The organism is Streptomyces ferrugineus, from assembly GCF_015160855.1.
GTDB classification, from domain to species: Bacteria; Actinomycetota; Actinomycetes; order Streptomycetales; family Streptomycetaceae; genus Streptomyces; species Streptomyces ferrugineus.
In genome coordinates, this window is record NZ_CP063373.1 from 6,671,254 (window position 1) to 6,783,767 (window position 112,514).

Below are 112,514 nucleotides of genomic sequence, written 5' to 3' on the forward strand. Positions count from 1 at the left end.
CCGTGGTCTCCCATCTCCACGCCGACCACCTGCATGTTCCCTCGCTGGCGGGGCTCCCCGACGGCACCCTGCTGCTCGTGCCCCGGGGTGCGCCCCGCGCCGTGCCGGGACTGCGCCGGCTCACGCATCTGCGGGTGACCGAGATGGCTCCGGGGGATGTGACGACAGTGGGTGACGTGGTGGTACGGGCCGTTCCCGCGCGGCACGACGGGCGGCGGCTGCCCGTGGGCCGGCACCGCTCCCCCGCCCTCGGCTATGTCGTCGAGGGCGAGGCGCGCACGTACTTCGCCGGGGACACCGGGCTGTTCGACGCGATGGCGAAGGAGGTCGGCCCGGTCGAGGTGGCGTTGCTCCCGGTGGGTGGCTGGGGGCCGTATCTCGGGGAGGGCCATCTGGACGCGGGGCGGGCCGCCGAGGCGCTGGCCCGGCTCGGGCCGCACAGCGCGGTGCCGGTGCACTACGGCACCTACTGGCCGATCGGCATGGACGCCGTGCGCCCCCATGAATTCCATGCGCCCGGCGACGAGTTCGCGCGCCTCGCCGCCGAGCGGGTGCCCGGTGTGTCGGTGCACCGGCTCGCGCACGGGGAGAGCGTGCGCCTGGAGGTGGCCCGGTGACGATGCTGGCCGCCGCCTCGACGACGGTGCCGCCCGAGTCCACGCAGCAGGCGATCGGCTATCCGTCGCTGTTCCTGCTGGTGCTGATCGGGGCGCTGGTGCCGGTGGTCCCGACGGGGGCGCTGGTGAGTTCGGCGGCGGTGGTGGCGTTCCACCAGACGGCGCCGTTCTCTTTGGCGCTGGTGTTCGTCACGGCGTCCACGGCCGCGTTTCTCGGTGATGTGACGCTGTACTGGCTGGGGCGGCGCGGCATGGGCTCGAAGAACGGGTCGCGCTGGCTGGAGGCGATCCGCTCGCGCGCGCCGGAGGAGCGGCTCACGCAGGCGCAGGGGAAGCTGGCCGAGCATGGGGTTGCCGTGCTGGTGCTGTCCCGGCTGGTGCCGGCGGGGCGGTTGCCGGTGATGTTGGCGTGTCTGCTGGCGAAGTGGCCGATGCGGAGGTTTGCGCGGGGCAATCTTCCGGCTTGTCTGGCGTGGGCGGTGACGTATCAGTTGATCGGGATTCTTGGGGGGTCGTTGTTTCCGGAGCCGTGGGAGGGGGTCGTGGCGGCCGTCGCGCTGACGGTGGTCATCAGTGTGGCGCCTAGTGTGTGGAGGCGGGTTCGGGCTGCCAAGTGAGGTTTCGTTGCGGAGTGCGGGTGGTTTGTGGCTGGTCGCGCAGTTCCCCGCGCCCCTTGGTTGGCTGCGCTACAGCACCTTTGAAGCGCCCACCGGCAGATCCCACAGGTCCTCCCGGTCCAGCCCCGCCTTCTCCCACGCCGCCCTCACACGCGTGAGCGGTTCCAGGACCGGTTCCGCCGACAGCACGAACGTGCCCCAGTGCATGGGGGCCATCCGCCTCGCCCCGAGGTCCCGAGCCGCCCGCACCGCCTCCTCCGGGTCGCAGTGGACGTCGCTGAGCCACCAGCGGGGGTCGTAGGCGCCGATGGGGAGCAGGGCGAGGTCGATGCCGGGGTAGCGGCCGCCGATGCGGGTGAACCAGTGGCCGTAGCCGGTGTCGCCCGCGAAGTACACGCGGCGGCCGTCGGGGGCGGTGAGGACCCAGCCGCCCCACAGGCTGCGGCAGGTGTCGACGAGGGTGCGCTTGGACCAGTGGTGGGCCGGCACGAAGTCGAAGCGGACGCCGGACAGTTCCGCCCCTTCCCACCAGTCCAGTTCGGTGACGTGGGTGAATCGGCGTCGGCGGAACCAGGAGGCGAGGCCGGCCGGCGCGAACACGGGGGTGTCGCGCGGGAGTCGGCGCAGGGTGGGGGCGTCCAGGTGGTCGTAGTGGTTGTGGCTGATGACGACGGCGTCGATGGGCGGCAGGCTGCTCCAGGCGATGCCGACGGGGGTGATGCGGGCCGGGGTGCCGAGGATGCGGCGGGACCAGACCGGGTCGGTCAGCACGGTCAGTCCGCCGATCTGGACGACCCAACTGGCGTGCCCCGCCCAGGAGACGGCGACCGTGCGCGCGTCCACGCGGGGCACCGGGCCGGGCGCGAAGGGCAGTCGGGGGATGTCGGCGAGGCCGTCGCGGCCGGGGCGTACGGCGCCCTCGCGGGCGAAGCGGGCGAGAGCCTTGATGCCGGGCAGCGGGGCGGTGAGGCGGTCGTGGAAGGTGCGCGGCCACACCCGGCGTTCGCCCAGCGGGCGGGGTGCGGCCGGCGGCGGGAACGGGGTGGTGGACGTACGTGTGGTGGTCGTACGTGGGGTGGCCGTACGCCCGGTGGGCGACTCGGACTGCTGCGTCATCGAGGAGACTCCCATCGCTGAGCGTCGTCGCGGAGATCGTCGAAGACCGTCTTCAGGTGGATCAACGCGCGGTGCACGTGCGGCAGTTCCAACGGCGCGGGTGAACCGACGCATTCCGCACGTTCCTCGTCGGTGCCCGCCAGCAGCGGTCCGGTGGACAGCCGCACGCGCAGCGCGCCGAGGTCGTCGCCGAAGCGGTGCCCGCCGGGCGCGGGCATGCCCAGCCGGGCGGCGAGGAAGTCCTCCAAGTCCTGTGCGTCGCCGACGCCCCGCGCGGACAGCCCGTCGCGCAGCGGGCCGAGGTCGATGTACAGGTGTCGCCCGGCCTGCGGGGGCCGTGCCAGCGCGCCGGCCCGTACGGCGGCGGCGTGCGCGGCGGCGGCCACGCGCGCGTGCAGGCGTACGGCGGCTTCGACCCGCGCGGTGACCGGCGCGGGTTCCCCCAGTGCGTACCGGGCCGCGAGGGCGACGGGGCCGGCGACGCGGGCGCCGAGCGCGGTGAGCACGTCGAGCACGCGCGCGTGGAGGCCGTTCCCGGCGTCGTGCGCGGGGAAGCGGGCGACCGCGGCCGGCCAGCCGGGCGGGAGGTGGGCGCCGGCCAGGTCGGTGACGACGGTGACCTGTTCGGGGAGCATCTCGGCGGGGCTGACCAGCACGGTGTCGTGCGGCGCGTGCACGGTGTCGCGCCAGGTCTCGTCGCTGACCAGGTGCAGTCCCTCGCCACTGGCGGCCTCCACGGTCTCGTGCAGCACCTCGGGCGGGGCCACGGTGGCGGAGGGGTCGTCGGCGACGGACAGCACCAGCAGCCGCGGGTCACCGCCCTCGTCGCGGACCCGGCGGACGGTCTCCAGAAGGGCGTACGGATCCGGGACGCCGCCGCACTCGGCCGGTGTGGCCACATGGAAGACGGGTCTGCCCAACAGGCGCGCGTACGGCGCCCACCAGGCCGCACAGGGCCGGGGCACCAGGACGTCGCCGCCGAGCGCGAAGGTCAGGGCGAGCAGCAGGGCGGGCGCGCCGGGCCCGGCCACCGCGTGCTCGGGCTCGGTCGGCAGTCCGCGCCGTCCCCAGTACCCGCACGCCGCCTCCAGCAGGGCGGTGCCGCCGCCGACGGGCTCGCTCTCGGCCCGGTCCGCGGCGGCGGAGAGCACGGCGGCCAGTTCGGGCAGCACCGGCAGCCCGTCGTCCGGGAGCGGCGGCCCGTAACGGACGGGGCCGTGGCCTTCGGGGTCCGTCCGGCGCATCCGTGCCTCCGCTGTGCCTGGTGCCGTGGTGCAGCGTCGCGTGTCCGCGCGGCTCTGCGTACCCATGGTGGCCCGACTCCATGGCCGCCCGCAGGGGTTGCGCCGATCACAGGGCGGGCCGGGGCGGCCGTACGGATCAGTCCTGCGCGCCGGGCGTCCTGCGGCGCAGCCGGTACACCGCGCCGCCGGCCGCGCCCGCGATCAGGAGACCGCCGGCGACCAGGGCGGGGACGGAGTCGGTGAAGGTGCCGCCCGCGCCGGCCCGCACTCCGTGCTCGGTGGCGCCGCTGCCGCAGTCCTCCGGGTGGGACTCGCCCGCGTTCCAGTGCGGCTCCGCCTTGTCGGTCCCGCTCGCGCCCCAGCCGGGCTCGGTCCCGTCGGATCCGGTCGCACCGTCCCAGCCGGGCTCGGTCGGCTCGGCATCGCCCGCGCCCCAGCCGGGATCGCTCTTGTCGGCCTCTGACCTGCCGGAGTGGGGCTCCGACTGGCCGGCTTCGGACCTGCCCGAGTGGGACTCCGACTTACCGGCTTCGGACCTGCCCGAGGGGGGTCCGGTGCAGGCGTGGTCGCCGCCACCGCTGCTGCCCAGGCCGCCGTCGCCCCCGCCGATGCCCCCCTGGCCGCCCTCCATGTCGCCCTTGCCGCCCTCATCGCTGCCCGTCCCCCCACCGGAGACGTCCGCACCGGCGCCGCCCTCACCGCCGCCGGTCTCCCCGTCCACCGTGAACGACGCGCTCCACACCTTGCCCTCCCCTCCGGCCGCTCCCGGGCAGGCGCCCTCGAAGGTCTCGGCAAGGGGAACGGTGGCGGTGCCGCCGTAGGCGGGCGCGGATCCGGCGGACGCGTCGCAGGAGACCGCGACGGTGACGGTGCCGCCCGGCGCGGCGGTGGCCGAGGCGGCAGGGCCCAGGGCGGCACCGGCCAGAGCGGCGACGGACAGGGCACGGGCGGTGCGGCACATGGGGTGGGCTCCTTCGGCCGACGGCTGCGGGGGAACGCGATCGTGCCCCCGCAGCCATGACAGCCCGCCCGGCGCCCGGCCGCGCGCGGCCGGACACCATTCGCGGGATGCAGGACGGCCGAGTGGGTGACGGCCTTTCTCAGGCCACGTCGCTCAGAACCTGCTCGCGCACCCGGTGACAACACCGGCTGATGAGCCGGGACACATGCATCTGCGAGATCCCCAGTTGCTCCGCGATCCTGCTCTGCGTCATGTCCCCGAAGAACCGCATGTACAGAATCGCCCGCTCCCGCTCGGGCAGCGCGGCGATCCGCGGCTTGACGGCCTCACGGTCCACGACCGTGTCCAGCGCGGGGTCGGCCGACCCCAGCGCGTCACTCAGCGAGTACCCGTCGTCGCTGCCGGGCAGCTCCGCGTCCAGCGACAGGGCGGTGAAACTCTCCAGCGCCTCGAGCCCGACGCGGACATCGGCCTCGCTCATGTCCGCGTGCTCGGCGATCTCGGCCGCGCTGGGCCTGCGGCCCGAGACGGTCTGCAGGTCCTGTACGGCGAACCGCACACGGTTGCGCAGGTCCTGCACCCGGCGCGGCACGTGCAGCGTCCACATGTGGTCGCGGAAGTGCCGCTTGATCTCGCCGGTGATGGTGGGCACGGCGTAGCTCTCGAAGGCGTTGCCGCGCTCGGGGTCGTACCGGTCGACGGCCTTGACCAGGCCGAGCGCCGCGACCTGTCGCAGGTCCTCGAAGCTCTCGCCACGGCTGCGGAACCGGCCGGCGAGCCGGTCGGCCATGGGCAGCCAGGCCTCGACGATCCGTTCGCGGACGGTGTCGCGCTGCTGCCCCTCGGGCAGCGAGGCGAGCCTGCGAAAGTCGTCGGCGGTGTCGGGGGCGTCGTCGTGCGGGTGGTGCTTCGCGCTCACTGAAGTGGGCATGTTGCGTAGCAACTCCCTTGGTTGTGCTCTGGCTTGGACGGTCACCGTGGGAGGGTGGGCGTATACCGGGACCGGACACACCCGTGGTGGGAAACCACCGATCCCACGGACGTGCCTCCTGTCCGAAGCACTGGTTGTCCGCCTGCCCTCACTCACAGTCCTCAAACACCGGCCAGGGTTTTCCGACCGCGCGCCGGGTCACTCGTAGCGGTGCCGCGCAGTCCCTCGGAACCAGGAGGTCCCGCATGAGCACCAAGGTCGCCGACCACGTCCTGCAGCGCCTGCGCGAGTGGGGTGTGGACCATGTCTTCGGCTATCCCGGCGACGGCATCAACGGCCTGCTCGCGGCCTGGGGCCGGGCCGAGAACGAGCCCCGTTTCATCCAGTCCCGGCACGAGGAGATGTCCGCGTTCCAGGCGGTCGGCTACGCCAAGTTCAGCGGCCGTCTCGGAGTGTGCGCCGCGACGTCCGGGCCCGGCGCGATCCACCTTCTGAACGGCCTGTACGACGCCAAGCTCGACCACGTCCCGGTGCTGGCGATCGTCGGCCAGACGCACCGCACCGCGATGGGCGGCTCGTACCAGCAGGAGGTGGATCTGCACACCCTGTTCAAGGACGTCGCCTCGGACTTCGTGGAGACGGTGACGGTCCCCGAGCAGTTGCCGAACGTCCTGGACCGGGCTGTCCGCACCGCGTACGCACGCCGCGCGCCCACGGCGATCATCATCCCGGGCGATGTCCAGGAGCTGGACTACTCCCCGCCCACGCACGAGTTCAAGATGGTGCCGTCCAGCCTGGACCGCAGTTCCTGGACGGCGGTCCCCTCGGACGACTCGGTCCGCAGGGCGGCGGAGATCCTCAACTCCGGCGACAAGGTGGCGATCCTGGTCGGCCAGGGCGCGTCCGGCGCCCGGGACGAGGTGGAGCGGATCGCCGAACTGCTGGGTGCCGGGGTGGCGAAGGCGCTGCTGGGCAAGGACGTCCTGAGCGATGAACTGCCGTATGTCACCGGCTCGATCGGCCTGCTGGGCACCCGTCCGTCGTATGAACTCATGCGGGACTGCGACACGTTGCTGACCATCGGGTCGTCCTTCCCGTACACCCAGTTCCTGCCGGAGTTCGGCAAGGCGCGGGGGGTGCAGATCGACATCGATCCGCACATGGTCGGGATGCGGTATCCGTACGAGGTGAATCTCGTCGGCGACGCCGGGGCGACGCTGCGGCGGCTGATCCCGCTGATCGAGTCGGAGGAGCGGGGCCGCGAGTGGTACGACACGGTGTGCGACAACGTGGTGCGCTGGGGCGAGGTGATGGAGCGGCGGGCGCATCTGTCGGCCGACCCGATCAACCCGGAGTACGTCGCCCGCGCCCTGGACCCGCTGCTGCCGGCCGACGCGATCGTCTCCTCGGACTCCGGCTCGGCGGCCAACTGGTACGCCCGCCATCTGACCATGCGGCCCGGCATGCGCGCATCGCTGTCCGGGACGCTGGCGACGATGGGCTGCGGTGTGCCGTACGCGATCGGCGCCAAGTTCGCCCACCCGGACCGTCCGGCGATCGCGCTGGTCGGGGACGGGGCGATGCAGATGAACGGGCTGGCGGAGCTGATCACGGCCGCGAAGTACAAGGACCTGTGGGACGACCCGCGCCTGGTCGTGGGCGTGTTCAACAACCACGACCTCAACCAGGTCACCTGGGAGATGCGCGCCATGGAGGGCGCCCCTTCCTTCCTGCCGTCCCAGGAGATCCCCGACGTCCAGTACGCCGCGTTCGCCCGCTCCCTGGGCCTGACCGGCATCCGCGTGGAGAAGCCCGAGGACGTCGAGTCCGGCTGGCGCGCGGGCCTGGAGGCGGACGGCCCCGCGGTCGTCGAGTTCCTCACCGACCCGGCCGTACCGCCGATCCCGCCGCACGCCACCTGGGAGCAGATGGAGGCGACGGCCGCATCGATCCTGAAGGGTGACGCGGACCGGGGGTCGATGGTCCGCCAGGGGTTCAAGGCCAAGATGCAGGAGTTCCTGCCGGGGCGGGAGAAGAGGCGGGACTGACGGCCGCCCTCCCCCGTCAGTGCCCCAGCGCCGCCCCTTCGGGCCGGTCCTCGTCCTTCTCCGGGAGCAGCAGTTCCTCGTAACGCCCCAGCGCGAGCACCACGCCGAGCATCAGGAGCGGGAGGAGCACAGCGAGCAGTGCCATGGCCTGGTCCTTCCCCAGAATGTGCGCGGGGGGTGAGGGCCGGGTCACCCGTCTTCAGAAGTGCAAACCCTGTGTCGGCTCCTTCTCATCGGGTACGCGGTGCGCACCCCCGAAGATCTGGAGGGAGTCATGCAGCGAGGCAGTGACCGGCTGAGCGTTCACCGCGACGACGAGATGAAGCACGAGCTCCAGGGACTGCTGCGGTCCGGGCACCCCACGCGGACCGAGGAGTGGCACGATCCGGAGCCGTCCGCCGAGGACGATCCGCAGGTCGCGGGCGGGCCCGTGGGGTGGCCGGGGCCGTCGGCGGCATCGTTGGAGACGGTCCGGCTGGAGCTGGCGCGGATCCTGGGCCGCAGCGCCTTCCCGGCGGGCCCCCGGGACCTGATCAGTGAGCTGCGCCGCGGGTATGCGCCCGACGCCCTTGTCGAGTCGTTGGAGCGGCTGCCGCGCGGGACGCGCTACGCCAATGTCCAGGAACTGGCCGAGGCCCTGACCGGGGAGGGCCGGCCGCGCTCCCGGCGGAGGAACGCCTAGCGGCGCGGCCCGGACCGTGCAGGAGGGGCCGGCGATGGCTGAGTTCGTGAGGGACGTCATGACGGCCGGCGTCGTCGCCGTACGCCCGGACGCCTCGCTCGTCGAGGCGGCGCAGCTCATGCGCGCGCAGGACATCGGCGATGTGGTCGTGGCCGACGGGCAGGACGTACTCGGTGTGCTCACCGACCGTGACATCACGGTGCGCGCGGTCGCCGACGGCGTCGATCCGCTGACGGTGAGCGCCCGGTCGGTGTGCACCCGGGACCCGGTGGTGATCGGCCCGGGCGAGCGGCTGTCGGTGGCGGTCTCGCTGATGCGCGAGCACGCCGTGCGGCGGCTGCCGGTGGTCGAGGACGGTCTGCCGGTCGGTGTCGTCAGCCTCGGGGACCTGGCCGAGGCCCGGGATCCCGGCTCGGCGCTGGCCGAGATCAGCCGCGCCGTTCCGGACGAATGACGGAAGGACGTAGGGACATCATGCGTATCGCTTTTCTGACCGCGCCCGAGGGCGTCGAGCAGGTCGAGCTCACCGATCCGTGGCGGGCGGTGGTGGACGCGGGGCACGAACCGGTGCTCGTGTCGACCAGGCCGGGCTCGATCCAGGCGTTCCACCATCTCGACAAGGCGGAGAAGTTCCCCGTGCAGGAGGTCGTGGGCGAGACGTCGGCCGGCTCCTTCGGCGGGCTGGTCCTGCCCGGCGGGGTCGCCAACCCGGACTATCTGCGCACGAACCGCAAGGCCGTCGCCTTCGTACGGGACTTCTTCGAGCAGGGCCTGCCCGTCGCGGCGATCTGCCATGCCGCATGGACGCTGGTGGAGGCCGACGTCGTACGCGGCCGGGTGCTGACCTCCTGGCCGAGCCTGCGGACCGATATCCGCAACGCGGGCGGCACCTGGGTCGACGAGCAGGTGCGGATCTGCGACCACGGTCCGAACAGGCTGGTCACCAGCCGTAAGCCGGACGATCTGAAGGCGTTCTGCGAGACGTTCCTCGACGTGTTCGCCAGGACGTCGAAGGAGGCTGTCTGATGGGAGACCGCAAGCAGGAGCAGCGGGAGTTCTTCCGGGCGGACGACCCGACGGGCGGGCCGCTCACCACCGACCAGGGTGTGGAGGTCGACCACACCGACGACTCGCTCGCCGGCGGCGAACGCGGGCCGACGCTGATGGAGGACTTCCACTTCCGGGAGAAGCTCACCCACTTCGACCACGAGCGGATCCCCGAGCGGGTGGTGCACGCGCGGGGCGCGGGGGCGTACGGCTATTTCGAACCGTACGAGTCCTGCGCGGAGTTCACCCGTGCGGCCTTCCTCCAGGATCCGTCGGTGCGGACCCCGGTGTTCGTGCGGTTCTCCACGGTGCAGGGTCCGAAGGGATCGGCGGACACGGTGCGGGACGTGCGCGGGTTCGCGACCAAGTTCTACACCTCGGAGGGGAACTACGACCTGGTCGGGAACAACTTCCCGGTCTTCTTCATCCAGGACGGCATCAAGTTCCCCGACTTCGTGCACGCGGTGAAGCCGGAGCCGCACAACGACATCCCGACCGGCGCCTCCGCCCACGACTCCCTGTGGGACTTCGTGTCGCTGCAGCCGGAGACGCTGCACGCGATCATGTGGCTGATGTCGGACCGGGCGATCCCGCGCAGCTACCGCATGATGCAGGGCTTCGGTGTGCACACCTTCCGGTTCGTGAACGCCGAGGGGCGCGGCACGTTCGTGAAGTTCCACTGGAAGCCGCGCCTCGGCGTGCACTCGCTGGTGTGGGACGAGGCGCAGGAGTGCCAGGGCCGTGACCCGGACTTCAACCGGCGTGACCTGTGGGACGCGATCGAGGCCGGCGAGTACCCGGAGTGGGAGTTGGGTGTCCAGCTCGTGCCGGAGGAGGACGAGTTCGCCTTCGACTTCGATCTGCTCGACGCCACGAAGATCATTCCGGAGGAGCAGGTGCCGGTGCGGCCGATCGGCCGGATGGTGCTGGACCGCAACCCGGAGAACTTCTTCGCCGAGACCGAGCAGGTGGCCTTCCACACGGCCAACGTGGTCCCGGGCATCGACTTCACCAACGATCCACTGCTCCAGGCCCGCAACTTCTCCTATCTGGACACCCAGTTGATCCGCCTCGGCGGCCCCAACTTCGCTCAGCTGCCGGTGAACCGGCCGGTGGCGGAGGTCCGCACGAACCAGCGCGACGGCTACCACCAGGGCGCGATCCACCGGGGCACGAACTACTTCCCGAACTCCCTCGGCGGCGGCTGTCCGGCGCACGCCGGCGTCGACGGCAGTGCCTACACGCACTACGCCGAGCGGGTCGACGGCGCCAAGATCCGGCGGCGCAGCCCGAGTTTCCAGGACCACTACAGCCAGCCCGCGATGTTCTGGAACAGCATGGCGGACTGGGAGAAGGAGCACATCGTCGCGGCGTTCCGGTTCGAGCTCGGCAAGGTCGGCTCGATGACGGTGCGGGCCCGTACCGTCGAGCATCTCGCCAAGGTGAACGGCGACCTGGCGACCCGGGTCGCGCGCGGCGTCGGGGTGCCCGAGCCGTCCGCCGCGGAGGCGGCCGACAAGCTGTCCTCCCCCGCGCTGAGCCTGGAGGCGCTGCCCGGTGACGGCTCGGTCCGCACCCGGCAGATCGCGGTTCTCGTCGCCGACGGCGTCGACACCACGCAGATCACGTCGGTGCGTGAGGCGCTCGCGGCCGAGGGCGCGGTCGTCGAGGCGCTGGCTCCGGCGGACGGCGCGGTGACCGGTGCCGACGGTGAGCGGTTCGCGGTGGACCGGGCGCTGCCGACCGTCGCCTCCGTGCTGTACGACGCGGTGCTGCTGCCGGGCGGACCGGTGGGCACCCCGTCCACGGCCGCGGACCCGGACGCGATGCGCTTCCTGCGGAACGCCTACCGGCACGGCAAGCCGGTGGGCGCGCTCGGCTCCGGCGTGGGTGTCCTGTCGTCCCTGGAGCCGGCGGGCGTACGGCTGTCCGCCGAGTTCCACCACCCGGTGAGCGACCACGGCGTGGTGTCGGACACCTCACCGGGCCCGGCGAGCGAGGAGTTCCTGCGCGCCTTCACCGCGGCCCTCTCGGCCCACCGCCACTGGGACCGCCCACCGGTGCGCCACTGAAGCCCTCCGGGATGCCGGCGCTCGCGAAGACCGCCGGCATCCCGGAGCGCGGCGGCAAGGTCCCCACCGACGAGAAGGTGGCCGTCTCGCAGTCGGCGGCCGGCGACTTCAAGGCCTTCTCGACGATCTGCACGCAGGTGGCCCGGCCCTCGGGCGTCACCCCGGCGGCGCGGTGGACGCCGGCGTGCCGCAGCCGCGGTCGCGGGCGCCGTCGCGGGTCCGGCCCGAGGCGACGGTGCGGCGTGGGTTGCGGCGCAGGTACTCGCCCTCCAGCTGCGCCATCCGTTCGTTGTGGGCGCGCAGCGCGTCGTTCGAGCCGTACAGCAGCGTGTCGTGGCGCGTCCGGTGGATGGTCTCCAGCTCCTTCATGAGCTGTTGGTCGTCCAGCCGGCCAGGGTCGACTCCGGTCATGGTGGTGCCCCGCTCGTCGTGTTCAATCTTGCGGTCCGGGTACCCGCCCGTCGAGCAGACAGCCCCCGAGCGGTGTACGGGAGTGAGCCATGGATCTCGCCTTTCTGCATCCACTGTACGAACACCTGGGGCCCTGGGCCTCCGTGTACGTCGACACCTCCCGCCACACGGCGGACACGCCGCACGAGCGGCACCTGACGGCCCGGGCCCTGTCCCAGGAGCTGGCCGGGCAGGGCTGCGACGACGCGACCTGCCGGGCCGTGCAAGGCGCGCTGGAGGAACTGGAGCACTCGTCCGAGCCGCACGGCCGCGCGATCTTCGCCCGTGCGGGTGAGGTGGTCCTGGACCCGCCGCTGGCCCGCGCCCCGGTGCGCGACAGCGCCCACTGGGCCCCGCTGCCGCACACCGCGCCGCTGCTGGAGCTGGCCGGCGAGGACCCGGTCTGCGTGGTGGCCTACGTCGACCGCAAGGGCGCCGCCTTCGAGCTGCGCACCGCGCTGGGCCGGCAGGACGTCGGCGAGGTCTCCGGCCGGCAGCATCCGGTGCACCGTACGAGCACGGCCGACTGGTCCGAGCGGCACTTCCAGCTCAAGGTGGAGAACACCTGGGAGCACAACGCCGCCGAGATCGCCGACGCGCTCGCCGTCTGCCAGGAGGAGACCCGCGCCGACCTGCTGGTTCTCGTCGGTGACGACCGGGAGCGGCGCACCGTGCGCGAACGGCTGCCGCAGCGCCTGGACGACCTGGTGGTCGAGGCCCCGCACGGCACCGGCAGCAGGCTGCTGGACGAGGACGTGGCACAGGCCCGGGCCGAGCATGTGCGGCAGCGGGCGACGCGGGAGCTGGAGCGGTTCCTGGCGGCCCGCGAGCCGGGTCCCGAGGGGCGCGCCGGAGCGGTGGAGGGCGTGCCCGCGCTGGTCGAGGCCGCCCGTGAGCACCGTATCGACGAGCTGCTGATCCGCCCGGACGGCCCCGACGCCCACCGCGAGGTGTGGATCGGCGAGGACCCGGACCAGCTGGCGGTGCGCCGCACGGACCTCAGGATCCTCGGCGAACAGCACTCCTGGCCGGCCCGCGCCGACGACGCCCTGATCCGCTCGGCGGTCGCAACCGGCGCGTCGGCCGTGTCGGTCACCCCGGCGCACCCGACCCGGGACCCGGCAGGCGGGCTGGGCGCCCTGCTGCGCTGGACATGAACCGCACCCGCCGCTCCACCAGCCCCGGCAGCCACCACCGGCACAGCAACCACGCCGGTCACCCCAGCAGCCCCGACCCGGAACCCAGCAGACGGGCCGGGGCCCCACTGCGCTGGACCTGAACCCCAGCCCACGCGCCCACCGCACCCGCTCCACCCACACCACCCCGGCAGCCACCACCGGCACAGCAACCACGCCGGTCACCCCAGCAGCCCCGACCCGGAACCCGGCAGGCGGGCCGGGGGCACTGCTGCGCTGGGCCTGAGCTGCGGCCGCGTGGCTAGCGCGCCCGCTCCACCCGTCGCTCGTCCCACACCGGCTCGGCCGTCTCCCGTACCCGTCCGTCGCCGCCGAAGACCAGATAGCGGTCGAAGGCGCGGGCGAACCAGCGGTCGTGGGTGACGGCCAGCACCGTCCCCTCGAAGGACTCCAGCCCCTCCTGGAGGGCCTCGGCGGACTCCAGGTCGAGGTTGTCGGTCGGCTCGTCGAGCAGCAGGGCCGTGGCACCCTCCAGCTCGAGGAGCAGGATCTGGAAGCGGGCCTGCTGTCCGCCGGAGAGCCGGTCGAAGGTCTGCTCGGCCTGCTGGGTGAGTTCGTAGCGGCGCAGCCGGGACATCGCGGCGCCCCGGTCCTGGGCGTGCTCCTTCCACAGGATGTCCAGAAGGGTCCGCCCGATCAGCTCGGGGTGCGCGTGCGTCTGCGCGAAGTGGCCGGGCACCACCCGTGCCCCCAGCTTCCACGCCCCCGAGTGCGCCACGTCGTCGCCCGCGAGCAGGCGCAGGAAGTGCGACTTGCCGGAGCCGTTGGAGCCGAGGACGGCGACGCGTTCGCCGTAGAAGACCTCCAGCGAGAACGGCTTCATCAGGCCCGTGAGCTCCAGCCCCTCGCAGGTGACGGCCCGCAGCCCGGTACGGCCGCCCTTGAGCCGCATCCTGATGTCCTGCTCGCGCGGCGGCTCCGGCGGCGGTCCGGCCTCCTCGAACTTGCGCAGCCGGGTCTGCGCGGCGCGGTAGCGGGAGGCCATGTCGGGGCTGTTCTCAGCGGCTTGACGCAGTGTCAGCACCAGCTTCTTGAGCTGGGCGTGCTTCTCGTCCCAGCGTCTGCGCAGCTCCTCGAAGCGGGCGAAACGGGCGCGCCGGGCCTCGTGGTACGTGGCGAAGCCGCCGCCGTGCACCCAGGCGTCGGCGCCCGCCGGCGAGGGCTCCACCGACACGATCTTCTCGGCGGCGCGGGCGAGGAGTTCGCGGTCGTGGGAGACGAAGAGGACCGTCTTGCGGGTCTCCTTGAGCCGTTCCTCCAGCCAGCGCTTGCCGGGCACGTCGAGGTAGTTGTCCGGCTCGTCGAGCAGCAGCACCTCGTCCGTGCCGCGCAGCAGCGCCTCCAGCACCAGCCGCTTCTGCTCACCGCCCGACAGGGTGCGCACCTGCCGCCACTGCGCCTTCTCGTACGGCACGCCGAGCGCGGCCGTGGTGCACACGTCCCACAGCGTCTCGGCCTCGTAGCCCCGCGCCTCGGCCCAGTCGGCGAGCGCCTGCGCGTACTTGAGCTGGGCGGCTTCGTCGTCGACGGCCATGATGGCGTGCTCGGCGACGTCCACGGCCTTCGCGGCCTCGCGGATCCGGGGCGGCGCGACCGACACGAGCAGGTCGCGTACGGTCGTCTCGTCCCGTACGGACCCCACGAACTGCCGCATCACCCCCAGGCCGCCGCTGACGGTGACCGTGCCGCCGTGCGGCTTCAGCTCACCGGAGATCAGCCGCAGCAGCGTCGTCTTACCGGCCCCGTTGGGCCCGACCAGCGCCACGGCGGCGCCTTCGCCCACCCGGAAGGAGACGTCGCCGAGCAACGCCCTCCCGTCGGGGAGGTAGTACTCGAGGTGCGCGGCTTCCAGATGTCCCATGGGCGGATTGTGCGGGGGACGGGAGAGCCCGGGCAAACCCTTATTTCAGAACGCCGGGCCACGAGACGCGGCCCCTACGGCGCATCCCCGTCCACAACCTGCCCCGCCGGCCCGCTCTCCCCCGCTGGAGCCACCACCGCCCCCGCCCACGACAGCACCTTCCACCCCTCCCCAGGCGCCCCTTCAAGGACCACCACCCCGGTGTTGGCCAGGGGATGGGCCGCGGCGAACGCGACATCCACGTTGTCCGCCCGAGCCGCCGTCCACATCCGAATCGCGGCACCATGACTGACGAGAGCGACAGTCCCGGCCCCACCGCCGGCGGCCTCCGCCACCACGGCGTCATAACGCCCCAGCGCCTCGACGCCGCTCTCGCCGCCCGGCATCCGCAGGCCCGTGTCTCCCGCCGCCCAGGCGAACACCGTCTTCATGTAGGCGTGCCCGGCCTCGGTGTCACCGGGCAGCATCTCCAGGTCGCCCGCGGACACCTCACGGATGCCGTCGCGGACGATCACGTCGAGGCCGAGGGTCGCGGCCAGCGGCGCGGCGGTGAGCTGGGTGCGGATCAGCGTGGACGCGTAGATCGCCCCGATGTCCTCGCCAACCAGCGCCGCGGGCAGGGCGGCGGCCTGCTGCGAGCCCAGTTCGGTCAGGCCGGGGCCGGGAACGGCCGTGTCCAGCAGGTAGTCCACATTGGTCGGGGTCTGACCGTGACGGACGAGGAGCAGGCGCATGTACGGGTTCCTCCGTGTGTCGGTCACCGCCGGACGGACAGCAATCGGCCACTTCAGGGTACCCAGCCCTGTATGAGCCCAGACGTCGACCTCACCGTCCCCAAGCCCGGCCGGCATGCCCTGCGCGACCGGCTCCTCTCACTCGACTCCCGGTTGTTCGAGTTCGCCGCCGAGCGGCACTGGCCGTACGCCGAGCCGATCCTGCCGAGGCTGAGCCGGAGCGCGAACCACGGGGTGCTGTGGTTCGCGGCGGCCGCCGCGATCGCCGCCAGCCGCACGCCCCGGGCCCGCCGGGCGGCGGTGCGCGGGGTCGCCTCGTTGAGCCTGGCCTCACTGACCATCAACACCCTCGGCAAGCGGTCGGTGCGCCGTCCCCGTCCGCTGCTGGATCCGGTGCCGATGGTCCGGCAGCTGAAGCGGCAGCCGATCACCACGTCCTTCCCGTCCGGGCACGCCGCGTCGGCGGCCGCGTTCGCCACCGGGGTGGCCCTGGAGTCGCCCGCCTGGGGCGTGGTGGTGGCCCCGGTCGCCTGGTCGGTCGCGCTGTCCCGCGTGTACACGGGCGTGCACTTCCCGAGCGATGTGCTGGCGGGCGCGGCACTGGGCGCGGGAGCCGCGTTCGCCGTACGGGGCATGGTGCCGACGCGCCACCGGGTGGTTCCGCCGGCCCGGCCCCGTACGGACGTTCCGGCGCTGCCGGACGGGGACGGCCTGATCGTGGTGGCCAACAAGGGCTCGGGCAGTGCCGAGCGGGTGCACGCCCTGCTGGATCTGCTGCCGCGCGCGGAGCTCGTCGAGTGCGAACCCGCGGGCGTCCGCGCCGAGTTGCGCGAGGCGGCGGCCCGCGCCCGGGTGCTCGGGGTGTGCGGCGGCGACGGCACGGTGAACGCGGCCGCCGAGGCCGCGCTGCGGCACGGCCTGCCGCTGGCGGTGCTGCCCGGCGGCACGATGAACCACTTCGCCTACGACCTGGGCGTGGAGGACGAACACGATCTGGGCCGGGCCGTCCAGCGCGGCGAGGCGGTGCGCGTGGACGTCGGCCGGTTCAGGTGCGACGGCCGGCAGGGACTGTTCCTCAACACCTGCAGCCTGGGCGTGTATCCGGAGCTGGTGCGTGAGCGCGACCGCTTCGCGCACCGGATCGGCTCCTGGCCGGCCGGGGTGCTGGCGGCCCTGCGCGTCCTGCGCAGGGAACGGCACCCGCTGCACGCCGAGGTCGGCGGCCGCGCCCACCCGTTGTGGCTGCTGTTCGCCGGGAACGGCACCTATCACCGGCTGGGCCTCACCCCCGCCCGCCGGCTCGATCTCGCGGACGGCGTGCTCGACGTACGGGTGGTGCACGGCGGCCGACGTCCGGCGCTGCGCCTGCTCGCGGCCGCCGTCGCGGGCCCGCTGACCCGCTCCCCGGCCCACGCGGCGGTCCAGGTCGGCCGACTGCACCTGTCGGGCGTCACCCCGGGGGCACTGCTCGCCTACGACGGTGAGATCACCGAGGTCGGGGGCGAGGTGACCTTGGAGAAGCTGCCGGAGGCCCTGACGGTCTACCGTCCGCTGCAGACCGGCTTCTGATCACTCGTCAGTCCACATAACAGAACACAGGTCTCAGCATTCGACATGCGGGCGTATGGTGTCGAGCATGTCGAAGACACAGGAGACCGCCGTCTACACCCACGGGCACCACGAGTCCGTGCTGCGTTCGCACACCTGGCGCACCGCCGCCAACTCGGCGGCCTACCTGCTCGGCTCGCTGAAGCCGCGCATGAGGATCCTGGACGTCGGCTGCGGCCCCGGCACGATCACCGCCGACCTGGCGGCCCTGGTCCCCGATGGCCAGGTCACGGGCGTCGACCGGGCGCCCGGCATCCTGGAGCAGGCCCGGGCCACCGCCGCCGGGCGGGGTCTGACCAACGTGGACTTCGCGGTCGCCGACGTGCACGCGCTGGACTTCCCCGACGACACGTTCTGTGTGGTCCACGCCCACCAGGTGCTGCAGCACGTGGGCGACCCGGTGGCCGCGCTGCGCGAGATGAGGCGGGTCACCGGGCCGGGCGGTCTCATCGCGGTCCGCGACTCGGACTACGCCGCCATGACCTGGTATCCGGCGTCCGCGGGCCTGGACGACTGGCTGGACCTGTACCGCCGGGTCGCCCGCGCCAACGGCGGCGAGCCGGACGCCGGGCGCCGGCTGAAGTCCTGGGCGCTGCGCGCGGGGCTCACCGACGTCACGGCCACATCGAGCACCTGGACCTTCTCGACGCCCGAGGAGCGGGCCTGGTGGAGCGGGCTGTGGGCGGACCGGACGCTGGCCTCGGCGTATGCCGAACGGGCCACGGAGGGCGGACACGCCACGGCCGAGCGGCTGCGGGCCGTGTCGGAGGCATGGCGGGAGTGGGGGCGGCGGGACGACGGCTGGTTCAGTGTCCTGCACGGAGAGATTCTGTGCCGTAAGGAAGCCTGAATCGCGAATTTCTGGAAACTCGGCGAGCAGGAGGTCGGACTATGGTTCCTATTCTGCTCGTACTGCTGCTTGCTGTGATTCTCTTCGGTGCCGGATTCGCACTGGAGGTCCTGTGGTGGATCGCGCTCGTAGTGCTGGTCGTGTGGCTCCTGGGATTCCTGATGCGCGGCACGACCGCGGCGGGAGGCAGGGGTCGCTGGTATCGGTGGTGAGGTGAATTCACTTCCTGAATTCACTTCCTGGGAAGTAGCGGTCCCAGCGGCCCGAGGTCCAGATTCAGGTCCTCGGGCCGCAGCCCGTAGCGCTCGCGCAGCTCGGTCATGCGCTCCTCCAGCAGCATCAGCGTCAGCCCGATCCGCTCCTCCTGCTCCTCGCTCAGATCGCCCTCGTCGAAGCGGCGCAGCGCCTGGCGCTCCATGAGCTGGCGGAGCAACTCCACGACCGTCAGGACGAGTTTGACGAGGTCGCGCTCCACGGTGTCGGGATCGAGGTCCAGTCGGTCGCGACGGGTCGGCCGGTGGTGCGGTGAGGTCACGACGACTCCCCCCAGGGCGACGGGACCTGCTCGTTGACGGAGCTGATCAGCGCGTTCAGGTCGATGCGGACGAGGTCGACGTCGGCGATGCGCAGGGTGATGTCCCCCGTGACGACGACGCCCCCGGCGAGCAGCCGGTCGAGCAGGTCCACCAGGGCGATCTCGCGTCGTTCGACGACGGTCACCGCTCCACCTCCGAATCCTCCCCGAACTCCCCGGTAAAGGAATACGCCGCCCACGGTCCGGTGAGCTCGACCCGTATTCCGGGGGCGTCGTCCTTCTCCCGGTCCACCAGTTCCACGAATTCCTCGGAATCCGCGCGCGGCACCAGATAGGCGGCGTTGAGCACATTCTGCCCGGAGGCACCGGAAAGCGCCGCACTCTGCGGGGCGTGCAGCCGGGAATCCTCGGCGAATGCGGAGAGCTTTTCGTGCAGCCGTCCGGCGAACGCGGTGGCATGCTGCCATACGTCCTCACGGGCGCGGGTCTGCATACGGCGCCGGCGCAGATAGTCGCGGCCCGACTCGGCCTTCGCCTCGGGCCGGCCGGGCTCCGCGGCCTCGGCGGATTCGGCGGCGTCCGTCTCGACGTACACCTTGACGCCCCACTCCACCTGCCCCTCCAGCCGGTCGAGGACGCGCCGGAAGTCCTCCTCGCGGGCCTCCATCATGGTCCGTACGCCGCTGTCGTCCCGGAAGACGGTGGCGAGCCGCAGCGGCAGCGGTGTGGTGACGGCCGTGAGCGCGTCGATGACCTGCTGATGGGCGCGGGCCGTCGCGGTGAGCCAGTCGAGGTCCTCCAGATGGGCGCGCAGCGCCGCCTCGGTGAAGTCCGCCTCCGGCACCGTGCCGACGACGGCGACCAGGCCGTGGTGCGTCAGCTGCTTCGGCGGCGCCCCGGCCACCCCGGTCAGCTGCGCCTGGAGGGCGGAGCGGAAGGGGCGGCACACGGCGTAGACGTAGCGCAGTCCGGTCATGGGGCCTCCTCCTGCTCCCGGCCGGGCTCCAGCCGGGCCAGCCGCTCGCGCAACTCGGCGTTCTCCCGGGCGAGTTCGTTGCGGCGGGCGCGCGAGGACAGGGCCGGGTCGTCCTCCCACCAGTCGATACCCATCTCCTTCGCCTTGTCGACCGAGGCGACGATGAGGCGGAGCTTGACGGTGAGGAGTTCGATGTCGAGCAGATTGATCCGGATGTCACCCGCGATGACCACACCCTTGTCGAGCACCCTTTCCAGGATGTCCGCGAGGTTGGCTCCGCTGCCCTGGCCATAGGGCTCGGGGAGCCGACTGGGCATCGTCATCGCCGGCTCCCGCCGCCGGCGTACTCGTCCTCGTCCTCGCGCTCCGGCTCCTCCTCGTACTCGGGCTCCTCCTCGTACGCGTCCTCGGCCTCTTCGTCCTCCTCCTCGTACTCGCCCTCGGGCTCTTCGCCCTCTTCCTCCTCCTCCGCGACCGCGTCCTCATGGCTGCGGACGACCTCGCCGTCATGGATCCGGCCGCGCCAGCCGTCCTCGGCCTCTCCCTTGAGGGTGATGAAGCGGACGAAGTTCTTCAGGTCGAGGCGGGCCCGGCGGCCCTGGGCGCGCCAGAGGTTGCCGGTCTTCTCGAAAAAACCCTTGGGGTAGTACTCGACGACCAGCAGGACGCGGGTGAGGCTGTCGTCGAGGCGGTGGAAGGAGACCACGCCCTTCGTGGTGCCCTTGGCGCCCTCCGAGACCCAGGCGATGCGGTCGTCCGGCACCTGCTCGGTGGTGCGCCCCTTCCAGCTGCGGTTGGACCAGAAGACCTTGAGCTGCCAGTCGGACGTCGTGTCGTCGGCGCGGTTCGCGCTCTTCACACCCTTGGCGAAGGTGCTGAAGTCCTGGTACTGGGTCCACTGGTCGTACGCGGTGCGCACCGGCACGCCGACATCGACGTACTCGATGATGACGGTGGGCTTGTTGCCGGCCGAGCGTTTGCCCTTGGTCTTGCCCTTGGCCTTGTCTCCGAGGCTCTTGAACGCGCCGACGACGTTGTCCTTGGCGTGGGCGGCGCCCACCTCGAGCGCGCTGCGCAGGGGGCTCTTGCCGTCGGCGAGCTTGCGGCCGCCGTCGCGGGCGAGCTCGATCAGGCCCGGGCTGCGGCCCTCGGCGATGTCGTTCAGCTTGACCGTGGCCTCGCCGAGTTTGTGCCCCGCGCCGACCAACAGCCGCTGGGTCTGTGCGGCGAGGTACTCCTGCAGCTCGGCCTTGAACCGGTCGGCGGCCTCGCTGTGGGCCACCCCGGCGAGTGGTTGCTTCGCCGCTCCGCGGGCCGCGGAGCTCGCGGATCCGAGTGTCTTGGTCATCACCCGGCACCGCCCTTCGACTGGCGCGCCCGGCCCCCGCGAGCGGTCCCGCTCCGCTTCTCCGCCGTTTTCCTGGGCGCTGTCCTCCCGGCAGCGGTCTTCCTCGCCGCCGTCTTCTTCGTGGAAGCCTTCTTCGTGGAAGCCTTCTGCGTCGGCTTCCTGGCGGCCTGCTGCGCCGAGGCCCGCTTCGCCGTCCCCTTCCGGGACGGCTCCTCGTCCCGCGCGCGCGGCTCTTCTTCCTCGGCCTCGCCTTCGGTCTCCTCCTCGGTCTGTGCCGCGGCTTCCGCGGCTTCCTCCTCGTCCTGCTCGCCGCTGTCCGGTGTCGGCACAGCGTCCGACAGCTTGTCACGCACGTCGGCCGTGCGTCCGTGCAGCCGGTCGGCGAGCGCGTCGAGCCGGCGCTCGACCAGGGCGCCGGACGCCGCTTGGCCGACGCCGCGCAGATCCTCGCGCAGCTGGTCCCCGATCTCCTTGAACTGGGGGTTGTCCTGGAGCTGTTGGGACACCAGGTCCGCGACGGCCCGCGGGCTCAGACGCATCCGCTTGCCGGCCACGACGCCGCCGACGGCCAACGCCAGTTTCAGTTTCCTCGTCCGTCCGAGGACGTATCCGGCCCCTATCGCGAGGCCCAGTCCCACTCGGTTCATCATGCCGTCCCGTCGCTGTCTCCGTACCCTGCGCGCAGGCCGATCTCGAGTCGGTCGAGAAGTTCGTCCTCGCGGCGGTCGAACTCCTCCTCCTCGATCTCGCCTGCGGTCAACTGCTGCTCCAACCGCGCCAGTTCAGCCCGCACCGCAGTCGGGTCGTAGTAGCGGCGTTCGGCCTCGTGCAGCACCTGTCTGATGACCCATGCGCTGCCGCGCACCGGGGCGAACGGCAGCAGGAGCACCTCTCCGATCAGTCCCACGGCCTCACTCCTTCGCTGCTCCGCCGCCGGACATGCTGTCCGCGGGCTCGGCGGGACCGGGCTCGACGAAGCTGTACGGCGGGAGCGGGCCGTTGACCCGCAGTTCGAGGTGCGGATGGCCCTCGCGGAGCTGTTCCACCGCGGTGAGGAACGTCTCGACCTCGTCGCGGTCCACCAGGAACGACACGTTGGCGAGCCAGCCGGTGGACTCGGGGCCCACGCTGACCGCCGCGGCGGCCGGTTCCAGGGTGTGCCGCACATCGGTCGCGTCCTCGGCCTCCCGGGCCTTGACGGCGGCGACGACCATCTCGCCGAGCCGCAGCCGCTGCTCGTAGCTGCCGCCGCCGGACTGCCGGTTGGCCTCGGTCATGGCCCGGATCTCCGGGTTCTCGGCGAGCACGCGGTGCAGGACGGCCTCTTCGGCGTGGGACGCCTTGACGTTGTACTCCACCTTGCCGTCCAGGGCCGTCAGCCGCTCCTTGTAGTGCTCGGCGCGCTCGGCGAGGACCGCGGTGACGGTGTCGTCGTCGGGGGCGACGCTGCCGAACCGCATGGGCAGCACGCAGCCGGCCGCGCCCGCCTCGGCGAGCACGCTGGAGTGGGCGAGCAGTTCCCTGCGCTTGGGGCGCAGCCCCTCGGGCGCGTCGCTGACGAGGGCGGCGAGTTCGCCCTCCGTCAGCACGCGCACCGGCCGGGAGGGGTCGCCGACGCCTCCCATGTCCTTCGGAAGCGCACGGTGCGAGCTCGCGGTGATCCCGTACACGTACGTACTCACTCCTGCTCCTCCTTCCTGCGCGCCGTGGTGGACTTGCGGGCACGCTGCCTGGGCTCGCGCTCGCCTTCGTCGCGCGCTTGCTTGAAGGCCTCCGAGACGGTCTCGGCGGCGCCGGACAGCGCGCCCTTGGACTTGCCGCGCGCGCCGGACTCGGTGACCTCACCGACGACGTCGGGCAGACCGGGGCTCTTGCTCGGCCCGGCCTCCAGGTCCAGCCGATTGCACGCCTCGGCGAAGCGCAGATACGTGTCGACACTGGCGACGACGACCCGGATGTCGATCTTCAGGATTTCGATGCCGACCAGGGAGACCCGTATGAACGCGTCAATGACGAGCCCCCTGTCGAGGACGAGTTCCAGGACGTCGTAGAGGCCGCTGCTGCCGCCTCCGCCGGTCTGCTGTGCGGGGACAACGGTCATACCGACCGTTCCTCCTTGTCTCGGGGCGGGGTACTGGGTGTGGGCGGGCGGCCTACCGACCGCCGGACCTGTGTGCGTCGGAGCGCCCACGTTCGTAGCGGCGCGTGCGCCGGTATCCGGTGAGCTGTCCCTGGGGGTCAAGATCGACTCGGTAGCTCGCGATGAGACTCATCGTGTCGGGTACGCGGGCCAGCTCCAGGACCTCGACCTCGAGCGTCCAGCCGTCCTCCGTCTGCTCGAAGGACGTCACCGTCTCCGCGTTCATGCCGGTGAGTTCGGCGAGTTGGGTCCGTGCCTCACGCAGGACCTCGACAGGGGCCGGCCGCTCGCCCGCCCCGCCCGTGTGCCGTCTGGATGACTTGGGTGTCTTCTGTGAATCATTCATGGGCGCCTCCCGCGCCGAGTGGCCTGGTCGTCGCCCGTCAAACCCGTTCCGCGGTTTTCTTCAGTCCCGCAGTGCGTCGAGCCTGCGCCGCGCCGGGCCCAGGGCGCGGCCGCGGCGCGGCACCCCGGACCAGGGATCGGTTCGCGCCTGCTGCACGGCGTCGGCGATGCTCCAGCGACGAGCGTCCAGGTCCGGGTCGTCCAGCTCGGACCAGGCGAGGGGCGTGGCCACCGGGGCGCCGGGGCGGGCCCGGACGGTGTAGGGCACGACCGCCGTCTGGGCGTAGGCGTTGCGCTGCACGTCGAGGTAGAGACGATCACCGCGGTCCTTCTTGCGGGCGGCGGTGGTGAGCCGGTCCGGGTGGGCGGCGGCGAGGGCGTCGGCGATGTCACGCGCGGCGTCGCGTACGCCGTCGAACTCCTCCCGCCCGTTCAGCGGGACGACGACATGCAGCCCGCGCGAGCCGGTGGTCATCAGCCCGGAGGGCAGCTCCAGCTCGTCGAGCAGTTCGCCGAGGAGCCCGGCCGCCTCGCGGACCTGCTCGAAGTCGTCCCCGGCCGGATCGAGGTCGAAGACCATCCGGTCGGGACGGTCGATGCCGCCGGTGCCGTCGATACGGGAGAGGAAGCGGTGCAGGGTGAGACAGGCCTGGTCGGCGAGGTAGACGAGGGTGGCGGTGTCGTCGCACACCGTGTGGCAGACGGTGCCGTCCTCCTTGGGCAGTTCCACGCGGGTGATCCAGTCCGGGTAGTACTCCGGGGTGTTCTTCTGCATGAACTTCTGCCCGTCGAGCCCGTCGGGGTGCCGCTCCAGCATCAGCGGCCGGCCCCGCAGGTGCGGCAGCATGAACGCGGCGACGGACCGGTAGTAGTCGACGAGATCGCCCTTGGTGTACTCCTTCGCGCCCCCGTGGCCGGGAAAGAGCACCTTGCCGACGCGCTTGACGTCGACCGTACGGCGGCCCGCCCGCACCTTCTTCGTGGCGCCCTCGCCCGTCACCGTACGACCGCCTCCTCCACCAGCAGCCTCCCGGCGGCGGCGATGGACATGGCGTCGATGCCCGCGGCGTGCAGCTGCTCGTCCGGGGAGGCCGAGCCCGGCATCATGCGCACGGCGAGCCGCACCAGGCGCGGCGTCGGACGGCCGTCGAGGAAGGCGTCGATCACGGCGTCGCCGATGCCGCCCTCCTCGTGGTGGTCCTCCACGGTGAGCAGGCAGCCGGTGTCCTCGGCGGCCCGGCGCAGCGTCTCCCGGTCGACGGGCTTGACGGAGTACAGGTCGATGACCCTGACCTGGATGCCCTCGCGGTCCAGGGCGTCGGCGGCGGCGAGCGCCTCGTGCACGGTGACACCGGCCGCTACGACGGTCAGCCGGTCGCGGTCGCCGGCGCGCAGCACCTTGCAGCCGCCGACCGGGAACTCCTCGTCGGGGCCGTAGATCACCGGGCCGGCGCCGCGCGAGGTGCGCAGATAGCGGATGCCGTCCAGTCCCGCCATGGCGGCGACGAGCCGCGCGGTCTGGTTGGCGTCGCACGGGTACAGCACGGTCGAGCCGTGCACGGCCCGCATCATCGCCAGGTCCTCCAGGCCCATCTGGCTGGGCCCGTCCTGACCGATGGCGACGCCGGCGTGCGAGCCGACGAGGTTGACGCCGACGCCGCTGACGGACGCCATGCGCACGAAGTCGTGGGCGCGGGTGAGGAAGGCGGCGAAGGTGGAGGCGTACGGCACCCAGCCGCGGGTCGCCAGCCCCACGGCCGCGGCCACCATCTGCTGCTCGGCGATGTAGCACTCGAAGAACCGCTCGGGGTGTTCCTTGGCGAAGAACTCCGCGCGTGTGGAGTCGCTGACCTCGCCGTCGAGGGCGACGACGTCGCCGCGCCCGGTGCCGAGGGCGGCGAGCGCCTTGCCGTAGGCGTCGCGGGTGGCGACGTCGTCCCCTCCCTTCTCCCACCGCGGGAGCTCGAACTGTCCGGCGCGCACGGCGTGCAGCATGCGCGTCGCCGGCGGCTCGTGCACCCGCACGCGCACATCGCGCGGTCCGCCGAGTTCGGCGATGGCCTCGTCGGCGTCGGGCAGCGGCTTGCCGTGCAGTCCCTCGCGGTCCTGGACGCTTTCGACGCCCTTGCCCTTGAGGGTGCGGGCGAGGACGACGGTGGGCTGTCCGGTGGTGGACTCGGCCTCCCCGTACGCCCGGTCGACGGCGTCGACGTCATGGCCGTCGACCTCGACGGTGTGCCAGCCGAAGGCCTGGAAGCGGCGGGCGTAGGCGTCTAGGTCGTGGCCGTGCCGGGTCGGGCCGCGCTGGCCCAGCCGGTTGACGTCCACGATGGCGGTGAGATTGTCCAGGTGCTCGTACGCCGCGTGCTCGGCGGCCTCCCACACGGAGCCCTCGGCGAGCTCGCTGTCCCCGCACAGCACCCACACGCGGTACCCGGTCCGCTCCAGCCGCTTCCCGGCCAGCGCGATGCCGACGCCGATCGGCAGCCCCTGCCCGAGCGAGCCGGACGCGGTCTCCACCCATGGCACCCGGCGCGGGGTGGGGTGCCCTTCGAGCCGGCTGCCGACCTTGCGGAAGGTGAGCAGCTCGCCGTCGTCGATGGCGCCGACGGCCTTGTAGGCGGAGTACAGCAGGGGCGTGGCATGCCCCTTGGACAGGACGAACCGATCGTTGCCCGGATGGGCGGGCCGCTCGAAGTCGTAGCGCAGATGCCGGGCGAGGAGTACGGCCATCAGATCCGCGGCGGACATCGACGACGTCGGATGCCCCGACCCCGCGGCGGCGGAGGCCCGCACGCTGTCCACGCGCAGCTGCTGGGCGAGCTCGGTCAGTTCGGCGGTGTTCATGTGTCTCCTTCCGGGGAACCGGGGGACGGGGGCCGCTGCGGCTCGTGACCCGCCGGGAGGTCCGGCTGCTTCACGGGGCCGGGGGGTTCGGCGTGGGTGGCGGCGTCGGGGTCCTGGACGGGGTCGAGGGCTTCGGGGCCCTGGGCGGGTTCCCCGCCGGGCCGGTTCCGCTCGGGCCCGCCCGGCACCCGGGCCAGCTCCGGCGAATCCGTGTCCAGCGGCACCGACCACGACCGTACGAGGCCCAACTGCACGGCCTGGCGGGGCAGTGCGGCGTCCAGGAGCCAGTCGGCGGCGACGCGGACGCGGTTGCCGGGCATCGCGGCGAGGTGGTAGCCCCGGGCGACCGCGCCCGCCGCCACGCCGGACAGATGGACGCCGAGGGGGTTGGCGGCCGCCTTGGCGCCGCCGAGGTCGACGACGAAGCCCATGTCGCGGTGGCGGTGGACGCGGCGCTCGCCCAGGCCCAGGGACGCGGCGACGTTGTGGGCCACGGTCCTGCCCTGCCGCCAGGCGTGCTGGGCGGTCATCGGCGTGTACGCGCCGGGCTTGTCCAGGTCGGGCACGGCGGCCGCGTCGCCGGCGGCGAACAGTTCGGGCCGGCCCGGCACCCGGAGGTAGGGGTCGACGAGCAGCCGGCCCCGCTCCATCGGCAGTCCGAGGGACTCGGCGAGCGGATCGGGCCGTACGCCGACGCACCACACCAGCGTGCGGGTCTCGACGAACTCGCCGTCGGTCAGCAGCACCCCGCGGCGCGTGGCCTCCTTCACGGAGGTCCCCATCCGCACCTCGACGCCGCGCTCGCGCAGCACCCGGTCGGCCGTGCGCGACAGCCTCTCGTCCAGCTCGGGCAGAACGCGCCCGGCGATGTCGAGCAGCAGCCAGCGCGGCCGCATCCCGGCCCGCAAGGGGTGCCTGCGCACCTGGGAGTCGGTGAAGAGCTTGCCCTGCGCGGCGACCTCGGTTCCGGTGTAGCCGGCGCCGACCACGACGAACGTGCAGCGCGCCGCGCAGCTCCCGGGGTCGTCGGCCGCGGCGGCCAGCTCCATCTGCCGGGTGACCTGGTCACGCAGATACAGCGCCTCGGGCAGCCCGCGGAAGCCGTGCGCGTGCTCGGCGACGCCGGGGATGGGCAGCAGTCTGTTGACGCTGCCCGCGGCCAGGATCAGCCGGTCGAAGGACAGGGTCCCGGGGCCGCCCTCGGGGCCGGTGTAGTGCACGGTGTGCCCGTCGACGTCGATGGTTCCGGCCTCGCCCAGCACCAGCCGTACGTCCGGCAGGGTGCCGGAGAGCGAGACGGTCACCCGGCGCGGTTCCAGGATGCCTGCGGCGACCTGGGGCAGCAGGGGCAGATACAGGAAGTAGTCGGTCGGGTTCAGCAGGGTGATCTCGGCCTTGCGCCGGGTGAGCCGGGACAGGGTTCGGGCCGCCCGGTACCCGGCGAATCCGGCTCCGACGATCACGATGCGGGGTCGACTCACGGTGGGCCTCCGGCGCTGTCGCGTACCTCGGGAGCCTTCCGCGTCCCCCAGGTCAGGGCCGCCAAACGTGCGCCCGGGCGGCCTCGTCCTTCCGGCATGCCGGCCCGGCCGGCCCGGTTTCGTGCCGGGTCTGCGGGTACCCGGTCGGCGTGTATGCCTTGGCGAGCGACGAGTTCCCGGCCCTCATCATGAAACTCCACCTGCCCGTGGTGTCCGTCTACACGGTGCCCACCGACGCCCCCGAGGCGGACGGCACCCTCGCCTGGAACTCCACGACCGTGGTGATCGCCGAGGTGACGGCGGGCGACGCGACCGGCACGGGCTGGACGTACGGCCCGGCGGCGGTCGGCGACTTCCTGCGTGACCGTCTCGCTCCGCTGGTCGAGGGCCGTGGCGCCCTGGACATCCCGGCCGCGCACGAAGCGATGTGCCGCGCGATCCGCAACGCCGGCCGGCCGGGGGTCGCCGCGTGCGCGATCTCGGCGCTGGACATCGCCCTGTGGGATCTCAAGGCCCGGATCCTGGAGCTGCCGCTGGCCCGGCTGCTGGGCGCCTGCCGCGAGCGCGTGCCCGTGTACGGCAGCGGTGGCTTCACCACGTACCACGACACCCATCTGGCCGCGCAGTTGAACGGCTGGGTGCACGGTCAGCACATCCCGCGCGTGAAGATCAAGATCGGCGAGGAGTGGGGCCGCGCGGTCGAGCGCGACGTGGCCCGGGTGCGGGCGGCGCGGGAAGTGATCGGCCCCGAGGCCGAGTTGTACGTGGACGCCAACGGCGCCTACACCCGCAAGCAGGCGGTCCGGGTGGGCCACGCGCTCACCGAGTACGGCGTCGGCTGGTTCGAGGAGCCGGTGTCGTCGGACGACCTGACGGGGCTGCGTCTGGTGCGTGACACCCTGCCCTGCGATGTCGCGGCCGGTGAGTACGGCTACGACCTCCCGTACTTCGCCCGCATGATCGCCGCGGGCGCGGTCGACTGCCTCCAGATCGACGCCACCCGCTGCGGCGGCCTCACGGAGTTCCTGCGCGCCGCCGCCCTCGCCCAGGCGCACAACCTGGACGTCTCGGCCCACTGCGCCCCGCACGCCCACGCCGCCGCGTCCGCCGCGCTTCCCAACCTCCGGCACATCGAGTGGTTCCACGACCACGTCCGGATCGAGGACATGTTCTTCGCGGGAGCCCTGGACCCGACAGGCGGCACCATCGCCCCGACCCAGGGCCTCGGACACGGGCTGACGCTACGGGCGGAGGAAGTGGAGCAGTACCGGGTGGCATGACCCGCTACATCGAGTGGTTCCACGACCACGTCCGGATCGAGGACATGTTCTTCGCGGGAGCCCTGGACCCGACAGGCGGCACCATCGCCCCGACCCAGGGCCTCGGACACGGGCTGACGCTGCGGGCGGAGGAAGTGGAGCAGTACCGGGTGGCGTGACCCGCTGGGGCGTGGGCTGCGTCGGCGGAATCAGCTCCGCGGCGCCCGGCCCCGTCGGCGCAGCCCGGCGGTCATGACGGCGCCCAGCCCTCCGGCCAGGACACCGGCCCCGACCCGGGTGCGGTTGCGCGACACCCACTCCTGCGGGCCGCCGGCCACCGCCTCCTCGTCGAACCGCCCATGCGCCCCGAAGTCCCGCCCGTGCGGCCCGTCCGCCGGCGTCCACAGATTGCCCGGCCCGGCCGGCCCGGCCTCGCCCCCGTCCTGCTGGGCCTCGAACCCGGTCCGCGCCAGATAGCGGTCCAGCAGCCCGGGCGCGACCGCGTTGGCGAGCAGCGTCGCCACGGTGGCGCCGCCGACCCAGTACTCCCGCCGCCGCCCGTGCCCGGCCGCGTGCACGATCGCCCGTGCGGCCACCTCCGGCTGGAACACCGGCGGCACCGGCCGGGCGCGCCCCGGCAGCCGGTTCAGCACCCAGTCGAACTGCGGGGTGTTGACGGCCGGAAGCTGCACCATCGTCGTCCGCACCCGGCTCCCCTGGTGGAGCAGCTCGCACCGCAGGGACTCGTTGAACCCCTGAATGGCGTGCTTGGCCCCGCAGTACGCCGACTGCAGCGGAATCCCCCGGTAGGCGAGCGCCGATCCGACCTGCACAACCGTGCCCCGGTCCCGCGGCAGCATGTGGCGCAGCGCGGCCCGGGTGCCGAACACATAGCCCAGGTACGTCACTTCGGTCACCCGCCGGAACTCGTCCGGGCTGATCTCGGTGAACGGCGCGTAGATCCCGGTGAAGGCGTTGTTGACCCAGACGTCGATGCGCCCGAAGGCGTCGGCGACCTGCTGAGCCGCGTCGTCGACGGCCTTGGCGTCGGCCATGTCCACAGTGACGGCGAGTGCCTCACCGCCGGCCCGCTGCACCTCGTCCGCCGCCGCGGCGAGGCCCTCGCGCCCCCGGGCGAGCAGGGCGACCCGGTCGCCCCGGGCGGCGAAGGCGAGGGCCGCGGCCCGGCCCACGCCGCCGCTGGCCCCGGTCACCACGACGGCCCTGCCGTGCCCCGGCAGGGCCCTCTCCCACGACGTGCGCATGACGCGTCACGCCCGGTGGTGCGGCTGCTCGGGGTCGATGCGGTCCGGACGCGGCGCCGTCTGCTCCGCGGCATCCGTCGCCGGTGGCGTGGGCGGCACCGGCGGATACGGCATGCCGAGCCCGCTCGGCGGGGCTGCCGGCGCCGTGCCGCCGACGGGGTGTCCGGGCGCGGCGGCGGTCCCGGCGCGGTGCTCCGGCGCCGGCCGTGCCGCGCCACGCAGCACGTACGCCAGTGCGCCGAGGATCACCGCGGTGATCAGCGCGGCGGCCCAGTCCGGCAGCCCGGCGGCGAGGCCGAGCCCCAGCGCCAGCGCGAGGGCAGCGCCCGCGTAGAGGGCGACGGCGCCTGACGCCGCGTAGAGCGTGGCCCGGCGGCGCTGCCTGCGCGTCTGCTCGCGCAGCTCGTCGCGTACGGTCTCGCGGGCCACCTGTGCCAGCTCGTCGACCAGTTCCCTGTCCAGATGCTCAAGATGATCCAAGCGGTCCATGGCGGCCGGGTACCCGTGCGGGCGTACGCATAACGCGGGCGCACGCATAACAGGGAGTGAGGGGATCACGTGAAACGATCTCCGTTCCCGGCCGTGCCCAACTAGGCTCTCCACATGGACATTCTGGGAGCCACGCTGCGCGTGTGCGTCGATGATCTGGAGGCCGCGGTCCCCTTCTACGAACGCCTTGCGGGCGGCACAGCTCTCCGCTTCGAACGCGGTGGCGTGCAGGTGGCCGCGGTCGGCTGCTTCCTGCTGATGAGCGGCCCCCAGGCCGAGCTGGAGGTGCTGCGCAAGGTGGCGGCGACCATCGCCGTCACGGACGTGGAGGAGGCCCACAAGGTGCTCAGCGAGATGGGGGCGCACATCGTCGCGGGGCCGCTCCCGACACCGGCGGGCCGCAATCTGATCGCGATGCACCCGGACGGGGCGATCTACGAGTACGTGGACCGTCAGGCCTGAGCCGGCGGAGCCGACCGCATCTCGGCGGTGATCGCCCACCGTTCGTGATCGCGCCAGGCCCCGTCGATGAAGAGCATGCCCGGCGAGAACCCCTCCAGGCGGAATCCGCAGGCGCGGGCGAGGGCGATGGAGGCGGTGTTGGCCGGCTGGACGTTGATCTCCAGCCGGTGCAGCCGCATCGGCCCGAAGGCGTGGCCGACCACCAGGTCGAGGCCCTCCCGCATCAGTCCGCGCCCGGCCGCGTGCGCGAAGGCGCCGTATCCGAGGGCGCCGCTCTGGAACGCGCCCTCGACGATGTTGTTGATGTTGATGAACCCGGCGATGCCCCCGCCGTCCTCCTTCGCGCAGACCAGGAACCCCGCCTTGGTCGGGTCCTCGATCAGCCGCCCGGCGTAGGCGGCGTACGCGGCGGCGCTGTCCGGCGGGAAGAGCCACGGGTGGTGCAGTTCCTTGCTCGCGCGGGCACCCGCGGTGAACTCGGCGGCGTCCTCGTAGGTGAAGTGACGTATGCCCACACGGGGGCCTTCGGTGAGGTAGCGGGACGCGAGGTGCGGCATCCCGCCAGCCTACGGCCCGCCGCAGCCGGCTCCACCGGACGGGCCCTAGCGGCGCCTGCCCATGAAGTACGCGCCGAACACCGCGCCGATCAGGCCCATGGCGAGCAGCGCCAGCCACAGGGGCATCGTCACCAGGGGGACCAGCAGCCGGATCTCGGTCTCGCCGGTGTTCTCGAAGATGAAGACCAGGGCGAGGACGGCGAGCACCAGCACGGTGACCCTGGCAGGGGTCATCGCCCCGGCCAGGCCACCGCGCCTCCCGCCGACCCTCGTGCCCTTCCGTGACGCCTTCGTGCTCATACCACCAAGGATGCTCCCGCGGACGCGATCACGCACGGTGAGCGGCCCGCCGGATCGTTCAGTCGAGCACCGGCAGCCGGAGCACCCCGGTGTCCCGCGGCGTGCTGACCACGGTCACCGGCTTGATCCCCCGGTTTCCGAAGTACGCGTCGTCACTGGCCGCGATCACGAAGCGCAGCCGGTGCCCCTTCTCGTACCGGTGCACGATCCCCGGCAGGGTCACGGTGAAGCCCTTGGTGACGTCGGGGACCCGCACCGGTGCCACCAGCCGGTGCACCAGCGTCCGGGTGCCGTCGGGCGCGATGTCGTAGAGCTTGGCGAAGAGCACCAGCTTGTCGGCGGCGTCCCCGGAGTGCTGGGTGCGCTCGGCATTCGGGGAGACGACCCGCAGCGTGGCCCGGGGTGCGCCGACGACGTCGGTGGTGCGCGCGAGCGGCTCGCTGGTCCAGCCGAGGTGGGTGCCCGGGGTGTCGTACGGCGCCGGGTCCTCAAGGCCGATGAGTCCGGCGAGCGAGCTTTCCGAGTGGCTGGTGGAGACGAGCAGGTTGGTGTAGGTGCGGCTGCCGCGCACGACCTTGCGGCGGTTGTCGACGAGCTTGCCGTCGCCGGAGAGGTAGAGCGTGCGGCTGAGGCCGGGGAGGCGGTCGGTGGTGGCGTAGGTGTGGTTCGGGTCGGTGATCCAGTCGCGGTAGTAGGCGAAGGCGGGTCCGGTGTCGACGTGCCGCTGCCTGAGGTAGCGGTCGAACCAGGCGAGGACGCGGCGGCCGACGTAGCTGGTCTCCAGGTTGCCCTGGCCGAGGTTGAGTTCGCCGGAGGCCGGGTCGGTGCGGCCGCCGCTGTGCCCCCAGGACTGCCAGATCATCTTGGTCGGGGTGCCCTGCGCCTTGAGCGTCTTGTACGTGGCGGTCGCCTCGTTGAGGTTGAAGAGGCTGTCGGCCTGGCCCTGGACGAGGAGGGTGAGCGCCTTGACGCGGTGCAGGTAGGACACCGGTGAGACGCTGCGGGCGTAGGCGAGCAGCTCGGCCGTCTGCTTCGCCGGGTAGCGGCCGGAGTTGAGGGTGCGGATCGTGTCGCAGGCCCGGGTGACGAAGTGCAGACAGTCCATGGAGTTGATGCGGGACGGGTCGAGGCTGGGCTCCAGCAGGGGCTGGCCCTCGCCCATGAGGTAGAAGCCGTTGGCCCACTGCCATTTGAAGGCGCCGGGGACGTTGCCGCCGCCGACGGCGTTGTTCGGGTCGAGCGAGTACGCCAGGTCGTTCCAGGTGATCATCGGCACGAGTGCGTCGAGGCGCCGGTCGACGGCGGCCGTGGCGAGCTGGACGGCTCCGCCGTAGGAGCCGCCCACCATGCCGACGCGCGGGTCGCCGGGGGCGTCGAGGGTGACGAAGTCGGCCTTGGTGCCGTCGTCGGCGGCGCGCCGGCCGCCCAGGAAGTCGATCAGCCGGGAGGCGGCGACGCCGTCGATGGCGGGGTCGTCGAGCGAGATCAGACAGCCGGACCTGCCGAAGCCGAGCCCGGAGTAGACGAGGGCGACGTATCCGCGCTGGGCGAAGGCCGCGCCGACGATGTTGGTGGAGCCGTCGGACTTGCTGCCGCCGAAGCCGTTGGTGGCGACGACGGCGGGCGCGGGACGGTCCCGGTCCACGTCCGCGGGCCGGTACAGGTCGGCGTCCACGGTGCAGGTACGGCCGCCCGCCTGGACGGTGAACTTCAGGGCGGTGACGGTGAACTGACCGGTCGCGGCGGTGGCCGGAGCGGTGAGCGCGAGGGGGGCGGTGAGCGTGGCGCCGAGGACGAGAGCGAATGGGGCTCGGAATCTGGGCACGCGACGGGGCACGGGGACCTCCACACGACTGGCCGGCTGCCATGGTGTGACACGTGTCAGACGAGGTCAATCACCTGGATGAGCGGTTTCTTGACAGAAATTCAGCAAACGGCGCTCAGCGCAGCGCGGGTTCGTCGAGAGCCAACTCCCGTGCGTCGGCGTCGAGTTCGGCCCGCACGCCGAAGGGCATCGTCAACGCCCCTTCGCAGTGCCCGAAGCCGAACTCCGCCACGACGGGCACGCCAAGACCACCCAGCCGGTCGACCAGGACCGCGCGCACCACGTCGTACGGACCGCAGCTCGCCCAGGACCCGAGCCCGATCCCGGCGACTCCGTCGAGCCACCCTGTGCGGAGGAGTTGGGTCAGCATCCGGTCGATGCGATAGGGCTGCTCGCCGACGTCCTCGATCAGCAGCAGCCCGCCCCGCGCACCGGCCCGGGCGTGCGGTGTGCCGAGGTCGGAGGTGAGCATGCTCAGGCAGCCGCCGAGGGTGACGCCCCGGACCCGCCCCGGAACCATGGCCGTACCGCCGGCGGGGATCACCCGGACCGTCTCCGGCTCGAACAGCGTGGCCTTCAGATGTTCCTGCGCACGGACGTTCTTGACGAAGTCGACTCCGGCCGCCGCCGGGCCGTGCAGCGTGACCAGGCCGAGCCGGGTGGCGAACGCCTCGTGCAGCACGGTGATGTCGCTGAAGCCGACGAACACCTTCGGCCCGGCCGCCCGCATCGCCTCCCAGTCCAGGAGGTCCACCATGCGCTGCGCCCCGTAGCCGCCCCGGGCGCACAGCACGGCGTCGACGGACGGGTCGCACCAGGCGCTCTGGAGATCGGCGGCCCGGTCGGCGTCGGCGCCCGCCAGATAGCCGAACTCCCGGTGCCGGTCCAGCACATGGGGCGCCGCCACCGGATCGAGGTCCCAGCCGCGCAGCACGTCCAGTCCGGCCTCCAGCCGCTCCTGGGGCACGGGTCCGCTGGGCGCGACGACGGCCACCCGGGCGCCGGGGGCGAGTCGGGGCGGACGGACGAGCGGCCGTATCGGCGCTGTCACTTGGCGAGCTCCAGCTTCGGGATTCCGGGCGGGTTCAGCCCGAAGACCTGGGCGTACAGGGAGAGCTCGGACTCCAGGACGCGGATCATCGTCTCGGCCCGCCGGAAGCCGTGGCCCTCCCCTTCGAAGGCGATGTAGGCGTGCGGCACCCGGCGTCCCTCCATCCGGGCCAGGAACCGTTCGCACTGGGCGGGCGGGCAGATCACGTCGTCCAGGCCCTGGAGCAGCAGGAACGGCACGGTGAGGCGGTCGGCGTGGGCGGCGGGCGAGCGTTCCGTGTAGCGCGCAGGCACCTCGGCGAGCCGGCCGATGAGCGACTCCAGGTACCGGGACTCGAAGTCGTGGGTCTCGCCCGTGCCCCAGCCGGCCAGGTCGAGGATCGGGTAGAGGATGGTGCCGCAGGCGTAGACGTCGGTCGTGGTGAGCGACGCGGCCGCGGTCCAGCCGCCCGCGCTGCCGCCCCGGACGGCGAGCCGGTGGCGGTCGGCGGTGCCCTCGTCGGCGAGGGCGAGCGCGACGGCCGCGCAGTCCTCGACGTCGACCACGCCCCACTGCTCGCGGAGCCGGTCGCGATAGGCGCGGCCGTATCCGCTGGAGCCGCCGTAGTCGACCTCGGCGACGCCGATGCCGCGTGAGGTGAAGTAGGCGATGGCCAGGTCGAGCACGAGGGGCGCCCGGTCGGTGGGTCCGCCGTGCGCCCAGACGACGTACGGCGGCGGGGTGTCTGTGGGGGCCACGCAGCCGGGGTTGTGCGGCGGGTAGATGTGCGCGTGGATCTCGTCGCCGGTGGGGCCGCTGAAGGTGCGGATCTGCGGCTCGGGATAGTAGGCGGGGTCCACGGCGTCGTCGTGCGCGGCCCCGATCACCCGGGACCGGCCGGTCCGCGTGTCCAGTTCGACCACTTCGTAGGCGCTGCGCGGACTGGCGCCCACGGCGATCACCCGCTCGCCGTGCACCGCGAGCGTGGGCGCGAACTCCGTCCAGGGGCCGGCGGCGTCGACGATCTCGCCGGTCTCGGGGTCCAGTATCCCGAGGGCCGTCGAGCCGCGGCCGTGCACGACCGCGACGAGCCCGCTCGCCAGCGGGGCGAACCAGCGCAGGCCCAGCTTCCACAGCGGCCCGCCGAACTCCTCCTCGCGCGGGCAGAGCGGGGCGCCGTCGCGGTAGAGGTTCCACCAGCCGCTGCGGTCACTGGTGTACAGCAGCCTCCCGTCGGCCGACCAGTCGACCTGGGCGATCGCCTCCCGCAGGCCGCCGGCGACGGTCCGCGGGCCGCCGAGCGTGCCGTCGGCGCCGACGTCGGCGACCAGCAGTTCCGTGCCGTCCCACGGCATCCGCGGATGGTCCCAGGCGAGCCAGGCCGCGCGCCGCCCGTCGGGCGAGATCCGCGCTCCGGTGACGAAGTGGTGCCGGTCGTCGGTGAGTTCGCGTACCGCGGCCCGGTCCCCGGCGGCCGATCCGTCCAGCGGGACGGCGGCCAGGACGCGCCGCACATCGGTGGGCCCCTCCCCCGTGAACTCCTCCAGCACGCACCACACCTCACCGAGGTCGAGCCGCACCTGCGGCTCCACCCAGCGCAGTCCACCGCCCGTCTCGGACACCGGACTGATCGGACGCGGTGTGCCGCCCTCCTCGTACCGGTACAGCCGCTGATCGGCGAAGTCGACGAAGACGACGAGCGGCCGCCCGTCGACCAGCGCGCCGGCCCAGGGCTGTCCGCCGTACTCGACGACCCGGCTGCGCACGTTCCACGGCGTGGGCAGCACCGACTCCTCGGCCCCGTCTTCGCGCCGTCGCACCAGCGTGCGCCGTCCGCCCTCCGTGGGCCGTGGCTCGGTCCACCACGCCTCGTCGCCGACGAAGCCCACGTACTCGGGGTGCCCCTCGTGCGCCGCCGCGGTGGCCGCGTCGATGGGCGAGGGCCAGGAACCGTACGCCAGTGTCCGCACTGTCTCCCCCACCTCGCCTAGGCCGTGCGCAGAAAGCGGTCGAGCACCCGGACGCCGAAGTGCAGTGCCTCGACGGGCACCCGCTCGTCGACGCCGTGGAACATGGCCCCGTAGTCGTAGCCCTCCGGCAGCTTCAGCGGCGAGAAGCCGTAGCCGGTGATGCCGAGGCGGGAGAACTGCTTGGCGTCCGTGCCGCCGGGCGTGCAGTACGGCACCACGTGCCCCTCGGGCGCGAACTCCTCGACGGCGGCGCGCATACGGGCGTACGTCGGTGAGTCGACGGGCGACTGGAGGGCCACCTCGTGGTGGTGGAACTCCCAGTCGACGTCGGGTCCGGTGAGCCGGTCCATCGTGGCGCGGAACTCGTCCTCGAAGCCCGGCAGATAGCGGCCGTCGACGTAGGCCACGGCCTGACCCGGGATGACGTTGACCTTGTAACCGGCCTCCAGCATGGTCGGGTTGGCGCTGTTGCGGACGGTCGCCTCCACCAGCTTGGCGACCGGGCCGAGCTTCTGAAGCAGGCCGTCCACGTCGTCCAGGTCGGCGTCGAGGCCGTACAGGGCGGCGAGTTCGGTGAGGGCGGCGCGGACCGTGGGGGTCAGACGGATCGGCCACTCGTGGGCGCCGATCCGGGTGACGGCGGCGGCGAGGCGGGTGACCGCGTTCTCCCGGTTGGGCCGGGAGCCGTGCGCGGCCCGCCCGCGTGCCGTGAGCTTCATCCAGCCGGTGCCGCGCTCGCCGGCCGAGAGCGGATAGAGCTGCCGGCCGCTGCCGTCGTGGACGGTGAAGGCGCCGGACTCGCTGATGCCCTCGGTACAGCCCTCGAACAGCCCCGCGTGCCGGTCGGCGAGGAACCCGGAGCCGTCCTCGGCGCTGGCCTCCTCGTCGGCGGTGAACGCGATCACGACGTCCCGCCGGGGCCGTACGCCCTCGCGGACCCAGGCCCGGACGACGGCCAGGATCATCGCGTCCATGTTCTTCATGTCGACCGCGCCGCGCCCCCACACCACGCCGTCGCGGATCTCCCCCGAGAAGGGGTGCACGCTCCACTCGTCGGCCTGCGCGGGCACCACGTCCAGATGGCCGTGCACGAGCAGCGCGTCCGCCGACGGGTCGGTGCCCTCGAAGCGGGCGACGACGTTCGTACGGCCCTTGGTGCGCTCCAGCAGGGTGGGCTCCAGGCCGGCCTCGGCCAGCCGGGCGGCGGCGTACTCGGCGGCGGGGCGCTCCCGGCAGTCGCCGCCGCCGCGGTTGGTCGTGTCGATGCGGATGAGGTCGGACGTGAACGTGACGACCTCGTCCAGTGCCTGCTCGTCAGCCATACTGCTCCTCCACCGCGGCCGAGACGATCGTGGTGACCGCCTTGAAAGTACGGATTCCCTCGTACATCCGCTCGCTGGTGTACGCCACCTTTCGCTCGCCGACACGTGCGACGCCGGGGACGACGGTGGCGGCCATCGCGAGGTGCTCGGCGTCGAACTCGACGGCCATGGTGAACGGGCCGTCGTCGACCGGCTTCTGACGGACCGCCAGAGCGGCCGCCTCCTTGGCGGCGGCACGAATGTCCGCGGCGGTCCTGGCCGGCGTGCGGCACACGGCGGCGTAGCGCGAGACGTGGTCCTTGACGGCGACCTTCAGCGCCTCCGGCGCGTATCCGAGCGCGTCCTCGCAGGCCACGTCGTCGCCGGTGACGAGCACGACGGGCACGCCGTACTCGGCGACGACGTGCGCGTTCAGCAGGCCCTCGCTGGCGCGTACGTCGTTCAGCCACACCCCGGTGATCTGGTTCGCGAGGTAGGTGTGGGCGAGGATGCCGTCCATTCCGGCGCCGGCGTGGTAGCCGACGAAGGCGATGCCGTCCACGTCCCCGTGCTGCACGCCCTCCACCATGGAGAGCGCCTTGTGCCGTCCGGTGAGCATCTCGACCCGCTCGTCCAGTTGTTCGAGCAGCAGATTGCGCATCGTCCAGTGCGCCTCGTTGACGAGGACCTCGTCGGCACCCCCGTCGAAGAAGCCCAGCACGGCGGCGTCGACGTCCGAGGTGAACATCCCCCGGCACCGCTCCCACTGCGGCGTCCCCGGCAGCACGTCGGCCGGCCAGGTCACGCCGGTGGCGCCCTCCATGTCGGCGCTGATGAGGATCTTCATGGTCCGTCACGTTACGCGCCGACGGGGGAACCCGCCACGAAGCGGGCGAACGCCCCCTTCGCGCCCCCTGGGCGTGCTTGTCAGTCACCCTGCGCGGGCACTACTGTCACCACGCCTTGGTGAACGGGAAATCCGGTGTGATGCCGGTGCGGCCCTCGCCACTGTGAATCGGGAAGTCCGGCTCCGGCCCTCACGGGCAGCCACTGGGTCCTTCGGGACCCGGGAAGGCGGAGCACGGGCGGTGGTACCCGTCAGCCAGGAGACCGGCCAAGGCACGTCAACCATCCACGAGGTGCTGGAGAGGGTCTGCTGAGCCATGCACATAGCCGAGGGTTTCCTGCCTCCGGCGCACGCGGTCGCCTGGGGCGTCGCGTCGGCGCCGTTCGTCGTCCACGGAGTCCGTTCACTCACCCGTGAGGTCAGGGAGCATCCCGAGAGCACGCTGCTCCTCGGCGCCTCCGGGGCCTTCACCTTCGTCCTGTCCGCGCTGAAGCTGCCCTCGGTGACCGGCAGTTGCTCGCATCCGACCGGAACCGGACTCGGCGCCATCCTGTTCCGGCCGCCGATCATGGCGGTCCTGGGCACCATCACCCTGCTCTTCCAGGCGCTGCTGCTCGCGCACGGCGGCCTGACCACGCTCGGCGCGAACGTCTTCTCGATGGCGATCGTGGGGCCCTGGGCCGGATACGCGGTCTACAAGCTGCTGCGGCGGTACGACGTGCCGCTGATGGTCGCCGTCTTCTTCGGAGCGTTCGTCGCCGACCTGTCCACCTACTGCGTCACCAGTGTCCAGCTCGCGCTCGCCTTCCCCGACCCGGGCAGCGGATTCCTGGGTGCGCTCGGCAAGTTCGGCTCCATCTTCGCCGTCACCCAGATCCCGCTCGCGGTGAGCGAGGGCCTGCTGACGGTGCTCGTGATGCGGCTGCTGGTGCAGTCCAGCAAGGGCGAACTGACCCGGCTGGGTGTGCTCCTCGCCAAGAAGCAGTCCCGGAGCGAGACCGAGGCGGTGGCCCGATGAGCAAGAAGACGATGAGTAAGAACACGAAGATCAACATCCTGCTGCTGGCCGTCGTGGCCGCGCTCGCCGTGCTGCCGCTCGCGCTCGGGCTCGGCGACCACAAGGAGGAGCCGTTCACGGGGGCCGACGGCGAGGCGGAGACGGCGATCACCGAGATCGAGCCGGACTACGAGCCCTGGTTCTCGCCGCTGTACGAGCCGCCGTCCGGTGAGATCGAGTCGGCGCTGTTCTCCCTCCAGGCGGCCCTCGGTGCCGGGGTTCTGGCCTACTACTTCGGTCTGCACCGGGGCCGGCGGCAGGGCGAGCAGCGGGCGCTGGAGCGGCAGCGGGACGCCGAGAAGCCGAAGGCCGACGGGGTCTGACGGGTGCTGCCGATCGACGCGGCGGCGCACAGCAGTCGCTGGCGCCGCCGTCACCCCGTGGACAAGGCCGTGCTCGGGCTCGGCCTGACCGTGCTCGCGATCTCGCTGCCGCCCTGGCCGGGCGCCGCGCTGGTCCTGGTCACCGCACTCACCGTGCTGCTGGGTCCGGCGGGCGTGCCGGGACGGCGGCTGTGGCGGGCCTATCGCGTGCCGCTGGGCTTCTGCGTGACCGGCGCGGCCACGCTGCTCGTACAGGTCGGCGGGCCGCAGGGCTTCGTGTCCCTGGCCGATGACGGCCACCTGCGGGCCGGTGAGCTGCTGCTGCGCACCTCGGCGGCCTCGCTCGGAGTGCTGCTGTTCGCGTTCACCACCCCGATGTCCGACCTGCTGCCCCGCCTGGTGAAGGCCGGGGTGCCCGCACCCGTGGTGGACGTCGCCCTGGTGACGTACCGCATGAGCTTCCTGCTGCTCGACTCGATGCGCCGCGTACGGGACGCCCAGGCCGCCCGGCTCGGGCACACCACCCGGGCCGCCACCTGGCGTTCGCTCGCCGGGCTCGGCGCCACCGCCTTCGTGCGGTCCTTCGACCGGGCCTCCCGGCTGCACGCCGGGCTCGCCGGGCGGGGCTACGACGGCACCCTGCGTGTCCTGGTGCCCGAGGCCCGGGTCTCCGTCCGTTTCACGGCCGCGAGTTGCGCCCTGCTCGCAGCGCTGGCCGCCCTCACCCTCGTACTGGAGAAGGCCCTGCCATGAGCGAGCCCACCGCACTGGTCGCCCTGCGGGGCGCGTCCTACGCCTACGAGGACGGCCCCGTCGTGCTCAGCGGCCTCGACTTCGACGTGCCCGAGGGGCGCGCGCTGGCGCTGCTGGGCCGCAACGGCAGCGGCAAGACCACGCTGATGCGGCTGCTCAGCGGCGGGCTCAGGCCGCACGAGGGGCGGTTGACGGTGCAGGGCGCGCCGGTCGCGTACGACCGCAAGGGGCTGACCCGGCTGCGCACGACCGTCCAGCTCGTGGTGCAGGACCCCGACGACCAGCTCTTCGCCGCGTCCGTCGCACAGGACGTCTCCTTCGGCCCGCTCAACCTCGGCCTGCCCGACGCCGAGGTGCGGGCCAGGGTCGACGAGGCGCTCGCCGCGCTGGACATCGCCGCGCTGGCCGACCGGCCCACGCATCTGCTGTCGTACGGGCAGCGCAAGCGCACCGCCATCGCCGGGGCGGTCGCGATGCGGCCCCGGGTGCTGATCCTCGACGAGCCGACGGCCGGACTCGACCCCGACGGCCAGGAACGGCTGCTCGCCACCCTCGACGAGCTGCGCGCGGGCGGCACCACGGTCGTGATGGCCACCCACGACGTCGACCTCGCCCTGCGCTGGGCCGACGACGCGGCGCTCCTGACCCCCTCCGGTGTCCGCACCGGCCCCGCGCCCTCGATGCTGGCCCGCACCGATCTGCTCCGGCAGGCGGGGCTGCGGCTGCCGTGGGGGGTGGCGGCGGCCCGGTTCCTGCGCGCCCAGGGGCTGTTGGACGACGCCGCACCCGGTCCACGCGACGCGGACGAGCTGGCCGCGCTGGCGGGCGCGCACACCACGACCACGCTGCCGGCCGACGGCTGACACCGGCGACCGTCATGGTGAACGTGCCTGTGCGGCCGCGCGGGCGGCGTCACGCCCGATGGATGCGGTCCACCAGGATGTCGATCACCAACGGAGTCCGCGGCCCGTACCCGAGCAGCACCCCGTCCTCCATGTCCACCACCCGGCGGTCCATCCCCGCCGGGGTCTCGCCGACCCCGGGGATCTTCACGAGCCCGTCGATTCCGCCCACGGACTCCAGCCCCTTGGTCATCATCAGGATCACGTCCGGCCGGGCCCGCACCAGGGCCTCACTGGTGATCGGCGTGAACGGCTTGTCCAGGCCGGCGTCCTTGCCCGCGTCCACCGCCCCCGCGGCCTCGATCAGCGAGTCGGCGCCCGAGCCCTTGCCGCCGATGAGATAGACGGCCGCGCTGCCGCGCAGGTAGAGGAAGGCGACCTTGGGCTTGCTGCCCCGGGGCACGGCGGCGCGGGCCGCGGCGAGTTCGTCGCTCATGCGCCGGTTGAGGGCCTTGCCCGCGTCGGGGACGCCGAGGGCCTCGGCGACGCGTGTGGTGCGGGTGGTGACGTCGGCGAGGCTGGTGGCCGTCTCGAGTACGACGACGGGGACGCCGGCCTCGCGGATCTGGTCGATGGCCTCCTTGGGGCCGGTGTCGGTGTCGGCCAGTACGACCGTCGGGCGCAGTGAGAGCACGCTCTCGGCGCTGACGTCGTGCGCCTTGGTGACCTGCGGGAGCTTCTTCGCCTCGGCGAAGGTGGCGGTGATGTCCCGGCCGACGACCCGGTCGCCGAGGCCCAGCGTGAACACGATCTCGGCGACACCGCCGTTGAGCGGCAGGATGCGCGAGGCGTCCTCGACGGTCGTCTTCCGCCCGTCGGAGGAGTCGACGGTGACCGGCAACTCCGGGGTGGGCGGCTCCCCTTCGAGGGGTACGAGGGTGTTCTTCGCGAGCTGTCTCCCGGCCGCGGCGGCGCGCTCGCTCGCGGAGACGGGTGACGCGTCCGCCGTCGAGGGGCCATCCCCTCCGCCGCCGCAGGCACCCGTGAGCAGCGCGAGGGTCAGACCTAGGGCGGCGAGGGATCTCCGGGGTGCGCGCATGGGTTTCCTGTCCTCTCTCCTGACACACAATCGAGCAATAGTTTAGGTTAGGCTTCCCTTAGTTTCCTCTCGTGGGGGTATTTCATGGCGTGGGCAACTGGCCTGCACCGCAAGAGAGTTGGACCACTCCTCGCAGTCGCCGGCACCGCCGCCCTGCTGCTGTCGACCGCCGGACCGGCCTCGGCGGCGGGCGGTACGGCGACGGGCCCCGAGGGTCAGAAGCTCACCGTCTCCAAGTCCTCCGGACTGTCCGCGGGCGGCGAGACGGTGACCGTGACCGGCTCCGGCTACAACACCGAGAAGGGCGTCTACGTCGCCTTCTGCCTGGACAACGGCGCCGGGAAGACCCCGACTCCCTGCGTGGGCGGAGTCGACATGTCCGGTGAGTCCGGGGCGTCCGTCTGGATCTCCTCCAACCCGCCCTCCTACGGCGAGGGACTGGCGAAACCGTACGAAGGCAGCGGCCACGACGGCTCGTTCGGCGTGCGCCTGAAGGTGCGCGCCAAGGACGCCGACACCGACTGCACCAAGCCCGGCGTGACCTGCGCGGTCATCACCCGCAACGACCACACCAGGGGCGGCGACCAGAGCCAGACGGTCCGGGTCCCGGTGACGTTCGGCGCCGGCGGCGCGAATGCGGCCGAGGGCGACGACGCCAGGGCCACGCCGAGCGCGACGGCCGGGGCGAGCACGACCGGCGGTGGCGGTGCGGCCGACGCCGACGAGAAGACGCCCGACGGCCCGCTCGCGAGCACCGGTTCCGTCGCCCTGACGGCGGGCGCGACGGCGGCGGTCCTGGTCGCGGCCGGCACCGGGACCTGGCTGTGGGCGCGCAGGCGCCGCGCCTCGCACGCGGGCTGACCCGCACCGACAGCACGCTCCGGAGGGAGACCCGAAGATGACGAAGAGACCCGGCGCCGCCGCCGTGACAGGCGGCGCCCTGCTCGCACTGCTGTGCCCGGCCGCGGGGTCGGCGGTCGCGCAGGACACGCAGGCGTTCGAGCACGCGGTGTCCGGCGGATCCGCGAGCTGGAGCACGACGGACGCCGAACCGGCCGACCTCGGCATGTCGGTCGACGTCACCGAACCCGCCGTACGGGGAACCGCGGACCGCCCCTCGTTCCCGGCCATGAGCGGCAGCATCGACCTCGAAACCGGGTCCGTGGACGTCGAGTTGGGGGGCGCCGCCCGGATCGTGCCGGCCGACGCGTCGGATCAGCCGTTGACACTCGCCGGCCTGCGCCTACGGCTGAACGGCGACGACGGCGGCACGCTCCACGCCCGTACGGCCGTCGGCAGCCGGGCGCGGGAGCTGACCCTGGCGGACGTGACGGCGAGCGACGACGGCCCCGTCGTACGGGCGGGCGGGGTGACATGGACCGGCCTGCGGGCGGCACTCACGGACGACGGCGCGAGGCTGCTGTCGCAGTGGAGCGGGGAGCCGTTCGAGCAGGGCGACGACCTGGGACTGCTCGATGTGGCGGTCGCGACCCGGAACTCGGCCTCGCCCCGGCCCACCGACTCCGCCGAGCCACCACCCGCCGAGCCCTCCGCCGAGACGCCACCGCCGGACACCGAGGCCCCGGAGCCCGCGAAGAAACCGGCCGCGGCCGTGGCGGTCGACGAGCTGGCCGCGGGCGGCGAACAGACCGTCACCGGCACGGGCTTCGAGCCCGGCGAGGTCGTCCTCGTCGCGATCGACCACGACACCCGGTACCAGACGACGGCCGACGCGGCGGGGCGGGTGGCCCGGACCTTCCCCGTGTACGACAGCGCCGCCGAGGGCGCGCACACGGTCGAGCTGTACTCGGTGAGCGGCGGACGCGATGCCGTCGCGGAGTTCGACGTCCGCGCCGCTTCCGCTTCCCGACAACGCACCTGACCTCACCCGAGACCTGAAACCTCAGGCCCGGAACCAACTCGAACCACTCCCGGAAAGGTCCCCTCATGAGAGCCATCCCCGCCGCCCGCGCGGCCCTGACCGTCGTCGCCGCCTCCGCCCTGACCCTGGGCCTGGCCACCTCGGCCTCGGCGGCCACCTCCACCCGCACGGTCACCGACGGCGGCACGACGTACGGCCTCTCGCTCACCTCCCCCGACACGGCCACCGCCGCGGGCCAGGTCATCACCGTCTCCGGCTCCGGCTACAACACGGGCCAGGGCGTCTACGTCAGCCTGTGCGTGGTCGACGGGGCGCCGGGCGCGAACAAGCCGACCCCGTGTCTGGGCGGCCAGGACGAGAGCGGCTCGACCGGCGCCTCGCACTGGGTCAACAACACCTTCGGCGGCATGTTCGCCAACAGCTCCAGGTTCGGCTCGGGCGGCAACTTCAGCGTGCAGATCTTCGTCAAGGCCACCCTCGACGACGGCAGCGTCTGCGGCCAGGACGTCGAGTGCGCGGTGGTGACGCGCGCGGACCACTTCGACAGCGAGGACCGCAAGTACGACGTCCACGTGCCGATCACCTTCCAGTGACCGGAGGAAACCCCGATGCAGCACAGACGACCGGCGGCGCTCCTGGGCGCCGCCGCGCTCGTGGCCGCCTCCGTCGTCGTCGGATCGACCGCGCGGGCCGCCGACACCCCGAAGACCGCCCTCGGCAAGGACGGCCAGAGACTCACCGTCTCCGCCTCCGCCCGCCTCGACCCCGAGGGCGAGACGCTCCGCGTCACCGGCTCCGGCTACGACGCGACGAAGGCCGTCTATGTCGCCCTGTGCAAGGACAACGGCGACAACCGCGTGCCCACGCCGTGCCTCGGCGGCGCCGACCAGAGCGGTACCGGCAGCTCCTCGCAGTGGATCGTGCCCGAGGGCGACCCGTACGCGGGCGACCTCGCCGTCACCTGGGGTGCGGGCGGCGCCTTCGACGTCGAGATCGCCGTCCGGGCCAAGGACGCGAGCCTCGACTGCACCAAGGTCACCTGCTCGGTCGTCACCCGCGTCGACCACCGCAACCCCGGCGACCGCTCCCAGGACGTCCGCATCCCCGTCGCCTTCGAGGGCCAGGGCCCCGGGGACGGCGGCGACGGCGACGGTGTGGACGTGCCGCCGGGCACCGTCGGCTACGTACCGGCCGCCGAGTTCACCAGCGCGGGCCGCCCGCTCGACCTGCTGCTGCACCCCGACTCCGGGAAGCTGTACGTCGGTTCGGACAACGTCCCGGACACCGCGGACGTCGCCGAACAGGGCCTGTACGCCATCGACCCGAAGGACGGCGAGCTGCTCGGCCACGTCCAGCAGGCCCCCGGCGCGGGCGGCACCCTCGCGGCCCGCGTGGTCCGCCGGATCGCCGCCCCGCTGGCCGGCGACGGCGTCGCCTTCCACTACCCGCTGCGCGGGCTGGGCACCGCGAAGGCCGGGGACACGGCCGCGCGGGGCGTGTGGCTGTCCGGTGGCACGGTCTCCGGCGTCGGTCCCGGCACGGACGCGTCCACCACGCTGGTCGCCCAGGGCGCCGTCCTGTCCGAGGTCGAGACGGCCACCGGCACGGTCCGCAGGACCGCCACCCTGCCCGGCGGCGGCGTCCTCGGCGTGGACACCGCGCACGGCGTCGCCTGGTCGGCGGACGCCGCGGGCGGAACCCTGTACCGCGTCGACACCGGCACCCTCGCCGTCACCGCCACCGCCGAACTCCCGGCGGCCTCGGTCTACTTCGTCGAGACGGACCCGGCGACGGGCAACGTCTGGGTGGGCAGCGCCTACGACGTGCTCGTCTTCGACCGGGACGGCAAGCCGCTGGCCAAGCTGACCGGCGAGGACCGCGCCACCGCCATGGCCTTCGACCGGGCCACCGGCGAGGCCTTCGTGCTGCGCGAGGACTGGGGCACCGCCGAGGACGGCGCGGACAACGTGGGCGCCCTGGAGGTCTACGACAGCGCCACGGCCGAGCGGGCGGCCGAACCCGTCGCCCTGCCCGGCAGCCGCGCCGGCGCCCACGCGGGCGTCGCCGTGGCCCCCGGCGCCACCTCCGTCTACGTCACCAACCAGGCCGAGAGCGAGGTCGTCAAGCTCGACCGCCGCGTCTCCCCGAAGGTCGTCCAGTCCCCCACCGACCAGTCCGTCGCACCCGGTGACGAGGTCACGCTCGTCGCGTCCGCCGAGGGCACCCCGGAGCCGACCGTGCGCTGGCAGGTCAGCCCCGACGACGGCCAGACCTGGTCCACGGTCGAGGGCGCGACGCGGAACGCGTACTCCTTCACCGCGAAGGCGACGCAGCACGGCTACCGCTACCGCGCCGAGTTCACCAACTCCGTCGGCACGACGCGCACTTCACCGGTCACGCTGACCGTCACCGAGCCCGACGACGGCGGCGGCGGCGACGACGACGACGACGGAAACGGCGGCGGGACACCCGGCGCCGAGCCCTCCGGCTCCAAGACCGTCACCGGCCCGAACGGCCAGAAGCTCACCGTCTCCCCGGTCAACGACCTCGCCACCGAGAACCAGACCCTGAAGGTCACCGGCACCGGCTACGACACAAGGAAGGGCATCTACGTCGCTCTCTGCGTCGACAACGGCGACGGCGAACTGCCCACGCCGTGCGTCGGCGGCGTCGACATGTCGGGCGGCTCGCACTCCTCCGCGTGGATCTCCTCCGATCCGCCGGACTACGGGGAGGAGTTGGCGATCCCGTACGGCGCGGGCGGCACCTTCGAGGTCGAGCTGACCGTGGACGCCAAGGACGAGTACACCGACTGCTTCAAGGCCACCTGCGTCCTGGCCACCCGGGGCGACCACACCCTGTCCGGCGACCGCTCCCAGGACGTCAAGGTCCCGGTCGCCTTCGTCGGCCAGGACCCGGTGGACACGGACGACGACAGCGGCGGCGGTACGGGCACGACGGGCGGCGGCACCAGTGGTACGGGCGGCACCGGTACGGCCTCCACCACGGGCGGATCCGGCGGTACCGGCACCTCGGCCGCGGGCGGCGGCAGCCTGGCCTCGACCGGCGTCACGGCGCTCTCGGTCGCCGCGCTCGCGGCCCTGCTGCTGGCGGCGGGCTGGGCGGCGTACCGCAAGGGCCGTAGCGTCAACTGAGCGACGGGTACGGCGAGTCGGCCCTCCGGAAGCTCCGGAGGGCCGTCGTCGTCACGCCCTGCGGCCCGCCACCACCCACCGCGACGGCAGCTCGATCCGCGCCCCGTCCGGCCCGTACTCCGTGGTGACCAGCGGCAGTTCACCGTCGGCGAGGACGGTGAGGCCGGCCGAGCGCAGATACTCGGGCACCGAGGCGTCGGCGACCTCGCCCGGGGCGATGCCGTGCCGGAAGACCGGCGCGAGCTTGGGTGGCGGCCCCGACGGGCTCTGTGCCAGGCCCAGCAGGACGGGCTTGGCGGCCTCGGAGAGCTCGACGAGGAAGGCCCGGCCGCGCTCGCCGACCAGCGTGGCGATCCCGTTCACCATCGACTGCCGGTCGTCCGGCTCGGCTTGGTGCAGCACGCCCCGCATATAGATGTTGACGTCCCCGAGTTCGGCGTGCAGCGTCTCCGCCTCGGACTTCTCCACGGCGTCGAACAGCCGGTAGGCCGCCTGCCCGGCCGGGTCGGCGCGGCGGGCGTGATCGAGTGCCGCACCCGACAGGTCGGCGCCCACGACCCGCCTGAAGCGGTCGGCGAGGAAACGGGTCTGGGTGCCGTTGCCGCAGCCCAGGTCCAGCATCGGCAGGCCCGGATCGGCCAAGTGCGCCTCGAACAGGGCCAGATGGCGGGCGGCGGTCAGCGCGGGCTCCGCGTCCCAGAACACCGCCCCCTGTTCGTCGGGGGCTTCGCGCCAGAAGCCCTCCCAGGCCTCCCGGTACCGATTCGTCACGCTCATGACCGACTCCCCAGGTTGCGACGGCGACCCGCCGTGAAGTGACGGGCGAGTACGGTCTATCGCGACACGGTTTCGGCCACAAGCGCGCGGCGCACTCCTTCACTCCGCATTCGAGACTCTTACGCCGTCGTACGCCCGTTTGTGGCGTGACAGGTCAGCGGCGCGGGAGCGTGAGTTCGAACCAGACGGTCTTTCCGGCGCCCGTACGGCTCGTGCCCCACTCGCGCGCGAGCGTGCTCACCACCCACAGCCCGCGCCCGGCCTCGTCACCGGGACCGGCGTTGAGCAGGGTCGGCAGGTCGTGATCGTCGTCGTCCACCTCGCACAGCAGCGTGTCGCCGCGGACGAGGCGCAGCTCGACCGGGCGGCTGTGGGAGTGCCGTACGGCATTGGTGACGAGTTCGCCGACCATCAGCTCGGCGGTGTCGGCCAGCTTCGCCAGGCCCCAGTCGTGCAGTTGCTCGCGGACGACGGCGCGGGCCCGGCCGACCTCCTTCGGGTCGCGGGCGATCCGCCACTCGGCGACGTCCTCCGGTTCGATGCCGTTGAGGCGGGCCATCAGCAGGGCCACGTCGTCCTTGCGGCCGCCGCGTGTGTTGAGGGCGCGGATGATCGTGTCGCAGGCGTCGTCCATGGACGCGGCCGGGTGGGCGGCGGACTCGCAGAGGGTCGCGAGTCCGACACCGATGTCTTCTCCGCGCACCTCGACCAGGCCGTCGGTGCACATCACGAGCCGGTCGCCGGCGTCCACGCGCACGCGTACCGCCTCGAAGGGCACCCCGCCGACGCCGATCGGCGCACCCGTGGGCAGTTCGAGCAGTTCGCTGCGCCCGCCGTCGGCGCGGACCAGGACGGGCGGGATGTGACCGGCGTTGGCGATGCGCAGTTCGCTCGCGATGGGGTCGTAGACGGCGTAGAGGCAGGTCGCGAGGTAGGTGTCGCCGAGGCGCTGGGCGAGGTCGTCGAGGTTGCGCAGCAGCTGGGCGGGCGGCAGGTCGAGGGCGGCCATGGTCTGTACAGCCGTACGCAACTGGCCCATCATGGCGGCCGAGTTGAGGCCGTGGCCCATGACGTCGCCGACGACGAGGGCGGTGCGGGCGCCGGGCAGCTTGACGGAGTCGAACCAGTCGCCGCCGACCCGGCCGAGGAGGGTGCCGGGCAGATAGCGGGTGGCGATGTCGCAGCCCGCCATGCGCGGCGGGATGTGCGGCAGCATGCTGTCCTGGAGGGTCTCGGCGACGCTCTCCTGGTAGGTGTACATGCGCGCGTTGTCGAGCACGAGGCCCGCGCGGGCGGCGAGTTCGGCGCCGGTGACCCGGTCCATGTCGTTGAACTCGACGCGCTCCGAGTGGCGCAGCAGGATCATGAAGCCGAGGACGACATTGCGGGCCTTCAGCGGCACGACCAGCATCGAGCGGTTGGTGATCAGCGGCCGGATGTCGCGCTTTTCGAACTGCGAGGCGATGGCGTGCCCCATCTGCTCGCTGATGCGCGGCACGAGCACCGGCTCACCGCTGGTCATGCACTGGAAGAACGGCGTGTGCGCCGGAAAGGGCATGGCCTCGCCGACGGGCACGACGTCGTCCCAGCGGCCGGGTTCGTCGGTGTGCTCGACGGCGACCCGGTGCCACATGGTGGTGGTGTCCGGCACGCCGTCGGGGAACCCCTCGCCGGCGACGACCTGTTCGCGCAGATAGGTGCCGGCGACGTCGGTGAAGCGGGGCACGACGGCCTTGCTGACCTCGACGATGGTCCGCGCCAGGTCGAGGGAGGTGCCGATGCGTCCGCTGACCTCGTTCAGGAACTCCAGGCGTTCGCGTACGGCGACGTATTCGAGGTCCTCGGCCTCGTCGGTGTACTCCTGCGGTAACGGCAGGCCTTCGGCCGCGGCGCGGGCGGCGCGCTCGCGTCGGGCCCGGCGCTCGACGCGCCGGGGCACGCCCCAGTCGGGGGCGACGGGCACACGGTCGTTCTGGCTGAACTCCAGGACGGGATAGCCCAGTTCGAGGATCTGCCCGACGATACGGGCGCTCTCCTCGACACTCATGCTGGGCAGGATCTCGGGGAGCCTGCCGGCGAGTTCCGTGGCGCCGGGGAAGTCGGTGTGCAGGGCGAACGCGGGCGCGACGCGCTCGAAGCCGGGGTCCCCGTCACGGTCGTCCTGCCGGAGCCGGCCCACATCGGCGCCGAGCACGAGCAGCCGCTCCGGACCGGGTCCCACCAGCGGGTAGGCCCACCACAGGACGTCGACCCGGTGGTCCCGTTCGGGCACGGTCAGGCGGGCGCGTCCCGCGGCCGGGTAGTACAGCCGTCCGTCCAGGGACGTCTCGAGGTCGTGGCCGAGTCCGTCGTACGCCGAGTAGGCCCCGTACGGTGAGATGTCGTCGTCCTCGGGCAGCGCTCCGGACACGGGCAGCAGATCCACGGCGGGACGGCCGAGCGCCTCCTCCTTGGACGCGCCGAACAGTCGGCGTGCTCCGGAACTCCAGTGGGAGACGAGGCCTTGGCGGTCCACCACGACCACGGCCAGTGGGATACGTCCGGACGCGGCGGACTCCGTCGCCGCGCCGTCCCTCTCGGTGCCACGGTCCATGGCCCAGGCCCTCTCTCCCCAAGGCTCCGCAAGATCTGCGCGCCCTCACCACCGTACGGCTCGCGGCCGTGGTGATGTGCGGCAATACGGGAATTGGTGTGCTCGGATCACGACGGCGCGGAAGGGGGGCGCAAGGCCGGCCGCTGGCGCGTTCGTCCAGGACAGCGCGGGTGCGCACGGTCCGGCTCAGTCCTCGTGTCCGAGCTGAAGATCGCGTTCCGTCCGGCCTCCCGCGGGGACCTGGAGCACGGTGGCGACCGGCGGGTAACCCGCGGCGATGACGGTGTACTCGCCGGAGGCCACGTCGACGAACCGGAACGTGCCGTCGGGCCCCGTGGTGAGCGTGTCCATCACGTTGCCGGCCGCGTCGAGCAGGGTCACGCGCGCGTCCTCGACGGCCCGTCCGCCGCCGGCCCGCACGGTGCCGCGCAGCAGGGCGCCGCCGGCGAGTTCGATGTCCTGCCGGGTCTCGCGGGCCGCCTTGACGGTGACGGGGACGGCGGCCGGGCGGAAGGCGGGGGCGCTCGCGGCGAGGGTGTACTCGCCGGCGACGAGTTCGGTGATGACGTAGCCGCCCTCGCGTCCGCTGCGGGTGGTGGCGACGACCTCGCCCTGGACGTCGGTGAGGGTGACGGTGGCGTCGACGGGCGTGCCGTCCGGGGTGAGCACCCTTCCGCCGAGGCGTCCGGCGCCGCCGAGGACGATGTCCAGTTCGACGGGGCGCTCGCCGACGGTCACGGTGACGGCCTGCGGCTGGTGGCCGCCCGCCGCGGCGATCATGACGTACGCCCCCGGGCCGGGCGTCGCCAGCGCGTACCGTCCGTCGTCGCCGCTCGCGCCGCGTCCGACCTGCTGCCCGGCGATGTCGATGAGCGTGAGGGCAGCGTGCGAGACGAAGGTGCCGTCGGGGTGCTGCACGGTGCCGCCGACCGGGACCGCGGCCGCCGTGCGCGGCGAACGGGCTTGGGGGATCGGGCTGTTCACCGGCGCCGGTTCCGTCTGCGGGGCCGGGGCGTTGTGGGACACCAGCGGTTTCTCCTTGAGGAAGAAGGCGATGAGCAGGCCGAGCACGAGCACCGGCACGAGGTAGAGGAAGATCCTCGGCATGGCGTCGGCGTAGGCCCGGATGTAGGTGTCGCGCAGTTCCGGGGGCAGGGTGTGGACGAGCTGCGGGGTGATGGACTCGGGGTCGGGCAGATCGGCGCCGGCGTGCGCGGGCAGGCGTTGGGCGAGATCGTCGCCGAGCCGGTCGGCGAAGAGGGTGCCGAAGATCGCCGCGCCGACGCTGCCGCCGATCTGCCGGAAGTAGTTGTTGGCGCTGGTGGCGGTGCCGAGGTCGGCTGGGCGCACGGAGTTCTGCACGGCGAGGATCAGGACCGGCATCACCATGCCGATGCCGGCGCCGAGGACGGCCATCCAGAGGCTGTAGTGCAGCCGGGGCGTGTCGATCTCCAGGCGGGACAGCAGCCACATGCCGACGGCCGAGAGGGCGCTGCCGAGCACGGGGTAGATCCGGTAGTGGCCGGTGTGGCTGATGAGTTGGCCGCAGACGATGGAGGCGCCGACGATGCCGCCCATCATCGGCAGCATCAGCAGGCCCGACTCGGTGGCGGTGGCCCCGTCGACCATCTGCAGGAAGGTCGGCAGATAGCTCGCGGCGCCGAACAGGGCGACGCCGATCACGAGGCCCACGAGTCCGGTGACGTTGAAGACGGAGTCCCGGAACAGCCGGAGCGGGATGAGGGGTTCGGCGGCGAAGCGCTCGGCGACGAGGAAGAGCACGGTGGCGACGGCCGCTGCGGCGCCGAGGCCGAGGATGACACGGGAGCCCCAGGCGTACTCGGTGCCGCCCCAACTGGTCAGCAGGACCAGGCAGGTGGAGGCGGCGGCCAGCAGCAGGGAGCCGAGGACATCGAGCCGGGCCTTGGCCTCGGGCTTGGGCAGCTTCAGCACGACGGCGACGACGGCGAGGGTGACGAGGCCGAAGGGGACGTTGATGTAGAAGCACCAGCGCCAGGAGAGGTGGTCCGTGAAGTAGCCGCCCAGCAGGGGCCCGGCGACCGAGGCGAGGCCGAACGCGGCGCCGATCAGGCCCATGAAGCGGCCGCGCTCGCGGGGCGGCACGATGTCCGCGATGATCGCCTGGACGCCGATCATGAGCCCGCCCGCGCCGACGCCCTGGACCGCGCGGTAGGCGATCAGCTCGTCCATGGTCTCGGCGCGTCCGGCGAGTGCGGAGCCGACGACGAAGACGACGATCGCGAACTGGAAGACGCCCTTGCGGCCGAAGAGGTCGCCGAGCTTGCCGTAGATCGGCAGGCCGATGGTGGCGGTGAGCAGATAGGCGGTGATCGCCCAGGACATCCGGTCCAGGCCGTGCAGCTCGCCGACGATCTTCGGCAGCGCGGTGGCGACGATCATCTGCTCCAGCGCGGCGAGCAGCAGCGCGAGCATCAGCCCGAAGAAGACCAACCGGACTCGGCGCGGGCCGAGTTCGACGGCCTGGACGGGGGCCTCCGGGGGCGCTTCGACCCGTTCCTCGTGCACCGGAGTCGTCACGCTCACGAACCGCTCCCCTCGTCGCACCTGCCACGCATTCCCCGCACGAGGCGACAACTACGAGCAAGCACGACGAGTTACGGCAGACCGGGACGAACCGCAGAGATCCACTCGATCCGGTGAGGGGGGTCAACGACCCCCGAACACCGGGGACTTACTTCTCGACCTCGGCGGCCAGCCTGGCGAGCAGCGCGTCGTAGATCCGGCCGAGGCCCTTGGGCGCGAAGGTCTTCTCGAAGAAGCCGCCGATGCCGCCGGCACCCTGCCAGGTGGTGGTGACGACGACGCGGGACGTGCCCTCGCCGGCCGGGGTGACCCGCCAGGTGGTGACCATGGAGGAGTTGCGGTCCTTCTCGACCAGCTCGCCGTCGGTGGGCTCGCTGACCTCCAGCAGGCAGTCGCGGACGCGCTTGCTGGTGGCCTGGAGCTTCCAGTGGACGAGGGTGCCCTCGCCGTCGCCGCCCTCGCGCACCTCGTATTCGCTGAAGTGCTCCGTCAACAGATTCCGCCGGGTGCCGCTGTAGTCGGCGAGGGCGTCGAACACCTTCTCCGCGTCCGCCGCGACGACCCGCTCCGTAGTGGCCTCGACCTGCGCCATTGACTTCCTCCAGGACCAGAATTCTCGGGGGCTGGGGCAAGCCAACCACCCCGCTCCCACCCCGCCCAAATCGGGGTCCCCAACCGCTCACCGAAGCGATCGCACAGTGATCGAAAACGAAAGCTCGGCTTAGGTCGCACGATCAAGGGAACATGTGTTCTATTCTTGGGGCCAGTGCTACCGAGGAGGCCTCATGCGCTGGGAGAACCTCACCCTGGAGTCCGACCACAGCCGTGCCGACGCCGCGCTGTTCGGCGCGGACGCCGTGGTCACCCGCACCTTCGACACGCCCGAGTTCGCCGGGATCACGTTCCACGAGATCCGGGCCCGCTCGATCATCAACCGGGTGCCGGGCGCCTCGCGCATGCCCTTCGAATGGACGGTCAACCCCTACCGAGGCTGTTCGCACGCGTGCGTCTACTGCTTCGCCCGTAAGACCCACAGCTATCTGGACCTCGACACCGGCCTCGGCTTCGACTCCCAGATCGTGGTGAAGGTGAACGCGCCGGAGCTGCTGCGCCGCCAGCTGTCCGCACGGCGCTGGCAGGGCGAGCACATAGCGATGGGCACCAACGTCGACTGCTACCAGCGCGCGGAGGGCCGCTACCGCCTGATGCCGGGCATCCTCGCCGCCCTGCGGGACCACGCCAACCCCTACTCGATCCTGACCAAGGGCACGCTGATCCTGCGCGACCTCGACCTGCTGAAGCAGTCCGCCGAGGTGACGGACGTCGGCGTGTCCGTCTCGGTCGGCTTCACCGACCCGGAGCTGTGGCGCACCGTGGAGCCGGGCACGCCCACCCCCGAGCGGCGCCTGGACGTCGTACGGACCCTGACCGAGCACGGGCTCGGGTGCGGTGTGCTGATGGCGCCGGTGATTCCGTTCCTGAGCGACCACCCGGCCCAACTGCGGGCCACGGTGCGGGCGATCGCCGCCTCGGGGGCCACCTCCGTCACCCCGCTGGTGCTGCATCTGCGGCCCGGGGCCCGCGAGTGGTTCATGGCGTGGCTCGGCCGCGAACACCCGCATCTGGTGCGCCGTTACCAGCGGCTGTACGCGGACGGCGCCTACGCGCCGAAGTGGTACCAGCGCCGGATCACCCGTCAGGTCCATGATCTGGCGCAGGAGTACGGCATCGGCCCCACGCGCGCGGGGATGCGCCGTCGGATCCCCGAACCCGAGCCGGCCGAGCCCGCGACGACCGAACCGACTCAACTCTCGCTCCTTTGAGAGCATTGGGGCGCACTCCGCGACCCGATCGGGTCAAGTATTGACAGAACGGGTTCTTTCGTACGGCCTTCCCGGGACGAGAACCCCATGAGACGACGCGCCGCCGTGCTGTGCACTGCCGCCCTCGTGGCCGGGACCGTGGCGGCCGTCCCCGCCCGGGCGAGCGCCACGCCCCTCGCCTGGAGGCAGTGCGGCACCGAGAAGTATCCGACGTTGCAGTGCGCGTCCCTGAAGGTGCCGCTCGACCACAGCGCTCCGCACGGTCGGCAGATCACCCTCGCGCTGTCCCGCGTCCCGCACACCGCGAGGAGGTACCAGGGCCCCTTGCTGGTCAACCCCGGCGGACCCGGCGCGAGCGGTCTCACACTCGCCGGATTCGTGGCCTCCGCGCTGCCCAGGGCCGTGGCGGCCCAGTACGACGTCATCGGCTTCGACCCGCGCGGCGTCGGCAGGAGCACGCCCGCCCTCGAGTGCAAGCCGGCCCACTTCGCCCCGGTGCGCCCCGACTCCGCACCGCGCACACCCCGACTCGAGCGCGCCAACCTCCTGCGCGCCCAGTCCTTCGCGCGGGCCTGCGCCGAGAAGCATGCGGACGTGCTGCCGTACATGGACACGATCAGCGCCGCGCGCGACATGGACCGGATCCGCGCGGCACTCGGCGCGCGGCGGATCAACTACTTCGGCTACTCGTACGGCACCTACCTCGGGGCGGTCTACGGCAAGCTCTTCCCGGAGCGGGTGCGGCGCGCGGCCCTGGACTCGGTCGTCGATCCGACCGGCGTCTGGTACCAGGACAACCTCGCGCAGGACTTCGCCTTCAACGACCGGCACCGCGCCTTCATGGCCTGGGTCGCCAAGTACGACGTGACCTACCGGCTCGGCACCGACCCGGCGGAGGTCGAGGCCAAGTGGTACGCGATGCGGGCGTCCCTGGCCAGGAGGCCGGCCGGCGGGAAGGTGGGCGCCTCCGAACTGGAGGACACCTTCATTCCCGGCGGCTACTACAACGGCTACTGGCCCCACCTCGCCGAGGCGTTCGCGGCGTACGTGAACAGCAAGGACGCCGACCCGCTGATCGAGGCCTACGAGGACTTCGGCGGCTCGGACGCGTCCGGCGCCAACGGCTACAGCGTCTACGCCGCGGTGCAGTGCCGGGACGCCGCCTGGTCACGCGACTGGGAGCGGTGGCGGGAGGACAACTGGGCCGTGCATGCGAAGGCGCCGTTCATGACCTGGAACAACGCCTGGTACAACGCGCCGTGTGCGTTCTGGCCGACGGACTCGCTGCGCTCGGTGGACATCGCCAACGACAAGCTGCCGCCGGTCCTGCTGTTCCAGGCCACCGACGACGCCGCCACCCCGTACCCGGGCGCCGTCACGGTGCACCGGCGACTGGCCCGCTCCAGCCTCGTGGTCGAGCGTGGCGGCGGCAACCACGCGGTCACGCTGGGCGGGAACACCTGCCTGGACAGGCACCTCGCGGCGTATCTCGCCGACGGCACGGTGCCGCGCGGCGCGGGCGCGGTCGACGCGGTGTGCGAGGCGCGGCCCGATCCGAAGCCACTGAGCGCCAAGGCCGCGGCGACGGTGTCGCGGGGTGCGGAACTGCACGGGCTGCTCGGGTTCCGCCCCTGAGCGGCTGACCGCCCCGACGGTGTCGCCCCCGCCACACGGAGACATGGCCCATACCCCAGGAGCGGCGCCTAGGGTCCCTCCATGGACGACGACCGCATACGGATCCGCCCCATGGCCCTGCCCGACTGCCACCGTGTCGCCGAGATCCGGATCGGTGGCTGGCGGACCGCCTATCGGGGCCTGATACCGCAGTCGCACTTGGACACCCTGGACGTGGCTCAGGACGCCGAGCGCCGCCGGTCCTACTTCGCGCAGGCCGACGGCAGCGTGCTCGACCTCGTCGCCGAGCAGGACGGCGAGGTCATGGGCTGGGCCTGCCACGGGCCGTACCGTGACGGCGAAGTGCGCACCGCGGACGCCGAGTTGTACGCGATCTACGTCGATCCCGGGCGGTACGGCGCCGGCATCGGCCGCGCGCTGCTCCAGGAGTCGGTGCGCCGCTGTACGGCCGCCGGGCACCGCCGGATGCTGCTGTGGGTGCTCAGGGACAACGCCCGCGCCCGGCGTTTCTACGAGCGGGCGGGCTTCCGGGCGGACGGTGCCGAGGAGCCGTTCGAGGTGGACGGGGTGGCGGTGCCCGAGGTGCGGTACGCGCGGGAACTGACCGCTCACCGTTGACGGGGGATGCGTGCCAGTGCCCGTACCGCCGCCTCTGCCAGGGCCGGGTGGGCCAGGGCCTCGTTGAGGACCTGTCTGGCGCGGGCGTCGCCCAGGGTGCCGAGGCCGTCCACGCAGGCGAGGGCCACCCGGCGGTAGGGGTCGTGCGGGCGCAGCCGGCGCTGCAGGGTGGTGATCAGGGCGGGGACGGCCTCGGGGGCGCGGAGTTCGACCAGGAGCCGGACCGGGTGCAGGGCGTAGGCGACGCGGAGTTCGTTGGTGGCGAGGGCGGCCGCCGCGCGGGCCGTGCGGGGGTCGCCGAGGCGGGCGAGGGCGTGGGCGGCGGAGACGCAGCGCTCAGGGTCGCGGTGGTTCAGGAGCAGGACGAGGGACTCGAAGGCGCGCCGGTCGCCGGCGAGGCCCAGCCGGAACGCGGCCAGCTCCCTGGCCCACAGCGGCTGCCCGGGCGCGGTGAGCACGCTCGCCAGTTCGTCGAGGTCCTCGGTCGCCACGAGGCGGTCGTATCCGGCCGACGCGCCTGACTCCTGCCGTAAGCGCTCCGTGAGTGATCGCAACTCTTCGTCCATGAAGGCGAGCGTATGCAAGCGGCCCGCCTCACGGGACCTACATCACAAAGACGAGGGCTGGCGTGCTCGTTACCCACCGGTTAAGCTCATACGAGCGAGTCACCCACTCGCATATCTGCTTGCAGCGGCCTGGTGACGCAGCCACTGCGAGTGCTGGTCGGTTCGGTACTTCAGGTACCTCAGTACGACCCGGCTCCGGGACAGGGCCGGTCGGATCCGCCGTTCCCCGGCGCGTGTGCACGCGCTCGGCGACGGCACCGGGCGTGTGCGCCAGCAGCCCGGCAACACCCGCACTCAGTCTCTCCGCACCCGGTGCGCCTTCTCGGCGCACCCGGGCGCGCTTCCAGTCGTCACCCTCATTCCTGGAGTCCCGCGATGGCCACTCCCCTGTCCGACACCCCTCTGTCCCCGCTCAAGACCGTCGCCGTCGTCGGCCTCGGCACCATGGGCACCGGCATCGCCGAAGTTCTCGCCAAGGCCGGTCGCGAGGTCGTCGGCATCGACATCAGCGAGGCCGCGACCGCCAAGGCCGTCGCCGCCCTGGAGTCCTCGACCGCCCGCGCCGTGGAGCGCGGCCGGCTGGCCGAGGACGAGCGCGCGGACGTCCTCGCCCGCGTCCGCACCTCCACCGATCTGCGGGCCGCCGCCGACGCCGACCTGGTCATCGAGGTGGCTCCGGAGTCGTACGAGATCAAGCAGCAGATCTTCCGCGCGCTGGACGGGATCGTGCGCCCTGAGACGATCCTCGCGACCGGCACCAACGCCCTGTCGGTCACGCGGCTGGCCGCCGACTCGGCGCGACCCGAGCGGGTGCTCGGACTGCACTTCTTCAACCCGGCGCCGGCGATGCGGCTGGTCGAGGTCGTCTCCTCGGTGCTGACCGCGCCGCAGGCCGTCTCCGCGGTCACCAACCTCGCCCTGGACCTCGGCAAGGAGCCCGTGGCGGTCGGCGACCGGCCCGGTTTCGTCGCCGACGGGCTGCTGTTCGGCTACCTCAACCAGGCGGCCGCGATGTACGAGGCGAAGTACGCCTCCCGCGAGGACATCGACGCCGCGATGCGGCTGGGCTGCGGACTGCCGATGGGCCCCCTCGCCCTGCTCGACCTGATCGGCATCGACACCGCGCGCCGGGTCCTGGAGGCCATGTACGCCGCCTCGCACGACCGGCTGCACGCCCCGGCACCGATCCTCAAGCAGCTCAGCGAGGCGGGTCTGACGGGCCGTAAGTCGGGGCGCGGCTTCTACACCTACGAGGCGCCCGGCAGCGCCACCGTCGTGCGGGACGCGCTGACGCCGCTGGAGGGCGCCGCCCCGACCCCCGGCCGGACGGTCCGCTCCGTCGGTGTCGCGGGCTCCGGGACCATGGCGTCCGGGATCGTGGAGGTCTTCGCCAAGGCCGGGTACGAGGTCGTGCTGGCCGCCCGCAGCGCGGAGAAGGCGCAGGCCGCGAAGGCCCGTATCGGCAAGTCCCTTTCTCGCTCCGTCGACAAGGGGCGGATGACCGCCGAGGCCGCCGCGCAGACCCTGGACCGGATCACCGCGGCGGGCTCCTACGACGCGTTCGCCGACGTCGATCTGGCCGTCGAGGCCGTCGCCGAGGACCTGGAGATCAAGCAGCAGCTCTTCGCGACGCTGGACAAGGTCTGCAAGCCGGGCGCTGTGCTGGCGACGACCACCTCGTCGCTGCCCGTCGTCGCCTGTGCCCGCGCCACCTCGCGTCCGCAGGACGTGATCGGCATGCACTTCTTCAACCCGGCGCCGGCGATGAAGCTGGTCGAGGTCGTCCGTACGGTGCTGACGGCCGACGACGTCCACTCGACGGTCCGCGAGGTCTGCGTCAAGATCAAGAAGCACGCGGTCGACTGCGGCGACCGGGCCGGCTTCATCGTCAACGCGTTGCTCTTCCCGTACCTGAACAACGCGATCAAGATGGTGCAGGAGCACTATGCGACGCTCGACGACATCGACGCGGCGATGAAGCTGGGCGGGGGCTACCCGATGGGCCCGTTCGAACTCCTCGACGTCGTCGGGCTCGATGTGTCCCTCGCGATCGAGAAGGTGCTGCACCGCGAGTTCCGCGACCCGGGCCTGGCTCCGGCGCCGCTGTTGGAGCACCTGGTGGCCGCGGGCTGCCTCGGCCGCAAGACCGGCCGCGGCTTCCGCGAATATGCCCGGCGCTAGGGCCTGCCCGGCGGATCAGGCCGACTGTGAGGAACGGTGCCTCCTGGCCGAGCCGCGCGGGGCCGATGGGGGCGCCCCCGCGCGAGGTTGTTCGAGCGTGGGGGAGCGTGCAGCTGCAGGCGGAGGAGGGAGTCACGGCGGAGCCATGGCGACCGACGACAACGCGGCAGATGGGCGTGCCGGACCCCGCGACGCCGGCATGATCCGCCGGGCAGGCCCCAGGGGGCGTCCCGGCGACTGGTTCGGAGGCGGTCAGGAGTGGGGCGGGCTGCTGGACCCCGGCAGCTCTCCCCCGGCCACCCGGCGCGGCCCGGCCGCACCCGCCGAACCCGGCACTCCCCCGCCCGCCCGGGGCGGGGGAAGCCCCGTGCATGCGCATCAAGCTGCGCACATGCAGTACGTTCGGGTCATGTCCCAGCCCGCCAAGTCCTCACGTACACCAGCCACGCCCGACGCGCCGGAGAGTGCCGCGGGCAGTCGCGCCGCCGCGCAGCGGCTCAAGATGCGCCGCGAACTGGCGGCCGCGGCGATGGAGCTGTTCGCGACCAAGGGGTACGAGGCGACCACCGTCGACGAGATCGCGGCCGCGGCCGGGGTCGCCCGCCGCACGTTCTTCCGCCACTTCCGCTCCAAGGAAGAGGCGATCTTCCCCGACCACGACGACACGCTGATCCGCGCGGAGGCGGTGCTCAACGCCGCTCCCGCGCACGAGCACCCGCTCGACACGGTGTGCCGTGGCATCAAGGAAGTCATGAAGATGTACGCGGCCCGGCCGGAGATCTCGGTCGCCCGCTACAAGCTCACACGCGAGGTGCCCACCCTGCGCGAGGCCGAGATCGCGTCGGTGGCCCGCTACGAGCGCCTGTTCACCCGCTATCTCCTCGGCCACTTCGACGAGCACGCCCATGACGACGACGCCAACGACGACCCGCTGCTGGCGGAGGTCGCCGCGTCCGCCGTCGTCACCGCGCACAACCACGTCCTGCGGCGCTGGCTGCGCGCGGGCGGCCAGGGCGATGTGGAGGCACAGCTCGACCACGCCTTCGCGATCGTGCGCAGGACGTTCGGGACCGGGATCGGGGCGGGCCGGGAGAGCGCGCCGCGCACGGCACCGGCCTCCGTGGCCGCCCAGGGCGAGGTACTGGTGACGGTGGCCAGGACGGACGCGCCGCTGGACGAGGTGATGCGGACGATCGAGCAGGCGCTGAAGGAGCGCGCGTAGCAGGAACCATCGGGTCGGCTCATCCGTCTTCCCTGTCGAAGCACGATCTTCATGGTGTGCGACGGAAGTGAGTTGCCATGCAGGCGAACGACCCGACCAAGCTCGAAGCCACCCTGGCCGACGGACGGCGCATGACCCTCTCGCTCCCCCCGAGCGAAGCCAAGTGGGCCGCGGACGGCATCAAGGGTCTGCACCCCGTCCCGCCCACGCACACGGGCCGCGGCGAGGAGCCGCCCGCCCTCCCCGCGGAGCCGACGCTCCCCCTCCAGGTGGCACTGCTCGGCCTGGGTGCCTAGCGCGCCGACACCCACCGTCAACAGCCCGGCCACGAGCAGTCCCGTGGCCGGGCTGAGCCATGTCGCGGCCATACCGACGGCTGACCGATAGCACCCGATTGGTACCTACTCACGGGTAGCTTTGATCGATCATCGCTCATTTGTTACGTAAAGATTTCATCTGAGAGCAAGTTCTGGCACTCCGTGCCTTGCTAGATGACACGCCGTGCCATACGTTGAAGGAGTCCGGGCGGCCGGCGTGCAGAGACCTTTCGTACGCCGGCTGTCCCCGCAAGCCCTTCCCGGGGCCTGCGCGCCCGGACGCCTGCGTCACAGGCAACCTCCCGCGCCACAAAGCGCTGCCGAACAGCATCACCCGCCGAACCGACGGCAATCACCACAAACCCTCAGCAGCACCGACGTAACCCTCAGCACCCCTCCCTCAGGGTGCATATCGCCGGAGGCAACACCGTGACCGTGAAGGACATTCTGGACGCGATCCAGTCGCCGGACTCGACGCCGGCCGACTTCGCCGCTCTGCCGCTCCCCGAGTCGTACCGCGCGATCACCGTGCACAAGGACGAGACGGAGATGTTCGCGGGCATGACGACCCGCGAGAAGGACCCGCGCAAGTCGATCCACCTGGACGAGGTCCCGCTGCCCGAGCTCGGCCCGGGCGAGGCCCTGGTGGCCGTCATGGCCTCCTCGGTCAACTACAACTCCGTGTGGACCTCGATCTTCGAGCCGCTGTCCACCTTCGGATTCCTGGAGCGCTACGGCCGCACCAGCGAGCTGGCCAAGCGCCACGACCTGCCGTACCACATCATCGGCTCCGACCTCGCGGGCGTCGTCCTGCGCACCGGCCCGGGCGTCAACGCCTGGCAGCCCGGTGACGAGGTCGTCGCGCACTGTCTGTCCGTCGAGCTGGAGTCCAGCGACGGCCACAACGACACGATGCTCGACCCCGAGCAGCGCATCTGGGGCTTCGAGACCAACTTCGGCGGCCTCGCCGAGGTCGCGCTGGTGAAGTCCAACCAGCTGATGCCGAAGCCCGGCCACCTGAGCTGGGAGGAGGCCGCCGCTCCGGGTCTCGTCAACTCCACCGCGTACCGGCAGCTGGTCTCGCGCAACGGCGCCGGCATGAAGCAGGGCGACAACGTCCTGATCTGGGGCGCGAGCGGCGGACTGGGCTCGTATGCCACGCAGTTCGCGCTGGCCGGTGGCGCCAACCCCATCTGTGTCGTGTCCTCGCCGCAGAAGGCGGAGATCTGCCGGGCGATGGGCGCCGAGGCGATCATCGACCGCAACGCCGAGGGCTACAAGTTCTGGAAGGACGAGAACACCCAGGACCCGAAGGAGTGGAAGCGCTTCGGCAAGCGCATCCGCGAGCTGACCGGCGGCGAGGACATCGACATCGTCTTCGAGCACCCCGGCCGCGAGACCTTCGGCGCGAGCGTCTTCGTCACCCGCAAGGGCGGCACCATCACCACCTGCGCCTCGACCTCGGGCTACATGCACGAGTACGACAACCGCTACCTGTGGATGTCGCTGAAGCGGATCATCGGTTCGCACTTCGCCAACTACCGCGAGGCCTGGGAGGCCAACCGGCTCATCGCGAAGGGCAAGATCCACCCGACCCTGTCGAAGGTCTACTCCCTGGAGGAGACCGGCCAGGCCGCGTTCGACGTGCACCGCAACCTCCACCAGGGCAAGGTCGGCGTGCTGTGCCTGGCCCCCGAGGAGGGCCTGGGCGTGCGCGACGAGGAGAAGCGCGCCCAGCACATCGACGCCATCAACCGCTTCCGCAACATCTGAGAGCAGTCGAGGTCATCAATGACTGAGCGTCAGCCTGCCGAAGGCAAGCGGGAGAAGGACCGGCCGTGGCTCATGCGGACCTATGCCGGTCACTCCACGGCCGAGGCGTCCAACGAGCTGTACCGGCGCAACCTCGCCAAGGGCCAGACCGGCCTGTCGGTCGCGTTCGACCTGCCGACGCAGACCGGCTACGACTCCGACCACATCCTCGCCCGCGGCGAGGTCGGCCGGGTCGGCGTGCCGGTCGCGCACCTCGGTGACATGCGCCGGCTGTTCCAGGACATCCCCCTGGAGCAGATGAACACCTCGATGACGATCAACGCCACCGCCATGTGGCTGCTGGCGCTCTACCAGGTCGTCGCGGAGGAGCAGGGCGCGGACATCACCAAGCTCCAGGGCACGACCCAGAACGACATCGTCAAGGAGTACCTGTCGCGGGGGACCCATGTCTTCCCGCCGGGGCCCTCACTCCGGCTGACGACGGACATGATCGCGTACACGGTCTCCCACATCCCGAAGTGGAACCCGATCAACATCTGCAGCTATCACCTGCAGGAGGCGGGCGCCACGCCGGTCCAGGAGATCGCGTACGCGATGTCCACCGCGATCGCGGTTCTCGATGCCGTACGCGACTCAGGGCAGGTTCCCGAGGAGAAGTTCGGGGACGTCGTGGCCCGTATCTCCTTCTTCGTGAACGCGGGCGTCCGCTTCATCGAGGAGATGTGCAAGATGCGGGCGTTCGGGCGGATCTGGAACCAGGTCACGCGCGAGCGCTACGGCATCGAGAACCCCAAGCAGCGCCGCTTCCGGTACGGCGTCCAGGTCAACTCCCTCGGTCTGACCGAGGCGCAGCCGGAGAACAACGTCCAGCGCATCGTGCTGGAGATGCTGGCCGTGACCCTGTCCAAGGACGCACGCGCGCGTGCCGTGCAGCTGCCCGCCTGGAACGAGGCGCTGGGCCTGCCCCGGCCCTGGGACCAGCAGTGGTCGCTGCGCATCCAGCAGGTGCTGGCGTACGAGAGCGATCTGCTGGAGTACGAGGACATCTTCGAGGGCTCGAAGGTGATCGAGGCGAAGGTGGACGAGCTGGTCGAGGCCTCGCTCGCGGAGATCGACCGCATCCAGGAGATGGGCGGCGCGATGGCCGCCGTCGAGTCCGGCTACCTCAAGTCGCAGCTGGTCGCCTCGCACGCCGAGCGCCGGGGCCGGATCGAGTCCGGCCAGGAGAAGATCATCGGTGTCAACGCCTTCGAGGGCACCGAGCCCAACCCGCTCACCGCCGACCTGGACACCGCGATCCAGACGGTCGACCCGGCCGTCGAGGCCCGGGTGATCGCGGGGCTCCAGCACTGGCGCGACACCCGCTACCAGCCGCCGTTCAACCACCCCCGCCCGTGCAAGGCGCTGGAGCGGCTGAAGGAGGCCGCCAAGGGCACCGACAACCTGATGGAGGCCACCCTGGAGTGCGCCCGCGCCGGGGTGACGACCGGCGAGTGGGCCGGGGCGCTGCGCGAGGTGTTCGGCGAGTTCCGGGCGCCGACGGGGGTCTCCTCCGCTCCGGTGGCCGTCCCGGCCGAGGAGGGCGGCGCGCTGTCCCAGGTGCGCCGCAAGGTGGAACTGACGGCGACCGACCTGGGCGTGGGCAAGCTGCGCTTCCTGGTCGGCAAGCCCGGTCTGGACGGGCACTCCAACGGCGCCGAGCAGATCGCCGTGCGGGCCCGTGACGCCGGGTTCGAGGTGGTCTACCAGGGCATCCGGCTCACCCCGGAGCAGATCGTGGACGCGGCCCTCGCGGAGGACGTGCACGCGGTGGGCCTGTCGATCCTCTCCGGCTCGCACGCGCAGCTGGTGCCGGACGTGCTGGAACGGCTCCGTGTGGCCGGTGCCACAGATATACCCGTGATCGCCGGTGGCATCATCCCGAATGGTGACGCCGAGCAGCTCAGGGCCGCCGGAGTGGCCGCCGTCTTCACCCCGAAGGACTTCGACATCACCGGAATCATCGGCCGCATCGTCGACGAGATCCGGAAAGCGAACAAGCTCGACCCCCTGGAGGTCCCCGCATGACCACGCCCGTCAACCGTCTGCGTCCGCGACGCTCCTGCCTCGCGGTCCCAGGAAGCAACCCCCGCTTCCTGGAGAAGGCGCAGGGCCTCCCGGCCGACCAGGTCTTCCTCGATCTGGAGGACGCGTGCGCGCCGCTCGCCAAGCCCGAGGCGCGGCACACCATCGTCAAGTTCCTCAACGAGGGCGACTGGACGGGCAAGACGAGGGTCGTGCGCGTCAACGACTGGACGACCGAGTGGACGTACCGCGACGTCGTCACGGTCGTGGAGGGCGCCGGCCAGAACCTCGACTGCATCATGCTGCCGAAGGTGCAGACGGCCGAGCAGATCGTCGCCCTCGACCTCCTCCTCACCCAGATCGAGAAGACGATGGGCTTCGAGGTCGGCAAGATCGGCATCGAGGCGCAGATCGAGAACGCCCAGGGCCTGAACAATGTCAACGAGATCGCGACCGCGTCCCAGCGCGTCGAGACGATCATCTTCGGCCCGGCCGACTTCATGGCGTCGATCAACATGAAGTCGCTGGTCGTGGGCGAGCAGCCGCCCGGTTACCCGGCGGACGCCTACCACTACATCCTGATGAAGATCCTGATGGCCGCCCGCGCCAACAACCTCCAGGCGATCGACGGCCCCTACCTGCAGATCCGCAACATCGACGGCTACCGCGAGGTCGCCCAGCGCGCCGCCGCGCTCGGCTTCGACGGCAAGTGGGTGCTGCACCCGGGCCAGGTCGAGGCGTCCAACGAGATCTTCTCGCCCTCGCAGGAGGACTACGACCACGCCGAGCTGATCCTGGACGCGTACGACTACTACACGTCCGAGGCGGGCGGCAAGAAGGGCTCGGCGATGCTCGGCGACGAGATGATCGACGAGGCCAGCCGCAAGATGGCACTGGTCATCTCCGGCAAGGGCCGCGCCGCCGGCATGCAGCGCACGTCCAAGTTCGAGATCCCGGAGGCCTGAGCGCGATGCAGTTCGGACGCACCTACGAGGAGTTCGAGGTCGGGGCGACGTACAAGCACTGGCCGGGCAAGACGGTCACCGAGTACGACGACCACCTGTTCTGTCTCCTCACCATGAACCACCACCCGCTCCACATGGACACGAACTACGCCGAGAAGACGACGGACTTCGGCAAGAACGTGGTGGTCGGGAACTACATCTACTCCCTGCTGCTGGGCATGTCCGTCCCGGACATCTCCGGCAAGGCCATCGCCAACCTGGAGATCGAGTCGCTCAAGCACGTGGCGCCGACCTTCCACGGAGACACGATCTACGGCGAGACGACCGTGCTCGACAAGTGGCCGTCGAAGTCGAAGAACGACCGCGGCATCGTCCACGTCGAGACCAAGGGCTACAAGCAGGACGGCACGCTGGTGTGCGTGTTCCGCCGCAAGGTCATGGTCCCCACCGAGACGTACATCAAGGAGCGCGGCGGCGAACAGCCCGGCCGCCCGGAGCTGAAGCAGCAGGAGAAGTAGCCATGGCGCGCCTCGCCCAGACCGCCGGTCTGACCGACATTCAGCAGGAGATCCTCTCCACCGTCCGGGACTTTGTCGACAAGGAGATCATCCCGGTCGCGACCGGCCTGGAGCACCGCGACGAGTACCCGCAGCAGATCGTCGACGGCCTGAAGGAACTGGGCCTGTTCGGTCTGATGATCCCCGAGGAGTACGGCGGCCTGGGCGAGTCCCTCCTGACGTACGCCCTCTGCGTGGAGGAGATCGCCCGCGGCTGGATGTCGGTGTCCGGCATCATCAACACCCACTTCATCGTGGCGTACATGCTCAAGCAGCACGGCACGCAGGAGCAGAAGGACCACTTCCTGCCGAGGATGGCGGCCGGCGACATCCGCGGCGCCTTCTCGATGTCGGAGCCGGGCCTGGGTTCCGATGTGTCGGCCATCACGTCGAAGGCGGTCAAGGACGGCGAGGAGTACGTCCTGAACGGCCAGAAGATGTGGCTCACGAACGGCGGAACGTCAAGTCTGGTCGCCGTGCTCGTCCGAAGTGACGAAGGACACGCCGAGGGCACCGCGCCGCACAAGTCGATGACGACCTTCCTCGTCGAGAAGGAGCCCGGCTTCGGAGAGGTCCGCCCCGGCCTGACCATCCCGGGCAAGATCGACAAGATGGGCTACAAGGGCGTCGACACGACCGAGCTCATCATGGACGGCCTGCGGATTCCGGCCAATCGTGTGCTCGGCGGCGTCACCGGCCGAGGCTTCTACCAGATGATGGACGGCGTCGAGGTCGGGCGCGTCAACGTGGCGGCGCGTGGCTGCGGCGTCGCTCAGCGTGCCTTCGAGCTCGGTGTCGAGTACGCCCAGCAGCGGCACACCTTCGGCAAGCCGATCGCCCAGCACCAGGCCATCCAGTTCAAGTTGGCCGAGATGGCTACCAAGGTCGAGGCCGCGCATGCGATGATGGTGAACGCGGCACGCAAAAAGGACTCCGGGGAACGAAACGACCTTGAGGCCGGTATGGCGAAGTACCTCGCCTCCGAGTACTGCAAGGAGGTCGTGGAGGACGCCTTCCGGATCCATGGCGGCTACGGCTTCTCCAAGGAGTACGAGATCGAGCGCCTCTACCGTGAGGCTCCGATGCTGCTGATCGGTGAAGGTACTGCCGAGATCCAAAAAATGATCATCGGTCGCCGGCTGCTCGAAGAGTATCGGCTCCAGGGCTGATTGTCCGGATACGGGGTGTTTTCTTGGAGAAGAAGATCACACCCCGTCAGCACTCTTCGGACGCCGACTCGGCTTCCTGGCTTGCCCAGTTGCGGCCCGCGACCGGTACGATCCCGGGAAAGCCGCCGTCCCCTGATACCGCGCGGCATCATCCGCTACGAAGGTCATCCATGCCCCACAGCCAAACCTCTGCACCACGCGACAGCCAGGTCGGCGGCGTACGCCTCGCGCGCGGAGCATCGCCGTGGCTTCTCCCGACCGTCGCCACCGCAGCCGTCAGCCTGCTGCGCGCACGCCGCTCCGGCGTCGCCAAGGCCGTCGCCGTGCCCGCCACCGCTCTCGCGGCGGGCATGCTGTGGTTCTTCCGCGACCCCGAGCGCGAGATCGCCACGGGCCGGGTCATCTCCCCCGCCGACGGTGTGGTGCAGAGCATCATGCCGTGGAAGGACGGCCGCACCCGCGTCGCGATCTTCATGAGCCCGCTGAACGTCCACGTCAACCGTGCGCCGCTCTCCGGCACGGTCGCCTCCGTGGAGCACATCCCGGGCGGGTTCGTTCCGGCGTTCAACAAGGAGAGCGAGAACAACGAGCGCGTAGTCTGGCATTTCGACACCGAACTCGGCGACATCGAGATGATCCAGATCGCCGGCGCGGTGGCCCGTCGCATCGTCCCGTACATCCCGCAGGGCACGAAGGTCGAGCAGGGCGACCGCATCGGTCTGATCCGCTTCGGCTCGCGTGTCGACATCTATCTGCCCGAGGGCGTGGAGGTCGCGGTCGAGGTCGGGCAGAAGACCGTGGCTGGGGTGACTCGCATTGACCGTGATTGATCCTGAGACCCAGCCGGGCTGGGTGCCGGAGGCCGACGAGGTCGACGAAGAGGAGGAGATGCCTCTTTCTCTGCGCCTGTCGATAGCGGACACCCTCACTCTCGGCAACGCCACGTGCGGCTTCATGGCGGTGTACTTCACCACCACCGGCATCCTGATCCCGCACCTCACCGGCAGCGAAGAGACCGGCATGGCCCGCCACAGCGCGGCCACCGCGGTCATCCTGATGCTGTGCGCGGCGGTCTTCGACCTGTTCGACGGCCTGGTGGCGAGGAAGCTGCGCTCCTCCCCGATGGGCGCGGAACTGGACAACCTCTCCGACCTGATCAGCTTCGGACTGGCGCCGGCGTACTTCGTGCTGGTCTACGGCATGGTCGCCAACGACGCGCACCAGCGGGTGGCGGCGGTCGGCGCGATCGTGGTGCTGCTGGCGGTCGTACTACGGCTGGCGAGATTCTCGTGCGTGACGGTCCCGAACGGCATGTTCCAGGGCATGCCCTCGCCGTTCGGGGCGTTGACGGTGGTCTCGATCGTGCTGCTCGAGCTGCCGTTCGTGGCGACGCTGCTGGCGATCCTGGGCACGGCCTGGCTGATGGTGAGCCGTGTCGAGTACCCGAAGCCGCGGGGTCGGCTGGCGGTGGCGATGCTGGCCTGGATCGTCGTGTCGATGGGCCTGCTGGCGGCCTGGGCCTTCGACGCGCCCAGCGGCCAGCTGCTGCTCCAGACGGGCTGCGCGCTGCAACTGGTGATGGGCGCGGTGATCCCGCTGTTCGCCACGGCTCGCCGGGTGAACAACTTCCGCGACAACCGGCGTGAGGCGCGGGCGGCGCAACTGCCGTAGCGACGCCGTAGCGGCGATCGAGCCGTTCAGGGGCCCGGACCTTCTGGTCCGGGCCCCTGTCGTATGGCCTTCGCGCACGGCCCGGCTCGGCCACAATGGCGGTTGGGTGACTGCCGGAGGGGGGCTGAGGGCAGGTGTCGGGGGAACGCTCAGGCGAGCACGACGGATCGGACCCGGTCGTCGAGGTCGGACTGCTGGGGCCGGTCGAGCTGCGGGTCGCGGGCAGGGCGGTGCCGGTACCGAGCCTGCCGCAACGGGTGCTCCTCGCCCGCCTCGCGCTGCGGCCGCAGCGGGTCGTGCCGGTGGCCGAGCTGGTCGACTCCCTGTGGGACGAGGAGCCGCCGCGGGGCGCGGTGGGCAATCTGCACAGCTACGTCTCCCGGCTGCGGCGTCTGCTGGGCGGCGACCGGATCGGGCGGGAGCCCGCCGGATACCGGCTGCGGGTGGCGGCCGAGCAGGTCGACATCGGCCGGGTGGACCTGCGCGTGGCCGCCGCGCGGGCTGCGGCGGCCACGGACCCGGCGCACGGAGCGCGGCTGCTCGGCGACGCCCTCGGCTGCTGGCGCGGGGATCCACTCGCCGACCTCGCCGACCGGGCGGCGTTCGCGCCCGAGCGCGCCCGGCTGACCGAGTGGCGACGGCAGCTGCGGGAGGAGTGGTTCGCCCTGCGCCTCACGGCCGGGGAGGCCGAGGACGTCCTGCCCGACCTGGAGGAGGCCGCGGCCGCGGACCCCTTCCGGGAGCGCGTCCAGTTGCTGTTCATCCGTGCCCGCCACCTGGCGGGCCGGACGGCGGAGGCGCTGGAGGCGATGGAGGCGTATCGGCGTCGCCTGGCGGAGGAGCTCGGCCTCGATCCCGGCCCGGAACTGGCAGAGCTGCAGCATCGGCTGCTGATGCACGACCCGGGGCTACTGGGGGCGCGGCGCGGGTCGGCGGACGATTCGAGGGAGCCCGCTCCGCGGCCGGGCCCCGGGCAGCGCGCCGGGACGAACGCCCTGCGGCCGGGCACCGCAGACGAATCCGGCACGCACGCCCCACCGCCCGCCGCCGCGGAAGGGCTCATGCCGAATGCCCCGCCCGACCTTCATCCTCCGACCCCGTCGTCCAGCCCCGCCCTCCGCCGGCCCGGCGACCGCTTCGTGGGACGCGCCTTGGAGCTGGCGCAGGTCACCGCCGCCCTGGAGGCACACCGGGCCGTGACGGTCGTTGGCCCCGGTGGGGTCGGCAAGACGCGGCTGGTGACGGAGCTGCTGGGCCGGGGCGGTCAGGACGAGCCCGTGCACTTCGTCGAGCTCGCCGGGACGGGAAAGCCCGGCGAGACCGCCGGCGCGGTGGCCACCGTGCTGGGGCTGCGGGCCGCTCCCGAGGGGGACGTGACCGCCGTGGCCGACCGGCTGGGCGGTGCACCGGCGCTGCTGGTGCTGGACAACTGCGAGCACCTGCTGCCGACGGTGCGGGAACTCGTCGCCGAGCTGCTCGGGCGGTGCCCGGCCCTGCGGGTGCTGGCGACCTCGCGGCAGCGGCTCGGGGTGCCCGGTGAGCGGGTCGTCCGGCTCGGGCCGCCGTCCGAGGAGGAGCAGGTCGAGCTCTTCTGCGACCGGGCGGCCCTGTTGCGCGACGGGTTCGCAGAGGGACCGGGTGCCGCGGAGACCGGCGCGCTCGTCGCGGAGATCTGCCGGCTGCTCGACGGGCTGCCGCTGGCCGTGGAGCTGGCGGCGCACCGGGAGGCGGTGTTCGGGCTGCGGCAACTGCGCGAGCGGCTGTCCGCCGGCCTCGACGTTCTGGAACCGGCGCGCGGCGGCGACCGCTCCACCGCGGTCACCGCGACCGTCGAGTGGTCCCGCAGGTTGCTCGACCCCGCCGCCCGGGACCTGCTGGACCGCCTCTCCGTGTGCCGGGGCGGCTTCGTCGCCGAGGCGGTCGACCACCTGGCGCCGCCCGGAGCGGGCAATCCGGCGGCGCTGCTCGCCGAGCTGGTCGACGCCTCGTTGGTCGGCTGCGATCTGAGCGCCGAGCCGCCGCGCTACCGGCTGCTGGAGACCGTACGGCATGTCTGTGCCACGCATCTGCCGGACCCGGACGACGCCCGCGCGGCGCACGCCCGCTGGATGGCGGCACACGCCGAGGCGGTGCACCGGCTGCGCCGCGACCGTTCTCCCGTGGCCGCCGCGGCGTTCCGCCGGGAGGCGGCCAACACGTATCAGGCGCTGTCGTGGCTGTTCGGTTCCGGGCGCCGGAAGGAGGCCACCCGGCTGGGGCTGCTGACCGTCGTGGTGCTCGCCGGTGACCCGGATCTGCCCCTGGTCAACCTGTTGCGCGGCATCGAGCCCGCCGTGCCGCAGCCGCCCCACGGCCCGGCCGGCGACGACACCGAGGCCGTCCTGGCCATGGTCGTGGGCGTGGCCGCCTGGATGTCGGGTGACTGGCGGACCGCCGAACGGCTGCTCGGGGCGGCCCTGGACATGCTGCCCGACCGTCATCCGTACCGCTGGTTCGGGCAGTTCCACCACCTGACCAACCGGCTGTTCCGGGGCGATGTCGCCGGGGTCGAGGCGGACGCGGAGGCTCTGCTGCGCCATGGGGCGCCGGGCTGGGTGGCGGGGTCGGGAGTGTGCTGCGCGGCGCTGGCCAGGGAGTTCGCCGGGGACCACGAGGCCGCCGAGCGGTGGCTGACGCGGAAGGAGGTGCTCCGCACCGAGCTGAGCCTGGTCAACGAGTTCGTGACGTACACGCGCGGGGAACTGGCCGCCGAGCACGACCCGTCCCGCGCGCTGGCCTGCTTCGAGGAGGCGATCCGGGGCAGCGACACGCGGGGCAACACCTACGTCCGGGAAATCGCCGCCATCGGCCGGGCGGCCGTACTCATCCGCCTGGGGCGGCACACCGAGGCCGTCGTCGCCTGCCGTGAACTCGTCGAGAGCCTGCGGCGGCTCGGCCTGTGGCCCCAGGTGTGGATGGTGCTGCGGCTCACCGCCGAGCTGCTGGTCGCGCTCGGCGACCACGCGACCGCCGCCGCCCTGTTCACCGCCTCCGACAGCGACTCGCTGGCGCCCGCGGTACTGGGCACCGACCGGGACCGGCACGCCGCGCTGTGGCGGGACATCACCGACCGGCTCGGCCCCGAGCGGCTGGCGGCCCACCGCGCCGAGGGCCGCCGGGACGGCCGGGCCGGGGCCGCCGAACGGGCGCTGCGGGCACTGCGCGCCCAGGAGGACCACACCGCCCGGCGCGAACAGGCGTAGAGCAAGCCGCCGGCAGGCCTCCGGCAAGCGGCCCCCGACACCGTGGAGGCATGACGACAACCACCGAACGCGACGCGACCGCACCAGCCGCCACCGACACCGCCCAGACCCGGGTCGAGGAGTTCCTCGGCCGGCTCGTCACCGACTTCGCCGGCGCGTCCTCCGCCCTGACGATCGCCCTCGGCGACCGGCTCGGCCTGTACCGGGCCATGACCGGCACCGGGCCGCTGACCGCCGACGACCTCGCGGCGGCGACCGCTCTCAACCCGCGGCTGGTCACCGAGTGGCTCAAGGCCCAGACCGTGTCCGAGTACGTGATCCACGACCCGGCGGCCGGCACGTACGAGCTGCCCGAGGCGCACGCCGCCGTCCTGTCCCGGCCGGACTCGCCGGCCTACCTGGTCGGCGCCGCCGGCATCATCGCCGGCCAGTACGCGGCACTGGACGGCGTCGAAGAGGCCTTCCGTGCCGACGGCGGCCTCGCCTACGGCACCCACCACCCGTGCCTGTTCAGCGGCATAGAGAGGTACTTCCGCACCGCGTACGTCCACCAGATCGCGCAGACCTGGTTCCCGGCCGTGCCGGGCCTCGTCGAGCGGCTGGAGCGCGGGGCGCGGGTGGCCGACGTCGGCTGCGGACACGGCGTGGCCGACCTGCTCATCGGGCAGACCTGGCCCGCGTCCGCCGTCACCGGCTTCGACGCGCACGAGCCGTCGATCGCCCAGGCCCGCGCGAAGGCCATCGAGGCGGGCAGCCCCGGCAATGTGTCGTTCCGCGTGGCCGACGCGGCCGGGATCGGGCCCGGCCCGTTCGACGTGGTGGTGTTCTTCGACGCCCTGCACGACCTGGGAGACCCGCCCGCGGCGCTGCGCCGCGCCCACGAGGTGCTCGCGGACGGCGGCATCGTGATCGCCGTCGAGCCGTGGTCCACGGACCGGCTGGAGGACGGCATCGGCCATCCGACCGTGCGGATCGGATACGCCTCCTCCACCACCCTGTGCACCCCGGGCTCCCTGGCCCAGCCCGGCCGGTACGGCCTCGGCACCCAGGGCGGCCCCGCCAAGCGCCTCGACCTGCTCGCCGAGGCGGGCTTCCGTGACGTGCGGCTGGCCGCGGACACGGGGTTCAACCTCGTGCTCGCCGCGGTCAAGTGACGTCGTACGACCGCGAGTCAGCGGCTGCGGGGTGGGCTGTCCCGCCTCCCGCAGCCGTGCTCACAGCTCACGCACCCGGCGTGTACGCCTCCGCGACCTGCGACGCCTCGGCCTCCCGTACGACCTTCATGCCGCCCGTCACGGACTTGTCCGGCTGCAGGATGACGCTCTGCTTCGAGGACGGGGCCTTCGGGTCGGTGAAGTTCTGCGGGATGCCGAAGCCGTTGTCGAAGGAGTCGAGGGTGAGCAGCGCCTTGTCGACGCCCTCGCGGGTGAGGTCCTTGCTCTCGCAGGCCTTCTTCAGGGCCTCGCCGAAGACGGAGGCGGCGGTCCAGCCGGCGACGATGCCGTTGTCGAGGGCGTCGTCGGGATACGCCTTCTGGTAGTCGGCGACCAGCTTCTTCGCCTCCGGGGTGTCGGCGCCGATCGGCAGCGACGGTGAGGACACGTAGTAGTTGTTCATCAGGGCCGGGCCCGCCTGGGTGGCGAGCAGCTGCGGGGCGAAGGCCGAGTTGTTGCCGATGATCGGCACGTTGAACTTCCCGGCGGCCGCGACTCCGACGAGCGAGGCGGCCTGGCGCGGGCCGGCGCTGATCACGACCGCCTTGACGCCGGCCTGCTTCAGGGCGGCGACCTGGGCGGTCATGTCGTTGTCGGTCGGCTTGATCTTCTGTTCGACGACGGTGAGCCCGGACTCCGCGGCCATGTGCTTCGCGCCGGCCAGGGCGTTCTCGCCGTAGTCGCCCTCGAAGTAGACGTGACCGATCTTGTCGCCCTTCTTGATGCCTTTCTCCTTGACCAAGAAGTCGATCGCGTTGATCGTCTCAATGTCGTACGTGGATCCGATGACCCGGATGTACGGACTGCCCAGCAGGCTGGCCGCCCAGGCCTGCGGCAGCACCAGCCCCTTGTCCTGGCCGTCCACACGTTGCTTGACGGCGGCCACGAACGGCGAGCCGATGAACTGGGCGAAGCCCAGCACCTTCGGCTCCAGCTCGGTGTACCCGGAGACGGCCTTCTGCGGGTCGTAGCCGTGGTCGCGGACGGTGAGGGCCAGCTGGTAGCCGCAGATGCCGCCGGCGGCGTTGGTCTGCTTCACATAGAGCTGCTGGGCCTGGGTGACGCTCTTGCCGAGGGTGGCGTACACACCGGTCATGTCCGTGAGGACGCCGAGGTTGATGGTCTTGCCGGAGATGCCGTCGCCGGTCTTCACCCCGCCGGCGCCCGCCTTGTCGGCATCGTCGTCCTTGGCCTTGGAGCTGCACCCCGCCAGCACGAGCAGGGCCGCCAGTGCCCCGGCGGCCACCCTCGCCGCATAGGTCGTACTCATCGTTCCTCCCCTGGATCGGTGCCGACGCGACGCCGGGCGGCCACCCTGACCAGGCCGCCCGGCAGGAAGAGCACCACCGCCACGACGGCGGCGCCGTACAGGTACCGGGCCGCCTCGCCCGGTGCGACCCCGCCCGTGCCGGGGGCGGAGACCAGCGGCAGCGTGTCGCTGTAGCGGGTCAGCAGCTGCGGCAGCAGGGACACGAAGACCGCCCCGACCACCGCTCCCGCGACCGAGCCGAGCCCGCCGATGACGATCATGGCGAGGTACTCCAGCGACAGCACCACGCCGAAGTAGTCGGGCACGGTCCGCTGGAAGACGAGCGCGAGCAGCACCCCTGCCAGGCCCGCGTACATCGACGACAGGACGAACACGGCGGCCCGGTAGCGGGCGACCGGCACGCCCATCACGCCGGCCGCGATCCGGTGGTCGCGGATGGCGTTCATGGCACGGCCCGGACGGCCGCGCAGCACTCCGCGCGCGAACAGCGCGCAGGCCGTCAGCAGTACCAGGCCCGCGTACCAGAGCTTCTCGGCGGAGCCGAACGGCACGGCGGCGACGACGAGTTCACTGTCGTCGAAGGTGAGGCCGAAGAGGCTCAGCGGCGGTACGTCACGGCCGTTGGAACCTCCGGTGAGGTCGTGCGCGTTGAACATCACGTGCTGGCCGATGAAGACGAGCGCGAGCGTGGCGATGCCCAGGTAGGCACCGCTCAGCCGCCCCGCGATCGGGCTGAAGAGCCCGCCCGCGACACCGGCGACGAGCACGGCGAGGACGGCCGCGAGCCACGTCGGCAGCCCGAGCCCGGACAGCCCGTCGCCCCCGTCACCGGCGAACACGCAGTAGCCGTAGGCCCCGACCGCGAGGAAGAAGGCGTGCCCCATGGAGAGCTGTCCGGTGGCGCCGGTGAGGAGGTTGATGCCGATCGCGCCGATGGCGGCGGCCATCGCGAACAGGCCCGCCTGGAGCCAGAAGCGGTCCAGGTAGAAGGGCAGGGCGAGAAGCAGGACGGCCCCGGCGGCCCACACATACGTCCGTGTGCGCAGCAGCCGTACCGGCTTCACCAGGGCCTCAGACACGGGCGAGCTCCTTCGTGCCGAACAGCCCCGCGGGCCGGATGAGCAGGATCACGACCATCACCAGGTAGGGCGCGAGGTCGCCGAGGCCGCGGCCCAGGAAGGTGAGGTCGCTCTGGTAGCCGGTGGCGAGCGACTCGGTGATTCCGACGAGCAGCCCGCCGACGAGCGCCCCGGTCGTCGAGTCGAGGCCGCCGAGGATCGCCGCCGGAAAGGCCTTCAGCGCGGCCAGGGACGTGGCCCGTTCCAGGCCCGGCGTCGGGAAGACGGTGAGGAACAGCGCGGCGACGGCGGCGAGGCCCCCGGCAACCGCCCAGGCGCCGAGCGAGACCCGTCCGAGCCGTACGCCCATCAGCGCCGCCGTCTCCGCGTTCTCCGCGGCGGCACGCATGGCGACGCCCCAGGACGTGTGGCGGAAGGCCAGCAGGAAGGCGGTGATCAGCAGGGCCGCGGCGACGAACGCGGCGATCCGTGTGTGGGCGAGCGAGACGGGCCCGACGGTGAGCACGGCGTCGCCCCACGGGTCGCCGAGTGCCAGCACGTCCGTGCCGATACGGCGGGTCAGTTCGGTGGTGAGCAGGATGTCGACGCCGATGGTGACGATGGCGAGGACGCTGTGGTCGGAGCCTCGGTAGCGGCGCATGACGAAGAACTCCACCGCCGCCCCGACGACCGCCGCGCCGGCGATCCCGGCGGCCAGCGCCGGCCAGAAGCCGATGTCGTCATGGAGGGTCGCGGTGACGTAGCCGCCCGCCAGCAGCAGGGACGCGTGGGCGAAGTTGACGACCTCGGTGGCCCGGAAGATGACGACGAACCCGAGCGCGATCAGGGCGTAGACGGAGCCCAGCGAGACCCCGTTGAGGAGGAGTTCGGCGAAGGTGCTCATGCGTCCCCGGTCTCCTCTCCGTCGGTTCCGTCGGTGCGTTCGCCCAGATACGCCCGTACGACCGCCGGATCGTTCTGTACGTCGCCGGGAGCGCCGTCCGCGATCAGGCGCCCGAAGTCGAGTACGGTCACCGCGTCCGCGAGCCGCATCACCACCCCCATGTCGTGTTCGACCAGCACGATCGAGATGCCGAGGCTGTCGCGGACCCCCGCGACCACCGCGGCCGTGCGGCGCCGTTCGCCGGCGGTCATGCCCGCGACCGGCTCGTCGAGCAGCAGCAGCCGGGGTTCCATGCACAGGGCGCGGGCGAGTTCGGCGAGCTTCTGCAGTCCGTAGGGCAGTGAGCCGGCCGGGTGGCCGAGGTACTTCTCCAGGCCCACGAACGCGGCGATCTCCCGGACGCGTTCGCGGTGCCGGCGCTCCTCGCGGGCCGCCGACGGCAGCCGCAGTCCTGCGGACAGGAATCCGGCGCTCGTGAGCCGGTGCCTGCCAAGCAGCAGGCTGTCCTCGACGGTGGTGTGCGGCGGCAGGGCGAGGTTCTGGAAGATGCGGGCGACGCCGAGGCCGGCAATGCGGTGCGGGGGCAGGCCGGTCAGCTCGTGGTCGCCGAAGCGGACGCTGCCACAGGCGGCGCGCACGACGCCGGACAGGACGTTGAAGCAGGTGGACTTGCCGGCGCCGTTGGGGCCGATGAGGGCGTGCACGGTGCCGGGGCGCACGGTGAAGCCGACGGAGTCCAGCGCGGTCAGGCCCGCGAAACGGACGGTGAGGCCGGTGACCTCCAGGGGCGGGACGTCGGTCATCGTCACGCCTCCCATCTGGTCAGCGTGGGATGGGTGGTGCGGGCCTGCGAGGCGTCGGCGGCCGCGTCCTCGTCGACCACGCCGAGGTAGCGGCGGCGTACCTCGTCGGAGGCGGCGAGTTCGTCCGCCGGGCCGGACAGCGTCACCTCGCCGACTTCGAGGACGTAGGCGTGGGAGGCGAGGCGCAGGGCGAGGGCGGCGTTCTGCTCGACGAGGAGGACGGAGGTGCCCTGTTCGTTGATCTCCCGGACGGTGGCGGCGATCCGGTCGGCCACCAGGGGTGCGAGGCCGAGTGAGGGTTCGTCGAGGAGGAGCACCTTGGGGGCGGCCATGAGGGCACGCCCGACGGCGAGCATCTGCTGTTCGCCGCCCGAGAGGAGTCCGGCGCGCTGCTGGGCGCGTTCGGCGAGGACGGGGAACAGGTCGTGCACGCGGCGCAGGGCGCGGGCCCTCGCCTCCCGGCCGCCGGGGGCGCCGAGCGCGCCGGCGCGCAGATTGTCGGCGACCGTCATCCGGGCGAACACCCTTCGCCCTTCCGGGACTTGGCAGACGCCGGCGGCCACCACCCGGTCCGGGGGGAGCCGGTCGAGCGGGCGGCCGCCGAGGCCGATCGTGCCGCCGGTGACCGCGCCCCCGTGGAAGGAGAGGGTGCGGGAGATCGCCCGCAGCAGCGTCGACTTGCCCGCGCCGTTGGCGCCGAGGACCGTGACCACGGCCTGCTCGGGTACCTCCAGCGACACGTGGCGCAGTGCGCGCACGGGGCCGTATCCGACCGACAGGTCCCGGACGAGCAGCGCGGAACCGCCCATCGCACCCCCTTCGTCCACGTTCGGTGTGGCGTCACCTCAGCACCGCACCGGGCGCCCGTCCACGGTGGACGGCCGAAACGTGGCGGGTGACCAGAACGCGCGGCCGGCGATTGTGCACGGGCACAACACCGCGTGTCAGGGGCCTGTCCGCAGCGGGTCCGCGGTGGCATCCTCCGGGCCATGGGTGGGCGCAGACCGCGAACCGGTCATGACTGGAAACTGCTCGCGGAGGCCTGTACGGCCCTGCTGGAGCGGGTGCCCGAGCTGGTGGACGAGCACCTGCGCAGGCTCGCCGAGCACTCGCCGGTGTACGGGCAGGTCCTGCCCTACGACCTGCACTGGCGGGAGTCGGAGGAAGCGATGCGCATCGGCATCGAGACGATCTCCGCGCCCCGCGACTCACCGCGCCGGGACCTCGCGTACGCCGAGGAGGCCGGGCGGCGCCGGGCCCAGCAGGGCCTGCCGCTGGAGCTCCTGGCGCACGCCTACCGCAGCGCCGGCTATCTGGTGTGGGACAGCCTGCTGGAGGGGGCGGCCGAGCGGGAGCGCGAGCGGCTCGGGGCGCTGGTGCGGTCCGCGACGATCGTGTGGTCGGCGGTGGACGCGCAGGTGCAGGCCGCGTCGGACGCGTACCGGGCGACGGAGATGGAGCTGCGGCGGCGCACGGACGAGCAGTTGCAGGCGTTGCTGGACGCGCTCCTTGAGGGGCGGCAGACGCCCGGGCTCGCGGCGCGGGCGGCGGCGGGGCTCGATCTTCCCGAGCACGGGTCGTACGCGGTGGTGGTGTTGCGGGCGGAGCGGCGTGACGGACGTGAGGAGACGTTTCACCGGCCGGTGCGCGGCGCCGGGTTCCGTTTCGTGTGGCGGATGCGGACCGACTGCGAGGTGGGGGTGGTGGGGCTGGACGCCGGCGTCGGGCTCGACCGGCTGGCGGAGCTGCTGGACGCGCGGTGCGCGGGGCCCGGCGGCATCAGTCCCGTCGTGACCGGGCTGTCCGAGCTGGGGCGGGCGCGGCGGCTGGCCGAGCTGGCGCTGCGGACGTGTCCGCCGGACGCGACGCGTGTCGTGCGCTTCGACCAGCGGATGCCGACCGCGCTGGTGGTCAGCCAGCCGGAGCTGGCGGCGCGGCTGGTGGCGGACGTGTTCGGCGCCCTTCTGGAACTCGAACCGGCCGATCGGGCGGTGCTGCTGGAGACGCTGGATGTGTGGCTGACCTGCGAGGGGTCGGCGGGGCGGGCCGCGGGGCGCCTGTACTGCCACCGCAACACGGTGTTCAACCGCCTGCGCCGCCTGGAGCAGCTGACCTCACGGTCGCTGGCCCGCCCGCGGGACCTGATCGAGATGACGCTGGCCCTGGACGCCTACCGGTTGTCGCCCCCGCCGCCCCTACCCGTCCCGTCCTCCAGGGGCTCCGCCCCTTCGACCCCACTGGGGGCCTGAGCCCCCAGGGCGGCGGGGGCGGAACCCTCTCAGCGCAGGAAATCGCGCGCGATGCCCTCCGCCACCCGCTCCAGGATCGGCCCGGCGTCCGCGATGCACTTCGCCACGTCCGGCTCGACCTCCGTCAGGGGGTACGCGCGTCGGATCCCGGCCCGGCCCAGCGCCTCCGGCGGCAGCGCGAGGCGGCCGCACACGGCGACGACCTCCTTGCCGGCCGCGCGGGCCGCGGCCGCCACGCCGGCCGGGGCCTTGCCGTGGAGGGTCTGCTCGTCCAGGGAGCCCTCGCCGGTGATGACGAGATCCGCGCGCTCCAGGGCGGGTGCGAAGCCCAGGACGTCGAGCATGACCTCGATGCCGGGGCGGAAGCGGGCGCCGAGGAGGAGGGCGCCGTAGCCGATGCCGCCCGCGGCACCCGCGCCCGGTGCGGCGGCGTGCTCGGCGGCCTTCGGCCCGAACGACGCCTCCAGCACCTTCGCGAAGTGCCCGAGCGCCGCGTCCAGCGTCTCCACGTCGTCCGGCGAGGCGCCCTTCTGCGGGCCGTACACCGCGGGCGCGCCCTTCGGACCGGTCAGCGGGTTGTCGACGTCGCTGGCGAGCACCAGGTCGACCGAGGCCAGCCTCGGGTCCAGGCCCGTCAGATCGGCCGTGGCCAGGTCGCCCAGGCCACCGCCGCCCGGCGCCACCGGCTCCCCGTCGGCGTCCAGGAAGCGGGCGCCCAGCGCGGTCAGCATCCCGGCGCCGCCGTCGGTCGTGGCGCTGCCGCCCACGCCGAACACGAGCGTGCGGGCACCGGCGTCCAGCGCGGCCCGCAGCAGTTCCCCGGAGCCGTAGGTGGACGCCGTGAGCGGGGCGAAGACGCCCGCGGGCAGCCGCTGCAGGCCGCTCGCCTCCGCCATCTCCACGACCGCCGTGTCGCCGCGCAGCGCGAACGCCGCCGTCACCTCGTCCCCGAGGGGCCCGGCGACCCGCATCTCGCGGCGCTCGAACCCGGCCGCGACCGCCGCGTCCACGGTCCCGTCGCCGCCGTCGGCCACGGGCATGGCCTCCACCTCGACGCCCGGCACGGCCCGGCGCAGACCGGCCGTCACCCGCTCGGCGACCTGTACGGCCGTGAGCGAGCCCTTGAACTTGTCCGCGGCGATGAGCACGCGCTGTGTCACCTGTTTTCCCCTTGCTCTCCGGGCCTCGCGCACGTCAAGGCCAGTCGCGCCGCTGCGACCTTAACCGGAGGAGGCCCGCGGCGTCATGCCCTGCCCGGAGCCTGAGAACGCCGTGCGCGCCCGCTGTGCGTACCGGGCGAACCCCGAGCGGACGCCCCCGGAATTGGGTAAACCGGTCCTATGACCCCTGTGGGCACTGAGCCAGAGCTCGCCGACCGCGTCCTCGGGGGCTGGCTGGGCCGGATCGCGGGCAACATGCTCGGCAAGCCGGTCGAGCAGGGCGACCTGTGGACGCGGGACCGGATCGATCAGTATCTGCGGCAGGCCGCCGCCCTGCCCCTCACCGACTATCTCCCCGAGCCGCCGAGCGAGGCCGACGGCTTCGAGCTGCGCCCGGAGTGGCGCCAGTGCGTGCGCGGCCGGATCCACGGCAGCTGCCGCGACGACGACGTCGACTACGCCATCCTCGGCCTGAACCTGCTGGAGAGCCACGGCTTCGGGTTCAGCACCGAGCAGGTCGGGGATCTGTGGCTGCTGCGGCTGCCGTATCTGCAGACCTTCACGGCGGAGCGGGCCGCGTACCGCAACCTCGCGAACGGTCTGAAGCCGCCGCTGACCGCGACGTACGACAATCCGTACCAGGAGTGGATCGGCGCCCTGATCCGCGCCGACATCTACGGCTGGACCTGCCCGGGCGCCCCGCACCGTGCCGCCGCCCTCGCCCGCCGGGACGCGGTGCTGTCGCACACCGGCAACGGCGTGTACGGCGCGATGTGGGCGGCGGCGCTGATCTCGGCGGCGTTCACGGCGGCCACGATCCGCGAGGCGGTCGACCGGGCGCTCGCGGTCATCCCGGCGAGCAGCCGCCTCGCCCGTACCGTGCGCCGGGTCGTCTCGCTCCACGACACCCGGATGACCTGGGAGGAGACCCTCACCACGGCCGCCGAGGAGACCGCCGGGCTCGGCTGGATCCACACCGTCCCGAACGCGGCCGTGCTCACCGCCGGGCTGCTGTACGGCGACGGTGACTTCACCCGGACCATCGCCCTCACCGTGCGCGGCGGGCTGGACACCGACTCCAACGGGGCGACGGCCGGTTCGGTGGCGGGGGTGCTGACCGGGGCGGAGGCGATCCCGGACCAGTGGACCGCGCCGCTGGAGGACACGGTCCGCAGTGCCGTGTTCGGGTTCGACGGGGTGCGGATCAGCGAGCTGGCGGAGCGGACGGTGCGGCTCGCGGAGGAGGCGGCGGAGGAGGTCTAGGCGGAGGTCTAGGCGGAGGTCTAGGCGGAGGTCTGGGCGGAGGTCTAGGCGGCGGTGCGCGCGGGGCGCCCGGGGGCGCTTCCTCGCGCGGGGCGCGGGCTTCTGGAGCCGGGCCGGTGCTTCCGCGGGCGGGGCGGGCGGCCGGGGTGCGGTGGCGCGGGCTGGTTACCCTTCCCCAATGACCACGACGCAAGACTTCGCCACGTACATCGCGGGTCTCCCCCGCGTCCTCGCCGGTGCCGCCGCCCTCTTCCGGGACGCCGAGGGCCGGGTGCTGCTCGTGGAGCCCAACTACCGTGAGGGCTGGGCGCTTCCGGGCGGCACGATCGAGTCCGACGACGGCGAGACGCCCCGCCAGGGCGCGCGCCGGGAGACGTCCGAGGAGATCGGCCTGGACCGGGAGCCGGGCCGGCTGCTGGCGGTGGACTGGGTGGGCGGGACCGGGCGGCCGCCGCTGGTGGCGTATCTGTACGACGGCGGGGTCCTCGGCGAGGACGACCTCAAGGCGATCCGGTTGCAGGAGGAGGAGCTGCTGTCCTGGCGGCTGGTGGCGCGTGCGGAGCTCACCGCGCATCTGCCGGGCGCGCTGGGCCGCCGTTGCCTGGCCGCGCTGGACGTGCTCGCCGACGGCGGGGCGACGGCTGAGTTGGAGAACGGTTACCGGGTGGGCTGACCAGCGGTCGGGCGGGGCGCGTTCAGCCCTCGACGTCCCTGGGCTTCACGTCCACCGCGCGCAGCGCCTCGTCGCGTTCGGCGACCCGGGCCTCGGTGCGGTGGCCGCGCGCGATGTAGTCGCGGACGACGAGTTCGACGGCGTCCTGAGGGCTGCCCACGCCCGCGAGGACCATGGCTTCCACGACGAGTTCGGCATCCAGTGACACGGTGACCTTGGCCATGGCGGGACGTTAGCACCAAACCCGCGCGGTCGAATATCCATTCGCCGCTCTCACCTCGCCCGTCCTACCCTCGGCAGCATGACCAAGCCGCCCCTCGTCGCGATCCTCAGCGGCGCCGGTATCAGCACGGACTCCGGGATCCCCGACTACCGCGGGCCGAACGGGCTGTGGCGGCGGGATCCCGAGGCCGAGAAGCTCGTGACGTACGAGTACTACATGGGCGACCCGGAGATCCGGCGCCGCTCGTGGCAGCTGCGGCGCAGGAACCGGACGCTCGGTGCCGAGCCCAACGCGGCGCACCGGGCGGTGGCCGAGCTGGCGATGTCGGGCGTGCCGGTGCGGGTGATCACGCAGAACGTGGACGGGCTGCACCAGCTCGCCGGGATGCCCGCCCGCAAGGTCCTCGAACTGCACGGCAGCGTACGGAGTGTGCTGTGCACCAAGTGCCACGCGCGCGGGCCGATGGAGGACGCCCTGGCCCGGGTCGAGGCCGGTGAGGCCGATCCGCCGTGTCTGGACTGCGGCGGGATCCTGAAGTCGGCGACGGTGATGTTCGGTGAGCGGCTCGATCCGGCGGTGCTCGGTGAGGCGGTGGCGATCACCAAGGCCTGCCAGGTGTTCATCGCCGTCGGCACCAGCCTTCAGGTGCAGCCCGCGGCGGGGCTCGCGGGTGTGGCGGCCGACCACGGCGCCCGGCTCGTCATCGTCAACGCCGAGCCGACGCCGTACGACGAACTCGCCGACGAGGTGATCCGGGAGCCGATCGGCACGGCGCTGCCGAAGCTGCTGCGCGGGCTCGGCGGGTAGCCCAGAATACGATCATGACCTCTCGTATTCGCCATGTGACGATCGACTCCGCCGACGCCTACGGCCTCGCCGGCTTCTGGTCCCGGGTACTCGGTCTGCCCGTGCACGAGGACGACCGGCCGGGGGGCGAGGACGCGCTGATCGAGGGGGCCGGGCTGCTGTTCGTCACCGTTCCGGAGCCCAAGACCGTCAAGAACCGGGTGCATCTGGACCTGGAGCCGCAGGATCGGACCCGGGACGAGGAGGTCGAGCGGGTCCTCGGGCTCGGCGCCGTCCTGGTCGACGACCGCCGCAACCCGGACGGCACCGGCTGGGCGGTCCTCGCCGATCCGGAGGGCAACGAGTTCTGTGTGGAGCGCGGTGCCGCGGAGCGGGCGGGCGGCTGAGCCGGCCGGGTTCAGAACAGCGCCGATCCGCTCTCGAAGTCCAGCAGCCGCTTCTTGCGGTCCAGGCCGCCGCCGTAGCCGGTGAGACCGCCGTTCGTGCCGACGACGCGGTGGCAGGGGACGATGATGCCGATCGGGTTCCTGCCGTTGGCGAGGCCGACCGCGCGGGAGGCGCCGGAGTTGCCGAGCGCGTCGGCGAGCTGGCCGTAGGAGCGGGTCTCGCCGTAGGGGATCCGGCAGAGCTGGTTCCAGACCCGGCGCTGGAATTCGGTGCCGTTCAGGCGCAGTTCCAGGGTGAACTCCTTCAACTCTCCCCTGAAGTAGGCCTCCAGCTGGTCGATGGTCTCGCCGAAGGGCGTCTCGTCGCGGGCCCCGAAGGTCTCCTCGGGTGGGCGGTGGCGCTGGTCGGTCATGTAGAGGCCGCACAGGACGCCGTCCTCGGCGACGAGGGTGAGCGGGCCGTACGGGCTGTCGATGACGGTGTGCTGCTTCACTGGGTTCCTTATACGGGGAGGAAGTTGATCGGGTGGCTGTCCGTCGCCCACAGGTACTGGACGGCGTACGCCCGCCAGGGGCGCCAGGCCGCCGCGCGGGCCGTGAGGGCGGCCGGGGTGGACGGCAGGCCCAGTTCCTGGGCGGCGCGGCGGATTCCCAGGTCGGTGGGGAGGAAGGCGTCGGGGTCGCCGAGGGCGCGCATGGCGATGACGTCGACCGTCCAGGGGCCGAAGCCGGGCAGGGACAGCAGCCGGGCCCGGGTCTTTGGCCAGTCGCTGTCGGGGCCCAGGCGCACCTCGCCGTCGGCGAGTCGGCCGACCAGGGTGGTGAAGGTCGTCCGGCGGGAGCGGGGCATCGCCAGGGACTCCGGGTCCACGGTCGCCAGCGCCTCGGGGGCCGGGAAGAGGTGGGTGAGGCCGCCCTCGGGGTCGTCGACCCGCTCGCCGTGCGCGGTGACCAGGCGGGCCGCGTGGGTGCGGGCGGCCGCCGTGGAGACCTGTTGGCCGAGCACGGCCCGTACGGCGAACTCGGCCTCGTCGACCGTGCGCGGCACCCGGCGGCCGGGCGCCTTGTCGACCAGGGGCGCCAGCAGCGGATCCGTGCGCAACTGGTCGTCGATCGCGACCGGATCGGCGTCCAGGTCGAGCATCCGGCGGCACCGGCTGATCGCGACGGTCAGATCGCGCAGGTCGCCGAGGGTGAGGCGGCAGGCGATGTGGTCGGGGTGGGGGGTCAGGGACACGATGCCATGGGCGTACGGCAGCCTGAGCGTGCGCCGGTAGGCGCCGTCCCGCCACTCCTCGACGCCGGGTACGGCGGTCGCCGCGAGGTGGCCGAAGAGGTTGTCGGGGTTGAGCGGGGCGCGGAACGGCAGGCGGAGCGTGAGGGCTCCCCCTGTGTTCGTCGAGGTCCCCGGGTTGCCGCGCGGGGCACGGCCGCGCAGGTCCGTCGGCGAGAGGGCGAAGACCTCGCGGACGGTGTCGTTGAAGGTGCGGACGGACGCGAATCCGGCCGCGAAGGCGATGTCCGCCATGGGCAGGGGCGTCGTCTCGATGAGGAGGCGGGCCGCCTGGGCGCGCTGGGCGCGGGCCAGGGCGAGCGGGCCGGCGCCGAGTTCGGCCAGGAGCTGGCGTTCGATCTGCCGGGTGCTGTAGCCGAGCCGGGCGGCGAGGCCGGGCACGCCCTCGCGGTCGACGACGCCGTCGGCGATCAGACGCATCGCGCGGGCCACCAGGTCGGCGCGCTGGTTCCACTGCGGGGAGCCGGGGCTGGTGTCCGGGCGGCAGCGCTTGCAGGCCCTGAAACCGGCCTGCTGGCAGGCCGCCGCGCTCGGGTGGAACCGCATGTTCTCCGGCTTGGGCGGGACCACCGGGCAGCTCGGCCGGCAGTAGATCCCGGTCGTGACGACCGCCGTGAAGAACCAGCCGTCGAAGCGGGCGTCCTTGGACTGGACGGCGCGCACGCAGCGCTCCGTGTCGGTGTGCATCCCCTTCTGCATGTGTCCAGCATCGGCCACGGGACAGGCCGGGGCTGGCGAGAATCCGACATCAACCTCGCGTGTCCTGGAAGCCGCCGGATCACCTGGCGAGGACCTGAAATGAAATGCATGAATAATCCTTCATGCATCCATGGATGATGGGTAAGATACCCCTCATGGGTCATGGAGCCGTCACCGCCGCACAGGACGCCCCCGAGCGCGTACGTCTCGACGCGGCCAACGTGACCAAGGTGGCCACCACCCTCCAGGCCCTGTCCACCCCCTCCCGCCTGCTGATCCTGGCGCGGCTGCGCGAGGGGCCGCTGCCGGCCACGGAGTTGGCGGCCGAGGTGGGCATGGAGCAGTCCGCCTGCTCGCACCAGCTCCGGCTGCTGCGCAATCTCGGCCTGGTCGTGGGCGAGCGGCGCGGGCGGTCGGTGGTGTACGCGCTGCACGACCACCATGTCGCCGAGCTGCTCGACCAGGCCGTGTACCACGTGGAGCATCTGCGGCTGGGCATCAGCGACGCGGCCGAGTGAGCCGCGCCGCTCCCCGGCCCGGCGTTACGATGCGCTCGGGCCCGGAGTCGGCCCCACGCCCCTCAACTGCTGGATGGTCCCGCCCAGTCGGGGCCGGAGCTTTTCCAGCAGCGCCGGTTTGCCGCTGACCACCCAACGGGTGCCGACGAGGTACTTGCCGCCGTAGACGGCGGCCGCGTCCAGCCAGGTCAGCTTGTACTTCTCCGCAGGGAACGTCGTGATGAGGTAGTCGCCCTTCGCCGTGTGGCACAGGCCCTCGCGCAGTTGGTCCGCCTCGGTCCGGATCTTGACCTTGCAGTCGGTCAGACCGGCGATCACCTCGACCTTCGCCGGCGCCACGACACCGGCCACGGTGGCCGAGACGTTCGCCGGGCTGTCCTTCGCGGAGGCTCCCTTGTCGTCACCGCCGCCGCACGCGGTGACGGTGAGCAGGAGAACCAGACTGCCGGCCGACGCGAGACGGCGGCCGGTCCTTCCTCTGCTGCTTCCTCTGTGTAGCTGCACGAAGGGTGGTACGGATCAAGGGCGGCGGGTGTTCACCGCGTGCGTCGGGCCGGCTCGACCGGCAGCCAGTGGGCGGCGTAGGCCCGCAGGCCCTCCAGGTCCGCGCCGCGTGCGACGTAGCCGAGGTGGCCGTCGGGCCGTACGAGTCCCTGGGCGACGCCCGGCCAGGTGCCCCTCTCGCCGAGTCGGTGCACGGTGATCAGGTCGGTGCGGCCGCTCAGGACCGGGGCGAGCCGCTCGTCCGGCCACAGGTGCGGCGGTCCGGTCAGGAGCAGATGCCAGCCGGGTCCGGCGGTGCGGGCCTGGAGTCCGCTGGGCAGGTCGGGCAGCCGGTCACCGGCCCGTGGGCCGCGGCGGGGCGGTCGGGTGCCGGGGGTCGAGGCGGGGCTGCGGCGGTAGTGGATGCCCAGTTCGGAGACGGTGCGAAAGACCCGGCGGCGGGGCGCGGTCGCGTGTCGCGCCAGGGGGGCGAGGTGCGGGACGAGCCGGGAGCGGGCGAACCGCAGGACGGGGTGGGGGCTGGTGCCGATGACGAACGCGCGGTCGGTGAAGCGCCGCACGTCGCGGCCGACCGGGACGCGTTCGGCTCCGTACGTCTCCAGCAACTCCTCCGGCGCGGCGCCCCGGCACACCAGGGCCAGCTTCCAGCCCAGGTTGAGGGCGTCCTGGATGCCGGTGTTCATGCCCTGGGCCCCGGCCGGGCTGTGGATGTGGGCCGCGTCGCCGGCGAGGAAGAAGGGCCCGGAGCGGTAGCGGGCGGCGCCGCGGTTGTGGAGGCGGAAGTCGGTCATCCAGACGGGATCCCGCAGGGCCACCCCTCGCGCGCCGTACCGCTCGGCGATCCGCTGCAGCAGCGGCAACGTCACCTTGCCGTCGGGGGCGTCGGACGGCCGCATGGCGAGCATGCGCCAGGGGGCGGGCGCGCCGAGCGGGAAGAAGAACAGCATTCCGCGCCCCGACATGTACGAGTGCACGGCACCCGGTTCCAGTCCGTCGACCTCCAGGTCGGCGAGCAGGTACGTCTGCGGATAGGCGTAGCCCTCGAAGCCGATGCCCGCCTGTGCGCGCACGGTGCTGTGGGCACCGTCGCACCCGACGACGTATCGGGCCGTCACGGTCTCCTCCCCGCCGCCGCGGCCGCGCAGCCGGCCCACCGCATGTGATCCCCGCCGCTCCAGCCGGACGACCTCGACGCCGCGCTCGACCGTTGCGCCCCGCCGGGCCAGATGCTCTCCGAGCACGCTCTCCGTCTCGGCCTGGGAGAGGAACAGCAGGAAGGGGTACGGCGTGTCCGTCGCCCCGATGTCGAACAGCGGCACCGAGACGGTACGCCCGCTCAGGTGCAGGCGCAGCCGCATGGCGGGGTTGCCTCGGGCCACCAGTTCCTCCGTCACGCCGAAGCCCGCGAGCGCCTCCAGGGTGCGGGGCTGGATGCCGAGCGCCCGGGACTCGCGTACCCGGTCGAGGGAGCGGTCGACGATACGGAACGGGGTTCCGTGGGCGCTCAGTTGGGCGGCGAGCGCGAGCCCCGTGGGCCCGGCGCCCACGATCAGCACATCAGGCGGTGATGTCATGGGTCCACGGTAGACAGGGGAGCCGTCACTGGATCCACGGAGGACCTTCGAGAACCACTCCACGCTCCCCCGCGACCAGCCGCGCCGACCGGCGTCGGCGCCCTGTACGCGAAGCCGGAGCTCCTCGCGGACATGGCGCCGTGGCAGGCGGCGGCCGCTGCCGGGAGCCGTCAGCGCAGTACCACCGTGCGTCTGCCCTGGACGAACACCCGGCCCTCGCAGTGCCACCGCACCGCGCGGGCCAGGGCCGCCGACTCCGCGTCGCGGCCGATGGCGGCCAGGTCGTCGGGGGCGTGGCTGTGGTCGACGTCGATGACCGCCTGGGCGATGATCGGGCCTTCGTCGAGGTCGGCGGTGACGTAGTGGGCGGTCGCGCCGACGAGCTTGACGCCTCGTTCGTGTGCCTGGTGGTAGGGCTTGGCGCCCTTGAAGCTCGGCAGGAACGAGTGGTGGATGTTGATCGTCCGGCCGGCCAGCCGGGCGCACAGGTCGTCGGAGAGCACCTGCATGTAGCGCGCCAGCACCACCAGGTCCACGTCGAAGGAGTCGACGAGTTCCAGGAGCCGGGCCTCGGCGTCGGGCTTGGTCGCGGCGGTGACCGGCACATGGAAGAACGGGATGCCGTGCCAGGTGACGAGTGCCTCGTGGTCGCGGGGTTGGAGACCACCGCGACCACGTCGATGGGCAGATCGCCGCTGCGGGTGCGGTACAGCAGGTCGTTCAGGCAGTGGCCGTAGCGGGACACCATGACCAGCACCCGGCGCCGGGTGCCGGCCGGTTCCAGATGCCAACGCATGGCGAACGGCGCGGCCACGGCGGCGAAGTCGCGGCGCAGGGCCTCGGTGGTGTTCTCGCTGCCGGAGGTGGCGAAGTGCACCCGCATGAAGAAGTGACCGTCGCGGCGGTCGCCGAACTGCTGGTTGTCGATGATGTCGCTGCCGTGGTCGAGAAGGAACCGCGAGACGGCGTGGACGATGCCGGGCGCCTCGGGGCAGTCGACGGTGAGCACATGCTCGACGGGTGTCTCCATCAGGGCACCTCCGGACGGCGGTACTCGCTCATCGCGTCGATGAGCCAGCGCGCCAGATAGTCAGCGAACGAGGAACGTGGGAACAGGCGGTACGTGGGTGCGTCGTCGACCTGCCAGAGGAGCACGGCGACGGGGCCCACCGTGGTCGACACCGCCCGGCCGGGCCCGAAGGCCCGGGGGTGCAGGTCCAGCGGGCAGCCCTTCTCCAGGACCTGCCGGGCGGCCGGGCCGCTCAGCTCCAGTGTGGTGCGGTTCGCCGAGACGTCCACGACCGAGCCCGGGTCGCCGCCGAGTGCCTCGCGCAACTCGGCGGTCACAGCGCCGCTGTCGGCCTGGGACAGCACGAGCCACTCGTCCGGGCCGAGCCAGACGGCGGTGTGCGGGCCGGACGCGGTGGTGTGGCCGCACTGGCGCGGGAGCGGTGCGCCCAGGGTCTTGTCGATGCGGTCGGCCGCTACGGAGGCGGGGTCGACGCGCAGGTTCACCATGGTGATGAACGGCCACTCGGTGAGCGCGACACCGCGCGCGCCGGTGACGGCGGCGGCCCGCATCCGCTCCTCCAGATGGGCCAGGGGGCTGGTGCGCAGGGCCACCGGGCCCGCGCCTGACTCGATCGTCGGCTCAGCCATCGCGCTTGGTCCCTTCGGGGTCGTAGAGGACGAAGTCGGCCACCTCGACGGACACCAGGTCGTCGCCCACCGGGGCGAGCAGGGTCTCGCCGATCCTGGCCCGCCCGTCGGCGACGAGGGCGAGGGCGAAGGGGCGGCCGAGGGCCGGGCTGTGGTAGCTGGAGGTGACGTGGCCGAGCATCGGCACCGGCACCGTGGCCAAGGAGGCTTCCGGCGCGACGAGTTGGGTGCCCTCGGGCAGCCGGGTGGTGCGGTCGCTCGGGAGCAGGCCGACCAGTTGCCTGCGGTCGGTGCGGGAGGTGTCGGCGCGGGCGAAGGACCGCTTGCCGATGAAGTCCTTCTGCTTGGAGACCACCCACGACATGCCCGCGTCCTGCGGGGTGACGGTGCCGTCGGTGTCCTGGCCGACGATGATGTAGCCCTTCTCGGCCCGCAGCACGTGCATGGTCTCGGTGCCGTACGGGGTGATGTCGTACGGCCGGCCGACCGCGTACACCTCCTCCCAGACCGCGAGGCCGTACCAGGCCGGGACGTTGATCTCGTAGGCCAGTTCGCCGGAGAAGGAGATCCGGCAGATGCGGGCCGGGATGCCGGAGGCCAGGGTGGTCTCGCGGAAGGCCATGAACGGGAAGGCCTCGGCGGACAGGTCGACGTCGGGGGCGAGATGGCCGACGACCTCGCGGGACTGCGGGCCGACGACGGCGATCGTCGTCCACTGCTCGGTCACCGAGGTGCAGTGCACGTCGAGTTCGGGCCACTCGGTCTGCAGCCACTCCTCCAGCCAGTCCAGGACCCCGGCGGCGCCGCCGGTCGTGGTGGTCATGAAGTAGCGGTCGTCGTCGAGACGCAGGGTCACGCCGTCGTCGAAGATCATGCCGTCCGGCTTGCACATGACGCCGTAGCGGGCCATGCCGGGCTTGAGCTTCTTGAAGGCGTTGGTGTAGACGCGGTTGAGGAACTCGCCCGCGTCCGCGCCCCAGATCTCGATCTTGCCGAGGGTGGAGGCGTCCATGAACGCCACGCCCTCACGGGCGGCGCGGCACTCGCGGGCGACGGCGGTGTCCATGTCCTCGCCGGGCCGCGGGTAGTACCAGGGGCGCTTCCACTGCCCGACGTCCTCGAACTCGGCGCCGTTCGCCACATGCCAGCCGTGGATGGAGGTGGTCCGCTCCGGGTCGAACAGCTCACCGCGCTCACGTCCGGCGAGGGCGGCGAAGGCCACCGGCGTGTACGGCGCCCGGTAGGCGGTGGTGCCGATCTCTCCCAGGGAACCGCCCAGCACCTCGGCGATCACGCCGATCGCGTTGACCCCGGACGTCTTGCCCTGGTCGTTGGCCGTGCCGAGGGAGGTGTAGCGCTTGACGTGCTCGACGCCGCGCATGCCGGCGCCGGTGGAGCGCCACACGTCGGCGACGGTGACATCGCGCTGGTGGTCGACGAAGTGGGTGTCCCAGCCGTCGTCGACGCCCGGCACCAGCCACAGGGCGCGCACCTCGGGACGGACTTCGTCGTACGACGCCGTCGGCACCGGCACCGGGAACCCGGCCTCCGTCGCCGCCAGCGCCCCGGCCCGCGCCCCCTCGGCCACACACCCGTCCAGGGTGGACGTGCCGCGCGCCGCACCCACGACCTGCTGGTCGCGCACGGTCCCGTCCGGCACGAAGGCGACCCGCTCGGAGTCCCAGCGGAGCCTGCCCTGGCGCTGGCTGTGCAGGTGCACCACCGGGCTCCAGCCGCCGGAGACGGCGAGCAGATCGCAGTCGAACGACCGCGGGGCACCGGTGAGTCGACCGCTCTCGTCGATCCCCTGGACGGTGACACCGCTGACCCGGCGGTCCCCGGCGGTGTCGACCACCGCGCTGCCCGTCAGCACCCGCACCCCGGTCGCCACGGCGACCTCGGCGGCCCGCTGGGACAGCTCCGGGCGGGCGTCCACGACGGCGGCGATGTCGATGCCGGCGGCGTGGAGATCGGCGACGGTGTCGTACGCGCTGTCGTTGGTCGTGCTCACCACGGCCCGCGAACCCGGCGCCACGGCATACCGGTTGAGGTAGGTGCGCACCGCCCCGGCGAGCATCACCCCGGGCCGGTCGTTGCCGGCGAAGACCAGCGGACGCTCGTGCGCGCCGGTCGCGAGGATCACCTGGCGGGCCCGGATGTGCCACAGCCGCTGGCGCGAGACGCCCTCGGGAGCGGCGGACCCGAGGTGGTCGGTGCGCCGCTGCAGGGCCAGCACGTAGTTGTCGTCGTACGACCCGAAGGCCGTGGTGCGCTGCAGTACGACGACCTCGGGGGCGGCGTCGAGTGCCGCGCGCACGTCGGCGACCCAGTCGAGGTCGCGCCGCGCGCCGGAGAGCAGCGAACCGCCGGGCTCGGGCTGGTCGTCGACGAGGATCACCCGGGCACCGGCGCCGGCGGCAGCGGCGGTGGCCGCGAGTCCGGCCGGTCCGGCGCCGACGACCAGGACGTCGGTGTGGACGTACTTCTTGTCGTAGACGGCCGGGTCGGGGGTCGGGTCGAGCCGGCCCATCCCGGACAGCGTGGTGGCGGACAGGCCGTCGTAGAGCTCGATGGTCGTCGCCGGGAGCATGCCCTCCGTGCACGGGCCGTCGAGCTGCACCAGGGCGTTGGGCTCCTCGACGCCCGCGGCGACGATGCCGCGCGGGCGGCCGCGGTAGAGCGACGGGGCGACCTCGATGAGACCGTGCGCCAGCATCGCCGAGGCGACGGTGTCGCCGGGGTGGCCGGTCAGCTCCCGCCCGTCGACGGTGAACCGCAGCACGGTGCCGCGGTCGACACGGCCGCCCTGCCGGAGCCGGAAGTGCTGGTCGGTCATCGGTTCCCTCCGGCCTGGGGCAGTTCGGGGCGGGGCTCGTCGAGCCGGTAGGAGGCGAGCACCTCGTAGGTGACGGTGTCGCGCAGGACGTTGAACCAGCGGCGGCAGCCGGTGCTGTGCACCCACCGCTCGGCGAAGGGGCCCTTGGGGTTGTCGCGGTAGAAGACGTACTCGGCCCACTGCCGGTCGTCGAGGTCCGCGGGGGTCTCGGGGTAGCGGACGTGGGCCTGTCCCCCGTAGTGGTACTCGGTCTCGTCACGCGGACCGCACCATGGGCAGCTGATCAGCAGCACGGTGTCCTTCTCTCGGCAGGCTCTCGGCGGGCTCTCGGCGGCTTTCAGTGGGCCACGGCTGCTGCGCCGTGCTCGTCGATCAAGGCGCCCGTCGTGAAGCGTTCGAGGGCGAAGGGGGCGTTCAGCGGATGCGGTTCGCCCGTGGCGATGGTGTGCGCGAAGGTCCAGCCGGCGGCCGGGGTGCCCTTGAATCCGCCGGTGCCCCAGCCGCAGTTGACGTAGAGGTTCTCGACCGGGGTGGTGCTGATGATCGGCGAGGCGTCCGGCGTGACGTCGACGACGCCGCCCCAGGTCCGCAGCACGTGCGCGCGGGCGAAGATGGGGAACAGCTCGACGGCGGCGGCCATCTGGTGCTCGATCACGTGGAAGGAGCCGCGCTGCCCGTAGCCGTTGTAGGAGTCGACGCCCGCGCCCATCACCAGCTCGCCCTTGTGGGCCTGGGAGACGTAGACGTGCACGTGGTTCGACATGACGACCGTCGGGTGCACCGGCTCGTGCAGTTCGGAGACCAGCGCCTGCAGCGGGTACGACTGCACCGGCAGCCGTACGCCCGCCCGCTCGGCCAGCACGCTGCTGTGCCCGGCGGCCGCGAGACCGACCCGGCCCGCGTTGATGCGGCCGAGGTTGGTCTCGACGCCCACGACCCGGTCGCCGTCCTTGAGGAAGCCGGTGACCTCGCAGCCCTGGATCAGGTCCACGCCCAGCTCGTCGGCGCGGCGGGCCAGCGCCCAGGCGACGTGGTCGTGCTTGGCGATGCCGGCCCGCGGCTGGAAGGTGGCGCCGAGGACCGGATACCGGGTGCGCGGCGAGACGTTGAGGATGGGGCAGACCTTGGCGACCTCGTCCGGTTCGAGCCACTCGGCGTCGACTCCGTTGAGCCGGTTGGCGTTCGCCCGGCGCGTGCCCTCGCGGACGTCCTGGAGGGTGTGCGCGAGGTTGAGGACGCCGCGCTGGCTGAACAGGAAGTCATAGTCCAGCTCCTCCGGGAGCCGCTCCCACAGCTTCAGGGCGTGCTCGTAGATCGCCGCGCTCTCGTCCCACAGGTAGTTGGAGCGGATGATCGTGGTGTTGCGGGCCATGTTGCCGCCGGCCAGCCAGCCCTTCTCCAGGACGGCGACGTTGGTGATGCCGTGGTTCTTGGCGAGGTAGTAGGCGGTGGCCAGGCCGTGGCCGCCCGCGCCGACGATGACGACGTCGTACGAGGAGCGCGGCTCGGGGTTGCGCCAGAGGAAGTCCGGGTGCTCCGGCAGCGGCTCGGTGCTCACGCCGCGTCTCCGTTCAGGTGGGACAGGTGGGGATACAGGGGGAAGGCGGAGGCCAGCTTCGCGACCCGGCCGCGCAGTTCGTCGTCGGGCCGTTCGCCCTTGAGGGCCTCGGCGATGATGTCGGCGACCTCCCGGAACTCCGGGTCGCCGAAGCCTCGGGTGGCCAGGGCCGGGGTGCCGATCCGCAGCCCGGACGACACCATCGGCGGACGCGGGTCGAAGGGCACCGCGTTGCGGTTGACGGTGATGCCGATGCGGTGCAGCCGGTCCTCGGCCTGCTGCCCGTCGAGCGCGGAGCCCCGCAGGTCGACGAGGACCAGGTGGACCTCGGTGCCGCCGGTCAGGACCGTGATGCCGGCCTCGGCCACGTCGTCGGCCAGCAGCCGTCCGGCGAGGATGCGGGCGCCGTACAGCGTGCGCTGCTGGCGCTCCTTGAACTCCTCCCCCGCCGCCACCTTGAAGGCCACCGCCTTCGCCGCGATGACATGCTCCAGCGGGCCACCCTGCTGACCTGGGAAGACGGCCGAGTTGATCTTCTTGGCGAGGTCGGCGCGGCTGAGGATCACACCGCCGCGCGGGCCGCCGAGGGTCTTGTGGGTGGTGGTCGTCACGACGTCGGCGTACGGCACTGGGCTCGGGTGCAGCCCCGCGGCCACCAGACCGGCGAAGTGCGCCATGTCCACCATCAGGTACGCGCCCACCGCGTCGGCGATCCGCCGGAACGCGGCGAAGTCCAGCCGCCGGGGGTAGGCCGACCAGCCGGCGACGATCATCTTCGGCCGGTGCGCGAGCGCGAGCTGCTCGACCTCGTCCATGTCGATGCGCATGTCCGACTCGCGCACGTGGTAGGGCAAGACGTTGTACAGCTTGCCGGAGAAGTTGACGCGCATGCCGTGGGTCAGGTGGCCGCCGTGCGCCAGGTCGAGGCCGAGGATCGTGTCGCCGGGCCTCAGCAGCGCGAACATCGCGGCGGCGTTGGCCTGGGCGCCCGAGTGGGGCTGTACGTTCGCGGCCTCGGCGCCGAACAGTTCCTTCACCCGGGCGATGGCCAACTGCTCCACGACGTCGACGTGTTCGCAGCCGCCGTAGTAGCGGCGTCCCGGGTAGCCCTCGGCGTACTTATTGGTGAGGACCGAGCCCTGGGCCTCCATCACGGCGGCCGGGGCGAAGTTCTCCGAGGCGATCATCTCGAGCGTGGACTGTTGGCGATGCAGTTCGGCCGCCACCGCGGCGGCGACGTCCGGGTCGAGCTCGCCCAGCGGGAGGGAGAGGGCGGACGAGGCGAGTGTGCTGGTCGACGGGCTGGTTGCCATCTGTGCACCATCCTGGGGGCCAACTAATGCGCAACTGATATATTAAACTCTGCGGTACGATATGGGAGCTCGTGGGACAGGTCAAGGGGGCGTCCATGGAGCGGCCGGCGATCGAGCCCGGGGGCGAGGAACCACGCCTCGGCGTCGGGCCGCGGACCGGGCGCCCCTGAGCGCGCTACGCCGCCGCGCACAACTCGCATCGGGAGGACATCGGGAGGACACCCTCGTCCGCCACGACAGCCTGGCCACGCGCATCTGGTGCCTGTTCATCGACCGCCTGTCCGACATGGCGGGCCATTCGCGAAGCCATCCGAGACGCGGCGGTGGTCCACAGCTGCGGGTCGGCGTCGTCCTCGGGGAGCTGGGCGATCATGTACCGGACACAGCGTTCGTTCTTGACCCGCCACAGGCGGGCCGCCTCGTTGCCGTCGGCGTTGAGCAGCGCGTCGAAGACGGCGGTGTCCTCGTTGGTGATGGTGTCGAAGGCCTGGCTGTAGTCCATGTCCAGGACCGTGGCGAACATGCGCAGACGGGCAGTGGCCCCCACCGTCCTCGTCGACGTCCCCGAGGGCGCCGAGGTGGCCCGCGAGTCAACTCCCACCTCGTACTCGCCGGTGAAGTCCCCTGGGGCGGCTTCAAGGGCTCCGGCTACGGCCGCGACCTGTCCGGTGGGGCATGCATGCCGTACACGCCGCCGGGCCCCGGGCCCTTCGGATGTGCGGCGTCAGTGGGAGTGGCCGAGTTGGGTGAGGGCCAGGTCGAGCATGTCGGCGAAGAAGTCGGCCGCGGTGGTGTCGATGCACAGCGGTGGCTTGATCTTGAGGATGTTGAGGTGGTCCCCGGTGGGTTGGACGATCACGCCGAGGTCGAGCATGCGGTCGCAGAGTTCGGCGGTCTCTTCTGTGGCGGGTTCCAGGTGAACGCGGTCCCGGACGAGTTCGAGGCCGAGGTAGAGGCCCGAGCCGTGGACGGCGCCGATGATGCCGTAGCGGTCGGCCAGTGCCTCCAGCCGGCTTTTCAGATGGCCGCCGACGCGCACCGCGTTGCCCTGGAGGTCTTCGTCGCGCAGGGCGTCCAGGACGGTGAGGCCCACGATGCTGGAGACGGGGCTGCCGCCGGTGGAGGAGAAGAAGTAGCCCTGGTCGCGGTACCGGTCCGCGACCGCCTTGGACGTGATGACGGCGCCGAGGGGGTGTCCGTTGCCCATGGCCTTGGCGACACAGACGATGTCGGGGACGACCTGCTGCTGCTCGAAGCCCCAGAACCAGTGTCCCAGGCGGCCGTATCCGACCTGGACCTCGTCGGCGACGGCCAGGCCGCCGTGACGCCGTACCGCCGCGTACACCTGGGCGAGATAGCCGTCGGGAAGGGCGACCCCTCCGGCGTTGCCGTAGAAGGTCTCGCCGATGAATGCTCCCGCCGGGCGGCCTGCCGTGGCCAGTTCGTCGATCACCGCGACGGCCTCGGGTGCGTAGTGCACGGCATCCGGCCCGCGGTGGCGGCCGCGGTAGGAGTTGGGCGAGTCCACGGTGTGCACCCAGCTCGGGCGGGTGGCCAGGGCGTTCGGGTTGTCCTGGAGCGAGGTGGAGACCGCGTCGGAGGCGTACGTCCAGCCGTGGTACGCCTCGCGCAGCGCGACGACGTCGGGCCGGCCGGAGGCCCCGATGGCCAGGCGAAGGCCCAGATCCACCGCTTCCGAACCGGAGTTGACCAGGAACACCGTGTCAAGAGGGTCGGGGAGGAGAGAGGCGAGGCGCTCGGTGAACTCCACCACGGAGGCGTAGTGGAAGCGCGAGTTGGTGTTGAGCCGCCGCAACTGCCGGGAGACCGCCTGCTCGACGCGGGGGTGGGCGTGGCCGAGTGGGGTGACGTTGTTGACGATGTCGAGGTACGACCGTCCGTCGGTGGACAGCAGATGGTGGCGCCAACCACGTTCGATACGCGGAGGGTTGGCGTAGTAGTGCTCCTGCACGGTGGCGAACGCGGCGTCACGCCGGTCGAGCAGGTCCCTCTCGTGCGTACGGTCGGAGTCGGCCGGGAGGCCGAGGAGTGGGGCGGGGTCGGCGGTGAGCGCGAGCCAGCCGGCGGCGTACTCGGGACGGACCAGGCGCGGGGCAGCGGGGACGTCGGCGTCGCGCAGCGTGACGCGGACCGAGGCACCGGAGCCGAGGTGGATGATGTCCTCGCCCGCCTGCACCGTCGCACCGGCGGTGACCACGGGCCGGCCCGCGCGGGGGAAGGACAGCGACAGCACCTGCGCGCCGTAGGTGAGTTCCACATGGCGCGGTCCCGCGGCGAGGACCTTCCCCGCGGCGGGCGCCTGCACCACGGCATCCCGGCCGAGCCAAAGGTCGATCCCGGTGGGCACCGTGGCGGTGGACACCGCCGACAGCGCCGCTGTCCGAGTGAGTCGCGCATGGGCGTACCGGGTGGCGACGGCGGCCGCTCCGTCCGCGAGCGCGGAGGTCACCAGCCGGGCCTCGGTGCCGGCGTCCGTCCAGGCTCCGTGGTCCATGGAATCGGCGTCGGTGGACAGGTCGAGGAGGGCGATGTCGTCGGCGACGAGGTCCCGCAGGAGAGGACGCAGCGGTGCGTCGGCGCGCGCGGTCCGGGCGGGCATGTCGGCCATGCCGGTAGCGTCCCTGATGAGGCGGGTCATCACCGGCAGGGGCAGCCTGGTGGCCTGTTCGAATATGCGCCATTCGCGGTCGAGCGCGGCCTTGGCGTAGACGTTGTCCTCGTCGATGGCGGCCTGGTGCCGCCCGCTGGCCACCAGGACGGCGGCACGCAGGACCACGAGCGGCCACACCGCCTCGGCCTCCTCGGCGGAGAGCGGCCGAACGGCGTGGAAGGCGCGGACGGCCGGCAGCACGTGGTGAGGCTCGATGCCGTCGTGGTGGAGCATCGAGGACAGTGACACGGCGAGTTCGCCGACCGCCCAGCTCGTGGTCACGTCACCGAAGTCGATGACCCCGTCCGGCATGGGCGGACGGCTGTCGGGAGAGCGGACCAGATTGTCGTCCGTGAGGTCCAGGTGCACGGCCTGCGACGGCAGGGCGGCGGCGAGCTTGTGGACATGTGCCCAGGCCTCGGCGGTCGCGGTCTGGACGGCGCTGCGCCGGTCGGGTTCGGCGATGTGCCGGGCGAGCTTGGCGACGACGCGATCGGCGTGCTGCGGGTCCCACTGGAGCACGCGGTCGAGGCCCGGATGCCGGAAGTCGCGCAGGGCGGTGCTGACCTTTCCGGCGATCGTGCCCATGCCCGCCACGGTGCCGGGAGACAGGTGTCGTGGGCCCGAGAGCGTGCCGCCGGGCAGGTGGCGCAGCAGGCGCGCGACGGCCGGACCGTTCTCGGTGTCCACCGTCGTGCGCCGCGGGGAGCCGTCGGGGCGTCGTCGGCGTGCAGCAGGAAGTTGGCGTCCTGCTGGCTGCCCAGCGCCCGCGCGCGAGCAGAGATGCCGAGGTGTTCGGCAGCGATGAGCTCAGCCTCGGCCGGCGCCATGCGGGGTGCGGGAAGGGCGTCCTCGGTGAAGAAGTCGATCGTGCGGTGCTCGTCGGGCAGCATGCGGGGTTCCTCGGCTGGTGCGGGCAAACAGGGCTCGGACACTCGGGACGCCTCAGTCGACGTGCCACAGGAAGCGGTGCGTGTGAATCGCGAAGTAGGGGAAGTTCTCCACGGATGCGACGCCCTCGACGGGCCGCACGATGTCGTTGATGAAGTCCAGAAGATCCCGGGGCTGAGGGCACACCACCTCCGCGAAAAGGTCGAAGCCGCCGGCCGTCAGGACCGTGTAGACGACTTCGTCGTGCCGGGACAGTTCATCGGCGACCGCCCGGGGATCGCCGTCGATGCGCAAGCCCAGGAGTGCCATCGTCTGCCGGCCCATGGTCATCGGGTCGGTCACTCCGACGACCTGGACCGCCTTGGAGTCGATCAGCCGCTGCAGCCGGAGCCTCGCGGCCGAGGGTGACAACCCCACCTTCGGACCCAGATCGGCGTAAGGGATCCGGCCGTCGGCCTGCAGCTCCCGCAGGATGGCCCGGTCGATGTCGTCCATGCGGCACCTCTCTCCTGCGTGAACGGCAGGTCATTGCGCTTGTTTCAAGCACGATGCCCCATTGATGTGCTCGATTCAAGCGTGAGGACGATGGAATCAATCGAATCGGGTGACGGTTTCCGTGAGCGTTCCAGAGCCCTGACGTTGCCTTGGAGGTGGGCTCAGGAGTCCGCGAGGAGGCTGTCGTCCAGGAACTCCCGTACGTGGCGCATGACTTGCGCCCGGTCCGGGTCGACCGGCCGGAACTCGCCCCTCGATCCCCCCTAGGAGATGGCCGCTGCTCATCCCGACCTCACGGCCGAGCGCCGCCATGGTGAGCTGCTCCAGTCCGCGCTCGGCGATCATCTCCATGGCGGCGGCGAGCACGCGAGGCCCAGGCCCTCAGCGCCACACCGCACCGCGTCCGGTCGGTTCACACCGTGGCCGGCTCGTCGTCGAGGTGGAACCTCGGGTCACCCGGTACGGACGCGAGGAGTTGAGCGGTGTACGGGTGGTTCGGCGCGGCAAAGGTGGCTCCGGTCGGGCCGAGCTCGACGAGGTCCCCGTGCAGCAGGACCGCGACCGTGTCGCTGACGTGCCGGACGACGGCCAGGTCGTGCGAGATGAACAGCATCGTCAGTGAGAGCCGACGGCGCAGATCGGCGAGCAGGTTGAGGATCTCGGCCTGGGTCGTCAGGTCCAGGGCCGAGGTGATCTCGTCGGCGATGACGAACCGGGGACGCGGCGCTAGGGCCCGTGCGATCGCCAGCCGCTGCCGTTGGCCGCCGGAGAACTCGTGCGGGTAGCGGTCCATGGTGTCCGGGTCGAGGCTCACCTGGCCGAGCAGCTCGGCGATCCGGGTCCGGACCGGTTTGACCCTGGCCCGGATCGGATCGAGTGCTTCGGCGAGTGACTGCGCGACGGTGCGCCGCGGGTCGAACGAGGAGTACGGGTCCTGCGGGATCATCTGGACCGTCGCGGCTCCCGCCCGTCCGCGCGAGGTGCGCAGCGGGGCGTCGTCCACGAGGATCCGGCCGCTCGACGGCCTGTGGACGCCGACGAGTGTCCGGGCCAGCGTCGTCTTGCCCGAACCGGACTCGCCGACGAGTGCGAGAGTGGTGCCCCGGGGGATGTCGAACGAGACTCCCTTGAGCACCCTGCGGGCCGCGGCGCCGTTGCCGAGCTCGACGGTGAGGTCCTCGACGCGCAGCAGCGGGGCGGCCGCCTGCGGGTCCGGTGCGGTTGCGGTGGCGGACATCAGCGGCTCCCTTCCGCGGCCCGGGTTGGGCGGTCCGCGGTTTTGTCGGCAAGGTCGTCCGGCGGCGCCCCGTTCGGCTGCGCCGCATGCGCGTCGGCCGTCCACCGGACCGCGCTGAGGGTTCCACCGGCCTCGGCCGCGGCGGGCGTCGCCGCGAGCAGCGCGCGGGTGTACGGGTGGGTGACCGTCCCCCGGCGCAGGTCGTCGCCCGTCGTCCGGTCGACGACCCGGCCGCCGTGGAGCACCAGGACCGTGTCACAGAGCACGCCGACCACGCCGATGTCGTGCGAGATGAACAGCATCGCCGTACCGTGCTCGCGGTTGATGCGCCGGAACTGCCGCAGCACCTCCGCCTGGACGGTGACGTCGAGGGCGGTCGTCGGTTCGTCGGCGATGAGCAGGCGCGGGTTCGTCGTCATCGCGGAGGCGATCGAGGCGCGCTGGAGCATGCCGCCGCTCAGCTCGTGCGGGTGCTGGCGCAGCCGCCGCTCCGGCTCGGTGACGTGGATGTCGGCCAGGGCGCGGCCCATGTCCTGCGCGGCCTGGCGCCGGGGCGTCCCCAGATGCACCCTGGCCACCTCGGTGAGCTGGGTGCCGAGCCGCAGCGCGGGGTTGAACGTGCCGATCGGGTCCTGGTAGACGATGCCGATCTCGGTCGCGAGGCGCCGCTCCGGCGGTGTGCCGAGCAGGTCGAGGTCGCCGAGGGCGAGGCGCGACGCGTTCGCCCGCACGCCCTCGGGGAGCAGGCCCGCGACCGCCATGGCGATGGTGGACTTGCCCGAGCCCGACTCCCCGACGAGGCCGACGATCTGGCCGGCCCCGATGGTGAACGACACGTCGTCGACGAGTGTCCGGTCACCGGCCCGCACGGTCAGCCCGGCGACGGTCAGCAGGCCGTCCGGCTCCGTGCCGGCCGCTGCCCCCGCACCGCCCGACGCCGAAGACGCCTGCACCGCGTCGTCCTGTGCCGGGGCGGCCGGTCCCGCCGCGTCCGCCGTGTCCGCCGTCTTGGCCGGTGCGGGCGCTGTGCCACGGGTTCGCGGGTCGACGAGTGAGGCCACGCCGTCTCCGAGGAGCATGGCGCCCACACCTGTGACGATGAGCATGATCGACGGGGCGAGGACGATCGACGGCTGGGCGAAGATCGACGGCAGCGCCTCGTTGAGCAGCCGGCCCCAGTCGTACTGCGGGTTCTGCACACCGAGGCCGACGAAAGACAGACTGCTGATGTCGAGCAGGGACAGGGTGAAGCTCGAACTGAGGAGCACCAGCAGCGGCCCGCTGATGTTCGGCAGGACATGTCGGCCCAGGATGCGCAGGCCGGGGACGCCGAGCAGGCGCGCGGTGAGGACGTAGTCCTTGTCCGCGACGGTGGCGGCGAGATTCGCCGTCAGCCGTGCGAACCCGGGGACGCCGGCGACGGCGATCGCGACGATCGCGGACACCGTGCCCGGTCCGAGCACCGCCGCGATGACGAGGGCGAGCACGAGCGAGGGAAAAGCCACCGCCGAGTCGATGAGCCGCAGACAGGTCTCGCGCAGCCACCCGGGTGCCAGGTGGACCAGCGCGCCGATCGCGACGCCGGCGACGAACGAGGTGGCGGTGGCGGCGGCGGCCATGAGCAGGGTGAGCCGGGTCGCGACGAGCGCCCGGGCGAGGACGTCACGGCCGAAGGCGTCGGTGCCGAGGAGATGCTCGGCGCCGGGCCCCAGCCGGGCGTCGCCGGTGAGGGTCTCGGCGGAGTCGCTCAGCAGCGGCGGGGCCACGACGGCCACGACGAGGAGCAGTCCGAGGATCACGGCGCCGGACAGCAGCGACGGGTTGCGGCGCCGTCGGCGCACGGTCGCTTCAGTGGCCACGACGACCTCCCTCGAGAGTGCGGGGGTCGACGATCCCGAGGACGACGTCGACGAGGAGGTTGACGAGCAGGGCGAGCATGCCGACGACGAGGATGATGCCCTGGATCACCGGATAGTCCTTGTAGATGATCGCCTGGACGACCTCGGTGCCGAGCCCCGGGTAGGTGAAGACGTTCTCCAGGATGATCGTCCCTCCGAGCAGGGACGTCAGGACGAGACCGCTCAGGGTGAGGACACTCGTCACGAGGTTGGGCAGCGCGTGGCGGAGGTGGAGACGCACGGATCCCAGGCGGTGGCCGCGAGCGGTCCTCATGTAGTCCTGGGCGAGCACCGAGGCCGTCTCCTGCCGGACGACGCGGGCGATGGCGAAGGCCGGGCCGATGCAGAGCGCGGCGATCGGCAGGACGAGCGCACTCGGCGTCGCGGCGCCGCCGGACGGCAGCAGCCCGAGACTGATCGAGAACAGGACGATGAGGAGGGTCGCGACGACGTAGACCGGCGCCGACGCGAGGAGCCCGGCGACCGTGCCGAATCCGACGCCGAGCCGGCGGCGGCGTCCGTCACGGGTGAGGACGCCGACGGTCATGCCCAGCGGGACGGCGATGACCAGGGAGAGCAGGACGGCCGGGATGACGAGCTGGACGGTGTACGGCAACCGGGTCGCGACGATGTCCGCGACCGGGGTGTCGAACCGGAACGAGGTGCCGAGCCGTCCGGACGCGATGTCGCCGAGGTAGTGGACGAACCGTGTCGTCAGCGGCTCGTCGAGGCCCAGTCGTTCGCGTATCGCCGCGAGCGTGGCCGGGGACGAGTTGGTGCCGGCGATCGCCCGGGCCGGGTCCCCGGGCAGCAGGGGCACGATGAGGAACGTCACGAGGACGAGCAGCAGCATGGACATCAGCAGCCCGCCCGCCCTGCGGACGGCGAACCCGGCCCAGCCACCGCCCAGCCGCAGCCGGGGCACGCGCCGGGCGGGTGCGGCCGACAGCGGCCCGGTCGGGACCGCGGACCCGGCGCTCACAGCGCCGCCGCCGTGAGCGCCGCGTCGTCCGGGTGCCGCTCGTACCAGCGGAACCGTGGTTCGAGCTGGGCCGAGAGCCGCAGCAGCGTCGCCTCGTCGAAGGGCGCGCCCACGAGTTGCGCGCCGACCGGCAGTCCGTCCGCGGTCGTGTGGACGGGCAGCGAGATCGCGGGCAGCCCGGCGATGTTGGCGAACGCGGTGAACGAGACCATCCGGGTCTCGGTGTGTCGCGGGCCGTCCGGGGCGGAGTTCGCCTCGTCGTACACGGGGCCGACCGGTGGCGCCACGACCGCGGTGGTCGGGGTGAGGAGGACGTCGAAGTCCCGGCCCCACTGGGCGACCACCTCGCGCGACTCGGCCTGCAGGCGGGCCGCCGTCCGGGCGTAGTCGCCCGCGGTGACCTCGAGGGCGGTTTCCCGGCGGCGCCGGATGTAGGGGTCCACCGCTTCGGGGTCATCGACCTCGATGGCGTAAGTGGAGGCACTGATGATCGTCCAGGTGAAGCCCATGATCGCCTCGTACGAGAACATCCTCGGACGGGCCTCGACGACCTCGTGCCCCAGGTCGCGCAGTGCCTGCGCGGCCGTCAGCGCCGCTGTGCGGCACTCCTCGTCGACCGGCAGCCCGGTCGGCGCGTCGAGGAGCAGGCCGATCCGCAGCCGTCCGGGATCGGCACCGGCCTCCTCGATGTACGGGCGACCCGGTTCGGGCGCGCTGTACCAGGCGAGCCGGTCGGGACGGCCCATGACGTCGAGCATGAGGGCCGCGTCGCGCACCGTGCGGGTGATGGCGCCTTCGGTCGTCGAGTGTTCCCAGCCCCGGACGAACGCGGGCACGCGTCCCCGGCTCGGTTTGAGGCCCACGAGGCCGGTGACGGACGCCGGGACCCGGATCGATCCGCCGCCGTCGGAGGCGTGCGCCACCGGGGCGAGCCCGGCCGCTACGGCCGCCGACGCGCCGCCGCTCGACCCGCCTGAGGTGTGCGCCGGGTTCCACGGGTTGCGCGTCTTGCCGTGCCGGGCGTTCTCGGAGACGGTCAGGGCGCCGAACTCCGGTGAGTTCGTCCGGCCGAGGGGGATCGCCCCGGCATCGAGGAGGAGCTGGACGTCGGGGTCCGTGACGGTCCTCGGAGTGTCCCGGATGGCCAGTGAGGACATCGTGTTGGGTTGTCCCGCGACGGAGCTGAGGTCCTTGATGGGAACGGGGACGCCGTGCAGCGGGCCGAGCGGATCGCCGCGCAGCACCGCCTCCTCGGCCCGGGCGGCCGCCGCGCGCACGGCGTCGGCGTCGAGCCAGACGACGGCGTTGACGGCGGGATTGATCCGCTCGATGCGGTCGAGGTAGGTCTCGGCCACCTCCACCGGGCTGACCTCTTTGGTGCGCACGAGGTCGGCGATCTGCTGGGCGGTGCTGAATGGGTCGATCACCAGGGGACTCCTGTCAAAACGGTGCGAGGATCTCGGTGCGGGGCGCCGGAACAGCGCGGGGATTCTCCGTGCCGGACGGTCGGGTCCGGCCGCGTGGGTCTCCGCCGCGTGCGGGCGGTGCGCCCGTCAGCCGGTGATGCGCAGGATGGGGTCGTCGAGCGAGCCGCCGAGCATCTGTGCGCTGAATCCCTTGCGCAGCGCGTAGATGAACGGGTCGTTGACCAGCGGCACCGCGTCCACCTGCGAGATCAGGGCCTTGGCGGCCTTCTGGTAGGCGGCGCAGCGGGCCTTTTCGGTCGTCGCCTCGGCGCCCTCGGCGAAGGCCTTGTTCAGCACGGGGTTCTTCACCGCGCCGAGGTTGCCGCCGCCTTCGGGGACGGTCGGGCCCACGAAGTGGGCGAGCGGGTTGGCGAGGCTGCCGAGGAAGTTGAGGTCGGCGAAGACCGTGAGGTCCCAGGCGTCGGGCTTGCCGAACACGGTCCCGACCCAGGCCCCGACGTCGACGTTGGCGAGGGTGACGTCCGCGCCCGCGGCCCGCAGCGCCTCCTGGATGTACTGGTTTCCGGCGCCGGCGGGCCCGACGACCTGGGGGCCGACGAGGCGGATCTTCTTGCCCTTGAGCACGTTCGCCGCCGCGGCTTTGTCCGTCGGTACGAGGAAGGAGGTGCCGGGGTCGTTGCAGGGGATGCCCTTCTGCACGAACATCGTCGACGGCTCACCGGTGTCCTTCGAGACGACCTTGGTGAAGGCGGCGCGGTCGACGGCCTGGGCGACCGCCCGGCGGGTGGCGACGTCCGCGAAGACCGTGCCGGGTCGTTCGTTGAAGAGCAGGTAGAAGTCGGAGAACCGGCTGATGCTCACGCTGCGGCCGGCCACGCCGTCGAAGCGCGGGATGCCGGAGGCGTCGATCTTGCCGATGTCGAGCTGGCCGCTTGCCACGAGGTTGCCGGTCGCCGTCGGGTCGGGCGAGACCAGGTACTCCATCGTCGTGGCGACCTTGCCGGGGATCTTCGTGCGCCAGGCAGGCCACGCCTTGTATTCCGGGCGAAGTCTGTAGGAGTACGAGACGCCGGACTGGGACTTCTCAAGAAGGTACGGGCCGGACTGGGAGCCCTCGGCCTTACCGGCGGCGAGGGCCTTGAGGTCCTTGAGCCCCGCCGGGCAGACAATGCCCGTGCTCGCGACCGACAGGCCGGTGACCATGTCGCCCCACGGCCTGGCCAGCGTGATCTTCACCGTGTGCGCCGCGTCGTCGGCGGCCACTTTCACCTTGTTGCCGGGCCCGAACACCGTGGGGAGATCCGGCGCCGCCGTCTTCGGGTCGACGTAGCGGTCGAGGGAGGCCTTGACGACCTGCGGCGTGATCGGCGTCCCGTCGGCGCAGGTCGCGTCGGTGCGCAAGGTGAACGTGGCCGAGGTCGGCGTGTTCTTCCACTTGGTGGCGAGCCCGCCGACGAGCCCGCCGTCGTCCTTGCGCACGAGGGTGTCGTAACTGTTCCGGGCGAGCTGGTAGTCCGGCAGGGACAGAGCCTTGGCCGGGTCGAAACTTGCCGGCACGTCGATCGTCGTCCGGATCTTCTTCGCCGTGGCGGCCTCACCGCCGCTCGGGTCTCCGGACGTCGATCCCGTGGTGGTGCATCCGGCGAGTACGGCCGTCATGGCGACGGCCGCGGTCACGGGGACCGTGCGAGTACGGGTCTGGCGCATGGGTGCTCCTGGAGAGGGATGTCGCGCTCTGCGCAGGTCGCACGGGATCGGGCGGGACGAGCGCGAGCAGTTCGAGGTGGAGGCGGTGCGCGCGGCGCTCGGGACGCCGCTCGGGAGCGAGCCGTGGAGCGTTTGGTGTGGAGAGGATGCAGCCAAGTGAACGGCGTAGTCAATAGCATTCACTAACTTTGCGTGCGCTGCGCTCGTCGCGGTTTTCGGCCGCGAGAAAACGCTGCTGGTGGCGGGCGCGAAGACTGACGCTTGTCAGTCGCGCGGGAGCGTCGCCGCCTCCGCCTCGAGGGCCGCGAGGAGGATGTCCGTCTGCCGGCGGAAGACGTCGGTCATGTCGATGCTGCGCAGGTGCTCCTTCGCCGCCTCGGCGTAGGGGTACGCGTCAGGATCCGCCGACTGGTACTCCTGCACCCAGTTCACCTTGGCGCCGAACCGCTGGTTGACGAGCCGCCAGGCGTTGTTGCTCGCCATGGCGAGGATGAAGTTCGAGAACGCCTGGTAGTGCAGGACGGCCTCCCGGCCGCGCCAGCCGCCGCGGTGGAACGCTTCCAGGACGGCGTCCACGGCGCGCAACTCGTGAACGCCCCGGGTGACTCTCCCCATGCAGAGCGCGGCGGCCGCCGGGTGGTCCAGCGCGGTGTTCCAGGCACGGATCGCCAGGTCCCGCAGCGACTCGGTCCACGACTCGTGCGGCTCGTACCCCTCGAGGGAGATCCTGTCGAGCTCCTCCGCGACGGCGACCATGATGTGGTCGCGACTCGCGAAGTGCCGGTAGACCGCGGTCGCGGAGGAGGACAGTTCCTTGCCGAGTCGCTGGAAGGTCAGCGCGTCCGGCCCGTCCTCGTCGAGGATCCGCAGCGCAGCCCCCACGATGAGCCCCTGGGAAAGAGTGCCCCGCTGGAGCCGCTTCGTCGACCGGCCTCCGGCAACTGCCACGCGAACGCCTCCCTCGGACGGACGGCGAGCGCACGCCGCCGCAGCCTGCGCCTCCTCACCGGCGACAAGGAAACCAGCCTAAGCGACTGATGCTGAGCGGATCGTCCTGGGCCCGTCACCGGGATGGCCTTGCGCCCATGGGCAGGAGATCGGCGATCGGCCCGGCGACATGACCGCCTGAGACAACCGACGCTCGCCGTTCAGCCTCTACCGCACGAACGGCATCACCCTGCACAAGGACGGCTTCGCCACGCGCATTGCCTGCTCGACGGTCTCGGTCCAGGTGGGCCCCGCGGTGACGTAACCACCCTCCGAGGGGGGAAGGCACGGTTGCCGACCGCAACCTCGCAGCAGGTTGCGGCCGGCGCTCGTTGTGGCTTTGCCGTGCGGGGAACGCGATCAGGCCCAGGGGCCGACCGCCGAGAAGGAACTGTCGGCGCGGAAGGTGGCGTTGTCCTGGAAGGGGTCGACGCGCAGCTCGTAGTTGTAGTGGCGGAGGTAGCGGCCAGGGTAGTTGTACGACTCCAGGCTGACCGAGCCGGTGGCCGAACCTGGCCGGGCGCAGTAGGTGGCGTCCTTGTTGAAGAGCGCCGTGCCGTTGCTCGCGTCGTAGCGGGTGCGGAGGTCCTTGTGCGGGTAGCGGCCGGGGAAGTTGACCGACCGGAGCGAGCGGCTGGTGTTCGTCGGCAGGGTGGTGCCGCCGGAGACCGGGTCGATGCTGCCCAGGGTGGGGACGACCTTCTTGATCAGGCCGTCGGCGTCGAACTCCATCCTGTCGACGGTGGTTTCGCGGTCGGTGCCGTCACCGCCGGGGATGGCGAAACGGTGCCGGTGGCGTAGGCCACGCGGTAGTCCTCGTCCCGGGTGTCGTTCTCCGACCACATGAAGTTGGTGACCTTCGCGGCCATCGAAGGAGACCATGTCGTCGCTCAGCGGCACGACGTACGCCCGGCCCTGGCCCCAGTAGAGGTACGACTGGCCGTCGTCGTCGGTGAAGACCGCCGGGTCGATCATCTGGCCGGCGTAGGCGCCGCGGGCGATCAGCGGCCTGCCCAGGGGGCCCTTGAACGGGCCGGTGGGCGAGTCGGAGACCGCGACGCCGATGTTCGTGTCGGCGGAGTAGTTGCTCAGTTCGAGGACCTCGCCGGGCCAGCGCGCGGTTGTAGACCCGGGAGTCACGCATCCTGCCCTTGAAGAGCTTGTCACCGCTGTAGAGCGACTTGCCGATGTGGTTGGCCGTGGTGACGCCGGACCCGATGGAACCGGGGGGTGACGGTGAAACCGACGGGTTGCGGGCCACCTCCACGCAGCGCGGCGGAGGTCCGGGTGTTCTGCTCGGTGGAGAAGCTCCCGGACGCGATGGCGGTCCGGAACGAGTCGCCGGTGGTGAACAGGTACCCGTTGCTTCCGATGCGTCGAACAACATTCTTCAGGGCAAGGCCGTTCAGCGTCAGGTCCAGGGCGCCTCGACGACGAAGGAGCGGCTGGCCCGGTGCGAGGCCGTGTTCTGCGAAGGGTCGAGCCACAGCTGGAGGTTGTCCCGGTGGCGGAGATAGCGGCCGGGGTAGTTGTACGACTCCAGGGAGACCGAACCGGCCGTGGAGCCGGAACGGGGGCAGAAGGTGGCGTCCTTCCGGAAGATGGCGGATCGGTCGTCGGGGTCCAGCCGGATACGGAAGGCGTAGTGCCGCAGGTACCTGCCCGTGGCGTCCCTGAGTGAGTAGCAGCGGGGGTCGGCCAGGCCGGGGACGAAGGTGAAGGTGGCTGCCTGCCGGGTGGCCGCGGAGCTGGTGGCTCTGACCGGGGCCAGGATGCCGAGTCGGCCGGACTGACTCACGTAGTCGCCGGGGTTGTCGACCGACCGTAGGGCATGCTGCCCCGAAACCCGCGCCGCAGCCGTCGTCGCCGGGGCTGATGTCGGCGTCGACGTCGGTGTCGGTGAGGCGGACGCTCTTGGGGACGACGGCACGGACGAGGCGGCTGGCGACAGCGGGGCCGCGACGGCGGGCCGCGGGGCCGTCTCGTGTGATCCCGTGGCGGTGTACCAGGCCACTGCGGCAGCCGCGAGCGTGACGGCACCCGCGGCTGCCGTAGCCGCGGGCTTGGCGGCCAGCCTCCCGATCGCCCGCGCCGTACGGCTCGCACCGCTCGCCGTACGCGCGCCCGCGCCCGAGCCCCCGCTTGCGCCGACGGTCGCCCCGGCCGATTCCGCCCCCAGCGCCCTGGCCAGTACCAGGCCGGCCAGGCCGACCGGCACCGGCACCAGCGCGAGGCCGGCCAGCAACCCCTCCGCCGGTATCAGGTCGGACGAGCTCAGCAGGCACTGCGGACAGTCGCGGACATGGCGTGCCAGCCGCTTGCGCCACAGCGCGGACGGCCGCCCGTCCCACGAGGCGAGCACGGCGGCCAAGTCTGGGCAGCGCGGCGAGGCCG

106 protein-coding genes, 4 pseudogenes and 1 riboswitch (2 of these 111 only partly in view) are annotated in these 112,514 nt (G+C 72.1%); of the genes and pseudogenes, 44 read left to right on the forward strand and 66 right to left on the reverse strand.

The features are described from left to right. Positions 1-617, forward strand: partial view of an MBL fold metallo-hydrolase gene (locus tag IM697_RS29965; RefSeq protein WP_194039215.1) — the 3' portion only. It extends 157 nt beyond the left edge of the window; only the last 617 of its 774 coding nucleotides appear in the window; its start codon lies beyond the left edge, outside the window; its stop codon occupies positions 615-617. Then, a complete protein-coding gene (locus IM697_RS29970; protein WP_194039216.1) occupies positions 614-1,234 on the forward strand; it encodes a DedA family protein in 621 nt (206 codons plus the stop codon). Before IM697_RS29965 ends, IM697_RS29970 begins: the two co-directional genes overlap by 4 nt. A 69-nt stretch (positions 1,235-1,303) precedes the next feature. On the opposite strand, the gene IM697_RS29975 is transcribed toward IM697_RS29970, so the two are convergent. The 4 genes from IM697_RS29975 to IM697_RS29990 all read right to left on the reverse strand — a co-directional run bounded on the left by IM697_RS29975 (position 1,304) and on the right by IM697_RS29990 (position 5,486). After that, positions 1,304-2,350, reverse strand: coding sequence for an MBL fold metallo-hydrolase (locus IM697_RS29975; protein ID WP_194039217.1), 1,047 nt, complete (start codon positions 2,348-2,350; stop codon positions 1,304-1,306). Beyond that, the gene (locus tag IM697_RS29980; RefSeq protein ID WP_194039218.1) at positions 2,347-3,594 is read right to left on the reverse strand and encodes an aminotransferase class I/II-fold pyridoxal phosphate-dependent enzyme; all 1,248 of its coding nucleotides are present in this window, start codon (positions 3,592-3,594) and stop codon (positions 2,347-2,349) included. Before IM697_RS29980 ends, IM697_RS29975 begins: the two co-directional genes overlap by 4 nt. Positions 3,595-3,730: 136 nt before the next feature. Beyond that, entirely contained in the window at positions 3,731-4,555 is an 825-nt protein-coding gene (locus IM697_RS29985; protein ID WP_194039219.1) for a hypothetical protein, read from the reverse strand. A 139-nt stretch (positions 4,556-4,694) separates the two neighbouring features. Further along, positions 4,695-5,486: an RNA polymerase sigma factor SigF gene (locus IM697_RS29990; protein ID WP_194039220.1), complete on the reverse strand. Its 792-nt coding sequence runs from the start codon at positions 5,484-5,486 to the stop codon at positions 4,695-4,697. A 245-nt stretch (positions 5,487-5,731) separates the two neighbouring features. On the opposite strand from IM697_RS29990, the gene IM697_RS29995 reads away from it, so the two are divergent. Next, complete coding sequence (locus tag IM697_RS29995; RefSeq protein ID WP_194039221.1) at positions 5,732-7,534, forward strand: thiamine pyrophosphate-requiring protein; 1,803 nt, start codon at positions 5,732-5,734, stop codon at positions 7,532-7,534. 16 nt (positions 7,535-7,550) lie between these two features. Here the strand turns inward: IM697_RS29995 and IM697_RS45595 are convergent, their stop codons facing one another. Continuing rightward, the gene (locus tag IM697_RS45595; protein WP_265582681.1) at positions 7,551-7,679 is read right to left on the reverse strand and encodes a hypothetical protein; all 129 of its coding nucleotides are present in this window, start codon (positions 7,677-7,679) and stop codon (positions 7,551-7,553) included. Positions 7,680-7,808: 129 nt separating this feature from the next. On the opposite strand from IM697_RS45595, the gene IM697_RS30000 reads away from it, so the two are divergent. Genes IM697_RS30000 through IM697_RS30015 form a run of 4 tightly spaced genes read left to right on the forward strand, consistent with a single transcriptional unit; the run spans position 7,809 to position 11,335 of the window. Beyond that, positions 7,809-8,216 carry a DUF2795 domain-containing protein gene (locus tag IM697_RS30000; protein ID WP_194039222.1) on the forward strand — a complete coding sequence of 136 codons (408 nt, stop codon included), beginning with the start codon at positions 7,809-7,811 and terminating at the stop codon, positions 8,214-8,216. A gap of 34 nt (positions 8,217-8,250) precedes the next feature. Further along, positions 8,251-8,670 carry a CBS domain-containing protein gene (locus IM697_RS30005; RefSeq protein WP_194039223.1) on the forward strand — a complete coding sequence of 140 codons (420 nt, stop codon included), beginning with the start codon at positions 8,251-8,253 and terminating at the stop codon, positions 8,668-8,670. A gap of 20 nt (positions 8,671-8,690) precedes the next feature. After that, positions 8,691-9,242, forward strand: coding sequence for a type 1 glutamine amidotransferase domain-containing protein (locus tag IM697_RS30010; RefSeq protein ID WP_194039224.1), 552 nt, complete (start codon positions 8,691-8,693; stop codon positions 9,240-9,242). Further along, a complete protein-coding gene (locus IM697_RS30015; protein WP_194039225.1) occupies positions 9,242-11,335 on the forward strand; it encodes a catalase in 2,094 nt (697 codons plus the stop codon). The genes IM697_RS30010 and IM697_RS30015 overlap by 1 nt, the downstream gene beginning before the upstream one ends. A gap of 156 nt (positions 11,336-11,491) precedes the next feature. Here IM697_RS30015 and IM697_RS30020 read toward each other — a convergent pair whose 3' ends face one another. Further along, on the reverse strand, positions 11,492-11,746 hold the full coding sequence (locus tag IM697_RS30020) for a DUF6158 family protein (protein ID WP_194039226.1): 255 nt from the start codon (positions 11,744-11,746) through the stop codon (positions 11,492-11,494). 89 nt (positions 11,747-11,835) lie between these two features. Between IM697_RS30020 and IM697_RS30025 the strand changes: the two genes are divergently transcribed. After that, positions 11,836-12,942 carry a baeRF2 domain-containing protein gene (locus IM697_RS30025; protein ID WP_194039227.1) on the forward strand — a complete coding sequence of 369 codons (1,107 nt, stop codon included), beginning with the start codon at positions 11,836-11,838 and terminating at the stop codon, positions 12,940-12,942. Further along, on the forward strand, positions 12,939-13,064 hold the full coding sequence (locus IM697_RS45600) for a hypothetical protein (RefSeq protein WP_265582682.1): 126 nt from the start codon (positions 12,939-12,941) through the stop codon (positions 13,062-13,064). The genes IM697_RS30025 and IM697_RS45600 overlap by 4 nt, the downstream gene beginning before the upstream one ends. Positions 13,065-13,222: 158 nt before the next feature. Here IM697_RS45600 and IM697_RS30030 read toward each other — a convergent pair whose 3' ends face one another. Further along, positions 13,223-14,842, reverse strand: coding sequence for an ABC-F family ATP-binding cassette domain-containing protein (locus IM697_RS30030; RefSeq protein ID WP_194039228.1), 1,620 nt, complete (start codon positions 14,840-14,842; stop codon positions 13,223-13,225). A 74-nt stretch (positions 14,843-14,916) separates the two neighbouring features. Continuing rightward, positions 14,917-15,576: a histidine phosphatase family protein gene (locus tag IM697_RS30035; RefSeq protein ID WP_194039229.1), complete on the reverse strand. Its 660-nt coding sequence runs from the start codon at positions 15,574-15,576 to the stop codon at positions 14,917-14,919. A 72-nt stretch (positions 15,577-15,648) separates the two neighbouring features. On the opposite strand from IM697_RS30035, the gene IM697_RS30040 reads away from it, so the two are divergent. The 3 genes from IM697_RS30040 (at position 15,649) to IM697_RS30050 (ending at position 18,246) form a co-directional block, all read left to right on the forward strand. Continuing rightward, positions 15,649-17,145 (forward strand): bifunctional phosphatase PAP2/diacylglycerol kinase family protein, encoded by a 1,497-nt coding sequence (locus tag IM697_RS30040; protein WP_194039230.1) that lies wholly within the window; start codon positions 15,649-15,651, stop codon positions 17,143-17,145. A gap of 67 nt (positions 17,146-17,212) precedes the next feature. Then, positions 17,213-18,034, forward strand: a complete 822-nt coding sequence (locus IM697_RS30045; protein ID WP_194039231.1) for a class I SAM-dependent methyltransferase — start codon at positions 17,213-17,215, stop codon at positions 18,032-18,034. Between the two features lie 41 nt (positions 18,035-18,075). Then, on the forward strand, positions 18,076-18,246 hold the full coding sequence (locus IM697_RS30050) for a hydrophobic protein (RefSeq protein ID WP_194039232.1): 171 nt from the start codon (positions 18,076-18,078) through the stop codon (positions 18,244-18,246). 20 nt (positions 18,247-18,266) lie between these two features. On the opposite strand, the gene IM697_RS30055 is transcribed toward IM697_RS30050, so the two are convergent. Genes IM697_RS30055 through IM697_RS30115 form a run of 13 tightly spaced genes read right to left on the reverse strand, consistent with a single transcriptional unit; the run spans position 18,267 to position 27,706 of the window. Next, complete coding sequence (locus IM697_RS30055) at positions 18,267-18,569, reverse strand: gas vesicle protein K (RefSeq protein ID WP_194039233.1); 303 nt, start codon at positions 18,567-18,569, stop codon at positions 18,267-18,269. After that, entirely contained in the window at positions 18,566-18,754 is a 189-nt protein-coding gene (locus IM697_RS30060) for a gas vesicle protein (protein ID WP_194039234.1), read from the reverse strand. The genes IM697_RS30055 and IM697_RS30060 overlap by 4 nt, the downstream gene beginning before the upstream one ends. Further along, positions 18,751-19,545, reverse strand: a complete 795-nt coding sequence (locus tag IM697_RS30065; RefSeq protein ID WP_194039235.1) for a GvpL/GvpF family gas vesicle protein — start codon at positions 19,543-19,545, stop codon at positions 18,751-18,753. Before IM697_RS30065 ends, IM697_RS30060 begins: the two co-directional genes overlap by 4 nt. Next, a complete protein-coding gene (locus IM697_RS30070) occupies positions 19,542-19,868 on the reverse strand; it encodes a gas vesicle protein (protein ID WP_194039236.1) in 327 nt (108 codons plus the stop codon). Before IM697_RS30070 ends, IM697_RS30065 begins: the two co-directional genes overlap by 4 nt. Next, a complete protein-coding gene (locus tag IM697_RS30075; RefSeq protein WP_194039237.1) occupies positions 19,865-20,893 on the reverse strand; it encodes an SRPBCC family protein in 1,029 nt (342 codons plus the stop codon). The genes IM697_RS30070 and IM697_RS30075 overlap by 4 nt, the downstream gene beginning before the upstream one ends. Continuing rightward, complete coding sequence (locus IM697_RS30080) at positions 20,893-21,540, reverse strand: DNA primase (protein WP_194049940.1); 648 nt, start codon at positions 21,538-21,540, stop codon at positions 20,893-20,895. Before IM697_RS30080 ends, IM697_RS30075 begins: the two co-directional genes overlap by 1 nt. Continuing rightward, positions 21,540-21,800: a gas vesicle protein GvpG gene (locus tag IM697_RS30085; protein ID WP_194039238.1), complete on the reverse strand. Its 261-nt coding sequence runs from the start codon at positions 21,798-21,800 to the stop codon at positions 21,540-21,542. The genes IM697_RS30080 and IM697_RS30085 overlap by 1 nt, the downstream gene beginning before the upstream one ends. A 4-nt stretch (positions 21,801-21,804) precedes the next feature. After that, complete coding sequence (locus IM697_RS30090) at positions 21,805-22,575, reverse strand: GvpL/GvpF family gas vesicle protein (RefSeq protein WP_194039239.1); 771 nt, start codon at positions 22,573-22,575, stop codon at positions 21,805-21,807. Continuing rightward, positions 22,572-22,994, reverse strand: a complete 423-nt coding sequence (locus tag IM697_RS30095; RefSeq protein WP_194039240.1) for a gas vesicle structural protein GvpA — start codon at positions 22,992-22,994, stop codon at positions 22,572-22,574. Before IM697_RS30095 ends, IM697_RS30090 begins: the two co-directional genes overlap by 4 nt. A gap of 52 nt (positions 22,995-23,046) precedes the next feature. Then, positions 23,047-23,379 carry a gas vesicle protein GvpO gene (locus IM697_RS30100; protein ID WP_194039241.1) on the reverse strand — a complete coding sequence of 111 codons (333 nt, stop codon included), beginning with the start codon at positions 23,377-23,379 and terminating at the stop codon, positions 23,047-23,049. 60 nt (positions 23,380-23,439) lie between these two features. Beyond that, positions 23,440-24,378 carry a non-homologous end-joining DNA ligase gene (ligD, locus tag IM697_RS30105; protein ID WP_194039242.1) on the reverse strand — a complete coding sequence of 313 codons (939 nt, stop codon included), beginning with the start codon at positions 24,376-24,378 and terminating at the stop codon, positions 23,440-23,442. After that, a complete protein-coding gene (locus tag IM697_RS30110; RefSeq protein ID WP_194039243.1) occupies positions 24,375-26,225 on the reverse strand; it encodes a transketolase in 1,851 nt (616 codons plus the stop codon). Before IM697_RS30110 ends, ligD begins: the two co-directional genes overlap by 4 nt. Next, positions 26,222-27,706, reverse strand: coding sequence for an FAD-dependent oxidoreductase (locus IM697_RS30115; RefSeq protein WP_194039244.1), 1,485 nt, complete (start codon positions 27,704-27,706; stop codon positions 26,222-26,224). Before IM697_RS30115 ends, IM697_RS30110 begins: the two co-directional genes overlap by 4 nt. 188 nt (positions 27,707-27,894) lie before the next feature. On the opposite strand from IM697_RS30115, the gene IM697_RS30120 reads away from it, so the two are divergent. Then, the gene (locus IM697_RS30120; RefSeq protein ID WP_194049941.1) at positions 27,895-28,986 is read left to right on the forward strand and encodes an enolase C-terminal domain-like protein; all 1,092 of its coding nucleotides are present in this window, start codon (positions 27,895-27,897) and stop codon (positions 28,984-28,986) included. Positions 28,987-28,988: 2 nt separating this feature from the next. Beyond that, a pseudogene (locus tag IM697_RS30125) lies at positions 28,989-29,144 on the forward strand (enolase C-terminal domain-like protein); the annotation flags it as partial. A gap of 30 nt (positions 29,145-29,174) precedes the next feature. Here the strand turns inward: IM697_RS30125 and IM697_RS30130 are convergent. Both IM697_RS30130 and IM697_RS30135 read right to left on the reverse strand, forming a co-directional pair. Continuing rightward, positions 29,175-30,230, reverse strand: coding sequence for an SDR family oxidoreductase (locus tag IM697_RS30130; RefSeq protein WP_194039245.1), 1,056 nt, complete (start codon positions 30,228-30,230; stop codon positions 29,175-29,177). Positions 30,231-30,236: 6 nt separating this feature from the next. Continuing rightward, positions 30,237-30,719, reverse strand: a complete 483-nt coding sequence (locus tag IM697_RS30135) for a phage holin family protein (RefSeq protein WP_194039246.1) — start codon at positions 30,717-30,719, stop codon at positions 30,237-30,239. Positions 30,720-30,833: 114 nt separating this feature from the next. On the opposite strand from IM697_RS30135, the gene IM697_RS30140 reads away from it, so the two are divergent. Continuing rightward, entirely contained in the window at positions 30,834-31,181 is a 348-nt protein-coding gene (locus tag IM697_RS30140; RefSeq protein WP_194039247.1) for a VOC family protein, read from the forward strand. On the opposite strand, the gene IM697_RS30145 is transcribed toward IM697_RS30140, so the two are convergent. The 7 genes from IM697_RS30145 to IM697_RS30175 form a co-directional block, all read right to left on the reverse strand. Then, positions 31,172-31,738 carry a GNAT family N-acetyltransferase gene (locus tag IM697_RS30145; protein ID WP_194039248.1) on the reverse strand — a complete coding sequence of 189 codons (567 nt, stop codon included), beginning with the start codon at positions 31,736-31,738 and terminating at the stop codon, positions 31,172-31,174. The genes IM697_RS30140 and IM697_RS30145 overlap by 10 nt on opposite strands. A 45-nt stretch (positions 31,739-31,783) precedes the next feature. Then, positions 31,784-32,038: a LapA family protein gene (locus tag IM697_RS30150; RefSeq protein ID WP_194039249.1), complete on the reverse strand. Its 255-nt coding sequence runs from the start codon at positions 32,036-32,038 to the stop codon at positions 31,784-31,786. 58 nt (positions 32,039-32,096) lie between these two features. Beyond that, positions 32,097-33,875, reverse strand: coding sequence for a CocE/NonD family hydrolase (locus IM697_RS30155; protein ID WP_194039250.1), 1,779 nt, complete (start codon positions 33,873-33,875; stop codon positions 32,097-32,099). 103 nt (positions 33,876-33,978) lie between these two features. Beyond that, positions 33,979-34,902 carry a S66 peptidase family protein gene (locus tag IM697_RS30160; protein ID WP_194049942.1) on the reverse strand — a complete coding sequence of 308 codons (924 nt, stop codon included), beginning with the start codon at positions 34,900-34,902 and terminating at the stop codon, positions 33,979-33,981. Positions 34,903-34,910: 8 nt separating this feature from the next. Beyond that, positions 34,911-36,875 carry a S9 family peptidase gene (locus IM697_RS30165; protein WP_194039251.1) on the reverse strand — a complete coding sequence of 655 codons (1,965 nt, stop codon included), beginning with the start codon at positions 36,873-36,875 and terminating at the stop codon, positions 34,911-34,913. Positions 36,876-36,880: 5 nt separating this feature from the next. Then, complete coding sequence (locus IM697_RS30170) at positions 36,881-38,185, reverse strand: M20/M25/M40 family metallo-hydrolase (protein WP_194039252.1); 1,305 nt, start codon at positions 38,183-38,185, stop codon at positions 36,881-36,883. Then, positions 38,178-39,011 carry a M55 family metallopeptidase gene (locus tag IM697_RS30175; RefSeq protein ID WP_194039253.1) on the reverse strand — a complete coding sequence of 278 codons (834 nt, stop codon included), beginning with the start codon at positions 39,009-39,011 and terminating at the stop codon, positions 38,178-38,180. The genes IM697_RS30170 and IM697_RS30175 overlap by 8 nt, the downstream gene beginning before the upstream one ends. A 100-nt stretch (positions 39,012-39,111) precedes the next feature. Continuing rightward, positions 39,112-39,297: riboswitch (cobalamin riboswitch) on the forward strand. Positions 39,298-39,327: 30 nt separating this feature from the next. On the opposite strand from IM697_RS30175, the gene IM697_RS30180 reads away from it, so the two are divergent. From IM697_RS30180 to IM697_RS30195, 4 genes are read left to right on the forward strand one after another with little or no spacing between them, the layout of a single operon-like run. Further along, on the forward strand, positions 39,328-40,029 hold the full coding sequence (locus IM697_RS30180) for an energy-coupling factor ABC transporter permease (RefSeq protein ID WP_194039254.1): 702 nt from the start codon (positions 39,328-39,330) through the stop codon (positions 40,027-40,029). Between the two features lie 11 nt (positions 40,030-40,040). After that, positions 40,041-40,391, forward strand: coding sequence for an energy-coupling factor ABC transporter substrate-binding protein (locus IM697_RS30185; RefSeq protein WP_194039255.1), 351 nt, complete (start codon positions 40,041-40,043; stop codon positions 40,389-40,391). Positions 40,392-40,394: 3 nt separating this feature from the next. After that, positions 40,395-41,144 (forward strand): cobalt ECF transporter T component CbiQ, encoded by a 750-nt coding sequence (cbiQ, locus tag IM697_RS30190; RefSeq protein WP_194039256.1) that lies wholly within the window; start codon positions 40,395-40,397, stop codon positions 41,142-41,144. After that, a complete protein-coding gene (locus IM697_RS30195) occupies positions 41,141-42,007 on the forward strand; it encodes an ATP-binding cassette domain-containing protein (protein WP_194039257.1) in 867 nt (288 codons plus the stop codon). The genes cbiQ and IM697_RS30195 overlap by 4 nt, the downstream gene beginning before the upstream one ends. A gap of 49 nt (positions 42,008-42,056) precedes the next feature. On the opposite strand, the gene IM697_RS30200 is transcribed toward IM697_RS30195, so the two are convergent. Then, a complete protein-coding gene (locus tag IM697_RS30200; protein ID WP_194039258.1) occupies positions 42,057-43,085 on the reverse strand; it encodes a heme/hemin ABC transporter substrate-binding protein in 1,029 nt (342 codons plus the stop codon). A gap of 84 nt (positions 43,086-43,169) precedes the next feature. Here IM697_RS30200 and IM697_RS30205 point away from each other — a divergent pair, with 84 nt between their 5' ends. The 4 genes from IM697_RS30205 to IM697_RS30220 all read left to right on the forward strand — a co-directional run bounded on the left by IM697_RS30205 (position 43,170) and on the right by IM697_RS30220 (position 48,122). Continuing rightward, the gene (locus IM697_RS30205) at positions 43,170-43,946 is read left to right on the forward strand and encodes a hypothetical protein (protein WP_194039259.1); all 777 of its coding nucleotides are present in this window, start codon (positions 43,170-43,172) and stop codon (positions 43,944-43,946) included. A 37-nt stretch (positions 43,947-43,983) separates the two neighbouring features. After that, the gene (locus IM697_RS30210; RefSeq protein ID WP_194039260.1) at positions 43,984-44,967 is read left to right on the forward strand and encodes an HtaA domain-containing protein; all 984 of its coding nucleotides are present in this window, start codon (positions 43,984-43,986) and stop codon (positions 44,965-44,967) included. A 65-nt stretch (positions 44,968-45,032) separates the two neighbouring features. Further along, positions 45,033-45,560, forward strand: coding sequence for a hypothetical protein (locus IM697_RS30215; protein WP_194039261.1), 528 nt, complete (start codon positions 45,033-45,035; stop codon positions 45,558-45,560). A gap of 15 nt (positions 45,561-45,575) precedes the next feature. Next, positions 45,576-48,122: an immunoglobulin I-set domain protein gene (locus IM697_RS30220; RefSeq protein ID WP_194039262.1), complete on the forward strand. Its 2,547-nt coding sequence runs from the start codon at positions 45,576-45,578 to the stop codon at positions 48,120-48,122. Between the two features lie 51 nt (positions 48,123-48,173). Here the strand turns inward: IM697_RS30220 and IM697_RS30225 are convergent, their stop codons facing one another. The 4 genes from IM697_RS30225 to IM697_RS30240 form a co-directional block, all read right to left on the reverse strand. Next, entirely contained in the window at positions 48,174-48,899 is a 726-nt protein-coding gene (locus IM697_RS30225; RefSeq protein WP_194039263.1) for a class I SAM-dependent methyltransferase, read from the reverse strand. A 154-nt stretch (positions 48,900-49,053) separates the two neighbouring features. Continuing rightward, positions 49,054-51,492, reverse strand: a complete 2,439-nt coding sequence (locus tag IM697_RS30230; RefSeq protein ID WP_194039264.1) for an ATP-binding SpoIIE family protein phosphatase — start codon at positions 51,490-51,492, stop codon at positions 49,054-49,056. Positions 51,493-51,678: 186 nt separating this feature from the next. Continuing rightward, positions 51,679-54,057 carry an MFS transporter gene (locus tag IM697_RS30235; RefSeq protein ID WP_194039265.1) on the reverse strand — a complete coding sequence of 793 codons (2,379 nt, stop codon included), beginning with the start codon at positions 54,055-54,057 and terminating at the stop codon, positions 51,679-51,681. Between the two features lie 148 nt (positions 54,058-54,205). Continuing rightward, entirely contained in the window at positions 54,206-54,649 is a 444-nt protein-coding gene (locus IM697_RS30240; protein ID WP_194039266.1) for an SRPBCC family protein, read from the reverse strand. A gap of 193 nt (positions 54,650-54,842) precedes the next feature. Between IM697_RS30240 and IM697_RS30245 the strand changes: the two genes are divergently transcribed. From IM697_RS30245 to IM697_RS30255, 3 genes are all read left to right on the forward strand, one after another. Beyond that, positions 54,843-55,880, forward strand: coding sequence for an Rv2578c family radical SAM protein (locus IM697_RS30245; protein ID WP_194039267.1), 1,038 nt, complete (start codon positions 54,843-54,845; stop codon positions 55,878-55,880). Positions 55,881-55,967: 87 nt separating this feature from the next. Then, positions 55,968-57,515, forward strand: coding sequence for an alpha/beta hydrolase (locus IM697_RS30250; protein WP_194039268.1), 1,548 nt, complete (start codon positions 55,968-55,970; stop codon positions 57,513-57,515). An 81-nt stretch (positions 57,516-57,596) separates the two neighbouring features. Next, the gene (locus IM697_RS30255) at positions 57,597-58,133 is read left to right on the forward strand and encodes a GNAT family N-acetyltransferase (RefSeq protein WP_194039269.1); all 537 of its coding nucleotides are present in this window, start codon (positions 57,597-57,599) and stop codon (positions 58,131-58,133) included. Here IM697_RS30255 and IM697_RS30260 read toward each other — a convergent pair. Beyond that, on the reverse strand, positions 58,124-58,699 hold the full coding sequence (locus tag IM697_RS30260) for an adenylosuccinate lyase (RefSeq protein ID WP_194039270.1): 576 nt from the start codon (positions 58,697-58,699) through the stop codon (positions 58,124-58,126). The two genes, IM697_RS30255 and IM697_RS30260, sit on opposite strands and share 10 nt — an antisense overlap. A gap of 375 nt (positions 58,700-59,074) precedes the next feature. Here IM697_RS30260 and IM697_RS30265 point away from each other — a divergent pair, with 375 nt between their 5' ends. From IM697_RS30265 to IM697_RS30320, 12 genes are all read left to right on the forward strand, one after another. Further along, positions 59,075-60,880 carry a 3-hydroxyacyl-CoA dehydrogenase family protein gene (locus tag IM697_RS30265; protein ID WP_194039271.1) on the forward strand — a complete coding sequence of 602 codons (1,806 nt, stop codon included), beginning with the start codon at positions 59,075-59,077 and terminating at the stop codon, positions 60,878-60,880. Positions 60,881-61,289: 409 nt separating this feature from the next. Continuing rightward, positions 61,290-62,102 (forward strand): TetR family transcriptional regulator, encoded by an 813-nt coding sequence (locus IM697_RS30270; RefSeq protein WP_228044231.1) that lies wholly within the window; start codon positions 61,290-61,292, stop codon positions 62,100-62,102. 77 nt (positions 62,103-62,179) lie between these two features. Next, complete coding sequence (locus tag IM697_RS30275; RefSeq protein ID WP_194039273.1) at positions 62,180-62,398, forward strand: hypothetical protein; 219 nt, start codon at positions 62,180-62,182, stop codon at positions 62,396-62,398. A 450-nt stretch (positions 62,399-62,848) separates the two neighbouring features. Further along, complete coding sequence (ccrA, locus tag IM697_RS30280; protein WP_228044232.1) at positions 62,849-64,192, forward strand: crotonyl-CoA carboxylase/reductase; 1,344 nt, start codon at positions 62,849-62,851, stop codon at positions 64,190-64,192. A gap of 18 nt (positions 64,193-64,210) precedes the next feature. Continuing rightward, complete coding sequence (locus IM697_RS30285) at positions 64,211-66,259, forward strand: protein meaA (protein ID WP_194039274.1); 2,049 nt, start codon at positions 64,211-64,213, stop codon at positions 66,257-66,259. Further along, complete coding sequence (locus IM697_RS30290; RefSeq protein WP_007385825.1) at positions 66,256-67,221, forward strand: HpcH/HpaI aldolase/citrate lyase family protein; 966 nt, start codon at positions 66,256-66,258, stop codon at positions 67,219-67,221. The genes IM697_RS30285 and IM697_RS30290 overlap by 4 nt, the downstream gene beginning before the upstream one ends. Positions 67,222-67,226: 5 nt before the next feature. Then, the gene (locus tag IM697_RS30295; protein ID WP_194039275.1) at positions 67,227-67,739 is read left to right on the forward strand and encodes a MaoC family dehydratase; all 513 of its coding nucleotides are present in this window, start codon (positions 67,227-67,229) and stop codon (positions 67,737-67,739) included. A gap of 2 nt (positions 67,740-67,741) precedes the next feature. Then, complete coding sequence (locus IM697_RS30300; RefSeq protein WP_194039276.1) at positions 67,742-68,947, forward strand: acyl-CoA dehydrogenase family protein; 1,206 nt, start codon at positions 67,742-67,744, stop codon at positions 68,945-68,947. A 170-nt stretch (positions 68,948-69,117) separates the two neighbouring features. Then, complete coding sequence (locus tag IM697_RS30305; protein ID WP_194039277.1) at positions 69,118-69,777, forward strand: phosphatidylserine decarboxylase; 660 nt, start codon at positions 69,118-69,120, stop codon at positions 69,775-69,777. 22 nt (positions 69,778-69,799) lie between these two features. Beyond that, complete coding sequence (pssA, locus tag IM697_RS30310) at positions 69,800-70,618, forward strand: CDP-diacylglycerol--serine O-phosphatidyltransferase (RefSeq protein ID WP_194049944.1); 819 nt, start codon at positions 69,800-69,802, stop codon at positions 70,616-70,618. Positions 70,619-70,752: 134 nt separating this feature from the next. Then, entirely contained in the window at positions 70,753-73,860 is a 3,108-nt protein-coding gene (locus tag IM697_RS30315) for an AfsR/SARP family transcriptional regulator (RefSeq protein ID WP_194039278.1), read from the forward strand. 50 nt (positions 73,861-73,910) lie between these two features. Next, positions 73,911-75,014, forward strand: coding sequence for a class I SAM-dependent methyltransferase (locus tag IM697_RS30320; RefSeq protein ID WP_194039279.1), 1,104 nt, complete (start codon positions 73,911-73,913; stop codon positions 75,012-75,014). A 67-nt stretch (positions 75,015-75,081) separates the two neighbouring features. On the opposite strand, the gene IM697_RS30325 is transcribed toward IM697_RS30320, so the two are convergent. The 5 genes from IM697_RS30325 to IM697_RS30345 are packed head-to-tail and all read right to left on the reverse strand — an operon-like array spanning position 75,082 to position 79,918. Further along, on the reverse strand, positions 75,082-76,344 hold the full coding sequence (locus tag IM697_RS30325) for an ABC transporter substrate-binding protein (protein ID WP_194039280.1): 1,263 nt from the start codon (positions 76,342-76,344) through the stop codon (positions 75,082-75,084). Further along, positions 76,341-77,423: a branched-chain amino acid ABC transporter permease gene (locus tag IM697_RS30330; RefSeq protein ID WP_194039281.1), complete on the reverse strand. Its 1,083-nt coding sequence runs from the start codon at positions 77,421-77,423 to the stop codon at positions 76,341-76,343. Before IM697_RS30330 ends, IM697_RS30325 begins: the two co-directional genes overlap by 4 nt. Continuing rightward, positions 77,416-78,306, reverse strand: a complete 891-nt coding sequence (locus tag IM697_RS30335) for a branched-chain amino acid ABC transporter permease (RefSeq protein ID WP_194039282.1) — start codon at positions 78,304-78,306, stop codon at positions 77,416-77,418. Before IM697_RS30335 ends, IM697_RS30330 begins: the two co-directional genes overlap by 8 nt. Then, on the reverse strand, positions 78,303-79,109 hold the full coding sequence (locus IM697_RS30340; protein ID WP_228044233.1) for an ABC transporter ATP-binding protein: 807 nt from the start codon (positions 79,107-79,109) through the stop codon (positions 78,303-78,305). The genes IM697_RS30335 and IM697_RS30340 overlap by 4 nt, the downstream gene beginning before the upstream one ends. 2 nt (positions 79,110-79,111) lie before the next feature. Further along, entirely contained in the window at positions 79,112-79,918 is an 807-nt protein-coding gene (locus tag IM697_RS30345; RefSeq protein ID WP_194039284.1) for an ABC transporter ATP-binding protein, read from the reverse strand. 180 nt (positions 79,919-80,098) lie between these two features. Between IM697_RS30345 and IM697_RS30350 the strand changes: the two genes are divergently transcribed. Further along, complete coding sequence (locus IM697_RS30350) at positions 80,099-81,358, forward strand: PucR family transcriptional regulator (protein WP_194039285.1); 1,260 nt, start codon at positions 80,099-80,101, stop codon at positions 81,356-81,358. 29 nt (positions 81,359-81,387) lie between these two features. Here the strand turns inward: IM697_RS30350 and IM697_RS30355 are convergent, their stop codons facing one another. Continuing rightward, entirely contained in the window at positions 81,388-82,506 is a 1,119-nt protein-coding gene (locus IM697_RS30355; protein WP_194049945.1) for a glycerate kinase, read from the reverse strand. 192 nt (positions 82,507-82,698) lie between these two features. Between IM697_RS30355 and IM697_RS30360 the strand changes: the two genes are divergently transcribed. Both IM697_RS30360 and IM697_RS30365 read left to right on the forward strand, forming a co-directional pair. After that, positions 82,699-83,781 (forward strand): ADP-ribosylglycohydrolase family protein, encoded by a 1,083-nt coding sequence (locus IM697_RS30360; protein ID WP_194039286.1) that lies wholly within the window; start codon positions 82,699-82,701, stop codon positions 83,779-83,781. 178 nt (positions 83,782-83,959) lie between these two features. Further along, complete coding sequence (locus IM697_RS30365; protein WP_194039287.1) at positions 83,960-84,454, forward strand: NUDIX domain-containing protein; 495 nt, start codon at positions 83,960-83,962, stop codon at positions 84,452-84,454. Between the two features lie 22 nt (positions 84,455-84,476). On the opposite strand, the gene IM697_RS30370 is transcribed toward IM697_RS30365, so the two are convergent. Then, positions 84,477-84,677, reverse strand: coding sequence for a type II toxin-antitoxin system VapB family antitoxin (locus tag IM697_RS30370; protein WP_194039288.1), 201 nt, complete (start codon positions 84,675-84,677; stop codon positions 84,477-84,479). Between the two features lie 78 nt (positions 84,678-84,755). On the opposite strand from IM697_RS30370, the gene IM697_RS30375 reads away from it, so the two are divergent. Both IM697_RS30375 and IM697_RS30380 read left to right on the forward strand, forming a co-directional pair. Next, complete coding sequence (locus tag IM697_RS30375; RefSeq protein WP_194039289.1) at positions 84,756-85,484, forward strand: SIR2 family NAD-dependent protein deacylase; 729 nt, start codon at positions 84,756-84,758, stop codon at positions 85,482-85,484. A 14-nt stretch (positions 85,485-85,498) separates the two neighbouring features. Next, positions 85,499-85,870, forward strand: a complete 372-nt coding sequence (locus IM697_RS30380) for a VOC family protein (protein WP_194039290.1) — start codon at positions 85,499-85,501, stop codon at positions 85,868-85,870. An 11-nt stretch (positions 85,871-85,881) separates the two neighbouring features. Here the strand turns inward: IM697_RS30380 and IM697_RS30385 are convergent, their stop codons facing one another. Then, the gene (locus IM697_RS30385) at positions 85,882-86,364 is read right to left on the reverse strand and encodes a methylated-DNA--[protein]-cysteine S-methyltransferase (protein WP_194039291.1); all 483 of its coding nucleotides are present in this window, start codon (positions 86,362-86,364) and stop codon (positions 85,882-85,884) included. 8 nt (positions 86,365-86,372) lie between these two features. Continuing rightward, entirely contained in the window at positions 86,373-87,863 is a 1,491-nt protein-coding gene (locus IM697_RS30390; RefSeq protein WP_322734533.1) for an AlkA N-terminal domain-containing protein, read from the reverse strand. A gap of 155 nt (positions 87,864-88,018) precedes the next feature. Between IM697_RS30390 and IM697_RS30395 the strand changes: the two genes are divergently transcribed. After that, positions 88,019-88,381, forward strand: a complete 363-nt coding sequence (locus tag IM697_RS30395; RefSeq protein ID WP_194039292.1) for an ArsR/SmtB family transcription factor — start codon at positions 88,019-88,021, stop codon at positions 88,379-88,381. Between the two features lie 24 nt (positions 88,382-88,405). Here the strand turns inward: IM697_RS30395 and IM697_RS30400 are convergent, their stop codons facing one another. The 21 genes and pseudogenes from IM697_RS30400 to IM697_RS30495 form a co-directional block, all read right to left on the reverse strand. Beyond that, positions 88,406-88,885, reverse strand: coding sequence for a hypothetical protein (locus IM697_RS30400; RefSeq protein ID WP_228044234.1), 480 nt, complete (start codon positions 88,883-88,885; stop codon positions 88,406-88,408). Positions 88,886-88,917: 32 nt separating this feature from the next. Continuing rightward, positions 88,918-90,459 carry an FAD-dependent monooxygenase gene (locus IM697_RS30405; RefSeq protein ID WP_194039293.1) on the reverse strand — a complete coding sequence of 514 codons (1,542 nt, stop codon included), beginning with the start codon at positions 90,457-90,459 and terminating at the stop codon, positions 88,918-88,920. Positions 90,460-90,629: 170 nt separating this feature from the next. After that, a pseudogene (purU, locus tag IM697_RS30410) lies at positions 90,630-91,489 on the reverse strand (formyltetrahydrofolate deformylase). Further along, entirely contained in the window at positions 91,489-92,118 is a 630-nt protein-coding gene (locus IM697_RS30415) for a sarcosine oxidase subunit gamma (RefSeq protein WP_194039294.1), read from the reverse strand. The pseudogene purU and the gene IM697_RS30415 overlap by 1 nt, the downstream one beginning before the upstream one ends. Beyond that, on the reverse strand, positions 92,111-94,954 hold the full coding sequence (locus IM697_RS30420; RefSeq protein ID WP_194039295.1) for a sarcosine oxidase subunit alpha family protein: 2,844 nt from the start codon (positions 94,952-94,954) through the stop codon (positions 92,111-92,113). Before IM697_RS30420 ends, IM697_RS30415 begins: the two co-directional genes overlap by 8 nt. Further along, complete coding sequence (locus tag IM697_RS30425) at positions 94,951-95,247, reverse strand: sarcosine oxidase subunit delta (RefSeq protein WP_194039296.1); 297 nt, start codon at positions 95,245-95,247, stop codon at positions 94,951-94,953. Before IM697_RS30425 ends, IM697_RS30420 begins: the two co-directional genes overlap by 4 nt. A gap of 44 nt (positions 95,248-95,291) precedes the next feature. Then, positions 95,292-96,512: a sarcosine oxidase subunit beta family protein gene (locus IM697_RS30430; RefSeq protein ID WP_194039297.1), complete on the reverse strand. Its 1,221-nt coding sequence runs from the start codon at positions 96,510-96,512 to the stop codon at positions 95,292-95,294. After that, positions 96,509-97,825, reverse strand: coding sequence for a serine hydroxymethyltransferase (gene glyA, locus IM697_RS30435; RefSeq protein ID WP_194039298.1), 1,317 nt, complete (start codon positions 97,823-97,825; stop codon positions 96,509-96,511). Before glyA ends, IM697_RS30430 begins: the two co-directional genes overlap by 4 nt. A gap of 175 nt (positions 97,826-98,000) precedes the next feature. Next, complete coding sequence (locus tag IM697_RS46030; RefSeq protein WP_194039299.1) at positions 98,001-98,348, reverse strand: hypothetical protein; 348 nt, start codon at positions 98,346-98,348, stop codon at positions 98,001-98,003. 201 nt (positions 98,349-98,549) lie between these two features. Continuing rightward, entirely contained in the window at positions 98,550-101,186 is a 2,637-nt protein-coding gene (locus IM697_RS30445) for an aminotransferase (RefSeq protein WP_228044235.1), read from the reverse strand. 255 nt (positions 101,187-101,441) lie between these two features. After that, positions 101,442-101,882: an Lrp/AsnC family transcriptional regulator gene (locus IM697_RS30450; protein ID WP_194039300.1), complete on the reverse strand. Its 441-nt coding sequence runs from the start codon at positions 101,880-101,882 to the stop codon at positions 101,442-101,444. Positions 101,883-102,146: 264 nt separating this feature from the next. Further along, positions 102,147-102,233, reverse strand: a pseudogene (locus IM697_RS30455) (TetR family transcriptional regulator); the annotation flags it as partial. Between the two features lie 61 nt (positions 102,234-102,294). Further along, positions 102,295-103,119, reverse strand: coding sequence for an ABC transporter ATP-binding protein (locus tag IM697_RS30460; RefSeq protein ID WP_194039301.1), 825 nt, complete (start codon positions 103,117-103,119; stop codon positions 102,295-102,297). Then, positions 103,119-104,978: an ATP-binding cassette domain-containing protein gene (locus IM697_RS30465; RefSeq protein WP_194039302.1), complete on the reverse strand. Its 1,860-nt coding sequence runs from the start codon at positions 104,976-104,978 to the stop codon at positions 103,119-103,121. The genes IM697_RS30460 and IM697_RS30465 overlap by 1 nt, the downstream gene beginning before the upstream one ends. Then, positions 104,968-105,999 (reverse strand): ABC transporter permease, encoded by a 1,032-nt coding sequence (locus IM697_RS30470; RefSeq protein ID WP_194039303.1) that lies wholly within the window; start codon positions 105,997-105,999, stop codon positions 104,968-104,970. The genes IM697_RS30465 and IM697_RS30470 overlap by 11 nt, the downstream gene beginning before the upstream one ends. Continuing rightward, positions 105,996-107,426 (reverse strand): amidase, encoded by a 1,431-nt coding sequence (locus tag IM697_RS30475; RefSeq protein WP_194039304.1) that lies wholly within the window; start codon positions 107,424-107,426, stop codon positions 105,996-105,998. The genes IM697_RS30470 and IM697_RS30475 overlap by 4 nt, the downstream gene beginning before the upstream one ends. Positions 107,427-107,552: 126 nt before the next feature. Further along, complete coding sequence (locus IM697_RS30480) at positions 107,553-109,133, reverse strand: ABC transporter substrate-binding protein (RefSeq protein WP_194039305.1); 1,581 nt, start codon at positions 109,131-109,133, stop codon at positions 107,553-107,555. Between the two features lie 264 nt (positions 109,134-109,397). Beyond that, positions 109,398-110,081, reverse strand: a complete 684-nt coding sequence (locus IM697_RS30485) for a TetR/AcrR family transcriptional regulator (RefSeq protein ID WP_228044236.1) — start codon at positions 110,079-110,081, stop codon at positions 109,398-109,400. A gap of 399 nt (positions 110,082-110,480) precedes the next feature. Beyond that, on the reverse strand, positions 110,481-110,807 hold the full coding sequence (locus IM697_RS45070) for an AbfB domain-containing protein (RefSeq protein ID WP_228045040.1): 327 nt from the start codon (positions 110,805-110,807) through the stop codon (positions 110,481-110,483). Beyond that, positions 110,784-111,203: pseudogene (locus IM697_RS45075) on the reverse strand (family 43 glycosylhydrolase); the annotation flags it as partial. The gene IM697_RS45070 and the pseudogene IM697_RS45075, both read right to left, overlap by 24 nt. Before the next feature lie 328 nt (positions 111,204-111,531). Further along, positions 111,532-112,514, reverse strand: partial view of a sigma-70 family RNA polymerase sigma factor gene (locus IM697_RS30495; protein ID WP_194039306.1) — the 3' portion only. Its footprint extends 589 nt past the window's final position; 983 of the gene's 1,572 nt are visible here — the last part of the coding sequence; the start codon falls outside the window, past its right edge; the stop codon is at positions 111,532-111,534.

Excerpts from the sequence above, each read along its gene's own strand:
- IM697_RS30460 (WP_194039301.1), bottom strand. The coding sequence starts at position 103,119 with ATGTCCGCCACCGCAACCGCACCGGACCCGCAGGCGGCCGCCCCGCTG.
- IM697_RS30150 (WP_194039249.1), bottom strand. The coding sequence starts at position 32,038 with ATGAGCACGAAGGCGTCACGGAAGGGCACGAGGGTCGGCGGGAGGCGC.
- IM697_RS30240 (WP_194039266.1), bottom strand. The coding sequence starts at position 54,649 with ATGGCGCAGGTCGAGGCCACTACGGAGCGGGTCGTCGCGGCGGACGCG.
- IM697_RS30185 (WP_194039255.1), top strand. The coding sequence starts at position 40,041 with ATGAGTAAGAACACGAAGATCAACATCCTGCTGCTGGCCGTCGTGGCC.
- IM697_RS30450 (WP_194039300.1), bottom strand. The coding sequence starts at position 101,882 with ATGGACGACATCGACCGGGCCATCCTGCGGGAGCTGCAGGCCGACGGC.
- IM697_RS30145 (WP_194039248.1), bottom strand. The coding sequence starts at position 31,738 with ATGCCGCACCTCGCGTCCCGCTACCTCACCGAAGGCCCCCGTGTGGGC.
- IM697_RS30335 (WP_194039282.1), bottom strand. The coding sequence starts at position 78,306 with ATGAGCACCTTCGCCGAACTCCTCCTCAACGGGGTCTCGCTGGGCTCC.
- IM697_RS30100 (WP_194039241.1), bottom strand. The coding sequence starts at position 23,379 with ATGAATGATTCACAGAAGACACCCAAGTCATCCAGACGGCACACGGGC.
- IM697_RS29980 (WP_194039218.1), bottom strand. The coding sequence starts at position 3,594 with ATGCGCCGGACGGACCCCGAAGGCCACGGCCCCGTCCGTTACGGGCCG.
- IM697_RS29990 (WP_194039220.1), bottom strand. The coding sequence starts at position 5,486 with ATGCCCACTTCAGTGAGCGCGAAGCACCACCCGCACGACGACGCCCCC.
- IM697_RS30300 (WP_194039276.1), top strand. The coding sequence starts at position 67,742 with ATGGCGCGCCTCGCCCAGACCGCCGGTCTGACCGACATTCAGCAGGAG.
- IM697_RS30040 (WP_194039230.1), top strand. The coding sequence starts at position 15,649 with ATGAGCCCAGACGTCGACCTCACCGTCCCCAAGCCCGGCCGGCATGCC.
- IM697_RS30290 (WP_007385825.1), top strand. The coding sequence starts at position 66,256 with ATGACCACGCCCGTCAACCGTCTGCGTCCGCGACGCTCCTGCCTCGCG.
- IM697_RS30200 (WP_194039258.1), bottom strand. The coding sequence starts at position 43,085 with ATGCGCGCACCCCGGAGATCCCTCGCCGCCCTAGGTCTGACCCTCGCG.
- IM697_RS30270 (WP_228044231.1), top strand. The coding sequence starts at position 61,290 with ATGTCCCAGCCCGCCAAGTCCTCACGTACACCAGCCACGCCCGACGCG.
- IM697_RS30210 (WP_194039260.1), top strand. The coding sequence starts at position 43,984 with ATGACGAAGAGACCCGGCGCCGCCGCCGTGACAGGCGGCGCCCTGCTC.
- IM697_RS30180 (WP_194039254.1), top strand. The coding sequence starts at position 39,328 with ATGCACATAGCCGAGGGTTTCCTGCCTCCGGCGCACGCGGTCGCCTGG.
- IM697_RS30175 (WP_194039253.1), bottom strand. The coding sequence starts at position 39,011 with ATGAAGATCCTCATCAGCGCCGACATGGAGGGCGCCACCGGCGTGACC.
- IM697_RS30010 (WP_194039224.1), top strand. The coding sequence starts at position 8,691 with ATGCGTATCGCTTTTCTGACCGCGCCCGAGGGCGTCGAGCAGGTCGAG.
- IM697_RS30045 (WP_194039231.1), top strand. The coding sequence starts at position 17,213 with ATGTCGAAGACACAGGAGACCGCCGTCTACACCCACGGGCACCACGAG.
- IM697_RS30405 (WP_194039293.1), bottom strand. The coding sequence starts at position 90,459 with ATGACATCACCGCCTGATGTGCTGATCGTGGGCGCCGGGCCCACGGGG.
- IM697_RS30205 (WP_194039259.1), top strand. The coding sequence starts at position 43,170 with ATGGCGTGGGCAACTGGCCTGCACCGCAAGAGAGTTGGACCACTCCTC.
- IM697_RS30265 (WP_194039271.1), top strand. The coding sequence starts at position 59,075 with ATGGCCACTCCCCTGTCCGACACCCCTCTGTCCCCGCTCAAGACCGTC.
- IM697_RS30225 (WP_194039263.1), bottom strand. The coding sequence starts at position 48,899 with ATGAGCGTGACGAATCGGTACCGGGAGGCCTGGGAGGGCTTCTGGCGC.
- IM697_RS30130 (WP_194039245.1), bottom strand. The coding sequence starts at position 30,230 with ATGCGCACGTCGTGGGAGAGGGCCCTGCCGGGGCACGGCAGGGCCGTC.
- IM697_RS30360 (WP_194039286.1), top strand. The coding sequence starts at position 82,699 with ATGACCCCTGTGGGCACTGAGCCAGAGCTCGCCGACCGCGTCCTCGGG.
- IM697_RS30250 (WP_194039268.1), top strand. The coding sequence starts at position 55,968 with ATGAGACGACGCGCCGCCGTGCTGTGCACTGCCGCCCTCGTGGCCGGG.
- IM697_RS45600 (WP_265582682.1), top strand. The coding sequence starts at position 12,939 with ATGAACCGCACCCGCCGCTCCACCAGCCCCGGCAGCCACCACCGGCAC.
- IM697_RS45595 (WP_265582681.1), bottom strand. The coding sequence starts at position 7,679 with ATGGCACTGCTCGCTGTGCTCCTCCCGCTCCTGATGCTCGGCGTGGTG.
- IM697_RS46030 (WP_194039299.1), bottom strand. The coding sequence starts at position 98,348 with ATGTTCGCCACGGTCCTGGACATGGACTACAGCCAGGCCTTCGACACC.
- IM697_RS30220 (WP_194039262.1), top strand. The coding sequence starts at position 45,576 with ATGCAGCACAGACGACCGGCGGCGCTCCTGGGCGCCGCCGCGCTCGTG.
- IM697_RS30170 (WP_194039252.1), bottom strand. The coding sequence starts at position 38,185 with ATGGCTGACGAGCAGGCACTGGACGAGGTCGTCACGTTCACGTCCGAC.
- IM697_RS30415 (WP_194039294.1), bottom strand. The coding sequence starts at position 92,118 with ATGGCTGAGCCGACGATCGAGTCAGGCGCGGGCCCGGTGGCCCTGCGC.
- IM697_RS29995 (WP_194039221.1), top strand. The coding sequence starts at position 5,732 with ATGAGCACCAAGGTCGCCGACCACGTCCTGCAGCGCCTGCGCGAGTGG.
- IM697_RS30065 (WP_194039235.1), bottom strand. The coding sequence starts at position 19,545 with ATGACCGGACTGCGCTACGTCTACGCCGTGTGCCGCCCCTTCCGCTCC.
- IM697_RS30255 (WP_194039269.1), top strand. The coding sequence starts at position 57,597 with ATGGACGACGACCGCATACGGATCCGCCCCATGGCCCTGCCCGACTGC.
- IM697_RS30050 (WP_194039232.1), top strand. The coding sequence starts at position 18,076 with ATGGTTCCTATTCTGCTCGTACTGCTGCTTGCTGTGATTCTCTTCGGT.
- IM697_RS30095 (WP_194039240.1), bottom strand. The coding sequence starts at position 22,994 with ATGACCGTTGTCCCCGCACAGCAGACCGGCGGAGGCGGCAGCAGCGGC.
- IM697_RS30370 (WP_194039288.1), bottom strand. The coding sequence starts at position 84,677 with ATGGCCAAGGTCACCGTGTCACTGGATGCCGAACTCGTCGTGGAAGCC.
- IM697_RS30000 (WP_194039222.1), top strand. The coding sequence starts at position 7,809 with ATGCAGCGAGGCAGTGACCGGCTGAGCGTTCACCGCGACGACGAGATG.
- IM697_RS30395 (WP_194039292.1), top strand. The coding sequence starts at position 88,019 with ATGGGTCATGGAGCCGTCACCGCCGCACAGGACGCCCCCGAGCGCGTA.
- IM697_RS30320 (WP_194039279.1), top strand. The coding sequence starts at position 73,911 with ATGACGACAACCACCGAACGCGACGCGACCGCACCAGCCGCCACCGAC.
- IM697_RS30375 (WP_194039289.1), top strand. The coding sequence starts at position 84,756 with ATGACCAAGCCGCCCCTCGTCGCGATCCTCAGCGGCGCCGGTATCAGC.
- IM697_RS30345 (WP_194039284.1), bottom strand. The coding sequence starts at position 79,918 with ATGGGCGGTTCCGCGCTGCTCGTCCGGGACCTGTCGGTCGGATACGGC.
- IM697_RS30110 (WP_194039243.1), bottom strand. The coding sequence starts at position 26,225 with ATGAACACCGCCGAACTGACCGAGCTCGCCCAGCAGCTGCGCGTGGAC.
- IM697_RS30390 (WP_322734533.1), bottom strand. The coding sequence starts at position 87,863 with ATGCAGAAGGGGATGCACACCGACACGGAGCGCTGCGTGCGCGCCGTC.
- IM697_RS30140 (WP_194039247.1), top strand. The coding sequence starts at position 30,834 with ATGGACATTCTGGGAGCCACGCTGCGCGTGTGCGTCGATGATCTGGAG.
- IM697_RS30295 (WP_194039275.1), top strand. The coding sequence starts at position 67,227 with ATGCAGTTCGGACGCACCTACGAGGAGTTCGAGGTCGGGGCGACGTAC.
- IM697_RS30305 (WP_194039277.1), top strand. The coding sequence starts at position 69,118 with ATGCCCCACAGCCAAACCTCTGCACCACGCGACAGCCAGGTCGGCGGC.
- glyA (WP_194039298.1), bottom strand. The coding sequence starts at position 97,825 with ATGGCAACCAGCCCGTCGACCAGCACACTCGCCTCGTCCGCCCTCTCC.
- IM697_RS30035 (WP_194039229.1), bottom strand. The coding sequence starts at position 15,576 with ATGCGCCTGCTCCTCGTCCGTCACGGTCAGACCCCGACCAATGTGGAC.
- IM697_RS30365 (WP_194039287.1), top strand. The coding sequence starts at position 83,960 with ATGACCACGACGCAAGACTTCGCCACGTACATCGCGGGTCTCCCCCGC.
- IM697_RS30380 (WP_194039290.1), top strand. The coding sequence starts at position 85,499 with ATGACCTCTCGTATTCGCCATGTGACGATCGACTCCGCCGACGCCTAC.
- IM697_RS30075 (WP_194039237.1), bottom strand. The coding sequence starts at position 20,893 with ATGACCAAGACACTCGGATCCGCGAGCTCCGCGGCCCGCGGAGCGGCG.
- IM697_RS30135 (WP_194039246.1), bottom strand. The coding sequence starts at position 30,719 with ATGGACCGCTTGGATCATCTTGAGCATCTGGACAGGGAACTGGTCGAC.
- IM697_RS30215 (WP_194039261.1), top strand. The coding sequence starts at position 45,033 with ATGAGAGCCATCCCCGCCGCCCGCGCGGCCCTGACCGTCGTCGCCGCC.
- IM697_RS30325 (WP_194039280.1), bottom strand. The coding sequence starts at position 76,344 with ATGAGTACGACCTATGCGGCGAGGGTGGCCGCCGGGGCACTGGCGGCC.
- IM697_RS30245 (WP_194039267.1), top strand. The coding sequence starts at position 54,843 with ATGCGCTGGGAGAACCTCACCCTGGAGTCCGACCACAGCCGTGCCGAC.
- IM697_RS30230 (WP_194039264.1), bottom strand. The coding sequence starts at position 51,492 with ATGGACCGTGGCACCGAGAGGGACGGCGCGGCGACGGAGTCCGCCGCG.
- IM697_RS30260 (WP_194039270.1), bottom strand. The coding sequence starts at position 58,699 with ATGGACGAAGAGTTGCGATCACTCACGGAGCGCTTACGGCAGGAGTCA.
- IM697_RS29975 (WP_194039217.1), bottom strand. The coding sequence starts at position 2,350 with ATGACGCAGCAGTCCGAGTCGCCCACCGGGCGTACGGCCACCCCACGT.
- IM697_RS30195 (WP_194039257.1), top strand. The coding sequence starts at position 41,141 with ATGAGCGAGCCCACCGCACTGGTCGCCCTGCGGGGCGCGTCCTACGCC.
- IM697_RS30070 (WP_194039236.1), bottom strand. The coding sequence starts at position 19,868 with ATGACGATGCCCAGTCGGCTCCCCGAGCCCTATGGCCAGGGCAGCGGA.
- IM697_RS30350 (WP_194039285.1), top strand. The coding sequence starts at position 80,099 with ATGGGTGGGCGCAGACCGCGAACCGGTCATGACTGGAAACTGCTCGCG.
- IM697_RS30005 (WP_194039223.1), top strand. The coding sequence starts at position 8,251 with ATGGCTGAGTTCGTGAGGGACGTCATGACGGCCGGCGTCGTCGCCGTA.
- IM697_RS30275 (WP_194039273.1), top strand. The coding sequence starts at position 62,180 with ATGCAGGCGAACGACCCGACCAAGCTCGAAGCCACCCTGGCCGACGGA.
- IM697_RS30015 (WP_194039225.1), top strand. The coding sequence starts at position 9,242 with ATGGGAGACCGCAAGCAGGAGCAGCGGGAGTTCTTCCGGGCGGACGAC.
- IM697_RS30025 (WP_194039227.1), top strand. The coding sequence starts at position 11,836 with ATGGATCTCGCCTTTCTGCATCCACTGTACGAACACCTGGGGCCCTGG.
- IM697_RS30080 (WP_194049940.1), bottom strand. The coding sequence starts at position 21,540 with ATGAACCGAGTGGGACTGGGCCTCGCGATAGGGGCCGGATACGTCCTC.
- IM697_RS30340 (WP_228044233.1), bottom strand. The coding sequence starts at position 79,109 with ATGACCGACGTCCCGCCCCTGGAGGTCACCGGCCTCACCGTCCGTTTC.
- IM697_RS30030 (WP_194039228.1), bottom strand. The coding sequence starts at position 14,842 with ATGGGACATCTGGAAGCCGCGCACCTCGAGTACTACCTCCCCGACGGG.
- IM697_RS30420 (WP_194039295.1), bottom strand. The coding sequence starts at position 94,954 with ATGACCGACCAGCACTTCCGGCTCCGGCAGGGCGGCCGTGTCGACCGC.
- IM697_RS30480 (WP_194039305.1), bottom strand. The coding sequence starts at position 109,133 with ATGCGCCAGACCCGTACTCGCACGGTCCCCGTGACCGCGGCCGTCGCC.
- IM697_RS30120 (WP_194049941.1), top strand. The coding sequence starts at position 27,895 with ATGAAACTCCACCTGCCCGTGGTGTCCGTCTACACGGTGCCCACCGAC.
- IM697_RS30285 (WP_194039274.1), top strand. The coding sequence starts at position 64,211 with ATGACTGAGCGTCAGCCTGCCGAAGGCAAGCGGGAGAAGGACCGGCCG.
- IM697_RS29985 (WP_194039219.1), bottom strand. The coding sequence starts at position 4,555 with ATGTGCCGCACCGCCCGTGCCCTGTCCGTCGCCGCTCTGGCCGGTGCC.
- IM697_RS30020 (WP_194039226.1), bottom strand. The coding sequence starts at position 11,746 with ATGACCGGAGTCGACCCTGGCCGGCTGGACGACCAACAGCTCATGAAG.